Source organism: Rhizobium sp. BK377 (assembly GCF_014193935.1).
Lineage (GTDB): Bacteria > Pseudomonadota > Alphaproteobacteria > Rhizobiales > Rhizobiaceae > Rhizobium.
On record NZ_JACIAC010000008.1, the window covers coordinates 168,293 to 279,494 of the forward strand.

At 60.4% G+C, this 111,202-nt stretch carries 117 protein-coding genes, 2 tRNA genes, 1 pseudogene and 1 riboswitch (2 of these 121 cut by a window edge); of the genes and pseudogenes, 54 read left to right on the forward strand and 66 right to left on the reverse strand.

What is annotated here, in order from left to right; all coding sequences use genetic code 11:
* A protein-coding gene (locus FHT92_RS26155; RefSeq protein WP_183746914.1) for a PLP-dependent aminotransferase family protein crosses the window boundary here: on the reverse strand, positions 1-867 show its 5' portion. Its footprint begins 552 nt before the window's first position; the window shows 867 of its 1,419 coding nt (coding positions 1-867); the start codon lies at positions 865-867; its stop codon lies off the left edge, out of view.
* Positions 868-946: 79 nt separating this feature from the next.
* Between FHT92_RS26155 and FHT92_RS26160 the strand changes: the two genes are divergently transcribed.
* Complete coding sequence (locus FHT92_RS26160) at positions 947-1,201, forward strand: DUF1127 domain-containing protein (protein WP_183746919.1); 255 nt, start codon at positions 947-949, stop codon at positions 1,199-1,201.
* Positions 1,202-1,211: 10 nt separating this feature from the next.
* Here the strand turns inward: FHT92_RS26160 and FHT92_RS26165 are convergent, their stop codons facing one another.
* From FHT92_RS26165 to FHT92_RS26195, 7 genes are all read right to left on the reverse strand, one after another.
* On the reverse strand, positions 1,212-1,616 hold the full coding sequence (locus FHT92_RS26165; RefSeq protein ID WP_183830792.1) for a hypothetical protein: 405 nt from the start codon (positions 1,614-1,616) through the stop codon (positions 1,212-1,214).
* 21 nt (positions 1,617-1,637) lie between these two features.
* A complete protein-coding gene (purQ, locus tag FHT92_RS26170) occupies positions 1,638-2,309 on the reverse strand; it encodes a phosphoribosylformylglycinamidine synthase subunit PurQ (RefSeq protein ID WP_183830794.1) in 672 nt (223 codons plus the stop codon).
* The gene (locus FHT92_RS26175) at positions 2,306-2,563 is read right to left on the reverse strand and encodes a hypothetical protein (RefSeq protein ID WP_183746927.1); all 258 of its coding nucleotides are present in this window, start codon (positions 2,561-2,563) and stop codon (positions 2,306-2,308) included. The genes purQ and FHT92_RS26175 overlap by 4 nt, the downstream gene beginning before the upstream one ends.
* A 19-nt stretch (positions 2,564-2,582) precedes the next feature.
* Entirely contained in the window at positions 2,583-2,825 is a 243-nt protein-coding gene (gene purS, locus FHT92_RS26180) for a phosphoribosylformylglycinamidine synthase subunit PurS (protein WP_183830796.1), read from the reverse strand.
* Between the two features lie 16 nt (positions 2,826-2,841).
* Positions 2,842-3,606, reverse strand: a complete 765-nt coding sequence (gene purC, locus FHT92_RS26185) for a phosphoribosylaminoimidazolesuccinocarboxamide synthase (RefSeq protein WP_007826228.1) — start codon at positions 3,604-3,606, stop codon at positions 2,842-2,844.
* A 231-nt stretch (positions 3,607-3,837) separates the two neighbouring features.
* The gene (locus FHT92_RS26190; RefSeq protein WP_183830983.1) at positions 3,838-4,173 is read right to left on the reverse strand and encodes an EAL domain-containing protein; all 336 of its coding nucleotides are present in this window, start codon (positions 4,171-4,173) and stop codon (positions 3,838-3,840) included.
* A 12-nt stretch (positions 4,174-4,185) separates the two neighbouring features.
* Positions 4,186-4,740, reverse strand: a complete 555-nt coding sequence (locus FHT92_RS26195) for an alpha/beta hydrolase (protein ID WP_183830798.1) — start codon at positions 4,738-4,740, stop codon at positions 4,186-4,188.
* 161 nt (positions 4,741-4,901) lie between these two features.
* On the opposite strand from FHT92_RS26195, the gene FHT92_RS26200 reads away from it, so the two are divergent.
* A complete protein-coding gene (locus FHT92_RS26200; RefSeq protein WP_183830800.1) occupies positions 4,902-5,705 on the forward strand; it encodes a DUF2189 domain-containing protein in 804 nt (267 codons plus the stop codon).
* Between the two features lie 122 nt (positions 5,706-5,827).
* Positions 5,828-6,292, forward strand: coding sequence for a low affinity iron permease family protein (locus tag FHT92_RS26205; RefSeq protein ID WP_183747599.1), 465 nt, complete (start codon positions 5,828-5,830; stop codon positions 6,290-6,292).
* A 45-nt stretch (positions 6,293-6,337) separates the two neighbouring features.
* Here FHT92_RS26205 and purB read toward each other — a convergent pair whose 3' ends face one another.
* From purB to FHT92_RS26230, 5 genes are all read right to left on the reverse strand, one after another.
* Positions 6,338-7,645 (reverse strand): adenylosuccinate lyase, encoded by a 1,308-nt coding sequence (gene purB, locus FHT92_RS26210; protein WP_183830802.1) that lies wholly within the window; start codon positions 7,643-7,645, stop codon positions 6,338-6,340.
* A gap of 62 nt (positions 7,646-7,707) precedes the next feature.
* Entirely contained in the window at positions 7,708-8,193 is a 486-nt protein-coding gene (locus tag FHT92_RS26215; RefSeq protein WP_183830804.1) for a hypothetical protein, read from the reverse strand.
* A 2-nt stretch (positions 8,194-8,195) separates the two neighbouring features.
* Positions 8,196-8,924, reverse strand: coding sequence for a DUF2259 domain-containing protein (locus FHT92_RS26220; RefSeq protein WP_183830806.1), 729 nt, complete (start codon positions 8,922-8,924; stop codon positions 8,196-8,198).
* Entirely contained in the window at positions 8,924-9,601 is a 678-nt protein-coding gene (gene rpe / locus FHT92_RS26225; protein WP_183830808.1) for a ribulose-phosphate 3-epimerase, read from the reverse strand. Before rpe ends, FHT92_RS26220 begins: the two co-directional genes overlap by 1 nt.
* A 57-nt stretch (positions 9,602-9,658) precedes the next feature.
* Positions 9,659-10,741 carry an ABC transporter substrate-binding protein gene (locus tag FHT92_RS26230; protein WP_183830810.1) on the reverse strand — a complete coding sequence of 361 codons (1,083 nt, stop codon included), beginning with the start codon at positions 10,739-10,741 and terminating at the stop codon, positions 9,659-9,661.
* Positions 10,742-10,913: 172 nt separating this feature from the next.
* On the opposite strand from FHT92_RS26230, the gene FHT92_RS26235 reads away from it, so the two are divergent.
* Both FHT92_RS26235 and FHT92_RS26240 read left to right on the forward strand, forming a co-directional pair.
* Positions 10,914-11,408: a flavin reductase gene (locus tag FHT92_RS26235; RefSeq protein WP_183830811.1), complete on the forward strand. Its 495-nt coding sequence runs from the start codon at positions 10,914-10,916 to the stop codon at positions 11,406-11,408.
* A gap of 10 nt (positions 11,409-11,418) precedes the next feature.
* The gene (locus FHT92_RS26240) at positions 11,419-11,736 is read left to right on the forward strand and encodes a TfoX/Sxy family protein (protein ID WP_112547728.1); all 318 of its coding nucleotides are present in this window, start codon (positions 11,419-11,421) and stop codon (positions 11,734-11,736) included.
* Here the strand turns inward: FHT92_RS26240 and FHT92_RS26245 are convergent, their stop codons facing one another.
* From FHT92_RS26245 to FHT92_RS26265, 5 genes are all read right to left on the reverse strand, one after another.
* The gene (locus tag FHT92_RS26245; protein ID WP_183830813.1) at positions 11,737-12,159 is read right to left on the reverse strand and encodes an NUDIX domain-containing protein; all 423 of its coding nucleotides are present in this window, start codon (positions 12,157-12,159) and stop codon (positions 11,737-11,739) included. It lies immediately after the preceding gene.
* Between the two features lie 6 nt (positions 12,160-12,165).
* Entirely contained in the window at positions 12,166-13,656 is a 1,491-nt protein-coding gene (locus FHT92_RS26250; protein ID WP_183746959.1) for a DEAD/DEAH box helicase, read from the reverse strand.
* Between the two features lie 155 nt (positions 13,657-13,811).
* A complete protein-coding gene (locus FHT92_RS26255) occupies positions 13,812-15,134 on the reverse strand; it encodes a peptidoglycan DD-metalloendopeptidase family protein (RefSeq protein WP_183830815.1) in 1,323 nt (440 codons plus the stop codon).
* Positions 15,135-15,239: 105 nt separating this feature from the next.
* Complete coding sequence (locus FHT92_RS26260) at positions 15,240-16,058, reverse strand: ferritin-like domain-containing protein (RefSeq protein WP_183830817.1); 819 nt, start codon at positions 16,056-16,058, stop codon at positions 15,240-15,242.
* Positions 16,055-16,528, reverse strand: a complete 474-nt coding sequence (locus tag FHT92_RS26265) for a peroxiredoxin (protein WP_183746967.1) — start codon at positions 16,526-16,528, stop codon at positions 16,055-16,057. Before FHT92_RS26265 ends, FHT92_RS26260 begins: the two co-directional genes overlap by 4 nt.
* A gap of 118 nt (positions 16,529-16,646) precedes the next feature.
* Here FHT92_RS26265 and FHT92_RS26270 point away from each other — a divergent pair, with 118 nt between their 5' ends.
* Complete coding sequence (locus FHT92_RS26270; RefSeq protein ID WP_183830819.1) at positions 16,647-20,039, forward strand: DUF3971 domain-containing protein; 3,393 nt, start codon at positions 16,647-16,649, stop codon at positions 20,037-20,039.
* 16 nt (positions 20,040-20,055) lie between these two features.
* The gene (locus FHT92_RS26275; protein ID WP_183746973.1) at positions 20,056-20,538 is read left to right on the forward strand and encodes a GNAT family N-acetyltransferase; all 483 of its coding nucleotides are present in this window, start codon (positions 20,056-20,058) and stop codon (positions 20,536-20,538) included.
* 73 nt (positions 20,539-20,611) lie between these two features.
* On the opposite strand, the gene tyrS is transcribed toward FHT92_RS26275, so the two are convergent.
* A complete protein-coding gene (tyrS, locus tag FHT92_RS26280) occupies positions 20,612-21,868 on the reverse strand; it encodes a tyrosine--tRNA ligase (RefSeq protein ID WP_183830821.1) in 1,257 nt (418 codons plus the stop codon).
* A gap of 120 nt (positions 21,869-21,988) precedes the next feature.
* Between tyrS and FHT92_RS26285 the strand changes: the two genes are divergently transcribed.
* A complete protein-coding gene (locus FHT92_RS26285; protein WP_183830823.1) occupies positions 21,989-23,113 on the forward strand; it encodes an anhydro-N-acetylmuramic acid kinase in 1,125 nt (374 codons plus the stop codon).
* A complete protein-coding gene (locus tag FHT92_RS26290) occupies positions 23,110-23,637 on the forward strand; it encodes a GNAT family N-acetyltransferase (protein WP_183830825.1) in 528 nt (175 codons plus the stop codon). Before FHT92_RS26285 ends, FHT92_RS26290 begins: the two co-directional genes overlap by 4 nt.
* Here the strand turns inward: FHT92_RS26290 and FHT92_RS26295 are convergent.
* Positions 23,630-24,307: an alpha/beta hydrolase gene (locus FHT92_RS26295; protein ID WP_183746983.1), complete on the reverse strand. Its 678-nt coding sequence runs from the start codon at positions 24,305-24,307 to the stop codon at positions 23,630-23,632. The two genes, FHT92_RS26290 and FHT92_RS26295, sit on opposite strands and share 8 nt — an antisense overlap.
* A 216-nt stretch (positions 24,308-24,523) precedes the next feature.
* Between FHT92_RS26295 and FHT92_RS26300 the strand changes: the two genes are divergently transcribed.
* The 9 genes from FHT92_RS26300 to FHT92_RS26340 all read left to right on the forward strand — a co-directional run bounded on the left by FHT92_RS26300 (position 24,524) and on the right by FHT92_RS26340 (position 32,541).
* Complete coding sequence (locus FHT92_RS26300) at positions 24,524-25,690, forward strand: cysteine desulfurase family protein (RefSeq protein ID WP_183830827.1); 1,167 nt, start codon at positions 24,524-24,526, stop codon at positions 25,688-25,690.
* A 142-nt stretch (positions 25,691-25,832) separates the two neighbouring features.
* Positions 25,833-27,302, forward strand: coding sequence for a Fe-S cluster assembly protein SufB (sufB, locus tag FHT92_RS26305; RefSeq protein ID WP_183830829.1), 1,470 nt, complete (start codon positions 25,833-25,835; stop codon positions 27,300-27,302).
* 1 nt (position 27,303) lies between these two features.
* On the forward strand, positions 27,304-27,558 hold the full coding sequence (locus FHT92_RS26310; RefSeq protein WP_183830830.1) for a hypothetical protein: 255 nt from the start codon (positions 27,304-27,306) through the stop codon (positions 27,556-27,558).
* A gap of 78 nt (positions 27,559-27,636) precedes the next feature.
* Positions 27,637-28,392 (forward strand): Fe-S cluster assembly ATPase SufC, encoded by a 756-nt coding sequence (gene sufC, locus FHT92_RS26315; RefSeq protein ID WP_183830832.1) that lies wholly within the window; start codon positions 27,637-27,639, stop codon positions 28,390-28,392.
* A gap of 23 nt (positions 28,393-28,415) precedes the next feature.
* Positions 28,416-29,690, forward strand: coding sequence for a Fe-S cluster assembly protein SufD (gene sufD, locus FHT92_RS26320; protein ID WP_183830834.1), 1,275 nt, complete (start codon positions 28,416-28,418; stop codon positions 29,688-29,690).
* A 12-nt stretch (positions 29,691-29,702) separates the two neighbouring features.
* Complete coding sequence (locus FHT92_RS26325) at positions 29,703-30,944, forward strand: cysteine desulfurase (RefSeq protein ID WP_183830835.1); 1,242 nt, start codon at positions 29,703-29,705, stop codon at positions 30,942-30,944.
* Between the two features lie 10 nt (positions 30,945-30,954).
* On the forward strand, positions 30,955-31,329 hold the full coding sequence (locus tag FHT92_RS26330) for an SUF system Fe-S cluster assembly protein (protein WP_183830837.1): 375 nt from the start codon (positions 30,955-30,957) through the stop codon (positions 31,327-31,329).
* A 90-nt stretch (positions 31,330-31,419) separates the two neighbouring features.
* Positions 31,420-31,815: a Fe-S cluster assembly scaffold SufA gene (gene sufA / locus FHT92_RS26335; protein WP_183830840.1), complete on the forward strand. Its 396-nt coding sequence runs from the start codon at positions 31,420-31,422 to the stop codon at positions 31,813-31,815.
* 105 nt (positions 31,816-31,920) lie between these two features.
* Positions 31,921-32,541, forward strand: a complete 621-nt coding sequence (locus FHT92_RS26340; RefSeq protein ID WP_183830841.1) for a LysE family transporter — start codon at positions 31,921-31,923, stop codon at positions 32,539-32,541.
* A 13-nt stretch (positions 32,542-32,554) separates the two neighbouring features.
* On the opposite strand, the gene FHT92_RS26345 is transcribed toward FHT92_RS26340, so the two are convergent.
* The 5 genes from FHT92_RS26345 to gcvT form a co-directional block, all read right to left on the reverse strand.
* A complete protein-coding gene (locus tag FHT92_RS26345; RefSeq protein WP_183747014.1) occupies positions 32,555-32,860 on the reverse strand; it encodes a flagellar basal body protein in 306 nt (101 codons plus the stop codon).
* A gap of 195 nt (positions 32,861-33,055) precedes the next feature.
* Positions 33,056-33,301, reverse strand: coding sequence for a DUF982 domain-containing protein (locus FHT92_RS26350; protein WP_029869121.1), 246 nt, complete (start codon positions 33,299-33,301; stop codon positions 33,056-33,058).
* 138 nt (positions 33,302-33,439) lie between these two features.
* Positions 33,440-36,304 (reverse strand): aminomethyl-transferring glycine dehydrogenase, encoded by a 2,865-nt coding sequence (gene gcvP / locus FHT92_RS26355; RefSeq protein ID WP_183830843.1) that lies wholly within the window; start codon positions 36,302-36,304, stop codon positions 33,440-33,442.
* Positions 36,304-36,666, reverse strand: a complete 363-nt coding sequence (gene gcvH, locus FHT92_RS26360; protein ID WP_029868842.1) for a glycine cleavage system protein GcvH — start codon at positions 36,664-36,666, stop codon at positions 36,304-36,306. The genes gcvP and gcvH overlap by 1 nt, the downstream gene beginning before the upstream one ends.
* A 24-nt stretch (positions 36,667-36,690) precedes the next feature.
* Positions 36,691-37,827: a glycine cleavage system aminomethyltransferase GcvT gene (gene gcvT / locus FHT92_RS26365; RefSeq protein ID WP_183830845.1), complete on the reverse strand. Its 1,137-nt coding sequence runs from the start codon at positions 37,825-37,827 to the stop codon at positions 36,691-36,693.
* 155 nt (positions 37,828-37,982) lie between these two features.
* Positions 37,983-38,075, reverse strand: a riboswitch (glycine riboswitch).
* Positions 38,076-38,332: 257 nt separating this feature from the next.
* On the opposite strand from gcvT, the pseudogene FHT92_RS26370 reads away from it, so the two are divergent.
* A pseudogene (locus FHT92_RS26370) lies at positions 38,333-38,809 on the forward strand (copper chaperone PCu(A)C); the annotation flags it as partial.
* Positions 38,810-38,875: 66 nt separating this feature from the next.
* Here FHT92_RS26370 and FHT92_RS26375 read toward each other — a convergent pair.
* Positions 38,876-39,139 (reverse strand): hypothetical protein, encoded by a 264-nt coding sequence (locus FHT92_RS26375; protein WP_183830849.1) that lies wholly within the window; start codon positions 39,137-39,139, stop codon positions 38,876-38,878.
* Positions 39,140-39,349: 210 nt separating this feature from the next.
* On the opposite strand from FHT92_RS26375, the gene FHT92_RS26380 reads away from it, so the two are divergent.
* The 6 genes from FHT92_RS26380 to FHT92_RS26405 all read left to right on the forward strand — a co-directional run bounded on the left by FHT92_RS26380 (position 39,350) and on the right by FHT92_RS26405 (position 44,406).
* A complete protein-coding gene (locus FHT92_RS26380) occupies positions 39,350-40,348 on the forward strand; it encodes an RluA family pseudouridine synthase (protein WP_183830851.1) in 999 nt (332 codons plus the stop codon).
* Entirely contained in the window at positions 40,345-40,998 is a 654-nt protein-coding gene (locus FHT92_RS26385) for an HAD-IA family hydrolase (RefSeq protein ID WP_183830853.1), read from the forward strand. Before FHT92_RS26380 ends, FHT92_RS26385 begins: the two co-directional genes overlap by 4 nt.
* Before the next feature lie 9 nt (positions 40,999-41,007).
* The gene (locus tag FHT92_RS26390; RefSeq protein WP_183830855.1) at positions 41,008-41,793 is read left to right on the forward strand and encodes an ATP12 family chaperone protein; all 786 of its coding nucleotides are present in this window, start codon (positions 41,008-41,010) and stop codon (positions 41,791-41,793) included.
* Positions 41,794-41,861: 68 nt separating this feature from the next.
* Positions 41,862-42,314: a hypothetical protein gene (locus FHT92_RS26395; RefSeq protein WP_183747036.1), complete on the forward strand. Its 453-nt coding sequence runs from the start codon at positions 41,862-41,864 to the stop codon at positions 42,312-42,314.
* 36 nt (positions 42,315-42,350) lie between these two features.
* Positions 42,351-43,883 (forward strand): acyl-CoA carboxylase subunit beta, encoded by a 1,533-nt coding sequence (locus tag FHT92_RS26400; RefSeq protein ID WP_183830857.1) that lies wholly within the window; start codon positions 42,351-42,353, stop codon positions 43,881-43,883.
* Between the two features lie 127 nt (positions 43,884-44,010).
* On the forward strand, positions 44,011-44,406 hold the full coding sequence (locus tag FHT92_RS26405; protein WP_183830859.1) for a DoxX family protein: 396 nt from the start codon (positions 44,011-44,013) through the stop codon (positions 44,404-44,406).
* Positions 44,407-44,466: 60 nt separating this feature from the next.
* Here the strand turns inward: FHT92_RS26405 and sugE are convergent, their stop codons facing one another.
* The 14 genes from sugE to FHT92_RS26475 all read right to left on the reverse strand — a co-directional run bounded on the left by sugE (position 44,467) and on the right by FHT92_RS26475 (position 56,076).
* Positions 44,467-44,781: a quaternary ammonium compound efflux SMR transporter SugE gene (sugE, locus tag FHT92_RS26410; protein WP_183830861.1), complete on the reverse strand. Its 315-nt coding sequence runs from the start codon at positions 44,779-44,781 to the stop codon at positions 44,467-44,469.
* A gap of 163 nt (positions 44,782-44,944) precedes the next feature.
* Positions 44,945-45,388: a YaiI/YqxD family protein gene (locus FHT92_RS26415; RefSeq protein WP_183804710.1), complete on the reverse strand. Its 444-nt coding sequence runs from the start codon at positions 45,386-45,388 to the stop codon at positions 44,945-44,947.
* Positions 45,389-45,398: 10 nt separating this feature from the next.
* Positions 45,399-45,872 (reverse strand): GNAT family N-acetyltransferase, encoded by a 474-nt coding sequence (locus FHT92_RS26420; RefSeq protein WP_183830863.1) that lies wholly within the window; start codon positions 45,870-45,872, stop codon positions 45,399-45,401.
* Complete coding sequence (locus FHT92_RS26425; protein ID WP_183747050.1) at positions 45,872-46,999, reverse strand: S-(hydroxymethyl)glutathione dehydrogenase/class III alcohol dehydrogenase; 1,128 nt, start codon at positions 46,997-46,999, stop codon at positions 45,872-45,874. The genes FHT92_RS26420 and FHT92_RS26425 overlap by 1 nt, the downstream gene beginning before the upstream one ends.
* A 117-nt stretch (positions 47,000-47,116) precedes the next feature.
* Entirely contained in the window at positions 47,117-49,126 is a 2,010-nt protein-coding gene (locus FHT92_RS26430) for an acetyl/propionyl/methylcrotonyl-CoA carboxylase subunit alpha (protein WP_183747052.1), read from the reverse strand.
* Between the two features lie 100 nt (positions 49,127-49,226).
* Positions 49,227-49,931, reverse strand: coding sequence for a hypothetical protein (locus FHT92_RS26435; RefSeq protein WP_183830865.1), 705 nt, complete (start codon positions 49,929-49,931; stop codon positions 49,227-49,229).
* Between the two features lie 97 nt (positions 49,932-50,028).
* Positions 50,029-50,955 (reverse strand): DMT family transporter, encoded by a 927-nt coding sequence (locus FHT92_RS26440; RefSeq protein WP_183830868.1) that lies wholly within the window; start codon positions 50,953-50,955, stop codon positions 50,029-50,031.
* Positions 50,956-51,018: 63 nt separating this feature from the next.
* Complete coding sequence (lipB, locus tag FHT92_RS26445) at positions 51,019-51,744, reverse strand: lipoyl(octanoyl) transferase LipB (RefSeq protein ID WP_183830870.1); 726 nt, start codon at positions 51,742-51,744, stop codon at positions 51,019-51,021.
* A 128-nt stretch (positions 51,745-51,872) separates the two neighbouring features.
* Positions 51,873-53,036, reverse strand: coding sequence for a glutathionylspermidine synthase family protein (locus FHT92_RS26450; RefSeq protein ID WP_183830871.1), 1,164 nt, complete (start codon positions 53,034-53,036; stop codon positions 51,873-51,875).
* Positions 53,037-53,045: 9 nt separating this feature from the next.
* Positions 53,046-53,618, reverse strand: coding sequence for a DUF1190 domain-containing protein (locus FHT92_RS26455; protein WP_183830873.1), 573 nt, complete (start codon positions 53,616-53,618; stop codon positions 53,046-53,048).
* A gap of 430 nt (positions 53,619-54,048) precedes the next feature.
* Positions 54,049-54,133 (reverse strand) — tRNA-Leu (locus FHT92_RS26460).
* 174 nt (positions 54,134-54,307) lie between these two features.
* Entirely contained in the window at positions 54,308-54,679 is a 372-nt protein-coding gene (locus FHT92_RS26465; protein ID WP_183747070.1) for a hypothetical protein, read from the reverse strand.
* A 328-nt stretch (positions 54,680-55,007) separates the two neighbouring features.
* Positions 55,008-55,505, reverse strand: a complete 498-nt coding sequence (locus FHT92_RS26470; RefSeq protein ID WP_183830875.1) for a BON domain-containing protein — start codon at positions 55,503-55,505, stop codon at positions 55,008-55,010.
* A gap of 76 nt (positions 55,506-55,581) precedes the next feature.
* Positions 55,582-56,076 carry a peptide deformylase gene (locus FHT92_RS26475; protein ID WP_183747076.1) on the reverse strand — a complete coding sequence of 165 codons (495 nt, stop codon included), beginning with the start codon at positions 56,074-56,076 and terminating at the stop codon, positions 55,582-55,584.
* A gap of 243 nt (positions 56,077-56,319) precedes the next feature.
* On the opposite strand from FHT92_RS26475, the gene mgtE reads away from it, so the two are divergent.
* On the forward strand, positions 56,320-57,735 hold the full coding sequence (gene mgtE, locus FHT92_RS26480) for a magnesium transporter (RefSeq protein WP_183747079.1): 1,416 nt from the start codon (positions 56,320-56,322) through the stop codon (positions 57,733-57,735).
* A gap of 65 nt (positions 57,736-57,800) precedes the next feature.
* Positions 57,801-58,193: a MerR family transcriptional regulator gene (locus FHT92_RS26485; RefSeq protein WP_007826104.1), complete on the forward strand. Its 393-nt coding sequence runs from the start codon at positions 57,801-57,803 to the stop codon at positions 58,191-58,193.
* Here the strand turns inward: FHT92_RS26485 and FHT92_RS26490 are convergent, their stop codons facing one another.
* Complete coding sequence (locus tag FHT92_RS26490; RefSeq protein WP_183830877.1) at positions 58,194-59,213, reverse strand: heparan-alpha-glucosaminide N-acetyltransferase; 1,020 nt, start codon at positions 59,211-59,213, stop codon at positions 58,194-58,196.
* Positions 59,214-59,981, reverse strand: a complete 768-nt coding sequence (locus FHT92_RS26495; protein ID WP_183747603.1) for a DUF599 domain-containing protein — start codon at positions 59,979-59,981, stop codon at positions 59,214-59,216. It abuts the gene before it with no gap.
* A 213-nt stretch (positions 59,982-60,194) separates the two neighbouring features.
* Between FHT92_RS26495 and FHT92_RS26500 the strand changes: the two genes are divergently transcribed.
* Positions 60,195-61,601, forward strand: coding sequence for an L-serine ammonia-lyase (locus FHT92_RS26500; protein WP_183830879.1), 1,407 nt, complete (start codon positions 60,195-60,197; stop codon positions 61,599-61,601).
* A 179-nt stretch (positions 61,602-61,780) separates the two neighbouring features.
* Positions 61,781-62,218: a DUF1489 family protein gene (locus tag FHT92_RS26505; RefSeq protein WP_183747087.1), complete on the forward strand. Its 438-nt coding sequence runs from the start codon at positions 61,781-61,783 to the stop codon at positions 62,216-62,218.
* Between the two features lie 15 nt (positions 62,219-62,233).
* Here FHT92_RS26505 and FHT92_RS26510 read toward each other — a convergent pair whose 3' ends face one another.
* The 7 genes from FHT92_RS26510 to FHT92_RS26540 all read right to left on the reverse strand — a co-directional run bounded on the left by FHT92_RS26510 (position 62,234) and on the right by FHT92_RS26540 (position 68,797).
* On the reverse strand, positions 62,234-62,509 hold the full coding sequence (locus FHT92_RS26510; RefSeq protein ID WP_183830881.1) for a hypothetical protein: 276 nt from the start codon (positions 62,507-62,509) through the stop codon (positions 62,234-62,236).
* A 112-nt stretch (positions 62,510-62,621) separates the two neighbouring features.
* A complete protein-coding gene (locus FHT92_RS26515; RefSeq protein WP_183830883.1) occupies positions 62,622-64,205 on the reverse strand; it encodes an SPOR domain-containing protein in 1,584 nt (527 codons plus the stop codon).
* A 119-nt stretch (positions 64,206-64,324) separates the two neighbouring features.
* A complete protein-coding gene (locus FHT92_RS26520) occupies positions 64,325-65,071 on the reverse strand; it encodes a hypothetical protein (protein ID WP_183830885.1) in 747 nt (248 codons plus the stop codon).
* Positions 65,072-65,352: 281 nt separating this feature from the next.
* Positions 65,353-65,958, reverse strand: a complete 606-nt coding sequence (locus FHT92_RS26525) for a transglutaminase-like cysteine peptidase (RefSeq protein ID WP_183830887.1) — start codon at positions 65,956-65,958, stop codon at positions 65,353-65,355.
* 382 nt (positions 65,959-66,340) lie between these two features.
* Entirely contained in the window at positions 66,341-67,300 is a 960-nt protein-coding gene (pip, locus tag FHT92_RS26530) for a prolyl aminopeptidase (protein WP_183830889.1), read from the reverse strand.
* A 145-nt stretch (positions 67,301-67,445) separates the two neighbouring features.
* A complete protein-coding gene (locus tag FHT92_RS26535) occupies positions 67,446-68,057 on the reverse strand; it encodes a PilZ domain-containing protein (protein ID WP_183830891.1) in 612 nt (203 codons plus the stop codon).
* A gap of 122 nt (positions 68,058-68,179) precedes the next feature.
* Positions 68,180-68,797, reverse strand: coding sequence for a PAS domain-containing protein (locus FHT92_RS26540; RefSeq protein WP_183747102.1), 618 nt, complete (start codon positions 68,795-68,797; stop codon positions 68,180-68,182).
* A 296-nt stretch (positions 68,798-69,093) separates the two neighbouring features.
* Between FHT92_RS26540 and FHT92_RS26545 the strand changes: the two genes are divergently transcribed.
* Both FHT92_RS26545 and FHT92_RS26550 read left to right on the forward strand, forming a co-directional pair.
* On the forward strand, positions 69,094-69,879 hold the full coding sequence (locus FHT92_RS26545; protein WP_183830893.1) for a rhomboid family intramembrane serine protease: 786 nt from the start codon (positions 69,094-69,096) through the stop codon (positions 69,877-69,879).
* A gap of 97 nt (positions 69,880-69,976) precedes the next feature.
* Entirely contained in the window at positions 69,977-70,411 is a 435-nt protein-coding gene (locus tag FHT92_RS26550; RefSeq protein ID WP_183747104.1) for a CBS domain-containing protein, read from the forward strand.
* Positions 70,412-70,466: 55 nt separating this feature from the next.
* On the opposite strand, the gene FHT92_RS26555 is transcribed toward FHT92_RS26550, so the two are convergent.
* The 3 genes from FHT92_RS26555 to folE form a co-directional block, all read right to left on the reverse strand.
* Positions 70,467-71,435, reverse strand: a complete 969-nt coding sequence (locus tag FHT92_RS26555) for a patatin-like phospholipase family protein (RefSeq protein WP_183830895.1) — start codon at positions 71,433-71,435, stop codon at positions 70,467-70,469.
* A gap of 116 nt (positions 71,436-71,551) precedes the next feature.
* Complete coding sequence (gene hisI, locus FHT92_RS26560) at positions 71,552-72,004, reverse strand: phosphoribosyl-AMP cyclohydrolase (RefSeq protein ID WP_183747107.1); 453 nt, start codon at positions 72,002-72,004, stop codon at positions 71,552-71,554.
* A 26-nt stretch (positions 72,005-72,030) separates the two neighbouring features.
* A complete protein-coding gene (gene folE / locus FHT92_RS26565) occupies positions 72,031-72,645 on the reverse strand; it encodes a GTP cyclohydrolase I FolE (protein ID WP_183747109.1) in 615 nt (204 codons plus the stop codon).
* Between the two features lie 339 nt (positions 72,646-72,984).
* Between folE and FHT92_RS26570 the strand changes: the two genes are divergently transcribed.
* The 5 genes from FHT92_RS26570 (at position 72,985) to FHT92_RS26590 (ending at position 77,445) form a co-directional block, all read left to right on the forward strand.
* Entirely contained in the window at positions 72,985-73,431 is a 447-nt protein-coding gene (locus FHT92_RS26570; RefSeq protein ID WP_183830897.1) for an iron-sulfur cluster assembly scaffold protein, read from the forward strand.
* A 3-nt stretch (positions 73,432-73,434) separates the two neighbouring features.
* Positions 73,435-73,839: a membrane protein insertion efficiency factor YidD gene (yidD, locus tag FHT92_RS26575; protein WP_183830899.1), complete on the forward strand. Its 405-nt coding sequence runs from the start codon at positions 73,435-73,437 to the stop codon at positions 73,837-73,839.
* Position 73,840: 1 nt separating this feature from the next.
* Positions 73,841-74,368: a DUF1697 domain-containing protein gene (locus FHT92_RS26580; protein WP_183747117.1), complete on the forward strand. Its 528-nt coding sequence runs from the start codon at positions 73,841-73,843 to the stop codon at positions 74,366-74,368.
* 121 nt (positions 74,369-74,489) lie between these two features.
* On the forward strand, positions 74,490-76,496 hold the full coding sequence (thrS, locus tag FHT92_RS26585; protein ID WP_183830900.1) for a threonine--tRNA ligase: 2,007 nt from the start codon (positions 74,490-74,492) through the stop codon (positions 76,494-76,496).
* A 124-nt stretch (positions 76,497-76,620) separates the two neighbouring features.
* Positions 76,621-77,445, forward strand: coding sequence for a lysophospholipid acyltransferase family protein (locus FHT92_RS26590; protein ID WP_183830985.1), 825 nt, complete (start codon positions 76,621-76,623; stop codon positions 77,443-77,445).
* Positions 77,446-77,472: 27 nt separating this feature from the next.
* Here the strand turns inward: FHT92_RS26590 and FHT92_RS26595 are convergent, their stop codons facing one another.
* Positions 77,473-78,576, reverse strand: coding sequence for a hypothetical protein (locus FHT92_RS26595; protein ID WP_183830902.1), 1,104 nt, complete (start codon positions 78,574-78,576; stop codon positions 77,473-77,475).
* 113 nt (positions 78,577-78,689) lie between these two features.
* Between FHT92_RS26595 and FHT92_RS26600 the strand changes: the two genes are divergently transcribed.
* The 3 genes from FHT92_RS26600 to FHT92_RS26610 all read left to right on the forward strand — a co-directional run bounded on the left by FHT92_RS26600 (position 78,690) and on the right by FHT92_RS26610 (position 81,130).
* A complete protein-coding gene (locus FHT92_RS26600; RefSeq protein ID WP_183747128.1) occupies positions 78,690-79,274 on the forward strand; it encodes a nitroreductase in 585 nt (194 codons plus the stop codon).
* A complete protein-coding gene (locus tag FHT92_RS26605) occupies positions 79,274-79,876 on the forward strand; it encodes a flavin reductase family protein (protein WP_183747130.1) in 603 nt (200 codons plus the stop codon). Before FHT92_RS26600 ends, FHT92_RS26605 begins: the two co-directional genes overlap by 1 nt.
* Positions 79,877-79,999: 123 nt before the next feature.
* Positions 80,000-81,130 (forward strand): DUF2336 domain-containing protein, encoded by a 1,131-nt coding sequence (locus tag FHT92_RS26610; RefSeq protein ID WP_183830904.1) that lies wholly within the window; start codon positions 80,000-80,002, stop codon positions 81,128-81,130.
* On the opposite strand, the gene FHT92_RS26615 is transcribed toward FHT92_RS26610, so the two are convergent.
* Positions 81,127-81,534 (reverse strand): hypothetical protein, encoded by a 408-nt coding sequence (locus tag FHT92_RS26615; RefSeq protein ID WP_183747134.1) that lies wholly within the window; start codon positions 81,532-81,534, stop codon positions 81,127-81,129. The two genes, FHT92_RS26610 and FHT92_RS26615, sit on opposite strands and share 4 nt — an antisense overlap.
* A 128-nt stretch (positions 81,535-81,662) precedes the next feature.
* On the opposite strand from FHT92_RS26615, the gene FHT92_RS26620 reads away from it, so the two are divergent.
* Positions 81,663-82,124, forward strand: coding sequence for a GNAT family N-acetyltransferase (locus tag FHT92_RS26620; RefSeq protein WP_183830906.1), 462 nt, complete (start codon positions 81,663-81,665; stop codon positions 82,122-82,124).
* 21 nt (positions 82,125-82,145) lie between these two features.
* On the opposite strand, the gene FHT92_RS26625 is transcribed toward FHT92_RS26620, so the two are convergent.
* The 3 genes from FHT92_RS26625 to parE form a co-directional block, all read right to left on the reverse strand.
* Complete coding sequence (locus FHT92_RS26625; RefSeq protein WP_183830908.1) at positions 82,146-83,327, reverse strand: AI-2E family transporter; 1,182 nt, start codon at positions 83,325-83,327, stop codon at positions 82,146-82,148.
* 115 nt (positions 83,328-83,442) lie between these two features.
* Positions 83,443-84,579 carry an esterase-like activity of phytase family protein gene (locus FHT92_RS26630; RefSeq protein ID WP_183830910.1) on the reverse strand — a complete coding sequence of 379 codons (1,137 nt, stop codon included), beginning with the start codon at positions 84,577-84,579 and terminating at the stop codon, positions 83,443-83,445.
* 244 nt (positions 84,580-84,823) lie between these two features.
* Positions 84,824-86,896 (reverse strand): DNA topoisomerase IV subunit B, encoded by a 2,073-nt coding sequence (gene parE / locus FHT92_RS26635; RefSeq protein ID WP_183830912.1) that lies wholly within the window; start codon positions 86,894-86,896, stop codon positions 84,824-84,826.
* Positions 86,897-87,100: 204 nt separating this feature from the next.
* Between parE and FHT92_RS26640 the strand changes: the two genes are divergently transcribed.
* The 4 genes from FHT92_RS26640 (at position 87,101) to FHT92_RS26655 (ending at position 91,283) form a co-directional block, all read left to right on the forward strand.
* Positions 87,101-87,985: an alpha/beta hydrolase gene (locus FHT92_RS26640; protein WP_183830914.1), complete on the forward strand. Its 885-nt coding sequence runs from the start codon at positions 87,101-87,103 to the stop codon at positions 87,983-87,985.
* A gap of 104 nt (positions 87,986-88,089) precedes the next feature.
* On the forward strand, positions 88,090-88,860 hold the full coding sequence (gene tpiA, locus FHT92_RS26645; protein WP_183830916.1) for a triose-phosphate isomerase: 771 nt from the start codon (positions 88,090-88,092) through the stop codon (positions 88,858-88,860).
* A gap of 108 nt (positions 88,861-88,968) precedes the next feature.
* Positions 88,969-89,511 carry a preprotein translocase subunit SecG gene (secG, locus tag FHT92_RS26650; RefSeq protein WP_183830918.1) on the forward strand — a complete coding sequence of 181 codons (543 nt, stop codon included), beginning with the start codon at positions 88,969-88,971 and terminating at the stop codon, positions 89,509-89,511.
* Between the two features lie 143 nt (positions 89,512-89,654).
* The gene (locus FHT92_RS26655; protein ID WP_183747150.1) at positions 89,655-91,283 is read left to right on the forward strand and encodes a CTP synthase; all 1,629 of its coding nucleotides are present in this window, start codon (positions 89,655-89,657) and stop codon (positions 91,281-91,283) included.
* A gap of 63 nt (positions 91,284-91,346) precedes the next feature.
* Here the strand turns inward: FHT92_RS26655 and FHT92_RS26660 are convergent, their stop codons facing one another.
* Positions 91,347-92,435 carry a citrate synthase/methylcitrate synthase gene (locus tag FHT92_RS26660; protein ID WP_183830920.1) on the reverse strand — a complete coding sequence of 363 codons (1,089 nt, stop codon included), beginning with the start codon at positions 92,433-92,435 and terminating at the stop codon, positions 91,347-91,349.
* Positions 92,436-92,519: 84 nt separating this feature from the next.
* On the opposite strand from FHT92_RS26660, the gene FHT92_RS26665 reads away from it, so the two are divergent.
* The 5 genes from FHT92_RS26665 to FHT92_RS26685 all read left to right on the forward strand — a co-directional run bounded on the left by FHT92_RS26665 (position 92,520) and on the right by FHT92_RS26685 (position 98,888).
* Positions 92,520-93,659, forward strand: a complete 1,140-nt coding sequence (locus FHT92_RS26665; RefSeq protein WP_183830922.1) for a citrate synthase — start codon at positions 92,520-92,522, stop codon at positions 93,657-93,659.
* A gap of 117 nt (positions 93,660-93,776) precedes the next feature.
* Positions 93,777-94,304, forward strand: a complete 528-nt coding sequence (locus tag FHT92_RS26670; RefSeq protein ID WP_183830924.1) for a FecR domain-containing protein — start codon at positions 93,777-93,779, stop codon at positions 94,302-94,304.
* 8 nt (positions 94,305-94,312) lie between these two features.
* On the forward strand, positions 94,313-96,175 hold the full coding sequence (locus FHT92_RS26675; protein WP_183830926.1) for a CHASE2 domain-containing protein: 1,863 nt from the start codon (positions 94,313-94,315) through the stop codon (positions 96,173-96,175).
* A gap of 97 nt (positions 96,176-96,272) precedes the next feature.
* Positions 96,273-98,171 (forward strand): DEAD/DEAH box helicase, encoded by a 1,899-nt coding sequence (locus tag FHT92_RS26680; protein ID WP_183830928.1) that lies wholly within the window; start codon positions 96,273-96,275, stop codon positions 98,169-98,171.
* A 54-nt stretch (positions 98,172-98,225) separates the two neighbouring features.
* The gene (locus tag FHT92_RS26685; protein ID WP_183830929.1) at positions 98,226-98,888 is read left to right on the forward strand and encodes a methyltransferase; all 663 of its coding nucleotides are present in this window, start codon (positions 98,226-98,228) and stop codon (positions 98,886-98,888) included.
* A 116-nt stretch (positions 98,889-99,004) separates the two neighbouring features.
* Here FHT92_RS26685 and glp read toward each other — a convergent pair whose 3' ends face one another.
* From glp to FHT92_RS26710, 5 genes are read right to left on the reverse strand one after another with little or no spacing between them, the layout of a single operon-like run.
* A complete protein-coding gene (gene glp, locus FHT92_RS26690; RefSeq protein WP_183830931.1) occupies positions 99,005-100,228 on the reverse strand; it encodes a gephyrin-like molybdotransferase Glp in 1,224 nt (407 codons plus the stop codon).
* On the reverse strand, positions 100,225-100,722 hold the full coding sequence (gene moaC / locus FHT92_RS26695; protein WP_183747165.1) for a cyclic pyranopterin monophosphate synthase MoaC: 498 nt from the start codon (positions 100,720-100,722) through the stop codon (positions 100,225-100,227). Before moaC ends, glp begins: the two co-directional genes overlap by 4 nt.
* Positions 100,723-100,724: 2 nt before the next feature.
* Entirely contained in the window at positions 100,725-101,537 is an 813-nt protein-coding gene (gene trpC, locus FHT92_RS26700) for an indole-3-glycerol phosphate synthase TrpC (RefSeq protein ID WP_183830933.1), read from the reverse strand.
* A gap of 9 nt (positions 101,538-101,546) precedes the next feature.
* Positions 101,547-102,563, reverse strand: a complete 1,017-nt coding sequence (trpD, locus tag FHT92_RS26705) for an anthranilate phosphoribosyltransferase (protein ID WP_183830935.1) — start codon at positions 102,561-102,563, stop codon at positions 101,547-101,549.
* Positions 102,564-102,576: 13 nt separating this feature from the next.
* A complete protein-coding gene (locus FHT92_RS26710) occupies positions 102,577-104,469 on the reverse strand; it encodes a SurA N-terminal domain-containing protein (RefSeq protein WP_183830937.1) in 1,893 nt (630 codons plus the stop codon).
* A 214-nt stretch (positions 104,470-104,683) separates the two neighbouring features.
* On the opposite strand from FHT92_RS26710, the gene FHT92_RS26715 reads away from it, so the two are divergent.
* On the forward strand, positions 104,684-104,965 hold the full coding sequence (locus FHT92_RS26715; protein ID WP_183830939.1) for a hypothetical protein: 282 nt from the start codon (positions 104,684-104,686) through the stop codon (positions 104,963-104,965).
* A 51-nt stretch (positions 104,966-105,016) separates the two neighbouring features.
* On the opposite strand, the gene FHT92_RS26720 is transcribed toward FHT92_RS26715, so the two are convergent.
* The 3 genes from FHT92_RS26720 to FHT92_RS26730 form a co-directional block, all read right to left on the reverse strand.
* Positions 105,017-105,271 (reverse strand): GlsB/YeaQ/YmgE family stress response membrane protein, encoded by a 255-nt coding sequence (locus FHT92_RS26720; RefSeq protein ID WP_183830941.1) that lies wholly within the window; start codon positions 105,269-105,271, stop codon positions 105,017-105,019.
* A 492-nt stretch (positions 105,272-105,763) separates the two neighbouring features.
* The gene (locus tag FHT92_RS26725) at positions 105,764-106,876 is read right to left on the reverse strand and encodes an NAD(P)/FAD-dependent oxidoreductase (protein ID WP_183830943.1); all 1,113 of its coding nucleotides are present in this window, start codon (positions 106,874-106,876) and stop codon (positions 105,764-105,766) included.
* A 218-nt stretch (positions 106,877-107,094) separates the two neighbouring features.
* Positions 107,095-107,184 (reverse strand) — tRNA-Ser (locus tag FHT92_RS26730).
* Between the two features lie 441 nt (positions 107,185-107,625).
* Between FHT92_RS26730 and FHT92_RS26735 the strand changes: the two genes are divergently transcribed.
* The 4 genes from FHT92_RS26735 to FHT92_RS26750 all read left to right on the forward strand — a co-directional run.
* Positions 107,626-108,753 carry a septal ring lytic transglycosylase RlpA family protein gene (locus FHT92_RS26735; protein ID WP_183830945.1) on the forward strand — a complete coding sequence of 376 codons (1,128 nt, stop codon included), beginning with the start codon at positions 107,626-107,628 and terminating at the stop codon, positions 108,751-108,753.
* 83 nt (positions 108,754-108,836) lie between these two features.
* Positions 108,837-110,030, forward strand: a complete 1,194-nt coding sequence (locus FHT92_RS26740; RefSeq protein ID WP_183830947.1) for a D-alanyl-D-alanine carboxypeptidase family protein — start codon at positions 108,837-108,839, stop codon at positions 110,028-110,030.
* A gap of 135 nt (positions 110,031-110,165) precedes the next feature.
* Entirely contained in the window at positions 110,166-110,843 is a 678-nt protein-coding gene (gene tmk / locus FHT92_RS26745) for a dTMP kinase (RefSeq protein WP_183830949.1), read from the forward strand.
* A protein-coding gene (locus FHT92_RS26750) for a DNA polymerase III subunit delta' (protein ID WP_183830951.1) crosses the window boundary here: on the forward strand, positions 110,836-111,202 show its 5' portion. 659 nt of this gene lie beyond the right edge of the window; the window shows 367 of its 1,026 coding nt (coding positions 1-367); its start codon is at positions 110,836-110,838; the stop codon falls past the right edge of the window. Before tmk ends, FHT92_RS26750 begins: the two co-directional genes overlap by 8 nt.

Consider the following 111,202-nt stretch of genomic DNA (forward strand, 5'->3'; position numbering starts at 1 on the left):
GTCATTCGCCATGCCGCCGTAGAGATCGTCTTCGATGATCCATACACCGTGCCGTCTGGCGATGTCGGCAATTGCGACGCGACGCTCATAAGGCATGATTGCCAATGTGGGATTGTGGACAGTCGGCATCAGGAAGATCAACTTCGGATGCTGCTGCTGGCAGAGCCGCTCGAAATCTTCGGGAATGACGCCGTTCTCATCCGACTCGACCGTCAGCGTGCGCCTGCCAAGCAGCCGGACGCTGCGGCTGACCTGTGTGTAGGTGAGGTTCTCGAAGACAATTTTGTCACCGGGCGCCGACACGGCGGTGATGACGGCAATTGCCGCAGCATGCGCACCAAGCGTCGGAACGACATTTTCGACTTCCGGCGACCAGCCGTTGCGCGCCAGCCAGAGACGGCCTGCTTCAAACCAACTCAACGGAAAACTACGCGAATAAGAAGAGATTTCGGCCAGATGCTGCTCGCCAATCTCGGCCATGATGCCGGCGATGATCTTGCCTTGACCGAGATCAGGGGCGGCGGTCGTGTCGAAACGAAGCTTGTTTGCCGGGGCGTCTGCAACGCGGGTGCCACTCAGCGAGAGGGTAATGGGATCTGTCTGGTCGCTCGGAGGCGTATTGGCACGGTCAAGTACATAGGTACCGCGACCGACTTCGCCCGCGACGAGACCGCGCTCGTGTACAAGTGCGTAGGCGCGACCGATTGTTCCGATTGTCACCCCAATGTCATAGGCAAGATTTCGTTGCGGCGGCAGCTTGGTGCCCGCCGGCAAAGCACCAGAAGCAATGGCGGATTCGATGTTGTCCGCAAGCCGCATATAGACTGGGCCGGAGCCCTGCGAGAGATCTGGGAGCCAATTTGTCATGGTGACAATGAATAGATTGTCACCCTCATCCTGTCAAGGATATGAGACAATTCGTTAGCGGAAACTACAGGAGTCGAAGATGTCCGCTGTACCTCACATCAAGGGTCAGATTGTATCGATTGTCTCTATTGATGGCCCGCATGAGATTGTCATCCCGACGCAGTCTCCGGCAATAACCCGGCTCGGCCGGTTGTGGGCAGGCTTCCTTCTGTGGCAACAGAAGCGGGAGGGGCGCCAGACGTTGCGCGGACTGACCGCAGACCAGCTCAAGGATATCGGCCTGTCGCAGTCCGATGCCGCTCGCGAAATCAGCAAGTCGTTTTTCTGGGATTGAGACGGGAAACTTAGCTGCAGGCGCGATTGCCGCCCGACCAGCGGGTGACATCGGCGGCGATGCGGCCGGCAACCGGCTCGGACATCATCGGACCGAAAGCCTGCATCTTCGCCGGGCTGCCTTCGGCCTGCACCACGAGCAGCGGGCGAGCTTCGGGGCTTGCCTTGTGGACGACGAGAATGCGCGGCCGGCCGGAGAAGGAATTGAGTTCCGGTGCGAGCCTGTAGGCGGCAAAAGCCGGATCGCCCGACTTGAACCAGCAGCTATTGGCGCCGAGGGCTACGCGTTCCATCGTCGACAGCGCACTGCGGTCCGGTCCCTTTGCGGGTGTCGGGGACTGGCAGGCAGCGACGAGTGCGGCAAGGCCGGCAAAGGTTGCAGCGTTAGCAACGGCTGCGAAAAGGCGAGGGCGCATCTATCTTGCTCTTGGCAGAAATCAGGCGGCGATGACGTCGAGCGCCGAGGCGAAGAGGCCGCGGCCATCCGAACCGCCATGGGCGGCTTCGATCAGGTTTTCCGGATGCGGCATCATGCCGAGAACGTTGCCCTTGGCGTTCATGACGCCGGCAATATCGTTGACCGAGCCGTTCGGGTTGGTGCCTTCGGCATAGCGGAAGACGACCTGGCCGTTGCCTTCGATGGCAGCGAGCGTCTCGGCGTCCGCAAAATAGTTCCCATCGTGATGAGCGACCGGGCAGCGGATGATCTGGCCCTTTTCATAGGCGCGGGAGAAATCCGTCTCGGCATTGACGACTTCGAGCTTGATCTCACGGCAGACGAATTTCAGCGAGGCATTGCGCATCAGCGCGCCCGGCAGCATGCCAGCCTCCACGAGGATCTGGAAGCCGTTGCAGACGCCAAGCACTTTCACGCCCTGGTTCGCCTTCTCGATAATCGCCTGCATGACCGGCATGCGTGCGGCAATCGCGCCGCAGCGCAGGTAATCGCCATAGGAAAAGCCGCCGGGAATGACGATCAGGTCGACATCAGGGATTTCCGTTTCCGTCTGCCAGATCGTCACCGGCTGGCGACCGGAGATTTTGGTGAGAGCGGCGATCATGTCGCGATCGCGGTTGAGGCCCGGAAGTTGAACGACGGCTGATTTCATGGGTTCTGTTCAAACCTTGTTTGTGCTTCTGCCAATTCTCGAAGTTCGAGACGATTTTCAATACGATCGAGGCGCTGGTCGTGACGCGACGGGACACCGTAGATATTATGGATGTCTTGCTGCATCGAAATCATTGTGCCGCGCATTGCGTTGAGTTCGGCTTTAATCTCGTTCTGGCCATCTTTAATGCCCGAAATATCCGCATGCATGCGCTTCAGCGACTCATGCATCAGCTCTTGGGGTACTTCAGTCATTGGTCACTCGCCACAACCCTTAGTCGAGAGAAATAGTATAGTTCTCGATGACCGTATTAGCGAGCAGCTTTTCGCACATGGCCTTGAGATCGGCCTCGGCTTTGGACTTATCGTTGCCTTCGAGCTCCAGGTCGAAGACCTTGCCCTGGCGGACATGGCCGACGCCGCCGAAGCCGAGGGCGCCGAGCGCGCCTTCGATGGCCTTGCCCTGAGGATCGAGAACGCCGTTTTTCAGCGTGACGGTGACGCGAGCCTTGATCACTTGTTTTTCCCTGCTTTTACTTAACCAGAACGGGGCCGGTGCCGCGCACGGGCTCGTTTTCATTGATGATGCCGAGACGACGCGCAACTTCGGAATAGGCTTCCAGCAGCCCGCCCATATCACGGCGGAAGAGGTCCTTGTCCATCTTCTTGTGGGTCTCGATATCCCAGAGGCGGCAGCTGTCCGGCGAGATCTCGTCAGCCAGAATGATGCGCATCATGTCGCCTTCGAAGAGACGGCCGCATTCGATCTTGAAATCGACGAGCTGAATGCCGACACCGAGGAAAAGGCCGGTCATGAAGTCGTTGACGCGGATGGCGAGCGCCATGATGTCGTCGAGCTCGGCCGGATTTGCCCATCCGAAGGCTGTAATGTGCTCTTCGGAGACCATCGGGTCTTCGAGCGCGTCGGACTTGTAATAGAATTCGATAATCGAACGCGGCAGAACCACGCCTTCCTCGATGCCGAGGCGCTTGGCGAGCGAGCCGGCGGCAACGTTGCGCACGACGATCTCGAGCGGGATCATCTCCACTTCCTTAATCAGCTGCTCACGCATGTTGAGCCGGCGGATGAAGTGGGTGGGAATGCCGATCTTATTCAGATGGCTGAAGATATATTCAGAAATACGGTTGTTGAGGACGCCCTTGCCATCAATGACTTCGTGTTTCTTCTTGTTGAAAGCAGTGGCATCATCCTTGAAGAACTGGATCAGCGTGCCCGGTTCAGGTCCTTCATACAGAATCTTTGCCTTGCCCTCGTAGATACGGCGGCGACGGTTCATTGTGGTTATTCTCTAGTTGTTGGCGCCCTTGGGATGGCGCGCGTGGATCGATCTCGTGGCGTCCCCTTAAAGGAAAAGAGAGAGTTTCACAATCCGCCTGTCACTCCTTCCCCGGTTTCCGGCCTTGGGCGGGAAAACCGCAAAGAGAATCGAAATCTTGCCAAGAGAAGACTACCGCCTTTTTCTTTAGGGTGGAATGAAGGCAAAATCTCGGAAGGGTTATACAGGTCTCTATCCGCAGGCTATTTTGGAGACGGGATGGCCCGTGGAATGGCGCAGATCCGCCTTCAGCGCGCGAGCCTCGCCCTCTGGCTGCCGCCAGCTTTCGCCACGGATGAAAGCCGGGAGCTGCAGGCCGGACATCGGCCGGGCGAGCGCATAGCCCTGCAGCATGTCGCAGCCGCGCTCCTGCAGGATGCGGACGTGATCGGCGGTCTCGACACCTTCTGCGGTAACGACAATATTCAGCGACCAATCTCGATGATGGAGCGCACGAGCTTTCGCTGCTCGGCCGACTGCGGCAAGTGTGCTTAGAAAGCGATCGCTAATCCGCTGGAAACGCAGGATTTTTTGGCTTCCTCAGCCGGGGAGGCGGCTGAGGAACTGGGCAAAGACCATCGTGCCTTCAGGCCAGGGGCCGTGACCGGATTCGGCATTGATGTGACCGGACTCGCCGGCATCCACGAGAAAGGAACCCCAGCTGTTGGCAATGTCGTCGGCATGCTCATAAGTCCCGAAGGGATCGTTGCGGCTGGCGACCGTAATCGACGGAAAGGGCAGGGGATCGCGCGGGTAGGGGCCGAAAGTCATGAGATGCTTCGGGCGGATATCCGGATTGGCAACATCGGGCGGCGCCACGAAGAAGGCGCCGGCAACGCGCTTTTGAAACATCGGGATTGCATGGATTACCGAAGGCACCCCTAGGGAATGGGCGATGAGCACGACGGGGCGCGTGGAGGCGTTTACCGCTTCGGCGATGCGGGCGGTCCAGTCCTCACGCACGGGCTTGGACCATTCCGCCTGTTCAACGCGGCGTGCAGTGCTGAGCTTTGCTTCCCAACGGCTCTGCCAATGGTCGGGACCGGAATTGGTATAGCCGGGAATGATGAGGATATCTGCGTCTGAAGCTTTCATGGTGCCGCCGATGTGAGAAAGCGTAACCGTGATGTCAAGGGAAAGAGCGACTTAGCTAAAAATATTTGCTAGAGTGGCCTTATGCCGGTTGCGTTCTCGTGTCGGCCCGTTGTTGCCGACACATTCGCCTCCGGCTCATCTTGGCTGAGGAGGAGAAAGCCATGACGACATTTCATGTCATGACGGGCGCCGGCGAGAGTTTCGCACGGCCCGTAGTCAACAGGATCAGCATAGCCGACGTCTTCGACGCGCTCAGGCTCGGTTTCGAGGATTTCCGCGAGAAGCCTTCGCATTACGTCTTCCTGTGTCTCATGTATCCGATCGCCGGCATCTTCCTGACGATGCTGACCTCGGGCGCCAATCTCGCACCGATGGTCTTTCCGCTGATGTCGGGTTTCGTGCTGATCGGCCCGATCGCCGCGATCGGTCTGTATGAAATCAGCCGCCGGCGCGAGGCCGGGCTCGATACTTCCTGGAAACATGCGCTCGACGTTCGCCATTCGCCGGCTTTGCCGTCGATCATCGCCGTCGGCCTCCTGCTGTTTGGTATCTTCACTGTCTGGCTGGTCACGGCGCAGACCATCTATACGAACTTTCTCGGCGAAGTTTTCCCGCGCTCCATGTCGCTTTTTCTGCAGCAGGTATTCGCTACGCCCCAAGGCACGCAACTCATCCTTTGGGGCAATCTGACCGGCCTTGGCTTTGCCCTCGTCGTTCTGGCGATTACGGTCGTAACTTTCCCGATGCTGCTCGACAGGGATTGCGGAGCGGTGGCCGCGATGGTCGCCTCGATCCGGGCGACTTTCGTCAATCCGATACCGGTATTGCTCTGGGGCCTGATCGTTGCCGCGTCGCTCGTCATCGGTACGATCCCGCTCTTTATCGGCCTCGCACTCGTCATTCCGATCCTCGGCCATGCGACCTGGCATCTTTACCGAAAACTCATTGCCCGCGAAGCCATGTGAGGACAGCGCCCCTGGGGGTATCGCGAATTCGCGATACCCCGAATTTCTATAGGACCTGGAACTTCGCAGCCCTTCTTGGAGTTTGTTTTGCGCCGACTTCGAAGGAGGATTTCCAGGTGACCATGCGCCACGCGTTTGCCAGCTTCGCATCCAAGATATCGGAGTGGGCAGGCACGCCGGTGACCTTCATTCTGGCACTTATCGCCGTCGTCATCTGGGCTGCTCTCGGCCCTGTCTTCGACTATTCCGAAACCTGGCAACTGGTGATCAACACCGGCACGACGATCATTACCTTCCTGATGGTCTTCGTGCTTCAGAATGCGCAGACACGCGATACGCGGGCCATCCAGGCGAAGCTCAACGAAATCATTCTGACGAGCCACGCCGAGAACCGCTTCATCGGCATCGAAAACCTCGATGAGGAGGAACTCAAGCATCTCGACCGCCTGGTGGCCAAGGCGGCCAAAGGTCGGGGCGAGACCGAAGCCTGCAAGATATCGGATGAGAGTGCCGAAAAATCGCCTGCAAAACGCGAACCGAGAAAACGCAAGCCGCCTGTCGGTTCCACATCGCGCAAGCGGAAATGAAAACGGCGCCTCGCGGGCGCCGTTTCGTGACATGTTTCGTGCCGATCAGGCTTCGCCGAAGACGCGGCGGAAGATCGTGTTGACATGCTTGGTATGATAACCGAGATCGAATTTTTCGCGGAGATCCGCCTCCGACAGTGCAGCAAGCACTTCGGGGTCGGCCAGCAATTCCTCAAGGAAATCCTTGCCCTGTTCCCAGACCTTCATGGCGTTGCGCTGCACGAGGCGATAGGCATCCTCGCGGGAGGTGCCTGCCTGCGTCAGCGCCAGAAGAACGCGCTGCGAATGAACAAGGCCGCGGAACTTGTCGAGGTTCTTCATCATGTTCTCGGGGTAGACCACGAGCTTTTCGATGACGCCGGCCAGACGGTTCAGCGCGAAATCGAGCGTGATGGTCGTATCCGGGCCGATGGCCCGCTCGACACTCGAATGGCTGATGTCACGCTCATGCCAGAGCGCCACGTTTTCCATCGCGGGTACGACCGACATGCGCACGAGACGGGCAAGGCCGGTCAGGTTTTCGGTCAGGACCGGGTTGCGCTTGTGCGGCATGGCGGACGAGCCCTTCTGGCCCGGCGAGAAGAACTCTTCCGCCTCCAGCACTTCGGTGCGCTGCATGTGGCGGATTTCGATGGCGACGTTTTCGATCGACGAGCCGATGACGCCAAGCGTGGCGAAGAACATGGCATGACGGTCGCGCGGGATGACCTGTGTGGAGACCGGCTCCGGAACGAGACCGAGTGCTGCGCAGACGTGTTCTTCAACCACAGGATCGATATTGGCGAAGGTACCGACAGCGCCGGAGATGGCGCCGGTCGCGATTTCCGCTCGGGCGGCAACGAGGCGGGCGCGGTTGCGGCTCATCTCGGCATAGAAGCGCGCGAAGGTCAGGCCCATCGTCGTCGGCTCGGCATGGATGCCGTGGCTGCGGCCGATGCGGATCGTATCCTTGTGCTCGAAAGCGCGCGTCTTCAGCGCTGTCAGAACACGGTCGATGTCGGCGAGCAGGATGTCGGCGGCACGCACGAGCTGGATGTTGAACGTTGTGTCGAGCACGTCCGAGGACGTCATGCCCTGATGGACGAAGCGGGCGTCTGGGCCGACGATTTCGGCAAGGTGCGTCAGGAAGGCGATGACGTCATGTTTGGTGACGGCCTCGATCTCATCGATGCGGGCAACGTCGAAAGTCGCCTTACCGCCTTTTTCCCAGATGGTGGCGGCGGCCGATTTCGGGATCACACCAAGGTCTGCCAGCGCGTCGCAGGCATGGGCCTCGATCTCGAACCAGATGCGGAATTTGGTTTCGGGAGACCAGATGGCGACCATCTCGGGCCGGGAATAACGAGGGATCATGGGCGAGCGCCTTCATTTCGTGACAGTAGCTGCGGCCCCTGTAGCAAAGACGGCCGGCAATCTCAACGCATGCGTTTGGCAAGAGCCAGGCTAGTGGCAAAAAGACAGGCCAGTCCGAGGGGTAAAAACAGCCCCAAGCCAAGGACGAGGAACTGATAAATGGCGCTGGCGCCGGTAAAGACAAACTGGAACATCCAGATGACCGAGCCGAACGGCGAATGCCAGCGGGAATAGAAAATCCGGTAGTCCATGGCGAAGAGAAAGGCCGTCATCATGACCGTGCCCATCGTCAGCACCAGGAAGAATGCGGCAAAACGCGCCTCTACCTGATGACCGAGCGCAAGATAGCGCCCGGCAAGCAAGTTGAAGGGCCAGGAAAGCAGTCCCCCGCCGAAATAGAGGATAGCGAGATCGAGCACATGGCTCGTTTCCATGCTATTGCGCAAATAGAGGCCGGCCATGGCTGAGATCAGCATCTGAATGCCCCAGAGCGGGGCGCCGATGAAAAGTTCCGATAAGGACGGCCATGCCGCCCGCAGACGGTTCATTCTCAGGGGTGAACCGGAACGGCGATCCAGCGGCCGTTGCGGCCGTCCGGAGAGGCGCTCAGCGCTAGGATGAGGGCTATATGGACAGGCTTGCCCGATTCAGGCTGATAGACGAGGGCGCCGCCCATGCGATATTCCACGGTGCAGCCGCGATCTGCCGGCAGCGTTTTGTCCTCATGCACCAGTTGGCGGTTCGGCGCACCATCTTTCTCGATGAGCTGCAGGGTGAAGCCAATGACGCGGTTGACGTCCTTGCAGCTTTCCGGCTTGGCGACTTCGGCATCGCCGAGCAGCAGCGAATACGCGCCCCGCGCCGGGCCGTCACTTGCAATCGTTGTGTAACGGATCGTCTTCATCGGCGAGCCGAGCTCGGTCGGCGGGTTGAAGGCAGCGATCAGGCCCGGATTGGTCAGAAGGTCGTATTTGTCCATCTGCTGGCGGGCTGCCGTCAGATTCTGGCGGCGTGCCTTGGACAGATCGGCATCCTTGTCGGTCAGTTCCAGATGAAAGGGCGTGCCCTCGATATCGGCGCCGGTGTCGGTATCGATGAAATAGGTATCCGAATAGGGGACCTTGCCATCCTTCATGCCGAATTCCTGGAAGGCAAAGACCTTGCCGTCGGCGGAGAAGCCGACAGGCTGCATATTGGCGATATCGCCGGCTGAGGCCATGGCAGCCATGCCGGTCAGCAGGGCGGCGAGAAATCCGCCCATGAACATGCGCTTCGTCATCAGCGAGCCCCCTCAGCCGCGTTGCGAAGGGCGGTAATGGCCCGGCGATAGGCCTCGACCGAGCCGCCCTTGAAAATTGCCGATCCGGCGACGAGCACGTTGCCGCCGGCCTTTGCCACAGCAGGCGCGGTATCGACCGTCACACCGCCGTCCACCCCAAGCTCGATCGGGCGATCACCGATGAGTGACTTCGCCGCTGCGATCTTATCTACCATTGCCGGAATGAATTTCTGGCCGCCGAAACCGGGGTTGACGGACATAATGAGAATGAGGTCGACATCGTCAAGCACGTTCTCGACCACCGAGAGCGGCGTTGCCGGATTGAGCGTGACGCCGACCTTCTTGCCGAGATGGCGGATCGTCTGCAGCGAGCGGTGCAGATGCGGTCCGGCCTCTGCATGCACGGTGATACGGTCACAGCCGGCCTTTGCGAAGGCTTCCAGATAGGGATCGGCAGGCGAGATCATCAGATGGCAGTCGAAGGTCGCATCCGTATAGGAGCGCAGCGACTTGATGACATCGGGACCGAATGAAATGTTCGGCACGAAGTGACCGTCCATGACGTCGAGATGGATCCAGTCGGCGCCGGCCGCGGTGACGTTGCGCACTTCCTCGCCGAGCTTTGCAAAATCTGCCGCCAAGATCGATGGGGCGATGCGGATGGGCAATTTCGTCATGGTCTCGGTCTCCTCTCAATCGGAAGCGGCGAGCGCCTCACGGCAAATTTCAATAGATCAGTCCGTCCCATCGGCCGGCGGGACGAAAGCGGCACCGCGCCATTCGAGGAGACGATAGGGATTTTGCGACAGTTCATGGGCCGGCGTGAAGATGATCGGGCCGATCGGCGTATTGAACTGCGTTCCGATCAGCTTTTCGGCCACCGGCTTGCCTTCGGCCACGGCCGCCTGCACGGCCTGATCGGCAATCAGCGCGGCTGCGGCTGCCGGCAGAACATAACCTTCCGGTTCGATTCCGACTGCGCGCAAGGCCTCGACGGTCGCAGCCGCATCCTGCAGAAACGCATATTCGGGAATGGCAACGGCGCGTACGCCATCCGCCAGCACGAGCGGCTGGTTTGCGGCGCGCATCGCATCGCCGCTCAGAATGTCGAGCGGGATGTTTTCGGCCTTGGCGTCACGGGCGATGGTGGCGACATCGTTCCTGTCACCGCCGACGAAGACCCTGGTGGCGCCGGCCCGCTTCAGGCGGCGCACGAGGCCGATCTGTTGTTCCTGTCCCGGCCGGTAGGTGTCGGTGAAAACGGGCTTCAGGCCATTTTCTTCCAGCGCATTGCGCACGGCTTCCGTCAGTTCGCGACCGTGGATCGTGCCGTCCTCGATAAGGGCGATCGGAGACGCCGTCCATTGCTGCAGGATGATCTGGATAATCCTGGCGGCTTCATCGCTATCCTGCGGGCCGAGGCGGAAGAGGGGCCAGCCATTCTTCAGCGAATCCTCCATCAGGATGCGCGAGCGCACGGACACGGTGATGACGGGAATATTGGCGTCCTTCAGCTTCGGCAGGGCGCCTTCCAGCGTTTCGCTGCAGAGGAAGCCGATAGCGATCTGGACCTTGGCGGCGATCAGCGCATCGGCAACCGCCTGGCCACTATTGTCCTGACAGGTCTCATTGACGGGAACGACCGTATTGCCCGCCCGCTGGATCTCAAAATTCGCGCCGGCGGAAATCTGGGCGCCGAGCGAGGCGAAAGTGCCGTCCTGCGGCGCCACGACGCCGATCGTCACGCCGGCCGCGCGGCTTTCGGCCGTCAACGCCATGAGCGACAGAAGGGCGGCTATGACACGCAAGGTCATCATGAAAGGTGCAGGTCTCTCGTCTTGTCCATGCCCTTTTATCCGCACGGCGGCAATCGTCAAAGAAAAACAAGCGTGTTCTCCAGCTTTTAGAGCGTGCCATTGTAGAAAAGGTAACCGATGCCCGCCATATTGGTGAAATAACAAAAACAAGATACCGATTGTGGAGAAGCATGTGTTGAACAGGCAGCATATCGATCCCGGCCTCTATCGCGATGCCATGAGCCGCTATGCCGGCCATGTGCAGCTGCTGACGACAGCGCTCGGTGAAGCCCGCCGTGGCGTCACCATCACGGCTGCCTGCTCGGTATCCGACAATCCGGCTTCCGTTCTCGTCTGCCTCAACAACACCAATGAGAAGAACGAGATCTTCTGGCGCAGCGGCATCTTCGCGCTGAACTCGCTTGGCGCCCACCATCAGGTTGTTGCCGATGCCTTTTCAGGCCGCACCCAGCTGGAAAACGGGGATCGTTTCTTGAGCGCCCGCTTCGAAACGCTGGTAACGGGCGCGCCGGTACTTGCCGATGCGCTTGCCGTCTTCGACTGCCGGGTGACCGATATCAAGGAAATGCCGACCCATAACGTCATCTTCGGCGAGGTCGCTGCCGTTCGCTTCACCGAGATCCACCCGGCGCTTCTCTATTTGAACCGTGGGTATCACACGATATAGGCTCAGCAGAATGGACAATGCCGGCATCGAGGAAATGTTTCAGTCGCTTGGACCCGTCACCATCAAGCGCATGTTCGGCGGCAAGGGCATCTATCATCTCGGCCGTATCCTGGCACTCGAAGTGCGCGACGAAATCCTGCTGAAGGCCGACGAAGAGAGCGCACCGGAGTTTGCCGCGGCGGGTGCTAGCCAATGGTTCTACGAGGGCAAAAAGGGCGCTCCGGTGAAGATGCCCTACTGGAGCATTCCCGACGAAGCCTATGACGACCCCGATGTCATGGCGCGCTGGGTGCGGCTTGCCTACGAAGCAGCGCTGCGGGCCGAATGATCAGCGCAATTGCCCGGCCGGAAGAGTTGATATCGCAACCCTGGTGAAAGCCGACAGTGGCTCCGGCAGGTCGGCAAGACCGAACCAGCCGAAATCCGAGAGCTTGTCCGGTTCCGTCAGTTGCGGCTCACCCGTGACTTCACGGGCGACATAAAGAAGTGAAATCCAGTGCTGGCGGTCGGCTTCGATGATCTGTTCGGTCAAGCCGATGCGTTCGATGCGGCCGATGGTCAGTCCCGTTTCCTCTTCCGCCTCGCGACGCGCGGCTTCCTCGGCCGGCTCCATATGGTCGACCTTGCCGCCGACGATATTCCAGTAGCCGGCTTCTGGCGGACGCACGCGCTTGTAGAGAAGGATCTTGCCGTCGCGCAAAATCACCAGGCCTACACCGAGGCCTGGGAAATCAATGCCGGGCTTGCCCATGGGGGCTCAGATCTTGGCGTTGGCTGCGATCAGCATGAAAGCGGGGATATCGTCGCCGAATCCGACCGGTGTCGGGCCATCGTCGTGATCACGGTGGCGGCGACGTTCGCGATTGTCGTCGTTTGCCGGATAGGGCCGATTGCCACGCGCATTATTCTGCGGCTTCTGCTCTGCTTTGCGCTCGTTCTTCACGCTGTCGGCCTTTGCTGCTGCTTCCACGACTTCGCCACCATTATCTTCGGCGTTGATATCAGATTTATGACTCGAAGACCGGCGGTCGCGGCCACGATCCCTATCCCGCTCACGACCCTTTCCGCGGCGGGGAGACCGCTCGCTGTCGCGGCTTTCTTCAGCCGGCGGCAGGGCGGAGAGATCGCCGTTTAGCCATTCAACCTTTTCGCCGATCAGCTTTTCGATCGCGTCGGCATGTTTCTGGTCGTGGCGGGTGACGATGGTGAAGGAAGCGCCGGAACGACCGGCGCGGCCAGTACGGCCGATGCGGTGAACATAATCTTCCGAATGGATCGGCACGTCGAAATTGAAGACGTGGCTGACATCGGGAATATCGAGGCCGCGGGCGGCGACGTCGGAGGCAACGAGCAGCTTGATGTTGCCGTCCTTGAAGTTCGCGAGCATAGTCATCCGCGAGCGCTGGTCCATATCGCCATGAAGGGCGCCGACGGAGAAGCCGTGGCGGTCCAGCGAACGGAAGAGATCAGCGACGTCTTTCTTGCGATTGCAGAAAATGATCGCGTTCTTGAGGTCTTCCTGGGCGCGGATGAGATCGCGCAGGACAGCGCGCTTCTCGTAATCCTTGCCATGCGAAGCGACGAAGCGCTGCGTGATGGTCTTGGAGGCCGATGCGGGCTTGGCGACCTCGATACGTTCAGGGTTCTGCAGGAAGCGATCCGCAAGCTTCTGGATTTCCGGCGGCATGGTGGCCGAGAAGAACAGCGTCTGACGGGTGAAAGGGATCAGCTTGGCGATGCGTTCGATATCGGGAATAAAGCCCATGTCGAGCATGCGGTCGGCTTCGTCGATGACGAGGATTTCGACGCCGCTCATCAGGAGCTTGCCTCGTTCGAAATGGTCGAGAAGGCGGCCGGGGGTGCAGATCAGCACGTCTGCGCCACGCTCGAGCTTGCGGTCCTGATCTTCAAAGGAAACACCGCCGATGAGGAGGGCGACGTTGAGGCGGTGGTTCTTGCCGTATTTTTCGAAGTTCTCGGCAACCTGGGCGGCGAGTTCCCGGGTCGGCTCCAGGATCAGCGTGCGGGGCATGCGAGCGCGGGCTCGGCCCTTTTCCAGAAGTGACAGCATGGGAAGAACGAAAGATGCCGTCTTGCCGGTACCGGTCTGCGCGATGCCGCAGATGTCGCGGCGCTCAAGCGCGAAGGGAATTGCCCCGGCCTGAATGGGAGTGGGAATCGTGTAGCCCGCATCGGTAACAGCGGAGAGCACTTTGGGGCTCAAACCAAGTTCAGCAAATGTCGTCAAAGGGAAAACTGTTTCCGTTTCGTTCGGCCGGTCTCTGGCGAGTCGGCAGGATTGCATGCCGCAATGGTGGGCGACATATTCCGAAACGGCCGGCAAGTCAAGGAAGAGCGTCTCCACCCCAGGGAGCGAGGTGAAGCGTTCGTTACCGCGACCGGCTATTTTATATAAGTGGCAAGTTTAAGGCCGGCATTCATGAAATAGATCGGATCGACCGCATGTCCATCCTGGCGCACCTCATAATGCAGATGCGTGCCCGTTGACCGACCTGTGCTGCCGGCAAGCCCGATGACATTGTTGCGGTCAACCGTGTCGCCGACCCTGACCAGAATTTCCGACATATGGCCGTAGCGCGTCGAAATACCGTTGCCGTGATCGACCTCGACCATGTTGCCGTAGCCTCCGGTCCAGCCGGCTGCAATCACCTTGCCGGGCGCGGTAGGGCGAATCCTTTCACCCGGCGAGAAGCGGAAATCGATGCCGGAATGCAGGGCAAGCCGGCCGAGGAAAGGATCGCGCCGGTTGCCGAAGGGGCTGGTGACTTCCTTGCCAATGGCCGGATTGCGAAAGGGCAGGGATTCGGCGGTGCTGCGCACCGCTTCCAGACGCGTCAGCGCGCCATCGAGCTGCACGAGCGAATTGTTGAAATCGTCGTCGCTTTCGGGCTCCACGTAAGGACCGCCGACGGCACCGTCCTCTTTTTCCTTGGCGGCGATCGTCTCAGCCGGAACGGCGATGTGGAAGCGGTCGAGCACGCCCTCGATCGTATCGGCGGCGTTGCCGGCGTCGCTCGTGAGCTGATCGATGCGGTTCTTCTGATCCTGCTCGACGGTCTTCAGCGAGAGCGTGACCTTGGAAAAAATGCGGTCGGCACGGTCGCCGACGGTTTCCTCTGATGGAACATAGGCGAGGGTGGAGTTGTCGGGGGCGCCCGCGTCGACCGGCTTGTTATCGGCTGACATGAGCTTTTCGATCGCCTGTGCACCACCGGAAAGCGATGCGCGCTTGTCCTTGATGTCAGGCGCATAAGCTTGCGCCGGTACATCGGTTACAGGAGCATCCTTGCCCGTCAGTCCTGAGGTTTCGGCGCGGTCGAGCAGGTTGTCGAGCTTTCCGTGGCGTGAGGTCAGCGCCATCTGCTGTTCCATCAGCTTGTCGACCTTGTCCTCGACCACCTGCTGGTCGAGAAGCTGGCGGGAGGTGATGCGGTCGACCTGGGCGCGCAGTGCGGCGATGCGATCCTCATAGTCATGCTGCATACGGGCCTGGCGGGCCATGGTCGCGCCGATCAGGTCATCGCGCAGCACCAGGTAGGAGGTGGCCAGCAGATAGCCGATTGAGAAGACGCCGACGAAGCAGAAGGCCACCGCCGCCATCCAAGGCTTCACCGTCATGTGACGCACCTTGTCGCCACTCGCAAGAATAAGGACGTGTTCCTGCGCCCTCTTGCCGAATACCCGACTGTGATGTCCGTTCGTCACCGAGGGTCCCCCAAAGATTCGCTTTCAGCGCCTGCCCCATTGAGAGATGATTACATACTTTTATGGTTAACAGCCGGTTTACGTCAGCAAGCCAGAGCTTACCAATCAGCTCTGGCTGGTCGAGGTCAGCGCCCTGTAGAAAGAGGGCGTAAGCCCGGCTTCGGCGCGGGCCACATCATTGAACGGTGCCTTCAGCGGACCGCGGAAATTGGCCCGCACCAGCTCCTGGAATGTCCTCGCAGGATCACGCTTCTCACGCGCACAGAGGAAGCGGAACCATTTGGCGCCGACGGCGACATGGCCTTTCTCGTCATTGTAGATGACGTCGAGGACGGCGGCGCTTTCGAGGTCGCCGGTCTCGCGCATCTTGGCCTGCAGCGCAGGCGTAACATCCAGTCCGCGCGCTTCGAGAATGAGCGGCACGACGGCCAGGCGGGCCGTGAGATCGTTGCGGGTCGAATGCGCTGCCTGCCAGAGGCCGTCATGGGCGGGCAGATCGCCGTAATCGGCGCCGAGATCGTTGAGCCGTTTCCGCACCATGCGGAAGTGCTTGGCCTCTTCGTAGGCCACCTGCATCCAGCCGTCAAAGAAGGAATTCGGCACATGCGCCGAGGCAAATCGCGCCACGATGTCGAGCGCCAGGTCGACGGCATTGAGCTCGATATGGGCGATTGCGTGGAGCAGGGCGACCCGGCCAGGCACGGTATGCAGCGAACGCTTCTCGACCTGGGTCGGCGGCACCAGCAGAGGCTTTTCCGGCCTTCCGGGACGCTCGGGCAGCGGCGCGTCCAGCGGCGAGCGCAGCGAGATGCGACGTGCGAACCACCTGGTAGCGCTTTCCTGCGCGAGCTCTGTCTTGCGGTCGAGATCGGCGGAGCGGATTGCATCGATCGCGCCGCCGCGCAGCGACGTGATCGCCGTCACGCGGCAAGATTCCGGACGGCTTCGAGCACCGTTGCGGCATGGCCCGGCACCCTGACCTTCTGCCATATGGTGGCGATGGTGCCGTCCCTGCGGATCAGGAAGGTCGTGCGCTCGACGCCCATGAACGTACGGCCATACATCTTTTTCTCCTTCCACACGCCATAGGCCTGCAGCACCGTCTTCTCTTCGTCCGAGGCAAGCGCCACCGTCAGCTTGTGCTTCTTGATGAAGCGGTCATGGCATGCGGCCGAATCGGGCGACATGCCGACTATGGCGGCGCCGGCGGCTGCGAACTCATCGGCAAGTGCGGTGAAATCCAGAGATTCGGTCGTGCAGCCCGTCGTGTCATCCTTGGGATAGAAGAACAGGACCACCGGCTTGCCGTGATAATCAGAGAGCGAAATGCGCCCGCCGCCGTCGCGCGGGAGGCTGAAATCGGGAGCACGGGAGCCAATACCGGGTGCAGACATCTCAAAACTTTCTTTTGCCGGGTTTAGGGGAGATACTATATCAGGCAGGTTATATAGTGGATGAAACGGCGTCCCGCCCAGAGCCGTTCAAATCAGATTCAGGAGTTTCCCAAGGCGCATGTCAGCCATCCGCGGCGAAAAGGTCACGTTCCGCAAGAAGGACATCGTCGCCTTGCACAACCTGCCTTCAGCGCAGGTGAAGGACCCGCTTATCGTGCATTGCCCGCCGCCGCGCTCCCGCATGCGCGGCACAGCGAAGGTCACGGGCGGATTCTGCGCAGTCATCCTGTTCATCCTGGCGGCAATCGTCTTCACCATCGAAAGCGGGATCATTGACGCGCCGCTATCGCAGCAGGCGCAGTCGGCGTTGAACAGCGCACTGGGGCCGCGCTACCGTGCCGAAGTCGGTTCCACCGTCATCCGCTTCACATCCGGCCTGCGGCTGGCGCTCGAAGCGCGCGACGTCAACATGATCGACCAGCAAAGCGGCCAGCATCTTTCGACCACATCCTCCATGCGGATGGCGCTCGATCCGCTTCAGCTCTTTCGCGGCCGCGTTGCGATATCATCGGTGGAAGCCGACGATATCGCCCTCGACACGTCGCTGCTTCCATCAACCGCTCCCATCACGCTTGACGATCTGCGTGTCGATGCCATTCCGGCGGCAATGGAGACGATCTTCTCGCATCTCGACTTGTTCGAAACCTTCGTCGAACGCGGCGGTACCGGCTCCGTGCGCATCTCCGGCATCGACATCAAGCTCGCAGATACGGCAAATGGGCCGCTTTCCCTCGTCGTCGACAATCTCGCCTTCGAACATGCCGGGCCGAACTCGCTGCGGCTCAGCGGCCAGATTTCCATCAACGGCGAGGCGGCTGATCTCAATGTGATCACCGAGCAGGCGAGCGGGCGCGCCTCCCGGCTCGATGGCACATTGTCGCATGCCGACCTCACTCCCTTTGCGCTGAAGCGCAACGAACAGGGCGAGAAACGCCAGGGCCTCAATACGTTCGGCGATCTTACCATTTCCGCGGTCAGAGCTGCCGACGGCGTCAAGCCGTCGCTCAATGCGGCTCTCAAACTCGATCCGGGCCTTATCTATGTCGACGGCGATTCTCAGGAATTGACGGACGGGCAACTCAATCTGGCCTATGACTTCGACAAGCAGACGCTGGAGATCGCCAAATCGCAGCTGCATCTCGGCCCGACTGTGCTGCCGATCAGCGGGGCACTGATCGACCTCGACAAGCTCGATCCGAATGCGGGCAAGGGGTTCGGCATCGACGCGCTGATCAGCGGCGGCACGGCGGCACCCAATTCCGGCGAGCAGCCGTTGTCTTTCGATCTGCAGGCGACCGGACGCTACCTCGTCGCCGGCCGTGAATTCCAGTTTTCGAATATGGTGGCTTCCTCGCCGCTTGGCTCCCTCTACGGAGCGCTGCACGTCCGGCTGAACGATAAATCACCGGAGATCAGTTTTGCCGGCCAGTCCCAGCAGATGCAGACGACGGCGGTCAAGCAGCTCTGGCCTTTCTGGATGGCGTCCAAAGCGCGGGTCTGGGTGCTGGCAAACCTCTTCGGCGGCGTGGTGACCGATGCGTCCATTTCCGTCTTCATCCCGCCAGGCCGGCTGGACGAGGCAGCGGGAGGACGTGGCCTGCGGCTCGACGAAAACCAACTCCGCATCGCCTTCGACATCGCCGGTACGCGCCTGAATGTCGCCGGCGAGATCCCACCGGTGCGCGATACGGCAGCGCATTTCGACCTGACGGGCGGAAAGGCGACGATCTCGCTCAAGAGCGGCACCTCCTATTTCCCCTCCGGGCGTTCAGTAGCGGTGCAGCCGGGCACCTTCGTGATGCCGTCAGTCTATGACAAGCCACTAATGGCCGAAGCCGACATTTCCGTATCAGGCTCAGCGGATGCTGTGGGCGAGCTTCTGACCTACAAGCCGATCAAGGTGCTGCAGCGCGCGGGCTTTGTGCCCGACGACCTTAAGGGCACTATCGACGCGCATGTGCAGGCGCGTTTCGGACTTCTGTCCTCGCAAAACCCGCCGCCACCCGAATGGCAGGCGCAGATGAAACTCACCGACGTCGCGCTTGCCAAGCCGTTCTCGGGCCGCGTCATCACCAATCTCGACGGCATGCTCGATGCCGATCCGCAGCAGGTGAAGGTCAAGGGCAAGGCCGACATCGACGGCGTCTCCGCTGATATCGATATGCTGGAACCAGTCGACAAATCTTCCGGGATCGAGCCACAGCGTGTGATCACGGCAACGTTGAACGGCGACCAGCGCGACAAGTTGCTGCCGGGCCTGTCCGGCATCCTCGGCGGCAGCGTCAAGCTGGTGCTGACGCGTATCGACGAAGACCGGCAGGACGTTCAGCTCGACCTCGGCAAGGCATCGCTCGATCTGCCCTGGATCGGCTGGTCGAAGGGCAGCGGTATTCCCGCTAATGCCGAATTCGAGGTTTCCGGCCCGCCTGACAATACGCAGGTCAAGAATTTCCGTCTGAAGGGGGATGGCTTTGGGGCGACCGGGGCGCTCGTGATCGGCAAGAGCGGGTTGATATCGGCGGATTTCGATAGCGTGAAGCTGTCTTCCGTCGATGATTTCGGGCTGTCGCTGAAGCGCAGCAAGGGCGGCTTCGATATTTCCGTATCCGGAGCCAGCGCCGATGCGCGACCGATCATCGCCCGCCTGAAATCGGATTCGGACAGCGATGGCAATGGCAGTGACAACAGCAGCATAAGCGTACGGGCGAAGCTGCAGAACATCATAGGCTTCAATGACGAGAAGATCGGCAATTTCCAGGCGCAGATCGCCATGAGCGGCAGCCGACTGCAATCGTTGAATTTCTCCGGCATCACCGATAGCGGCGAGGCGGTCGTCAGCCAGATGCAGAGCGGCGGCGTCATCAACATCACCAGCGGCGATGCCGGCTCCGTCTCACGCTTTGCCGATCTGTATCAGCATATGCAGGGCGGGCTTCTCAATCTGGCTATCCGTCTCAATGCGGGCGGCGGCTGGGATGGCTCGCTCGACGTGCGCCGCTTCTCGATCGTCAACGAGCAACGCCTGCGCTCGATCGTTTCCACGCCTGTCGGCTCGGACCAGCGCAGCCTCAGCGAAGCCGTGAAGCGGGATATCGATACCTCCTCGCAACGCTTCCAGCGTGGCTTTGCCCGTGTCGTCTCACGCGGCGGGGCGATCTCCATCGAAAACGGCGTGCTGCGCGGCGACCAGATCGGCGCCACTTTCCAGGGCGTCGTGCGCAACGCCAGAGGCAATATGGACATGACCGGCACCTTCATGCCGGCTTACGGGCTCAACCGGCTATTCGCCGAATTGCCGCTGATCGGCGTCATTCTCGGCAATGGTTCCGACCGCGGCCTGATCGGCATCACCTTCAAGCTGACCGGCAAGTTCGACCAGCCGAACCTGCAGATCAACCCACTGTCGGTCATCGCGCCCGGCGTCTTCCGCCAGATCTTCGAATTCCAGTGAATGCCTGAGGATACCAGTGAAGAACTCGATCCTGATCCGGCCCTACAGGCCTGCCGACAGCGATGCGACGATCGAGATCTTTCTGCGCGCCATCCGCGAAGTCTCGTCGAAAGACTATTCGCCTGAGCAGATCGATGCCTGGGCGCAGGTGGAAGACGCTGCAAAATGGGCGGAGCGCAGGATCAGCCGGCCGGGCTGGATCGCGGAGATCGACGGCAAGTCGGTCGGCTTCTCCGATCTCACGCCGGACGGGTGCCTCGACATGATGTTCGTGCATCCGGCTTTTCAGGGCCTCGGCGTTGCCGGCCGCCTACTGACGCGCGTCGAAGAGGAGGCGGAAGCGCTTGGTATCGATCGGATCTACACGCATGCCAGCCTGACGGCGCAGCCATTTTTCGAGCGCAAGGGGTTCCGGATCCTCACACGGCAGACCGTCGAACGGCGCGGGCAGCGGTTCGACAATTTCGTGATGGAGAAATTCTACTCGGGCCGCTCCTGAGCTTTCGGCTCAAGCCAGACAAGAAAAAGCCGGCGCGAAGGCCGGCCTTTTTGGTTCGTGTCGCTCGCGCCGATCAGGCTGCGCGACGGATCAGGATGTGCTTCTTCTTGCCGAGCGACAGCTTGATGACGCCATCAGCAGTGATTTCTCCGCTGCCGATCATCTTTCGCTCGTCGCTGACAGCCTGGTCGTTGATGCGCACGGCACCGCCCTGGACATGACGGCGGGCTTCGCCGTTCGAGGCGGCAAGACCGGCACGGACGATCAGGGAGAGCAGACCGATGCCGGCATCGAGTTCGGAGGCAGGAACCTCGACGGAGGGCAGGTTTTCGGAGAGACCGCCTTCCTCGAAGGTCTTGCGCGCCGTCTCAGCCGCCTTTTCGGCGGCTTCACGGCCGTGCAGGATCGCGGTGACCTCGGTTGCCAGGATCTTCTTGACTTCGTTGATCTCGGAACCCGCGAGTGCCGACAGGCGGGCGATCTCATCCATCGGCAGCGTAGTGTAGAGCTTCAGGAAGCGCGCGACATCGGCGTCTTCCGTGTTGCGCCAGTACTGCCAGAAGTCATAGGCCGACAGCATGTCGGCATTCAGCCACACGGCACCGGTCGCAGACTTGCCCATCTTGGCGCCGGACGAAGTCGTCAGCAGCGGCGAGGTCAGCGCATACAGCTGCTTCGTCCCCATGCGGTGACCGAGATCGATGCCGTTGACGATATTGCCCCACTGATCTGAACCGCCCATCTGCAGGCGGCAGTCATAGCGCTTGGCAAGCTCTACGAAGTCGTAGGCCTGGAGGATCATGTAGTTGAATTCCAGGAAGGACAGCGACTGTTCGCGGTCGAGGCGCGTCTTGACGCTGTCGAAGGACAGCATGCGGTTGACCGAGAAATGCTTGCCGACATCGCGCAGGAATTCGAGATAGTTCAGCGAGCGCAGCCATTCGGCATTGTTGATCATCAGCGCCTCCTTCGGACCATCGCCGTAATTCAGGTAGTTCGAGAAAACGCGCTTGATCGAGGCGATGTTGCCTTCGATCGTATCGACAGTCATCAGCTGGCGGGCCTCTTCCTTGAACGAGGGATCACCGACCATGCCGGTGCCGCCACCCATCAGCGAGATGGCGCGATGGCCGGTCTTCTGCATCCAGTGGAGCATCATGATCTGGATGAGCGATCCGGCATGCAGGCTGGGTGCGGTCGGATCGAAGCCGATATAGGCCGTCACGGTTTCCTTGGCGAAGAGATCGTCGAGGCCGCTTTCATCGGAAATCTGATGAATGAAGCCGCGCTCTTGCAGCGTGCGGAGGAAATCAGACTTGAACTGCGACATGGGCTTCGTCTCTTGAACGTCGAACGGGATTGGGATTGACGCTTGTTGAACCGTCGCGGCGCGTTTAGCACTGTTTTTCCAAAAGTGCATCCGGGAATCGCATGAAAGGCTCGCGGCGCAATGGATATCGTCAGGACTGCGATCGGTTTGATGAGCGGCACCTCGATGGACGGCATCGATGTGGCGTTGCTCAGGACAGACGGGCGAGGTTTCATCGAGCGCGGACCGTTTCTGGGCGTTACCTATGATGGCGGTTTTCGCGAGCGGCTGAAGCGTGGGCTCGATCTGGCACGGCCGCTGACCGATCGCAATGCACGACCGGACGAATTGCGCGACATCGAGATTGAACTCACTCTACGTCATGCAGATGCCGTTACGGCATTTCTCGATAAATTCGGACTCAGAAGCGGCGATGTCGATGTGCTCGGTTTTCACGGCCAGACCGTGTTGCACCGGCCTGACGATGGGCTGACGATCCAGATCGGCGATGGAGAGCTGCTGGCGAAACGCACCGGCATTCCTGTCGTCTACGACATGCGCGCCAACGACATGGTTCATGGCGGGCAGGGTGCGCCGCTAGTGCCGGCCTATCATGCTGCGCTTGCCGGCCGCTTTCAACAGCAAGGGCAGACGGTCTGCTTCGTCAATATCGGCGGCATTTCGAACCTCACCTATATCGGCGTGGAGGGGCGCATCGCCGCCTTCGATAGCGGCCCCGGCAACGCGCTGATCGACCAGTGGGTGGAGATGCAGACCGGCAAGACCTACGATCCCGGCGGCGAGATCGCCGGGCGCGGGCAGGTGGTGGCCGAAATTGCCGCCCGCTATCTCGGCAGCCCGTTCTTCCAGGGCAATATCCGGCGCTCGCTCGACCGTGGCGATTTCAGACCGCTGGCAGATGGTGAGGCGAGCCTGGAGGATGGTGCGCGCACGCTTGCGCATGTGGCTGCCGCCTCGATCGTCAAATCGGCCTCCTATCTGCCGCAAAGCCCCTCCGTCTATATCGTCTGCGGCGGCGGTCGGCTGAATGACACGATCATGGCTGAGTTTGCCGATATGGCCGGGAAGAACGGTTCTCGTGTCATGAGTGCTGAAGAGGCCGGTTTCGACGGCGACGCGATGGAAGCGGAAGCCTGGGCCTATCTGGCAGTACGCTCGCTGGAGGGACTGCCGCTCACCTATCCCGGCACGACGGGCGTCAGCCATCCGGTTACCGGCGGCGTGCTGACGGAACCGGCAAGATGAACGGCAACGTCATCTTCGAAACGCCGCGCCTTGTTGCCGTCATGTGGAATCATTCCGATGTCGACCTGATCCATGACCTGCATTCGACGATCGAGACGACGCGTTACATGTCCGGAGCGGCGCCGTGGTCGCGGGAAAAGTGTGAGGAGAGGCTACGGACTTATCTGGCCGAGCAGGTGCGCTACGGCACGACGAAATACAAGATCGTCAGCCGCGAAGACGGCCGCTTCATCGGCCGTGCCGGAATCTCGCTGTATCACACTGGCGAATATGAGATGGGCTATGCCCTTTACGCTCGCGAATGGGGCAAGGGATATGCGACGGAAATTGCGGGAAGCGTTGCCGACTGGTTCTTTTCCAGAGATCTTGCGCCTCATTTCATCGCCTTCACGCACCCGGACAATCTCGCCTCGCAGCACGTATTGAAAAAGATCGGCATGCGGGAGCGCGGGCCGATCTTTATCGAAGGTGTCAAAGGCGTGGAATTCGCGATGACGGCCGCCATGCGGCGGACCGTTACCTGATCCGTTTGGCTGCCGGTTCCGGCACGAGTTCGCCGTTGAGGCGGCGGTCGAGGTAATCCTCGCATTCGGCCATCAGCGTGTCCACCTGGCCGTTGAAGAAGTGGTTGGCGCCAGGTACCGTGCGGTGGGTGATGAGAATGCCCTTCTGGGTCTTAAGCTTCTCGACGAGGCCGTTGACGTCCTTTTCCGGTGCCACCTTATCCGCCTCGCCGTTGATGATCAGGCCGGAGGAGGGGCATGGCGCCAGGAACGAGAAGTCATAGGTATTCGGCTGCGGCGCAATCGACATGAAACCTTCGATTTCCGGACGACGCATCAGAAGCTGCATGCCGATCCAGGCGCCGAAGGAATAGCCGGCAACCCAACAGGTTTTAGAATCAGGATGCAGGCTCTGCACCCAGTCCAGGGCGGAGGCGGCATCCGAAAGCTCACCCGCGCCGTGGTCGAAGTCGCCCTGGCTACGGCCGATGCCCCGGAAATTGAAGCGCAGTGTCGTAAAACCGCGCTTCTGGAACATGTAGAAGAGCTGGTAGACGATCTGGTTGTTCATCGTGCCACCAAACTGCGGATGCGGGTGCAGAATGACGGCGATCGGTGCGCTTTTTTCCTTGGAGGGCTGGTAGCGGCCTTCAAGACGGCCGGCTGGGCCGTTGAAAATAACTTCGGGCATCGGTACTCCGGGTTTTATTTCGCGTCCACGCTACGTTTGGCGACAACATGACTTGACGACGGTTGTCAGCTTTTCTAAAACGCAGTTTAGAACAATTCGAAACTTGCATGGCGATCCACGCAGCGTGGAACGTGTCATAAGGCAAGCCCGGCGGAAATTTCAAGAAAAATGCACCGCCGCGCTCAAGCAAGGTCGTCAAGCGCAGGACCGAAGACAATGGCGCCGCCACGCCTTTATCTCGATTGGAACGCAACATCGCCGATGCACCCTGCAGCGCGTGAAGCGATCATGCGCGCCGTGGACATCTTCGGCAATCCCAACTCCGTGCATGGCGAGGGCCGCGCTGCGCGCGCAGCCATCGAGGGTGCGCGCCGCAAGGTGGCGCTGTTGACGGGCACCGACCCTGCCAATGTTGTCTTTACGAGCGGTGCGACCGAAGCCGCCAACATGGTGCTGACGCCTGATTTCAGCATGGGCCGCACGCCGCTGAAGCTCGGCCGCCTCTATCATTCCGCCGTCGAGCATCTGGCAATCCGCGAAGGCGGCCGTTTCCCTAAGGACAGGACGACCGAGATCCCGGTTACCGATGCCGGCATCGTCGATCTGACGGCGCTCTCCGCACTTCTCGACGCTCATGACAAGTCCACGGGCCTGCCGATGGTGGCGATCATGTTCGTCAACAACGAGACGGGCATCGTCCAGCCGGTCGAAGAAGCGGGCAGGATCGTGCGTGCCCATGGCGGGCTCTTCGTGGTCGATGCGGTACAGGCGGCCGGCCGCCTGCCGATCGAAATCGGGCCGATCGGCGCGGATTTCATGATCATTTCCTCCCATAAGATCGGCGGCCCGAAGGGCGCCGGCGCGCTGATCGCCCGCGGCGAAGCGCTGATGCCGAAGGCGCTGATCCGCGGTGGCGGGCAGGAGAAGGGTCACCGCTCGGGGACGCAGAATTCTCTTGCGCTGATCGGTTTTGGGGCGGCGGCAGAAGCCGTGCTGCAGAACCTTGAAGAGCGCAACGCCGCGATTGCCGCACTCCGCGACCGGCTTGAGGCCGGCATGTGCGCTGCGGCACCCGATGTCATCATTCACGGCGCCGGCGGCCCGCGCGTTGCCAATACCATCTTCTTCACACTTCCCTGCCTGAAGGCGGAGACCGGGCAGATCGCCTTCGATCTCGAAGGCGTGGCGCTTTCGGCAGGTTCGGCCTGCTCGTCCGGCAGGGTCGGCGAAAGCCATGTGCTGACGGCGATGGGCCGCGATCCGAAGCTCGGAGCCTTGCGCATGTCGCTCGGCTTTTCGACGACGGAAGAAGACGTAGACCGGGCGATTGCCGCCTTTGTGAAAATTGCCTCCCGGCGAAAGCTGGCGGGCGAGGCGGCCTGATCGCCTCACAAACTTGCGGAAACGCAATTTTCTACTTGCCATCAGGGCTGAAAAGTCCCTTTTGGCCACTTATATCTGGGGCAAGTCAATTGCCCCACTGACAAGCTGCCGGACCTTTTCTCCGGCGAGATTGGAGAGTGACATGCCTGCTGTCCAGGAAACGGTCGATCGCGTCCGCCAGATCGACGTGGACCAGTATAAATACGGCTTCGAAACCGTCATTGAAATGGACAAGGCACCCAAGGGCCTTTCCGAAGACATCATCCGCCTGATCTCTTCCAAGAAGCAGGAGCCGGAATGGATGCTCGAATGGCGCCTGGAAGCCTACAAGCGCTGGCTGACGATGGACGAGCCCACCTGGGCGCGCGTCGATTATCCGAAGATCGATTTCAACGCGATCCACTATTACGCGGCGCCGAAGAGCACGCCTGGCCCGAAGTCGCTGGACGAAGTCGATCCTGAAATCCTCAAGGTCTATGAGAAGCTCGGCATCCCGCTGAAGGAACAGGAGATCCTCGCCGGCGTCGAGAAGCCGAAGATCGCCGTCGACGCTGTCTTCGATTCCGTCTCGGTCGTGACGACCTTCAAGGAAGAGCTGAAGAAGGCCGGCGTGATCTTCATGTCGATCTCGGAAGCGATCCGCGAGCATCCGGATCTCGTGCAGAAATATCTCGGCTCCGTCGTTCCGACGACCGACAACTATTATGCGACGCTGAACTCGGCTGTCTTCACCGACGGCTCCTTCGTCTTCGTGCCGAAGGGCGTGCGTTGCCCGATGGAGCTTTCCACCTATTTCCGCATCAACGAGAAGAATACCGGCCAGTTCGAGCGCACGCTGATCATCGCCGAGGAAGGCGCTTACGTGTCCTACCTCGAAGGCTGCACCGCACCGCAGCGCGATGAAAACCAGTTGCACGCCGCCGTGGTCGAGCTGATCGCGCTCGACGATGCCGAAATCAAGTATTCTACCGTCCAGAACTGGTATCCGGGCGACAAGGACGGCAAGGGCGGCATCTACAACTTCGTCACCAAGCGTGGCGATTGCCGCGGCGATCGTTCGAAGATCTCATGGACGCAGGTCGAAACCGGTTCCGCGATCACTTGGAAATATCCGTCCTGCATTCTGCGTGGCGATGATTCCAGAGGCGAGTTCTACTCGATCGCCGTTTCCAACGGCCATCAGCAGATCGACAGTGGTACCAAGATGATCCATCTCGGCAAGAACACGTCGAGCCGCATCGTCTCCAAGGGTATCGCCGCTGGTGTCTCACAGAATACCTATCGCGGCCAGGTTTCGGCTCACCGCAAGGCTTCGAACGCCCGAAACTTCACGCAATGCGACTCGCTCTTGATCGGCGACAAGTGCGGCGCCCATACCGTGCCCTATATCGAGGCGAAGAACTCGACGGCGCAGTTCGAGCATGAAGCGACGACCTCGAAGATCTCCGAGGACCAGCTGTTCTATTGCCTGCAGCGCGGCATTCCGACCGAGGCAGCGATCGCGCTGATCGTCAACGGCTTCGTCAAGGAAGTGCTGCAGGAACTGCCGATGGAATTCGCCGTCGAGGCGCAGAAGCTGATCAGCATCTCGCTGGAAGGCTCTGTCGGCTGATATGAGCGAGGCGGACAAGAAGCGAATTCTTGAACGCCTGACGAATATGCGCGGGGAGATCCTGTCGAAGATAGGCCCCCGCGAGCAAAGATACGAGACGGAAACGCCGCCGGAGCGACCCTATGTGTTTCTTCGGCAGCGTATGGAAAAGCTGGAAAAGCCGGCGGGGATCGTTCAGGAGATATCCAACTCTCTTGAATTCCTTTGGCTCATAGCCTCCGCGGTTTTCCGTGTCATTCGTATCTTCTGGCGGTAGCGCCGACACAACATGTCGATGTCCTTAAAATTGCGCGAGGCTCCGAAGAGCTACGCAGACAGAACGCAGGAACCAAAGATGCTTGAAATCAAGAACCTTCATGCCCGCATCGCCGAAGACGGCACCGAGATCATCCGTGGCCTGAACCTGACCGTGAAGGCCGGCGAAGTGGCCGCCATCATGGGCCCGAACGGCTCCGGCAAATCGACGCTGTCCTACATCCTTTCCGGCCGCGAAGACTATGAAGTGACCGAAGGCGATATCCTCTACAACGGCGAGAGCATCCTCGAGCTCGATGCTGCCGAGCGCGCCTCCAAGGGCATCTTCCTGGCCTTCCAGTACCCGGTCGAAATTCCGGGCGTTGCCACCATGCAATTCCTGAAGGTTGCGATGAACGAGCAGCGCAAGGCACGCGGCGAAGACGAGCTGACGACGCCGGATTTCATGCGCCGCGTCAAGGAGGCTGCCGCCAAGCTGCAGATCAATACCGACATGCTGAAGCGCCCGCTGAACGTCGGCTTCTCCGGTGGTGAGAAGAAGCGCGCCGAGATCTTGCAGATGGCGCTGCTTGAGCCGAAGCTTTGCGTGCTCGACGAAACCGACTCCGGCCTCGACATCGATGCGCTGAAGATCGTTGCCGACGGCGTCAACGCGCTGCGTTCGCCTGACCGTGCCGTCGTCGTCATCACCCACTACCAGCGCCTGCTCGATTACATCGTGCCGGATACTGTCCACGTTCTCTACAAGGGCCAGGTGATCAAGTCCGGTGACAAGACGCTGGCGCATGAGCTGGAAGCCAACGGCTACGCCGACATCATCGGCGCCGCAGCCTGACCGTGGCGGAAAGGACGACGTCCATGAACATGCAAACGACGAGCCGCCTGACTGCGGCCGAATCGGCGCTGATCGAAGCGTTCAACGAGCAGATCGGCGAACTGCCGGGCAATGGTGCGGTGACCGCGTTGCGCGACCGGCTGCTCGACGACCTGAAGAAGCAAGGCCTGCCGACGCGCCGCATCGAGGCCTGGCACTATACCGACCTCAAGAACCTGCTGCGCAACGTTCCGGCTAAGGCAGGTGACGCCGGCTCTGAAGCGCTGGAACCGCTGGTCGAGGGCTCTCCGGTTCTGTCCGTCATTCAGGGCAGGGCCGCCAACAAGGCTTCGGCTGGCGATCTTCAGGTTTCTTCCTATTCCGAAAAGCTGATCGACGGTTCTGCCGCTACCGGCCTCGACGCGCTTGGCAATGACGATGCTGTCGGGCGTATCAATGGCAGCTTCGTCAAGGACGGCTATGCCGTCGAAGTGCCTGAAGACACCGAGCTTGAAGAGCCACTGGAAGTCCAGTTTGTGCATGCCGGCGGCGACATCCATACCCGCCTGCCGGTCGCCCTTGGCGCCAATGTGAAGGGTGTCGTCATCGAGCGTCACCAGTCGGTGACAGACAATGCCGCGCTCGTGTCGCATGTCAGTGACATCACGGTCGGGCAGGGCACGGAGCTGACCTGGATCATCCTGCAGCAGCAAGGGGCCGAGGATACACATCTTGGCCAGATCCGTGTCGATCTCGGCGCCAACGCCAAGCTGAAACTCTTCGTCATCAATGCCGGCGGCAAGCTGGTCCGCCAGGAACTGAACATCAAGGTAACGGGCGAGGGCGCCGATCTGACGCTGCGCGGCATCAACCTGCTCGGCGGCGAGACGCATACGGACGTGACGATGGTCCTCGGCCACAACGTGCCGCATACCGGCTCGACGGAAGTCATCCGCAATGTCGTCTTCGACCGCGCCAAGGGTGTCTTCCAGGGCATGATCCGGGTTGCACCCGATGCCCAGAAGACCGATGCGAAGATGGCCTGCAACACGCTGCTGATGTCCGATGATGCCGAATTCTCGGTCAAGCCCGAGCTCGAAATCTTCGCCGACGACGTGCAGTGCGGCCATGGCGCGACGGTTGCCGATATCGACCACAACCATCTCTACTACCTGATGGCTCGTGGTATTCCGGAGAACAAGGCACGCGCCATGCTCGTCAACGCCTTCGTCGCCGAGATCGTCGAGGAACTGGAAGACGAAGCCCTGGTCGAGGCGCTGGAAGGCGTCATTTCGGCCTGGCTGGAAAAGCACGCCTGATCGGACAGCGCCATGGACAAGATCGTACCGGCAACCACCTATGATGTCGAAGCCATCCGCAGGGATTTCCCGATCCTTTCGGAGAAGGTGCATGGCAAGCCGCTGGTCTATCTGGACAACGGCGCTTCCGCCCAGAAGCCGCAGGCGGTGATCGATGCGATCTCGCATGCCTACAGCCACGAATATGCCAATGTGCATCGCGGCCTGCATTACCTCTCCAATGCGGCAACCGAAGCCTATGAAGCGTCGCGCGAAAAGGTGCGCCGGTTCCTGAATGCACCTTCGGTTGATGACATCGTCTTCACCAAGAATTCGACCGAGGCGATCAACACGGTCGCCTACGGCTGGGGCATGCCCAGGATCGGCGAGGGCGACGAGATTGTGCTGACGATCATGGAGCATCACTCCAATATCGTGCCCTGGCATTTCATTCGCGAGAGGCAGGGCGCCAAGCTCGTCTGGGTGCCTGTCGACGATGAGGGCGCCTTTCATATCGAGGATTTCGAAAAGAGCCTGACCGACAGAACCAAGCTCGTCGCGATCACCCATATGTCGAATGCGCTCGGCACCATCGTCCCGGTCAAGGAAGTCTGCCGCATCGCCCATGAGCGCGGCATTCCGGTGCTGATCGACGGTTCGCAGGGTGCCGTGCATCTGCCCGTCGACGTGCAGGATATCGATTGCGACTGGTATGTCATGACCGGCCATAAGCTCTATGGCCCCTCCGGCATCGGCGTGCTCTACGGCAAAAAGGACCGGCTGAAGGAGATGCGGCCGTTCCAGGGCGGCGGCGAGATGATCTTCGAAGTGAGCGAGGATGTCGTCACCTATAATGACCCGCCGCACCGTTTCGAAGCCGGCACGCCGCCGATCGTGCAGGCGATCGGGCTTGGTTATGCGCTCGACTATATGGACAAGATCGGCCGCGAGAATATCGCAGCCCATGAGGCGGACCTGACAGCGTATGCCGAAGAGCGGCTCAAGGCGATCAACTCGCTCCGCATATTCGGCAATGCGCCGGGCAAGGGCGCGATCTTTTCCTTCGAGCTCGCGGGCATTCACGCCCATGACGTCTCGATGGTGATCGACCGCCGGGGCGTTGCCGTCCGCGCCGGCACGCATTGCGCCATGCCGCTCTTGAAACGCTTCGGCGTGACCTCCACATGCCGGGCATCCTTCGGCATGTATAATACCCGCGCCGAAGTGGATGCGCTGGCCGATGCGCTCGACTATGCGCGCAAGTTCTTTGCTTGAGGAAGAAGCCATGAGCCTGGATGAACAGAAGATAGACGTGCGAGAGGGCATCGTGCATTCCAGCATTCCCGAAGAGGAACTGGCGCGTCTCAGCGATGACGTGATCGGCGCTCTCAAGACCGTCTACGACCCGGAAATTCCGGCTGACATTTTCGAGCTCGGCCTCGTCTACAAGATCGATATCGAAGACGACCGCATGGTGAAGATCATGATGACGCTGACGGCTCCGGGCTGCCCGGTTGCCGGCGAGATGCCGGGCTGGGTGGAAAATGCCGTCGGTGCCGTCGAAGGCGTTTCGGGCGTCGAAGTCGAAATGACTTTCGATCCGCCGTGGACGCCGGACCGTATGTCGGAGGAGGCGCAGGTCGCCGTTGGCTGGTATTGACCGATCGGTATTGATCCGTTTACCCGCGGTGACTACATTGACTCACCAAGCACCGGATCTTGACCCCGGTTGTCGAAGGAGATTGAGCCCATGGGCTTTGCAGTAATGAGCATGACGGAAGCCGCCGCAGAACGCGTGAAGGCGATCGTCGGCAATGGCGGGCCGAATGCCAAGGGCATTCGCGTCGGCATCAAGAAGGGTGGCTGCGCCGGGATGGAATATACCATCGACATGGTGACGGAACCCAATGCTAAGGACGACGTGATCGAGCGCGACGGCGCCAAGGTCTGGATCGAGCCTTCGGCTGTTCTGTATCTGCTCGGCACCGAACTCGGCTTCGAAACGACGACGCTGCGTTCCGGCTTCATCTTTACCAATCCGAACCAGACATCGGCCTGCGGCTGTGGTGAGTCCGTAGAGCTGAAGCCCGCCGATCTCGCAGCGCTTGCCACACGCGGCGATGCCGTGGTTCCGGCTCAGCATTAACAGTTTTCCATTGAAATTGCCTGATGGCCGCCATAATTGGCGGCCTTTTGATTTTTATGAGTCTGTCCGAGACCGACAAGCGACCGAGAAGAAACGAAGCGGACAATGCTCCTCCTGTTCCTCAAGGGCGCCCTCCTGGGTGTCATCATCACTGCGCCGCTCGGGCCGATCGGAACGCTCTGCATCAACCGCAGCCTCGAGAAGGGGTTCTGGTATGGCTTTTCCGGCGGGCTGGGGACTGCGCTCGGGGATGCGAGCTATGCACTGGTCGCTGTCGCCGGGATTGCCGCTTTCTCCGAAACCATGTCGATGGCCACCATCCCGCTGGCGCTTGGGGGTGGGCTGATGCTGCTCTGGCTCGGCTGGCGCGGGCTCAAAAACAAGGGAAAGATCAAGGCGGCAAAGATCGATGCGGCCGACTTCCTGCATACGACCATATCGACCTTCCTGTTGACCATTTCCAATCCGGCGACGATCCTCTCCTTCGGCGCACTGTTTGCCGGCCTCGGCCTGACGGAGGAGACGCGCCGGTTCAGTTCGGCGATGATCGTCTCGGGTGTCTTCATGGGATCCCTGCTCTGGTGGTTCTGCCTGAGCGGTGCCGTAAGCCTTGCAAGAGACCGGCTCTCGACCGATTTCACGGCCAAGGTCGGCCGGGCGACGAGCGTTATGCTGATTGCCTTCGGCGCCGTGGCGCTCGGCTCAGTGGCTTATTCAATCGTATAAAGCAGAAGAGCGCTTAATCGCGCCTGATGCTCATCAGCACGTCCCAGAGATCGGCGCCAGTTTCGAAGACCGCCGCATTGGCCTTATAGCTCTGTTCGGTCTCGACGAGGTCGGTCAATTCGGTCGCGAAATCCACATCCTGGTCCGTCTCGGTGACGCTTGCCTGCACGCCTGAAGCTTCCACGGACTGGAAGCTGGTGTTGAGCCGGCCGTAACCCGGTGTGCTCGCATTGGCGACGTTGTTGGCGATCGCGCCGGCGCGCTTCGTCTGCGCCAGCATTCCCGAGAGAGCCGTATTCGTGACTGCAGAAATGCTCATCGACCGTTTCCCTGTTTCCGGACATCAGCGTTGTACCGGCAAGGGTTTAGGGAAAGCTGAATGGCTTCGGTTAGCGAAAGGCGAGGGGATCTGCGACGTTTGTGCCGAAATGGCACGCGAGTCTCAGCGGCCGGCTCTCATACCCGTAATCACGAATGCATAGCTGCGCATCAGCTCCTTGCCAACAGCCGCCGTTCACGCCTTGATGTCGAGGCCAGCTTCGACTGCGGCGGCAATGAAAGCCTTTCGCGCATCCTCGCCGGTGCGCTTGCCCTTGATGACATCGGCGCAGATCAGCAGCGCCTGATCAAGTGCGGCACCATCTTCCGTCGGCCAGTCCTCGATCATCGCCCAGGAGGCCGCCTGGGTATTGGCGATGGTCTCATATTGGCCGGGCTCTTCGAGGGCAACGAGCACAGGCTTCGACCAGGGCGCCTGCATTCTTGCTTCGCTTTGATCCTGAGACATGGTGTGATCTTCCTTCGTGCATTCCATCAGAATTAGGAAAGCCCCTCCCGTGAAGGAAGGGGCTTTGATTGTCCAGCCCTTTGCTTTCGCATCGGGCGTCCAGCTTGACCTTTACTCAGCAGCTTCTGCGTAAGCCTCGACGGGCGGGCAGGTGCAGATCAGGTTGCGGTCACCGTAGACGTTGTCGACGCGGTTGACAGGAGACCAGTACTTGTCCACGCGGAAGGCGCCGGGTGGGAAGCAGGCCTGTTCGCGCGAATAGGGACGATCCCATTCGCCGACCAGGTCTTCCACCGTATGGGGGGCGTTCTTCAGCGGGTTGTTCAGCTTGTCCGAACGGCCTTCCTCGATGTCGCGGGCTTCCTGACGGATCGCCAGCATCGCTTCGCAGAAGCGGTCGAGCTCGGCCTTGGTTTCGGATTCGGTCGGCTCGATCATCAGCGTGCCGGCAACCGGCCAGCTCATGGTCGGTGCATGGAAGCCGCAGTCGATCAGGCGCTTGGCGACGTCATCGACGGTGACGCCGGCACTGTCGACCAGCGGGCGGGTGTCGATGATGCATTCATGCGCCACCCGGCCGGCAGCCGACTTGTAAAGCACATCATAGGCGCCCTTGAGGCGGGCAGCGATATAGTTGGCGTTGAGGATCGCTACCTTGGTTGCCTGCGTCAGGCCTTCACCGCCCATCATCAGGCAGTAACTCCAGGAAATCGGCAGGATGGAAGCCGAGCCGAAAGCTGCTGCAGAAACAGCACCCGAACGACCGTCCGTTTCCGGATGGCCGGGCAGGTGAGGTGCCAGATGCGACTTGACGCCGATCGGACCCATGCCGGGACCGCCGCCGCCATGCGGGATGCAGAAGGTCTTGTGCAGGTTCAGATGCGACACGTCGGAGCCGATGTCACCGGGGCGAGACAGGCCGACCATGGCGTTCATGTTGGCGCCGTCGAGATAGACCTGGCCACCGTGCTTGTGCACGAGGTCGCAGATTTCCTTGACCGTTTCCTCGAACACGCCATGCGTCGAGGGATAGGTGATCATGCAGCAGGAGAGATTCTCCGCATGTTGCTCCGCCTTGGCACGGAAATCGTCGAGGTCGATATCGCCATTCTCGCGTACCTTCACGACGACCACTTTCATGCCGACCATCTGGGCCGAGGCAGGATTGGTTCCGTGCGCCGATGTCGGGATGAGGCAGACGTCGCGGTGACCCTGGCCATTGGCAATGTGGTAATTGCGGATGGTCAGGAGGCCTGCATATTCGCCCTGCGCGCCGGAATTTGGCTGCATGGAGAAAGCATCGTAGCCGGTGACGGCGCAGAGCTTTTCCGTCAGGTCATCGATCATTTCGCGATAGCCGAGCGCCTGGTCGGCGGGCACGGAGGGATGGATGTCGGAAAATTCCGGCCAGGTGATCGGCAGCATTTCGGCCGTCGCGTTCAGCTTCATCGTGCAGGAGCCGAGCGGGATCATGGAGCGGTCAAGCGCCAGATCGCGGTCGGAGAGCCGGCGGATGTAGCGGGTCATTTCGCTTTCGGCGCGGTTCATGTGGAAGATCGGATGCGTCAGGTATTCGCTGGTGCGCAAGAGATCTTTCGGCAGGCGATAGGAGGGCTCGAAATCGGCGATCTGGAAATTGCCGCCGAAGGCGCGCCAGACGGCTTCCAGCGTTGCCGGTCGGGTGCGCTCGTCAAGCGACATGCCGATCTTCGTCTCGCCGACCTTGCGCAGGTTCACACCTTCGGCGACGGCTGCGCGCAGGATGAGACCCTGCATGTGGCCAACATCGACGGTGATCGTGTCGAAGAAGGTCTCCGGCTCAACCTTGTAGCCGAGCTTTTCCAGGCCCTTGGCCATCAGCACGGCCTTCTGGTGGACCTGCTGGGCGATCGCCTTGATGCCCTTGGGACCGTGGAAGACGGCATACATGGAGGCCATGACGGCGAGCAGAACCTGCGCGGTGCAGATGTTCGACGTCGCCTTTTCACGGCGGATATGCTGTTCGCGCGTCTGCAGCGACAGGCGATAGGCGCGATTGCCGCGGGCATCGACGGAAACGCCGACGAGACGGCCAGGCATGGAGCGCTTGATGGCATCCTTGACCGACATGTAGGCCGCGTGCGGACCACCGTAGCCAACCGGAACGCCGAAACGCTGCGAGGAACCGATGGCGATGTCGGCGCCCATTTCGCCCGGCGACTTCAGAAGCGTGAGCGACAGAATATCGGCGGCAACGACGGCGATGGCGCCCGTCTGGTGCAGGCGGGAGATCAGGCCGGTGAAATCGCGCACATGGCCATGCGTGCCCGGATACTGGAAGATCGCGCCGAAGACATCGACCGGATCGAGATCCTTGAAGGGGTCGCCGACGATGACGGACCAGCCGAGTGGCTCGGCACGGGTCTTGATCAGCTCGATCGTCTGCGGATGGCAGTCTGCATCGACGAAGAATGCTTTGGCCTTCGACTTGGAGACACGCTCTGCCATCGCCATGCCTTCGGCAGCGGCGGTGGCTTCATCGAGCAGCGAGGCGTTGGCGACGTCGAGACCGGTCAGGTCGCAGATCATCGTCTGGTAGTTCAGGAGCGCTTCAAGGCGTCCTTGAGAAATTTCCGGCTGGTAGGGCGTGTAGGCCGTGTACCAGGCCGGGTTTTCCAGGATGTTGCGCTGGATGACCGGAGGCGTGATCGTGCCGTAATAGCCCTGGCCGATCAACGAGGTCAGGACCTTGTTCTTGTTGGCGGTTTCGCGCAGCTTGTCGAGCGCTTCGCGTTCCGTCATCGGCGCGCCCCAGACGAGCGGCGCCTTCTGGCGGATGGCCGGCGGTACGGTCGCGTCGATCAGCGCATCGAGGCTCTTGTAGCCGATGACACCGAGCATATCCGACATTTCAGACGGCGAGGGGCCGATATGACGACGATTGGCGAAGTCATAGGGCTGATAGTCGGTGAACTGGAATTCGGTAGGCGTCGTCATTACGCAGTCAGCTCCTTGTAGGCTGCTTCGTCGAGCAGGCCATCGGCATCGGAGAGGTTCTTGAGCTTGAGCTTGAAGAACCAGCCAGCACCCTGCGGATCAGAATTGACGAGCGACGGGTCGGCGACAATCGCCGGATTGACCTCGACGATCTCGCCGTCGAGCGGGCAGTAGACATCCGAAGCTGCCTTGACGGATTCGACGGTTGCGGCGTTGCCATCCTTGGAGAAGGTGGCGCCGACCTCAGGCAATTCCACGAAAACGAGATCGCCGAGCTGCTCGACAGCGTAGGTGGTGATGCCGACGGTCGCGACATCGCCTTCGAGCTTCAGCCATTCATGTTCCTGGGTAAATTTCAGCATGGAAAAATCCTCTCGCAATGGGGGTCAGCGTTTGTAGGTCGGCGTAATGAAGGGAAGGGCGGAAACGGTGATCGGCAGATACTTGCCGCGCACTTCTGCATAGATCTGCGTGCCCGGTGCACTATAGGAGACCGGCACATAGCCCATCGCGACGGGGCCTTCGACGGAAGGGCCGAAGCCACCTGAAGTGACTTCGCCGATCTCAGTCTTGCCTTCGGCATCGGCATAGAGCTTGGCATGGCCACGCACCGGCGCCTTGCCCTCGGGCTTCAGGCCGACGCGTTTGCGGGAAACGCCCTTGTCGAGTTCGCCGAGGATGCGCTCCGCACCCGGGAAACCGCCGGCGCGGGCCCCACCGGTGCGGCGGGCTTTCTGCATGCCCCATTCGATGGCCGCCTCGACCGGCGAGGTCGTCGTGTCGATATCATTGCCATAGAGGCAGAGGCCGGCTTCCAGGCGCAGCGAGTCACGGGCGCCGAGGCCGATCGGCTCGACATCGGGATGCTCGAGCAATCGGTTGGTGACATCCACGGCCTTGTCGGCGGGAATGGAAATTTCAAAGCCGTCCTCGCCGGAATAGCCGGAACGCGAGACGAGACAGGAGACGTCGTGCAGACGGCAGTGGCGCACGTCCATGAACTTCATGGCGGCGACATCAGCCCAGAGTTCTGCGAGCGCTTCGACGGCGCGCGGGCCCTGGAGCGCGATCAGAGCACGGTCGAGGACGGTGATCTCGCAGGTGTCGGAGAGATGCTTCTGCAGGTGCGCGATATCGGCTTCCTTGCAGGCAGCGTTGACGACGACGAAGAGGTGGTCGTCGAGATGGGTAATCATCAGGTCGTCGAGGATGCCGCCATTCTCATCCGTGAAGAAACCGTAGCGCTGGCGGCCTTCGGCAAGGCCGAGAATATCGACGGGTACGAGGCTTTCGAGCGCAAGCGCTGCATCCTCATACTTGCCGGACTTCGCCTTGATGATGACCTGGCCCATGTGGGAGACATCGAAGAGGCCGGCGGCGGTGCGGGTCTGCAGGTGCTCCTTCATGACGCCCGAGGGATATTGCACCGGCATGTCATAGCCTGCGAAGGGCACCATACGAGCGCCGAGCGACAGGTGCAGCGCGTGAAGCGGGGTTTTCTTGAGGGCAGCAGTATCGTCCAAACGACGCCTCCGGGGTTTGCGCCGGAAATTCCGGGCGCGGGCTCAAAACTGAAGGCGCGGCTGCACCTTGTCTCCTTGAGCCCCCTCTGTCCCTGTGCCTGAGATTGTTATCCCTTCGGCGGGCGTTTCGAGAACGCCTCTCTCCAGAGTTCCGTCTGCCCCTTGTGGTCCTTTCGCCTGAGAGTTTCCGGGGCGGTTGCTCCTTCGGCACCGGCACCAGGGTACCGGCTTCTCCCAACAAGGTTGCGGCAATTATCCGGGGGTGGCAGGGCTTGGCAAGCAAAATGTCGCGACCGCACAAATTTTTGTCGCGGCGTTTACGAGCCGGTTGCAGTCCGCGGCAAATGGGCTTTTGCATTCGCAGGCGAAATTGGCTATCGGCGGCCGAGGGCTTTCCTGGTCAGATTGAAACATTCTGATCAGGAAAAGCTCTGAGACGAGGAGATATTCGATGAAGATTGTCAGGACATCAGCTTTGGCGGCACTGCTTTGCGCCTGCGGCTTTGCCGGATTCGCTGTCGGCCAGGACCATCAGCACATGCAGGGCATGGACATGGGCAACATGGGCTCCATGAGTATGGCTGCTGACGGCGACGTGGTGAAAGTCGGCGATCTCGAAGTCTCCGGCGGTTTTGCCAAGGCGATGCTGCCCGGCCAACCCGTCGGCGGCGGCTTCTTCACAGTGAAGAATAACGGCTCGACTGATGACCGCCTCGTGTCGGTCACGTCGCCCAATGCTGGCGCGGTGCAGCTTCACGAGATGGCCATGAAGGACAATGTCATGAAGATGCGCGAGCTGAAGGATGGCATTGTGGTTCCCGCGGGCCAGACCGTGGAGCTTTCGCCCGGCAACCTGCATCTGATGTTCCAAAAGGTGAAGACGCCCTTCAAGCAGGGCGACAAGATACCCGTTACCCTGAACTTCGAAAAGGCCGGCAAGGTCGATCTGATGCTGAGCGTTCTGTCGGCGCAGGGTAAATAAGCGCTGAAAAACAAAGGCCCGCGACCAAAGTCGCGGGCCTTGCTCCTCCCAGCAATATTTTAAATCTCAGACATCTTCGTAAGACTGCAGAGCCTGCTGCAAGCCCGCCTGCGGCTGACGATAGCCCTTGGTCATCAGATCGAGCGCGACTTCGGTATTCTGGATGATGTTGGTCGTTTCCTCGAGATCTTCGCCGCTCTGATTGAGCTGGCGTTCCGCAATCTTGCGAGCCTCGCGCGCGGCCGTACCCGTCGCTACGCGCTGCGGGATGCGCAGGGACTCGAAGGCAAGGGCAGCGGTGTTCGCGGATATGGAAACGAGCTGTGTCATTAGCCTGTCATACCGGCAGGATCTTCGCGTTCGGCTTAAGAAAATCATTCGCATTTTACCGGATGGTAAGAATTCCGCAGATGCGATTGGAATCAGGGCGGAATCGCTGATCTGATTTCGATTCCGATTTCCGTTTTCTGAAAAATGCTCTAAAGGCAGCGGCAAGAGAGGCGCCGGCTTGATCGCGCCCATATTTTCCGAAAGAATTCCATGGCAGGCATAGAATACATCAAGGTGGAGCCCGATGAAGCGGGCATGCGGCTCGACCGCTGGTTCAAGATCCACTATCCGGGTCTCGGCTTTGGTCCATTGCAGAAGCTCTTGCGCTCCGGCCAGGTGCGTGTCGATGGCGGCCGTGTCAAATCGGATGCTCGTGTGCAGCCTGGCCAGATGGTGCGTGTGCCGCCGCTCGATGTCGACGCCAAGGTCAAGTCCGGGCCGATCGCCGGCAAGGACCTGAAGCATTCCGGTGATTTCGAACTCCTGTCGCGCATGGTGCTGCATGAAGACGACAAGGTGATCGTGCTCAACAAGCCGGCCGGCCTTGCCGTGCAGGGCGGCTCGGGCGTGGCGCGCCATATCGACCAGATGCTGGAAGCCTGGACCAGCCCGAAGGGCGAGAAGCCCCGCCTTGTCCATCGCCTCGACCGCGATACGTCTGGTGTGCTTGTCATCGCCCGCACCCGTGGTGCTGCACAGAAGCTGACGGCTGCTTTCCGCGAGCGCGACACAAAGAAGACCTACTGGTCGCTGGTCAAGGGCGTGCCGCGCAAGCGTGAAGACAAGATCTCGACCTGGCTCGTCAAGGAACAGACCATGGATGGCGACCGCATGCGGATTGCCAAACACGGCGAGGATGGTGCCGATCATGCGGTGTCCTATTACCGCATCGTCGAGACGGCAGCGCAACGTCTCGCCTGGCTGGAGATGGAGCCCTATACGGGGCGCACGCACCAGCTTCGTGTCCACGCGCTCCATATCGGCCATCCGATCATCGGCGATCCCAAATATTTCGATGAGGATCCGAACTGGGATTTCCCCGGCGGTATCCAGAAGCGGCTGCATCTGCATGCCCGCCATATTGATATTCCGCACCCTTCCGGCGGGCGCTTGCGCGTAACGGCCCCCCTGCCGCCGCATATGGTGCAGAGCTGGAACCTGCTCGGTTTCGACGAGAACTCAGCCCCCATCCTGGATGACGAAGAATGAAGCTTGCGCTTTTTGATTGCGACGGCACGCTGGTCGATAGCGCCGGGCTGATCCACGAAACCATGCGCCGGACCTTCGAAAAGTTTGGCAAACCGGAACCTCGGTTCGATGACACAAAGGCGATCATTGGCCTGTCGCTCGATATCGCCATTGCCCGCATGCAGGGCAAGCCGCATGTCGAGCAGGAGGATATCGACATGACGGCGCATTACAAATCGCTGTTTTCGGTCGTGCGTCAGGATCTCGATTATCGTGAGCCGCTCTTTCCCGGCATTCGCGAGATGATCGATGCGCTGACCGGACGTGAGGATCTCCTGATCGGTGCGGTGACCGGCAAGTCACGGCGCGGGCTGAAGCTGGTAATGGAGACGCACGGCTTCGACAAGCATTTCGTCGTTGCGCGTACCGCGGACGATTGCCCCTCCAAGCCGCATCCGGCCATGGTGAGCGAATGCTGCGACGAAACCGGCATGAATGCTGCCGATGCCATTGTCATTGGTGACGCGATTTACGATATGCAGATGGCAAAGGCCGCCGGCGCCAAGGCGATCGGCGTTGCCTGGGGATATGCCAGCGTGGATGAGCTGATCGCCAACGGCGCCGATGCGATCGCCTACCATCCGAACGAGATATTGCGCCATTTTTCCTGAGGTGAGCCCATGCGCGACCTGCTGAACGACCTTTCCGAGGGCCTGAGCCATCCCGATCCGATCCGCCGCGCGCAGATTCAGATGAAGAAGCCACTGCCGAAGCGCTTCTATCAGGCGGTTGCCGTTGCCCCCCACGAGGATCGTTTTGCGATCGAACTAGACGGCAAGATGGTGCGCACGCCGGCACGTCAGATCCTGGCAGTCCCAAGCGCGGCGCTGGCAAAGCTCGTTGCCGCCGAATGGGACGCGCAGGCCGAGGTGATCGATCCATCGCTGATGCCGGTGACGCGCCTCGTCAACACGGCAATCGATGGTGTCGCGACGGACACGCAGGCCGTCTTCGAGGATATCCTGCGCTTCTCATCGAGCGATCTGCTCTGCTACCGCGCCGATGGTCCGGAAAAGCTGGTCGAGCGGCAGACCGAGCGCTGGGATCCGGTGCTCGACTGGGCCGCCGCCAATCTCGGTGCGCGTTTCATCCTGGTCGAAGGCGTGATGCATCACGAGCAGCCGCGCGAGGCGATCGCCGCCTTCGGCTCGGCACTGCGCCGGCACGACAGCGCGCTCGAGCTCGCAGCTCTCCATACGGTGACGACGATCACCGGTTCGGCGCTGCTCGCGCTTGCCATTGCCGAAGGCGAAATCACGCCTGACGAAGCCTGGTCGCTCGCTCATCTCGATGAGGACTGGACCATTGAACATTGGGGAAGCGACGAAGAAGCCGAGCAGCGCCGGGCCAAGCGTTTTGAGGATTTCAAAGCCGCAACGGATGTTTTTTTCGCGCTAAGGGCCTGAATCATATTGCCTTGTTGGGCTTTATGACCAAATCTGCGACTCCGGACGGGGTTATGCGGGAATTTGGAATGAATTGGCTGAGGTCGAAATTTTGCCTGATAGCGCTTGCATGCATGGCGCTGACGGCCTGCGCCAGCCTCATGCCGAAGAAGCAGGAAAAGCCCGTTTATGACGTGCGCAGCGCCGTCGTGCTCTCAAGCGCGACCATGTCTGCAGAGCTGCTGTCCGGTATCAGCGATCGCGTCAACGCCGCCATCCGGGCGACAGTCCGCACGAGCGAATTGCCGCGTGTAGTGCTGACGATCCGGATCGTTTCCGTCACGAAGGGCCTTGGCTTCCAAAAAGACCGCAACGTCGCGAAGGTCAGCATCGATGCCGCCTCCGTCGAGGATGGATCTGTCATCGCCGTGACCTCCTTCGAAGTCACGAGCTTGACCGCCGACCCTGACCTGGCCGACGACATTCTGGCAGAAGATATCGCCGCGCGTGTGCGCTCCGCCTTCGCACTCAGCGGACGTTAGGTCATTAAAAACCGCGGAAAGCGGCGAGGGGAGATCATGAAAGATATTCTGGAAGAGCTCGAACGCCGCCGCGAAATTGCCCGTCTCGGCGGCGGACAAGTGCGCATCGATGCGCAGCACCAGCGCGGCAAGCTGACAGCGCGCGAACGGATCGACCTCTTCCTCGACGAAGGGTCCTTCGAGGAGTTCGACATGTTCGTCGAGCACCGCTCCACGGATTTCGGCATGGACAAGAGCCGCATAGCCGGCGACGGCGTGGTGACCGGCTGGGGCACGGTCAACGGCCGCACCGTCTTCGTCTTCGCCAAGGATTTCACGGTCTTCGGCGGCTCACTGTCCGAGGCCCATGCCGAGAAGATCATGAAAGTGCAGGATATGGCGCTGAAGAACCGCGCGCCGATCATTGGCATCTATGATGCGGGCGGCGCGCGCATTCAGGAAGGTGTCGCGGCTCTCGGTGGTTATGCCGAGGTCTTCCAGCGCAATGTGCTGGCTTCGGGCGTCATCCCGCAAATCTCCGTCATCATGGGACCTTGCGCCGGCGGCGACGTCTATTCGCCTGCCATGACCGACTTCATCTTCATGGTACGCGATACGTCATACATGTTCGTGACCGGTCCCGATGTGGTCAAGACGGTCACCAACGAGACTGTCACGGCCGAAGAACTCGGCGGCGCAAGCGTGCATACGACGCGCTCCTCGATTGCCGATGGCGCTTATGACAATGATGTCGATACGCTCCTGCAGGTGCGCCGGCTGATCGACTTCCTGCCGCAATCGAACACGTCGCCGGTGCCGGAGATCGAATGTTACCAGTCGGTGACCGATGCCGACAACTCGCTGGATACGTTGATCCCCGCCAATGCCAACAAACCCTACGACATCAAGGAGTTGATCCAGAAGGTGGCGGACGAGGGAGATTTCTTCGAGATCCAGGCGAGCTTCGCCAAGAACATCGTCTGCGGTTTCGGGCGCATCGAGGGCTCGACTGTCGGCTTCGTCGCCAACCAGCCTATGGTGCTGGCCGGCGTGCTTGACAGCGATGCCTCACGCAAGGCGGCGCGCTTCGTGCGCTTCTGCGACTGCTTCAATATTCCGATCATCACCTTCGTCGACGTGCCGGGCTTCCTGCCAGGCCCGGCGCAGGAATATGGCGGGCTCATCAAGCACGGCGCCAAGCTGCTTTTCGCCTATGCCGAAGCGACGGTGCCGAAGCTGACGGTCATTACCCGCAAGGCCTTCGGCGGCGCCTATGATGTGATGGCGTCGAAGCATCTGCGGGGCGATCTCAACTATGCCTGGCCGACGGCGCAGATCGCTGTCATGGGCGCCAAGGGCGCCGTCGAGATCATCTTCCGCAAGGATATCGCCGATCCCGAAAGGATCGCGGCGCATACGAAGATGTATGAGGATCGCTTCCTGTCACCTTTCGTGGCGGCGGAACGCGGCTATGTCGATGAGGTGATCATGCCGCATTCGACGCGGCGCCGGCTGGCGCGGGGGCTGAAGATGCTGAAGAACAAGGATCTCAGCAATCCCTGGAAGAAGCACGACAACATTCCGCTATGACCGAATAAGGAAGCCTCTTCAGGTGTTTATCCACTGTCGAAGTTGTGAACGCCTGTCAGCAAACTGTGTCTTCAATCCCCGTTAGAGACACGGTAACGCTCGACAGCACATCCTTAGGAGAGTCTGTATGTCAACTTTCGAGCGTCTATCCGCCTACCGCCCCTATGGTCTGGCCGCTCTCAGAATCATGACCGCGCTTCTGTTCATCGAGCACGGCACGATGAAGCTTTTCGGCTTCCCGGCCGCGCAGGGCGAAGGCCCGCTTTCGACGCTGTTCCTGATTGCGGCACTGCTGGAAACCTTCGGCGGCATCCTCATTCTCATCGGCCTTGCGACGCGGCCGGTGGCTTTCCTGCTGGCGGGTGAAATGGCGATCGCCTATTTCATGGCGCATATGCCGCACAGCTTCTTCCCAGCCATCAACCAGGGCGATGCTGCGATCCTGTTCTGCTTCGTCTTCCTCTACATGTTCTTTGCTGGCGCGGGCGCACTCTCCGTCGACAACAGAAACGCGAGGACCTGAATAAAGACAGAGGCTGCGGGTTTTGTTCCCGCAGCCTCTTTTCATTTCAGATATTTCTTTTCAGGCCGTCAATTTGAGGCCGGCAATACCGGCAACGATCAGCACGATGCAGATCAGGCGGGAGGCGTTTGCCGCGTCCCCCAGAAACCAGACGCCGAGCAGCACGGTGCCAACCGTACCGATACCGGTCCAGATCGCATAAGCAGTGCCGATCGGCAAGGTTTTGACGGCAATACCGAGCAGCACGACGCTCACCACCATGGAAATGACCGTGAGGGCCGTCGGCATCGGACGAGTGAAACCATCGGTATATTTCAGACCGATTGCCCAACCGCATTCAAAAAGGCCAGCGAGAAAAAGCAGGAACCAGGCCATCATACTCTCCTTGTTAAGAGCGAGGCCGTCCCCGCGACTTTTGCGACCCGGACTGATCCGAGCGCCGCAGTCGTCTGCGTCACAGCCCATATGGACGAGGGAACGGCTCGCTTCAAGCTAGGAATTGGCATGGCTGCCATGCCACCCGATTCCCGCTTGAGGCTCAGGCGTTTTTCGCCCTGCGGCAGAGACGATCGAAGGTTTCAAGAAAACGCGAGCGATCCTTCGGGCTGAAGGCAGCATTGTAGCCCTTGCTCTCACCGGTTTCGCGCAGGTGCGCGCCGAGATCGCGCATCGCGCTTGCCATGCCGATATTGGTTTCATCAAAGACGCGACCGGTCGGGCCGGTCACGAAGGAGCCCTTGGCAACGCAACGGACCGCAAGCGGCACATCGGCAGTGACGACGACATCTGTCGGGCCAGTATTGTCGGCAATCCAGTTATCGGCAGCGTCGAAGGCGTTGGAGACGATGACATTGCGCACCATCGGATCGCGCGACGGGCGGAGACCCGAATTGGCGACGAAGGTCACTTCCATGCCGAGGCGTTCGGCCACTTTCAGGATTTCGGGTTTGACGGGGCAGGCATCCGCGTCGACATAGATCATGGCGATATCCTTACGCCGTCTGAGTGGCCGGCTGGCGGAGCATGTCGAGATGCGGAATGCCGTCTTCCAGATATTCCTCCGAGGCTTTCGCGAAACCGAAGGATTCGTAGAAACGGCGCAGATGCGCCTGCGCCGAAAGGGCAATGGGATTTTCCGGATAAAGCTGCTCGCAAACGGCGATCGATTCGGTCATCAGCGCTTCACCGAGCCGCTTGCCGCGATGGGCGGGCGAGACGACGACGCGGCCGATCTTCACCGGATCATGCGCGCTGTGTGGCTTCAGGAGCCGCGTCGAGGCTAGGAGTTCCCCGCCATCCATGAGCCGCAGATGCAGGGCGTCGATGTCCTTGCCATCGAGTTCCGGATAAGGGCAGTTCTGCTCGACGACGAAGACGTCGACGCGCATCCTCAGGAGATCATAGAGCTCCCGTGCGGAGAGCTCATCGAGACCCTTGAGGTCGACCCTATAGGCAACAGCAGCCATCAATAGAGAACCACGCTGCGGATGCTCTTGCCGGAATGCATGAGTTCGAAGCCTTCGTTGATCTTTTCGAGCGGCATGGTGTGGGTGATCATCGGATCGATCTGGATCTTGCCCTCCATGTACCAGTCGACGATCTTCGGTACGTCGGTGCGGCCGCGGGCGCCGCCGAAGGCCGTGCCCATCCAGGTGCGGCCAGTGACCAATTGGAACGGGCGAGTCGAGATTTCCTGGCCGGCGCCGGCAACGCCGATGATGACCGACTTGCCCCAGCCGCGGTGGCTGGCTTCCAGCGCTTGGCGCATGACCTTGGTATTGCCCGTGCAGTCGAACGTATAATCGGCGCCACCGATCTGGTCTGCGCCGCGCTTGGTCATATTGACGAGATAGGGAACGATGTCGGCGCCGACTTCGGACGGATTGACGAAATGCGTCATGCCGAAGCGTTCGCCCCATTCCTTCTTGTCGTTGTTGAGATCGACGCCGATGATCATATCTGCGCCGGCAAGCTTCAGGCCCTGGATGACGTTGAGGCCGATGCCGCCGAGACCGAAGACGATTGCCGTCGCGCCCATCTCGACCTTGGCCGTGTTGATGACGGCGCCGATGCCGGTCGTCACGCCGCAGCCGATGTAGCAGATCTTGTCGAAGGGGGCGTCCGGATTGACCTTGGCGACGGCAATCTCGGGCAGGACAGTGTAATTGGCGAAGGTTGAGCAGCCCATATAGTGATGGATCTTGTCCTTGCCGATCGAGAAACGTGAGGTGCCGTCAGGCATCACTCCCTGACCTTGAGTCGAGCGGATGGCCGTGCAGAGATTGGTTTTGCGCGACAGGCAGGAGGGGCATTCGCGGCACTCAGGCGTGTAGAGCGGAATGACATGATCGCCCTTCTTGACTGAGGTGACGCCCGGGCCGACATCGACGACGATGCCGGCGCCTTCGTGACCGAGGATCGCCGGAAATAGGCCCTCCGGGTCTGCGCCGGAGAGGGTGAAATCATCGGTGTGGCAGATCCCGGTCGCCTTGACCTCGATCAGCACTTCGCCGGCCTTCGGGCCTTCCAGTTGAACAGTCATGACCTCGAGCGGTTTTCCTGCCTGAACGGCAACGGCGGCGCGAACATCCATCTTCGATCTCCTCATGATTTGCGTGGCGGACTCTTGCACGCTCCGCGAGGACGGCTCAAGCGGAAAAAGGATTGAGAGCGGCGTCAGACCGTCGGTTCTGATTTTCGGGTAGATGCTTCAGGCGAATTCCATGATGACGGCATCGACCGCGAGACTCTCGCCGGGAGCGGCCTTGATCTTGCCGACGACGAGGTCACGCTCGGCACGCAGCACGTTTTCCATCTTCATGGCTTCGACGACGGCAAGCGTTTCACCGGCCTTGATCTCCTGGCCCTCAGAGACGGCAATGGAAACGACGAGGCCCGGCATGGGGCAAAGCAGCAGCTTGGACGTATCGGGCGGCAGCTTGACGGGCATCAGACGGTCAAGCTCGGCATGGCGAGGTGTGAAGACGCGGGCCTTGACCGACAGACCCTGCCAATCGATGCGCAGGCCGTTGAGAACAGGGCGGATCTGCGCCGTCACTTGGCGGCTGGCGATCCTGCCGTGCCAAACCGGATCGCCCGGTCTCCAATCGGTGACAACGGTTTCTGTGCGGCCACCGACTTCCATTTCCATTTCGAAGGGAATGGTGACGAGGCCATCGATCAGTTTGACGGGCACATAGATACTGCCGATCTTGACGACCCATTCCTCGCGCAGCGGGCCACTCGGGTGGCGCAGACGATCTGCGAAGCCTTCGCGCCTGATCGCATCAACCAGGGAAGCGGACAGCGCGATGGCGGCAAGGGCTGCCTCTTCCGAAGAGTCTGGCGCCGTCGGCACAAAACCATCGGGGTATTCTTCGGCGATGAAGCCTGTCGAAATGCGTCCCTCGCGCCAGCGCGGATGCTTCATGAGCGCTGAGAGGAAGGGAACGTTGTGTTCGATTCCGTCGACCACAAAGGCATCCAGCGCCTGGCCCATAGCGTCCACCGCCTGCAGACGGCTCGGAGCCCATGTGCAGAGCTTGGCGATCATCGGGTCGTAATACATGGAGATTTCGGCGCCTTCGAAGACGCCGGTGTCGTTGCGGATGATCACGTCGCCGTTGCGGCCTTCCGCCGGCGGGCGGTAACGCGTCAGGCGGCCGATCGAAGGCAGGAAGTTGCGGTAGGGATCTTCCGCGTAGAGGCGACTTTCGACCGCCCAGCCGTTCAGCTTGATGTCCTTCTGCGCGAAGGGCAGCTTTTCGCCGGCGGCGATGCGGATCATCTGCTCGACGAGATCGATGCCGGTCACCAATTCCGTCACCGGATGCTCGACCTGCAGGCGGGTGTTCATTTCCAGAAAATAGAAATTGCGGTCGCGGTCGACGATGAATTCCACCGTGCCGGCGCTCTGGTAATCGACGGCTTTGGCAAGCGCCACCGACTGCGCGCCCATGGCGGCTCGGGTCTTCTCATCGAGGAAGGGTGAGGGCGCTTCTTCCGCAACCTTCTGGTTCCGGCGCTGGATGGAGCATTCACGCTCGCCGAGATAGACGACATTGCCGTGCGCATCCGCCAGAACCTGGATTTCGATATGGCGCGGATCGACCACATATTTCTCGATGAACACGCGGTCGTCGCCAAAGGAGCTTTGGGCTTCGGAGCGGGCGCGGTCGAAACCGTCGCGCACTTCCGCTTCGTTCCAGGCAATACGCATGCCCTTGCCGCCGCCGCCGGCCGACGCCTTGATCATCACGGGATAACCGATCTCGGCCGCGATCTTTTCAGCGTGGGACGCATTCTCGATGACTCCGAGATGGCCGGGCACGGTCGAGACCTTTGCGGCATTGGCGAATTTCTTCGATTCGATCTTGTCGCCCATTGCCATGATGGCTTTGGGCTTCGGGCCGATGAAGATGATGCCTTGTTTCTCCAGCGCCTCGCAGAAGGAGGCGCGTTCCGACAGGAAACCGTAGCCGGGATGCACGGCTTCAGCTCCCGTTTCCTTGCAGGCAGCGATGATCTTGTCAGCGACGAGATAGCTTTCGGCTGCCGGGGCAGGGCCGATATGGATGGCCTCATCGGCCATTTCGACATGCAGGGCATCCCGATCCGCATCCGAATAGACCGCAACGGTGGCAATGCCCATGCGGCGCGCGGTTTTGATCACGCGGCAGGCAATCTCGCCGCGATTCGCGATCAGGATTTTCTTGAACATCGAGACTCCACCCAGGAAATGCGTTCCGGAGTTTTACGCATAAAAAGCCGGAACGCACAATTGGGCTGAAGGATCAGGGACGGACGAAGATATCGGCAGGTCACGCAACCGCGGCTGCGACGACCGGCTCTTCGTCGATGATGCGCAGCCAGCGGCTGCGTCCCGGCTGGCCATAATCCTTGAGCTCGACCGAAGCCATGATCTCGCCCCAGCGCTGATGATTGGCGCCAGGCTGGGTTACCGCATCAATGCGCTGCAGCACACCATATTCGACCGGCGATACGCCGATGACGCCGCCCTCGCTGACGTTTCTCAAAACACGCATCAGGTAATCCACATCCTGCCGGGTGATGCTTTTGCGGTCGGTGGCGCGGGTCAGTTTGTAGCCGCCGAGATCCTCTGATAGCGCCAAGCGGAGCTGATCGAGCGCCAGGGCACGCAGCTCATCGGGCACGTGGGCGCTGAGTTCCATGACGTGCAGGATGAGCTCGAGCTCGAGCGCGGAATTGACGACGCCGTCGGTCGTGAACATGCGCATGATCCATGCAACGTTGATCTCGTCCAGCGAGCCCTGCGGATAGGTGTAATCGACGATGAAGCCTGCCAGCTGTTCAATGAAGAACGTGTTCCATTCGGCGCATTTTTCGGGGCAGGAACTATTGAGCGCCAACATCACCACGACATGATCGGATGTCCGGATTCCCTCCGGAAAGGTGTGTTTGCGCAGCAGCACTATGTCTTCGGCCGTAAGCCGATGCTTACCGGCGATGACACACGCCGGAAAAGCGAGACGGAACTCACTCATGTTTTATCTCCAGACTTCATCATGAAGCCGGAAATGATTTTATCGATACCGGATTGAAGATCCCTCAAGAAGGAGAGTTAACCGCAGATGCGGCATTTCATGCGGATTTTAATGATCGTGCCTGCAAACGCTCGCGCCAGATGATAAAAAGCCCCGATGCGACGATAATGGCGATGCCGATCCATTTGGAAACGTTCGGAAAATCGCCGAAGAGAGCGTAGCCGAGCACAGTCGCCGAAATGATCTCGAAATACTGGAATGGCGCAAGCAGCGAGAGCGGCGCAAGCCGGAAAGCCTTAACGACCAGCATGTGCGCATAGCCCGAGATCGTGCCGAGGATCAGCAGCAGGACGAGGCCGAGCCAGGAGGCGGGCAGGGAAGGCGTGAAGTCGGCATTGCCGAGGCTGCTTCCGACAAACATTGCGCCCGCCATGAAGATTGTGCCGCCGATGCCTGACATAGTCTGCATGGTCAGCGGCGAATCCGCCTCGCCGATGGCGCGATTGAGGAAGAGATAGAGCGAGAAGAGGAAGGCGCAGAAGACTGGCAGCAGCGCCTTCAGGCCGAAGATCTCATAGCTCGGCTGAATGACGATCATGGCGCCGCCGAAACCGACGACGATTGCCATCCAGCGGCGCCAGCCGACCTTGTCGCCGAGGAACAGCGCCGAGAGCGCCGCCAGCATGAAGGGCTCGACGAAATAGATGGCGAAGACATCGGCGAGCGGCATGTATTTGACGGCGACGAAGAAGAGCAGGCTCGCCGCACCATGCAGCGCGCCGCGCAGCAGGTTCATCCATGGCCGCTTGGCCGACAGCGCCCGTGTGCCGAACATGGCAAAGAGGATCGGCAGGGTGCAGACGAGTTGGAAGAAGAAGCGGTAGAAGGTTACCTGTCCGGGCGACATGTCTTCGAAGGTCGCCATATATTTGGCGATCGCATCCATCGTCGGCAGGATGGCCATGGCACCGGCCATGATGGCCATGCCCTGGAGGGGATTCTGGGTGGAGGGAGATTCGGACATGACGGCTGTTTCTTGCGGATGATGTCATCAACCACAGGAAGCCCGGGCAATCAAGGACGGCGATCAGGGACAGAGTGCTGTATCGTTGACGGTTTCGCCGAAGATCTCTTCGAAAGCGGCGCGCAGGCGGATGTCGGCGTCGACCATCGTCACGAGCAGGCCGAGATCGACGAGGCTGGTGACGCCATAGGCAGAGATGCCGCAGGGCACGATGCCGCCGAAATGATCGAGATCAGGATCGACGTTGAGCGACAGGCCGTGGAAGGTCACCCATTTGCGCAGGCGGATACCGAGTGCTGCGATCTTGTCTTCCGCCATGGTGCCGTCAGGCAGCAAGGGTCTCTCCGGCCGGCGGACCCACACGCCGACACGATCCTCGCGCCGCTCACCGCGCACATTCATCGAAGCGAGCGTGCGGATGATGACCTCTTCCAGCGCAGCGACGAAGGCGCGAACATCTTGCCTGCGCCGCTTCAGGTCGAGCATGACATAGGCGACACGCTGGCCGGGGCCGTGATAAGTGTATTCGCCGCCGCGGCCGGTGGCGAAGACCGGAAAACGATCCGGCTGGACGAGATCCTTGGCATCGGCGCTGGTGCCGGCCGTATAAAGCGGCGGATGCTCCAGCAGCCAGACGAGTTCGTCGCCGCCTTCTGAAATCGCTGCGACTTCCCGCTCCATCGTCTCCACCGCTTCCTGATAGGGAACGAGCCCGTCTGAGATGCGCCAGCGTACGGGGCGTGAGCCGAGTTTCGGGAGCATGGAAAAATCGAGATCGGTGCGTAGCATGGCAGTCCTTGGCGCAATCCGCAAAAATGGAAAGGGCGGGCGCGGGCTTCTATATGGACTTGGGCGAAGAGCGATTCAATCGCTCTTTGCGGCTGTCAGCCATCCTGGAGACGCAGGCGCCTGCGCAATCAATCCATAATGAAATGCGGGACGAAGCGGGAGAGGTTCTGGGTAATAGGCGATTTGTCCTCGCGGATGCAGATGCCGCAGGCTTCGCCGGCGACGACCCAGGAGCCGATGACGGCATAGTCATCGCCGAATTGGGGAAGCAGGCAGGTTTCCTGCAGGATGTAGCCCTCTTCGCCATATTCGCCGTCCACCTCGATTATCGTTTCCCCCGACGTCAACGTGACGTTTGCGCCTTCGCGCGACAGGAGCGGTTTTTTGACGGCGTTTTCCAGACGAAGCGCCTGCGGGTCGTCGGCGAAATAGGCGGGCAGCAGGTTCGGATGGTTGGGCGCCATTTCCCAGAGGACGGGGAGGAGGCCCTTATTCGATAACGTCATCTTCCAAAGCGGCTCGTGGATCTTTGTGGGCGTGGAGATGAGATGAGCGCCAAAATCCTCGTACACCATGAATTCCAGCGGGTAGAGCTTGAAGAGATTCTCCATCCGGCGGCCCTCCAGATCGGTGAACCAATTCTCTGGATCGATGCCTATCTCCCCCATATCGAGCAGCACCACTTCGAAGCCCGCCTGGAAGGCAACATCGGCAAGATATTTGGTCGTGAGGTAGTCTTCCTCATTGTCGGTAATACAGCCGAAATGGAAAACGCCGCTGTCGCTGGCATTCTTGAAATACTGGAAAGCAGCAATGAGCTTTTCATGGATCGAATTGAATTGGTCGGCATCTGCATTCAGCCGGCCCGATTGCTTCATATCCTGGAGCCATTCCCACTGGAGGACGGCGCTTTCGAAGAGGGAGGTCGGCGTATCGGCATTGAATTCGAAGAGCTTTGCCGGGCTCTTGCCGTCGTAGCGCAAATCGAAGCGGCCGTAGATATCGCGATCGGACCATTTCCAGGACCGCTGGATTGCCTCATGGAATACGGCCGGGATCGCCATGCGCGTCATCAATGCGGGATCGGCGCAAATGCAGTCGACCGCCTTGTAACAGAGCTGGAGGATGTCGTTGGTCGGGTCTTCCAGATCGTCTTCGATCTGCCCGAGCGTAAACTGGTAGGCGTGCCGCTCATCCCAATAGAGCTCGCCATACATGTGGTGGATGGTGAAATCGAGCGCCTCGAGTTTCTGCGCCCAGTCCGGCCTTTCACCTATCGCGATACGCTTCATTTCGGCGCCTCAAGATGCGGAAAAGTGGCGCGCTCCAAAACCGGAGCGGGCAAGCGTGGTCGTGAGGGCGGGAGGCTTATCGTGAGCGGCGGATTGATAGGCCATCTTGAAGCCCCCGGCCTTGTTGGTAACCAGAATGCCCCGAGCATCCACGAAACCCGGAACGTGGCGGCTCTCGTACAGCGCCGATGCGGGTACAGCCGGATAGTAGACGCCGTTCACCGTCTTGTCGGGCTGACCAATCAGATACCCGCCGAAATAAGGGCTGAAATGTCCTCCCCCGGTCGTATGGACAGAAGAGGTTTGCTCACAACGACCGTCGCCGAATTCCTCCTCGCAATCCTCACGTTTATCGTAGGAAGGGGAACTTTTCAGATGTTCATCGCGAGCGATCGCAAAGCTGTTTCTGCAGTCGTCAGGACCAAACTTGTTGTCCTTAAGGCAATCATCGACTGTCTTGTAGGCCGCCGTCTCCGTATCGCCGCGATATAGCGAATCGATGTAAACGCCGACAACAAGGGTTCCGAGAATCGCGAGTGCTACGCCTCCCTTGACGTATTCATAACGATCTTCCGATGTCATGCGGTCCCTCAATCGTTTATGCTATGCAGTTGCGCAGGCAGAGCGAAGATAAACGCCAAGCCGAATGCGCGGCTTGCGTTCGAATGTGTGACAAAGACTGGATCGTCGGTGAGCATGCACTACTCGCGCATGAACCGGCATCAGCGGGACGCTAGTCCCTTAGCGACACGTCAAAAATCGATGATAGAAATGATCTTCATGAAATGAACACCCCTGAACCCCTCAAGCGTTCCATTCATGTTCTCAATTCCAGATGGAAGTCAAGCGGCAGATTGCGCATCAGAATTGCAGCCGGCGCCAGCAGCTTTGTTCTGATACTCACGAGGGGCGGCATTGGCGGGAAGGGACTTGCGTCCTGAGGCAAGGGCTTATCTGTTAAAGAACTAAACCCTTGGCTAGAAAAGAAAAAACCCGCCGAAGCGGGTTTCTTTGGTGCGGTCGAGAAGACTCGAACTTCCACGGGTTGCCCCACAGCGACCTCAACGCTGCGCGTCTACCAATTCCGCCACGACCGCATCGTGGTAGGCCGATTTGCGTCGGCGAGGCAGCATGTAGCAAAAGCCTCTGACGGACACAAGCGCGATGTGACAGTTTTTTTTAAAAGCTTGTCCGAGGTGTGGATTACGCCGCGCTGAACATTGAATTTACAAGAGAAAAGGGCCGGAAGCCGGCCCTTTTTTCAGAACATCTCAATGCGTTGCGCGGCATGCTTCCGTGCGGCTTGCACCGCTATCTGCACCTTTCTGGTGCGAGCCCTTTGGGCCGATCATGCTGTGGCAATCCGGAAGCGGCCTGATACTGGCAGTCGCGGTGTTATCGACTTTCGCGGGCTTGGCCATCGCGGCCGGTGCGAAACCGTCGCTGTCATTCGTGTAGTCGCTGGAATAGGCCGGGGGGGAAACATGAGTCGGATAGTGGACGGGCTTTGCCGGCGCGACCGGCGTCGGGTAGAGGCCGTCACCATCGTTGGAATAATCGTCCATATATTTCGGCGCCGCGAAAGCAGCACTTGCCATGCTGACGGCAAACAGGGTGGCGGCGACAGCGATTTTCATACGCATGAGTCTATCTCCTCAATCTGTTGTTGAATTCAACAACACAGAACCAACCCTCGGCAAGGTCGAGTCCGCTCCCCAATTTGGGCAATTTTGTGAGAAAGTTGACGGCGATCTTGCGACGTTTTGTCCAAATGAAATCACATATTTGTCAATGCTCTTGAGAGGTGCGTTACCTTAGCGGCACAGATAATCGCCTGAGACGTCAGCACTTTCGCCAATATGACAATTCTGCAATCTTTAATTGATTAACTATTTGTAATTTTAGAGACATAAAACCGGAAAGCAGATCGCTTTCCGGGTTTGAAATGCGGCAACTTTGTGTTTTTCAGCCTCAATCCTCGTTCGGGATATGAGCATCGACACCGGTCGTCCGCAGGTGGTTTCGGACATGATGGACACCGTCTACCGACAGGGCGCCAAGTTCGACCTTGCGGGCAATGCCGATCGTTTCGACCGAACCCTCCAGCGTCACTGTATGACCGTCGGCGTGAACTTCCACACTGTCGATATCTACGTCGGGGATGTTCTCCAGGTTCTCGGTCACGCGGACTTCGAGGTCGTCGCTTTCGTCGCGGTCGATCGTATCAGGCTCGAGCGAATCCTTCAGGCGGTTTTCATTACCGTCCTCGTCGGTGCCATCGATGCGGAAACCGCTGTTGCGGTCGCGGTCGAAATTGGCCGAGGTTTCGCCATAAGCACGGTTTTCACTGCCGTCAGCCTTGGCGCCGCTACCGTCGGCATAGGGCCAGCCATCGTCCAGATTGCGCTCTTCGAAGTCGCGGTAGTCTTCCTCGCGGGAAAGCGGGGACTTGTCGTTAATGCGAGGCATTTCTGTCTCCTTCCGGTTTCACTGCAAGGCAAACGTCGGAAGGGTGCCATTGGTTCGCCCGATAGTGGCGCGAGCCTCAGCTTTTCGTCTTTTCCCATTTCCTGATCAGCCGGTCCCGCTTCAGCCGCGACAGGCGCTGCAGCCAGAAAATGCCGTCGAGTTGGTCGACTTCATGCTGGATACAGATGGCGAGGAAGCCGATGGCCTCTTCTTCATGCTGATGGCCATCCAGATCCTGGTAGCGAAAACGAACCGCCCTCGGCCGGATGACCTCATCCGTTGCACCCGGCATCGAGACACTGCCTTCCAGATGAACCATCGTCTCATCCGAAAACCACGTGATCTCTGGATTGGCGTAGATGCGCACGCCGTCCGCCTTGTCGAGCTCCAGTACCGTCAAGCGCTGGAAGACGCCGACATGGGCAGCGGTGATGCCGACGCCGGGTGCCGCGCGCATCGTCTGTAGCAGATCGTCGGCAAGCTCAGACAGGGCAGAATCGAACGAGCTCACCGGCGCGCAGACCGTCTTCAGGCCGGGATGCGGATAGCGGAGAATCGGGCGGATCGGCACAGCTAAGCTTCCTTTCGACAGATGGCAGCGGAAACTATAGCCGACCGCAGGCATTGTCATCAGAAAGCAAGGGTTTGCGCTTTACGGCAGAAGGGCTTTCGGTTAGCTGGTCAATGAGGATTCCGGCGGCCGCAAGGGCAGGGCGGAATTCACTTATCCGCTTGTTGACAATGCATTTTCAGCCGACATTCTCGAACGCGGCTCGATAGTCTTTGAAATCAAATAAGGATGCGAGGGCGGCCTATGACGACGACCGACACGGAAGACCGCAATCGCAAACGTCAAGCAGACGAAGACGTCGATATCTATAACGAAGACGGCAACGTGCGCAGCGATTTCCTGGCGCGCCTGGGTGCTGCCATCGCCGATCGCGACACGCTGTTTCTGCGCCAGAACGTCGCGCGCCTGCACGAATCGGAAATAGGCGACCTCCTGGAATCGATCCAGCCGGATCAGCGCCTGGCGCTGGTGCGCCTGCTCGGCGACGATTTCGATATGACGGCGCTGACCGAGGTGGACGAGACGATCCGCCGCGAGATCGTCGATCAGATGCCGAACGAGCAGATCGCGGCTGCCATCGGCGAACTGGATTCGGACGACGCCGTCTACATTCTCGAAGATCTCGATCAGGAAGACCGCGAAGAAATTCTCGCGCAGCTGCCGTTTACGGAGCGGGTTCGCCTTCGCCGCGCCCTCGATTATCCCGAAAGCTCTGCCGGCCGTCGCATGCAGACGGAATTCGTGGCCGTGCCGCCATTCTGGACGGTGGGGCAGACGATCGACTATATGCGCGACGAAGAGGATCTGCCCTATTCCTTCTCACAGATCTTCGTCATCGATCCGACCTTCAAGCTGCTCGGCGCCGTCGATCTCGACCAGATCCTACGCACCAAGCGACAGATGAAGATCGAAAACATCATGCGGGAAACGAACCATCCGATACCCGCCGAGATGGACCAGGAAGAGGCGGCCCAGCTCTTCGAACAGTATGACCTTCTTTCGGCTGCCGTCGTCGACGAGAACGAACGCCTCGTCGGCGTGCTCACCATCGACGACGTCGTCGACGTGATCCATGAAGAAGCGGACGAAGACATCAAGCGTCTCGGCGGTGTCGGCGACGAAGAACTCTCCGACAATGTGATCTCGACCGTGCGCTCGCGCTTCCTGTGGCTCTTGATCAATCTCGGCACGGCGATGCTGTCTGCCAGCGTCATCGGTCTCTTCGATGGTTCAATCGAGAAGATGATCGCGCTTGCCGTGCTGATGCCGATCGTCGCCTCCATGGGCGGCAATGCCGGTACGCAAACGATGACCGTCACCGTGCGCGCGCTCGCGACCCGCGATCTCGATATCTATAATGCCGGTCGCATCATCCGCAGAGAGGCGGGTGTCGGCATTTTGAACGGCATGCTCTTTGCCTTGCTGCTGGGCGTGATCGCGGGCACCTGGTTCCACAACTACCAGCTTGGCGCCGTCATCGGCGCGGCAATGATCATCAATCTGATCGCGGCGGCGCTTGCCGGCATCCTGCTGCCGCTGTTGCTCGACAAGATGGGCGCAGACCCGGCGATCGCCTCATCCGTCTTCGTCACCACCGTGACCGACTGCACCGGCTTCTTCGCCTTCCTCGGCATCGCGACATGGTGGTTCGGCATCTGAACAGATGCGGAAATTGACTATTACGTAAAAGTCAATATTATGCCGGGTCAATGACCGGGGATGAGATGCTAGTGAATAAGTATTATACCATAACGGAGCTGACGCGCGAATTCGGAGTGTCGACGCGCACGCTTCGCTTCTATGAAGACGAGGGTTTGATCCATCCGGAGCGCCGCGGTCGCACCCGGCTTTTTCGGCCCGCCGACCGGCGTCTCATTCAGGAAATCCTGCGCGGCCGGCGCATCGGCTTCACCATTGCCGAAATCCGCGAAATCATTCAGGTCTACAAGGAGCCGCCGGGCGAGCTCGGCCAGCTTAAGCTTCTGATGAAGCGCGTCGACGAGAAGCGCGAAGACCTGCGCCAGAAGCGCAAGGATATCGATGAGACGATCACCGAGCTCGACAATATCGAGGAGGCCTGCCTTGGCCGCCTCGCCGAAATCGGCGTCACCACCTGATTATTGCTGAGGCACGGGCTGTGACTGCGGCGCTGGCTCTATTTCGGCGCTGCACTGGCTGGCAAGCGCCATGATCCGCTCATCATCCGCCTTGACCTCGCCAGCTTGGAACGGTGTGAAGAGTTGCTGCGCCTGCAGCTTATCGAGCGTGCACTGGCAGAAGCTGCGGCAGAGCGCTTCGCCCTGCTCGACCGTGCAGGAGGTATTGCACTGGCGCAGATAGGTCGCCGCCGGATCAGGCTTTGGCGGTGCAACGATAAAGGTCAGGCCATAGGCAATGGCGATCAGCACCGGTTGGTGGATGAGGTAGAAGGCAAGGCTGTGGCGGCCGAGGCGCGCAAACCATGTCCGACCCGTGCCTAACGCGGCCAGCCGCAGGGGCAGGTTCGTGCGGAAGGCGAGGCGCGCCAAGCCCATGCCGAGGAGGAAGGGGATAGCCCAGGGAAAGAGCGGCACAAAATCGTTCGACCGGTCAGGTGTCGCCGCAAAGCCGAGCCAGGCCAGATATTTCGGGTCGAACAGGTGCGAATCCAGCACGCCCGGCATCACGAAGGCATCGGCGATCCAGGCGACGAACAGCGTAAGCGTGGCAAGCAGCGTCACCGGCAAGGGCAGGCGCAGGAAGACCACGCCGATGAGGCTCAGAATTGCGATGGAATGCAGGATGCCGAAATAGATCCATTCGCCAGGCACGAAGTAGGCGGTCGCAGCCGATATGACCACGGCCGCACCGGCGATCATGCCAAAACGCTTCCAGAAGGCACGCCAGCGCATGTCCGGCCGGCTGGCAAGCACCAGGCTGACGCCGACGATGAAGAGGAAGGTGGTGGCGATCGCCCGGGCATAGATCTTCAACCAGCCGGTCTCGGCCGTTCCGGCCTGCAGATAGCCCATGAACTCCAGATCCCAGCTGAAATGATAGGTTGCCATCGCAATGAGCGCGGCACCCCGCGCCGTATCCACGAGGCCGACGCGCGGCGTTTTTGCACCAGCCGCCGCTTCCGTTGCCGACACTATCATTCACAATCCCCCGGACAGTTCGTCGCCGTCGCTCGCCGACGGCTTGTCGCGCTGAACAGCAGAAAGGTGGAGATTTGGTGGCGGATTGGCGTCCATGATGGCGAGGCGCGCTTCCGAAAAGAATTGCCGGCGGGTCAGGACCACAATGACCATCGCCGTCGTCCCCATAAAAACATAAGGGTTGATGAACCAGCCGAGATAACCGATGGACAGGAAAATCGCCCGAAGACCCTCGTTGAAATGGCCGCCTGCGATGACATTCATGCGAATGACACGCTCTGCTGCGCGCTCGGCGGCGATCACGTCCTTTTCCGTATCATGCACCATCGGAATGCCACCGAAGAGAATGGTGCAATAGTTGAAGAGCCGGTACGACCAGCCGAATTTGAAGAAGGCGTAGCCGAAGAGGGCAGCGAGGCCGCCGACCTTCATCTCAAAGACCGCATGGCCGCTGTGGAAGACGAAAGGCAGATCGGCGAAGACCGCATCCACCTTTTCCGTCGCACCGAGCAAGGCAAAACAGCTTCCTACCGCGAAGATGGATGTGGAGGCGAAAAAGGCCGTGCCGTTCTGCAGCCCGGCCATGATCTGGGTGTCGATCATCTTCAAATCGCGGCGCAGAGAATTATATATCCATTCGCGCCTTCGCTCCGCCATGGCATGGGTCAGGCTCGTGCGCCCGAAGAAAGTCTGGCCGTGCAGCAGCCAAGAATAGCCCATCCAGATAAAGATAAAGAAGGCAAGCGCGATATAATCCGCCGTCGTCATCATCAGTGATTCATTTCCCGCATCAAACGCGGCCACTCTACATATGCATGTGATTGCTGCAATGACCGGCAAGATGAGAACGACTGGCAAATTGGCCCACTTCGAACTAGTGTCCGGCCGGATGTCGCACCGGTTCAAGGCGATGTCGGTCCGCCACGCGGATGCGAAATCGGGCTCGCATAGTCTGCATCGTGAAATTTAAAAGGCGCTTCCATGTTTCTTTCGGTATTCGATGTGTTCAAGATCGGTGTCGGGCCGTCGAGTTCGCACACGATGGGGCCGATGACGGCTGCCAACCGGTTCCTTGAGCTCATTCTGTCCAACGAATGGCCGCGTCCTTCCACAGGCGCGCAGGTGGCAGCCATCAAGGTCAGCCTGCACGGTTCCCTCGCCCATACGGGAATAGGCCATGGAACGGGCAGGGCCGTCATCCTCGGACTGATGGGAGAGGCGCCCGATAAGGTCGATCCGGATCGCATGGATGCGATCATCGACGAGGTAGAAAAGAGCGGCCGAATCACGCCCGAGGGGCATCCAGCCTACCAGTTCCGGCCGAAAACGGACCTGATCTTCGACAAGAAGCAGCCGCTGCCGGGTCACGCCAACGGCATGAGCTTTTCCGCCTATGACAAGGACGGTCGGCTTCTCGTCAAGCGCATCTATTATTCCGTCGGCGGCGGCTTCGTCGTCACCGATACCGAGTTGGAGCAGATGCGGGCGCGCAAAAAGGCATCCCAGGGCAGTTACAAGGTGCCCTATCCCTTCGCCAGCGCCAAGCAGATGCTGGAAATGGCCGAACGGTCCGGTCTGACCATCGCGCAGATGAAGCGCGCCAATGAGGAAAGCCAACGCAGCCGCGAAGAACTGAATGCCGGCCTCGACAGCATCTGGGAAGCGATGCGCGCCTGCATCGAGCGTGGACTGAAGGTCGAAGGTGTCATGCCCGGCGGCCTCAACGTCAGACGCCGCGCCAAGCATATTCACGACAAGCTGCAGGAGGAGTGGCGCAGCAACCGGATCAATCCGTTGCTCGCCAACGACTGGTTGAGCGTCTACGCGATGGCGGTCAACGAGGAGAATGCCGCGGGCGGGCGCGTGGTGACGGCGCCGACCAATGGCGCGGCGGGCGTCATCCCCGCGACGATCCGGTACTATGAGCATTTCCATGAGGACTGGGACCAGAACGGAATCCACGACTATCTGCTGACGGCAGCGGCGATCGGCGGCATCATCAAACACAATGCGTCGATCTCGGGCGCAGAAGTCGGCTGTCAGGGCGAGGTCGGTTCAGCCGCCGCCATGGCAGCCGCAGGCCTCGCAGCCGTCATGGGCGGCACGCCGGCCCAGATCGAAAATGCCGCGGAAATCGCGCTCGAACACCATCTCGGCATGACCTGCGATCCGATCGCCGGCCTGGTGCAGGTTCCCTGTATCGAGCGCAATGCGTTGGGTGCGGTGAAGGCAGTCACGGCCGCATCCCTCGCAGTGAAGGGCGACGGTCAGCATTTCGTGCCGCTCGATGCCTGTATTGAGACAATGCGCCAGACGGGCTACGACATGAGCGAGAAGTATAAGGAAACCTCGACTGGGGGCCTTGCCGTCAACGTCGTCGAATGCTGAGTTTGTGGACGCCGTTGCTTCGGCTCTTTGTTTTACGCATCCCGTATCGCAAAACCGCGATACACTTTTGCTCGACATGCTTTGTTTAACGCATGTCGTTGACGCAAAACCGCGGTACACTTTTGCGCGACATGCTTTAGCCGCTTGACGCTGCCGATCAAAAGGATTTCAACGGCAGCATGGCACTAAATCTCATCAAGCTCTGCGTCGGCTGCGACTCGATCGAAGACCTGCGCGAATGGGTCGCCGAGCGCTCGCTGCGCGCCATTGCTGCCGGAATGGAGCCACACTCGGTCCATACGACCCGCATGGTACCGAAGCGCGTGGAAGAGCTGCTCGACGGCGGTTCACTCTATTGGGTGATCAAGGGGCAGGTGCAGGCCCGGCAAAAGATCCTAGACATCAAGACATTTACAGATGGAGAAGGGATCGGCCGCTGCCATCTGGTACTCGGTCCGGAGGTGGTCGAAACCTCGGTCCAGCCAAAGCGCGCCTTCCAGGGCTGGCGCTATTATCCGGATGAGGACGTGCCGCGCGATCTCCACAGTCTTGGCGCAGGCATTGCGGAAATGCCCGCGGATCTTCGCCGCGAGCTTTCTGAACTCGGATTGCTATAGGGCTTTTCGTGCACCTTATCGCAGTCGCAGAATGACCGGCGAATTGCCCTCGGGCGACGTGATGTGCAAATGGATATGCGCTTCCGGCTGCGAGTAGCGCCACGCGCGCGCACCGTGGCACAGCAGCAGGTTGATGAGATCACGGGTCTTCGGCGATCTTGCCTTAGGGCGCTGCAGGCCAATTTCGGCAAGACGCAGCGCTGCTTCGTGCAGCGGATGCAAACCAGAGCGGCCCTTGTTGACCGCTCGGCGGCCGGCAGGCGCATTTGGAATATTCTCGTTGATCGACATCATCTTCCTCGTACGCAATACAAATCGAACTAGGATCGACTGCCGGCGGCGCGAACACCACAGCCGGCAGACAGGGGTGCTGCCAAATCAGTCATAGGCAGCGCCAGATATTTCATTGGGCGGCTGCCCAGCACTTGACACCGGCCTTCTTCAGGGCCTTGCAGGCGTTGACCGCGTCACGTTGCTCATCGAAGCCGCCGAAGCGGGCGCGGTAGATCTGGTCGCCTCCATTGCCGTAGGCGACGGCAAAAGGCTTGGCGGAGCTCAGCGCTTTGCCGCCTTTGGCCTTGGCGTTTGCCAGAAGGTCCATCGCCGTTTCACGGTTCGAGGAGACGCCGATCTGTACGACCCAGCCAGATGGCTGCGGCATTTCCCTCGCGGCAACTTCCTTTGCAGGAGCTGCCTTGGTGGAGGCCGTCGTCAGCTCGTCGACGGAGGTGTCGCCCTGTTCCGGCGGCATATAGGCGGGTGCCGGCGTCGGCACGGCGAAGGAAGCCTGTTCCTGCTGCTGCTTGATCGCGACCGTCTTAACCCTGGTCGGAGACGGCATCGGCTGCGTCAGCAAGGGATTGTCCGTTTTGGGTGCGGCGGTTTCCGCATAGGCAACTTCCGTGCTTGCCGTCCGATAACGGCTGTCCGGAAGCGGACCCTTAGGCGGCAGGCCGACATCGGCAGCGGCTGCCGTGACCGGCGACTGGTTGGCGGCGATCGTTTTCTTTTCCGTCAACTGGGCGACCTTGGCAGGAGAAACCGGCGCAGGCGTTTCGATCATCTCAGGCATTGGCTTCGACTGGGCGACGAGCATCCCGCCACTGGCGGAGGCCTTCGGCAGATAGGTGGCGAGCAGCGTGCGCATCTGCGAATCGCGGGCAGGGGTGGAGGCACCGCCGAGAACCACGCCGACGATCGACTTGCCATCGACCTGCAGGGAGCTGACCAGATTGAAGCCGGCAGCGCGGGTGTAGCCGGTCTTGATGCCATCGACGCCGCGGACGGAACCCACCAGGCGATTATGGCTGCGGATCACGCGGTTGCCGAACTTGAAGGCACGCGCGGAGAAATAACCGTAATATTGCGGGAAATGCTGACGAAGGGCGATGCCGAGGCGAGCCTGATCGCGAGCCGTCGTCATCTGCGCGGTGTTCGGCAGGCCATTGGCATTGCGATAGGTGGTGCGCGTCATACCGAGCGCATGCGCTTTGGCCGTCATCATCTGCGCGAAGCGATCTTCCGAACCGCCGAGCATTTCGCCGAGCGCCGTTGCCGCATCATTGGCAGACAGCGTCACAAGGCCGAGGATACCCTGTTCGACAGTGATCGTGCCGCCGGCGCGTACACCAAGCTTGGTCGGCGCTTGGGCTGCAGCGTGAGCGGAGAAGGGGACAGGCGTATCGAGGCGAATGCGGCCCTGCTCGAGCGCCTCGAAAGTCATGTAAAGCGTCATCATCTTCGTGAGCGACGCCGGATACTGCAGACGGTCGGCATTCTCGCTGTAGAGAACATTTCCCGTCCGTGCATCGACGACGATACCGGCATATTTCGGATTTGCAGCTTCCGCTTCGGCATTGACCGAGTCGACCGCGACGACCGCGATAGCCATCGAAAGGATCGTCAGCACCTTTGCGAGGAAACCGGCAGACCGTGGCGATGATACGGAGGAAATTGACCTTGACACTATTCCACTCTTCGCTTGCATTTTGGACGTTCGGCGGGTCACGCGCCCCCTACTGCGTAACCGGCTGTCTTGGAAAACTACCGGTTCAGCGTTACCAATCCGTTTATGATGAATCGTTTCTTCAGACATTTGCGGGGATTTTAGCGGAGTGTTGCAGACCGGCTCACGAGCCGGGTTTCCACAAAGGTCCTGATCGCGGCATCAATATGGTCCCAGTCGGCCAAATGACGGCTTGAGAACCGGTAAAGCACACTTAAATCCTTGCCGACCTTGATATCGCGCTGGCAATCGCCGCTGGTTGCCATTTCTGCAGACGAGGGCAGGACGCAGCGCACGACATAATCGGCCCTTCCTTCGCGCGGCGCGGTCAGCAGAACTTCGCCGTTGTAACCGGCGTCCGCACGAAGGCGGAGCAGCGTCAGGCCATGCGCAAAGGGTTCGGAGGCACCATCCATCAGATGCGAATAGATCGGCTCCAGCCGACCCGACATGTCCCGCGACATCGTGCCTTGGGTGATCTGCAGGAAAATCAGGCCTGACGACTGGGCAATGTCGTCGAAGCGCTGGCGCGTTTGCTTGCTGTAGCCATGCAGTTCCGGCCAGGTGAGATAGAGATCGACCCGTTCGGCGGCACCGTCATGACGTTCGCTGGGGAAGCGAATCGTATTGGCGGGCAGGGCAATGGTGTCGCGGCCGATGGTGAGCGTGATTCCGGCATTGCTTTCCGTATTGCCAGCAAGCGAAATGTGACGGCCGAACCAGCGGCCGGCAATGCTGATCGCCACCGTCAGCAGCGCCAAGACCGCAATCGTCGCCGTGACGCGGACCAGGAAGCGGGTCGAAACAAGAGGCTGCTCGCCAGGATGGCCCGCGGCGGAATGGCTCATCGTCGTCCTCGGATGTCGGGCCGCCGTAAGAGAACACGAGTCGTCGGTGCCGGTGATGAATCTCAAGGAGATGATGGGACAGCGAGGGTTAACGAGCCGTTAACTCAACCAAGCATCGGCCCGATTGCGGTTTCATAGAGTAGAGCGCGTGCGTCAGGATGGAGGCAGGCGCGCCAAAAGGGAGTGCCACAAAAGAAGCGAGCCGTTCCCGGGACAGCGGGAACGGCTCTGGGCGCCGGTCGGGACGGGGATGCGGGGACTGACCGGGGCCGGTATGCCTGTTACTTCACACTGCCCACAGCGACGGCGCGGCCGTCCTGCAGCTTCGTCCAGCGAGCCGGATCGTCAGCGGACTGGCGCTTCAGGTATGTATATTCGGTATCCGACCACAGCAGCACCTTGTTGCGCATGTTGTCGAGAATGAAGTCGCCATGGTCGGTGCGCACCGTCAGCACGGCGTGGCCTTCGCCATTCGGCTGCAGCACGACCGTTATCAGCGTATCGGACGGTGAGAGGCCGGCATCGATCAGCATCTTGCGCTTCAAGAGAGCGAAATCCTCGCAGTCACCGACTGTGCGCGGATAGGCCCAACGCTCCTCGACACCGTAGATCTCCTTGTCCGTCATCGGTTGGATGGTGGAGTTGACGGTGTAGTTGATTTTGAGAATTTCCTTCCAGCGATCCTCGGTCAGGATCGCCGGGCCGGCATCGCCGCCGGCATAGGCACATTCACTCGGATTGGCCTGGCAGAATTCATAGTGCCCGATCGGCGGGCTCGCGTTGCCTGCAAGCGTCATGCTGGCGGAGGCTGCCTGTCCTGCGCCCGCCATTGCCACTGTCATGCCAACAGCCAGAAGGCCGCCTTTCAGTAGATTTCGAATTGACATTATCGTCTCCCCGTTATGAGGACGACAATGACACGGACATTTTTATCTCACGCAAAATTACGCAATCAAATTAAAGGCTTAGTTGATTCAAATACGCAGAGAACTTGAATCAAATCCATCTCGAATACGACTAAAATTAAAACCGCTTTCGTCGCAAATTTGATTAAAATTGGAGCTTTGTGAAAAAGGCTTTTGGACGGGAAATGGCCGAAAAGCGGACAGGCTGTTAACGGTTTTCGATAAGCCGGATAAATTTCTGCAGCCGCCTCTGGTGGGAATGGCAGTTGGCGCAAGTAGGACTGCGGCTCATAAAAGGGCGGAATCGCTGCTCCAAAAGCCGATTATGGCTCAGGTCCGAATTTGCGGCCGAAAAAATAATTCGTCAGAGGTCACGAAATTTGTTCGTCGCTGAGACGATCGCGGCGGCAATATCGACGTTTCCGGTGGAATGCGCCGCCTTCGGCAGCACCACAAGTTCGACACCGGGCCATGCGCGGGCAAGTTCCCAGGCGGTGACAAGCGGCGCTTCCATATCGAAACGCCCGTGGATGAGGATTCCCGGAATGCCCGCGAGGCGAGGGGCATTTTTCAGGAGGATGCCGTCTTCCAGCCACGCGCCCTTACGAAAATAGTGGGTGATGATACGCGCGCGCATCAGAAGGTACCGCGGATCGGACCAGCGACGCGGCAGGCCGGCGGGATCTGCAAGCAGAATCGTGGCCGCTTCCCATTCATGCCAGTCCCGCGCTGCCTGCAGCCGCACCTGCTCTTCTGGATCGTTGAGCAGATGATGATAGGCGCTAATACGGTCCATATTGCGAATCTCCGGCGGCAGCGCCTCGCCGAACCGGTGCCATTCCTCGGGGAAGAGCGGCGCCATGCCGCGATAGAGCCAGTCGATTTCAGAGCGGCGCGTCGTCGTAACGCCAGCAATGACGATGCCGTTGACATAGGCGGGGTGGGTTTGCGCATAGGCGAGCGCCAGCGTCGAGCCCCAGGAATTTCCGAAGATCGTCCACTTTTCCACGCCGAAGATGCTGCGCAGCCTCTCTATATCCTCGATCAGATGGGCAGTCGTGTTACGGGAGAGGTCAGTCGTGGCGTCGGCGGCATTGGGCAGGCTGCGTCCGCAGTTGCGCTGATCGAAGAGGATGATGCGGTAGACCGAGGGATCGAAATAGCGCCGTGCTGTCGTCGAGCAGCCTGAACCCGGTCCGCCATGCACGACGAGCGCGGGCTTGCCTACCGGATTGCCGCAAGCCTCCCAATAGATAAGGTTGCCGTCGCCTGTATCGAGCAGGCCGTGTTCATAAGGTTCGATTTCCGGAAACAGGACTGACATGACCGTGACCTTTGTTGAGGCGAGCTGTATCCTTCAAATCTGCGACGGATAGATGACGGACATGGAATTCCACGACATTCGTGCCGCATAGGCTGACAGGCCCGAACCGGACCCAAAACCGCTGCACACTTTTGCTGGAATTGCTTCAGAGAAATTCGCGGAGTGTCTCGCGCGACTGGACCGACAGGAACTCGATCGCAACACCTTCCGAGAAATGGCGGACGACGCGACCGCGCATGTTGCCGAGACGAACGGGCGTACCAAGCGGCGGGCGCACTTCGCAATCGACGGCGGCGCCCGAGAGCGAAAGATCCATGATACGGCAGATGTAGCGCGTATCGTCGTCTAGCGTGAGTTCGGTCTTGGTCTCGCGCGGGGTCAGACGATCATGACGGCGATCTTCCGGCAGGCCGAGCTCGTGTTTGTTGGCAAGCCAGGTGAGCTGGGCCGCGAGCTTCTCGCGCTTGCGCTCGGTGGCGTTGATCGACATGGTGAAACCGCGCATATCGACCATCTGCACGTGGCCTTCGACGCGGCCGAGATGATCGATGTAGGCGACGACGCGTTCATTGGCGCGCGGGCGGCCAGCGCAGGTGACATACATGTCGCCGGGCGACATATCGATCACCATGCACTCGAATTCTTCGTAATTCGCAAGCATCAGCCGGCCCTGCATGTTGATGGGCACGCGCTGGAACACTCCCTGTTCAGGGCGCGGCGCAGGTCGGTGCGTCTGAGCGGGCTGGAACGAGTGCATCAAAGGGCTTCTTCATGAAATCGCTGGGTCTAATCCTTACCCGCAATCCATTAACAGAAGGTTGTGGGAACGACCCGCCCGTAACCCTAAAGTATTATGGGCGGCGACCCAAAATGCGACGGTCAGCGGGCTGCTGCCCCATGCAGGAAATGCGACATGGCACGCAGCATGGACCGGCCGAACGTGGCCTGTTTTTCAGCGGCGACCTCGGCAGGACGACGCGGCTCGGCCTGGGCCGCACGACCGAACTTGTCATGCAGCAGCCGGCTGCGGTCGAGAGCGAGAAACTCCAGCGGCACGATCTCCAGCCAGCTTGCAGCAGCGGCAGGCGCGATGGCGCCAAGCAGCCGGTCGCAGCCGGCTTCCGGCGAACGGAGCGGCATCATGATAATCTCGAAGATCGCATCATGGCCGGCGATGCTGTAGCCAGTCGCGTTGAAAAGCGTCGGGATCGCATGAGCCATCACGCCCTGTGCCGTCTTTTCGATATCTTCGTGCTGGCCATTGGCCCAGAGGGTGGAAAAGCGCTCGCCGCGCAGATCGCGGCCGAAGAGATCGCAGATCTTGGTGCCGGCGAGACGGAAGCGGATATGCCGGTCTTCGCCGGTCTCCAGTATGAAGAGGCTCGCCAGGAGGTGAGGGATCGCGCCGGGTTCGATTTGCGATTTCAGCGGCGCATCCCGCCCGCCGCGCAGAGCATTCCAGTAGTCGAATATGTCGATCGTGATCTGAAGGCGCATGGCAGTGTCTCATTTCGGTTCATTAGGGTGCGGTTTTCGCCCCTTCACCTTCTACCTTGCGGATTTCATGCCAAATCCGGCGAGTTAAGGTTAAGAAAGGGTTTCGCTTGAGCGCTGGGGCCGATCATGAGACCGTCTGTCCATCACTTCGAACAGTGAAGTTCTGCACAAAGACTGCCAGGGGAGGGGTCATCCTTCGGGGAGCCCTGGCAAGCCGTCCGGCCAGTTCCGGACGGCTTCTTTTTTTTTGATGTCGGCTCCTGTATGGCTGTGGCCTGCAACGAGGCGATGAGAGCATGAACGAACAGACGTCCGGGCCTGAACAGGCATTCCAGCCTTCCCAGCCCGAACCGCCGGCCCGGCCGCCGCGCCAGCCGGTCTTCAATCTTCCGTCAACGCTGCTTGCCACGCTGCTGCTGTTGGTCTTGATCTACACCGGGCAGTCGCTACTGTCTCCCGACTGGCTTTCCTGGTTTCTGTTCAACTTCGGCTTCATTCCGCTGCGCTATGCCGTTTCGCTTGCGGAGCAGGGGCCGCAGCTCTACTGGACGCCGGTCACCTATTCATTGCTGCATGGAAGCATTGAGCATATCGTCTTCAACAGCCTGTGGCTGATGGCCTTTGGCGCGCCGGTCGTACGCCGGATCGGAACGTTCCGCTTTATCATTTTTTGGATTCTTTCCGCCGTCGCCTCGGCGGCGCTCCATGCGGCCCTGAACTGGGGCAGCGAAGGGCTGCTCATCGGTGCATCGGGTGTAGTCTCGGGTCTGATGGGTGCAGCCTGCCGCTTTGCCTTCCCTTCCGGGCGGCAGATGGTCCGCCCCGCGCATCTCAATCCGCGACTGTCGGTGCTGCAGGCGATGCAGAACCGCACGGTGATCATCTTCACGCTGCTCTGGCTGGTCGGCAACGCTCTGATCGCCGTCGGCATCCCGCTCCTCGGCGACGGCAGCCAGGAGATTGCCTGGGATGCGCATATCGGCGGTTTCGTCTTCGGCTTCTTCCTTTTTGCGCTCTTCGACCTGAAGCCGCCTGAGGAGTATTTTGAAGAACCTTTGCCCGACGACGAGTTGCAATCATGATCCAACAAGTGCACCATTGACCTCCGCGATGGGAGGAGAGACCGCCGCGGAGCCTGTGTTTCCGAGAAGTGTTTCACTTTCGCCATAGGAGGTCCATATGGCCAATTCCGTCAAAGCAATACTCGATCTGAAAGGTCGTGACGTCGTCACCGCAGGGCCGAACACCACGGTTTCGGAGGCGGCTGCGATTCTCAGTAAGAAGAAGATCGGCGCGATCGTCGTCGTCGGCATGGAAAACAAGATTTCCGGCATGTTCACCGAGCGCGATCTCGTACATGTCATCGCCAAGGCCGGCAAGGATGGGCTCGATCAGACGCTTTCTTCCGTCATGACCTCGAAGGTCCTGCGCTGCAACGAGCAGACCTCGGTCAACGAGCTCATGGAGCTGATGACCAGCAAACGCTTCCGCCACGTTCCCGTAGAAACCAACGGCAAGCTTGCCGGCATTATTTCGATCGGCGACGTCGTGAAGTCGCGCATTGCCGAAGTCGAGCGCGAGGCCGAAGAGATTAAGGCCTATATTGCGAGCTGAATGACCGTTGTTCTACCAATTCCGGACGCTGCTGCGAACTGGAATTGCTTAGGCGTCAGGGATGCCTGGCGTAGAGTTCCTGCATACGCTGCAGCTCGGGCAGCCTCGCCCGGGCTTCCTCATAGCCACGTTCGATGGCTTCCCCCGCACGATGAAACTCCGACAGGCCGATATCCGACAGGCGCGGCTGCAGCGAAATGTCTGGCGGGTCGCCGGCAAGGCGGGCTCGGGCGATACGATCCTGAATGATGTTGAAGGCCTGTACCATGACACCGGTCATGCCCATCCTGGCGGCATAGGGCGCCTCCCTCTGCTGCTGCACTTCGGCCGGCGAGAGGCTAGCATTGTGGCGGACCACGGCGGAGCGGCCATAGAGGTCATAGTTGAGGTTGACGGCGACGACAAGCGGCTGCTCATAGCTTCGGCAGACGGAAACCGGCACGGGATTGACGAGCGCGCCGTCGACCAGTGTGCGGTTATTGCTGCGCACCGGCTCGAAGATGCCGGGCAGGGCGTAGGAGGCACGTATTGCCGTGATCAGCGAACCGTTGGCGATCCAGACTTCGTGCCCGGTGTTGACCTCGGCCGCGACGGCGACGAAAGGCCGGTCGAGATCCTCGATCGTCAGTCCTTCCAGATGTTCCTGCATGCGTTTAGTGAGCCGCATGCCACCGAAGAGGCCGGAGCCGCCGATCGTCAGATCGAGAAGGCTCGCGATGCGGCGCATGGTGAGGGAACGGGCGAAATTTTCCAGCTCGTCGAGCTTGCCGGCGAGATAGCAGCCGCCGACGAGCGCTCCGATCGATGTGCCTGCGATCATGCCGATCTCGATGCTTGCTTCGTCGAGAGCACGCAGCACGCCGATATGCGCCCAGCCGCGGGCGGCGCCGCCGCCGAGCGCCAGGGCAAGCTTTGCTTTCTTTTCGGGAACGGTGAGTACAGGAGAAATGGGCGTGTCGTCACGCACTGCCGAGCCAGAACCACCCCCGTCGGAGCTTTGACGATTCATACTCCAGCCCAACATGGGATTCCCTCCTCCCGGCAGAACATTTGGGTTCTCATTAACCGCCCCGAACCCTTTCCAAATTGTATATAGAGGGGTCCGGCGTCGCAATAAGGGGCAGGCGGACGAGATTTAGCCTATTTCCCGTAAACGTCCTTGGGATCGAAATGCAGGTCGTCATCGACGATGGTCAGCATGGGCTTGCCATCTTCAAGGGTGATGGTGCGGTAGAAACAGGAGCGACGACCGGTATGACAAGTCGCGTCATGGCCGGCGACCTCGACCTTCAGCCAGATGGCGTCCTGGTCGCAATCGGTGCGGATTTCCTTAACGGTCTGCAGGTTGCCCGAAGTTTCGCCCTTCTTCCAGATCTTGCCGCGCGAGCGGCTGAAATAGTGGGCGATGCCGGTCTGGATCGTCAACGCCAGAGCTTGGGCGTTCATGTGGGCGACCATCAGCAATTCGCCGTCGCCGGCATCGGTGACGATGGCTGTGATCAGGCCGCGATCATCGAAATGCGGCGTGAAATCGCCGGCATCCTCCAGTTCGGATTTATCGTCCGACGGCTGATTGAAAATCAGTTCACTCATCGCGGCCTTCCTGCGGGGAGCCGATATTAACGACCCCGTACCATCGTCATGAATCGCACCTGATCGGCCGGTTCGGTCTTGAACGTCCCTGTAAAGGTTGTCGTCAATGTGGTCGAGCCCTGCTTCTGAACGCCGCGCATGGCCATGCACATATGCTCGGCCTCGATCATGACTGCGACACCGCGCGGGCGCAGCGTTTCGTCGATGGCCTTGGCGATCTGCGAGGTCATCGTTTCCTGCGTCTGCAGGCGGCGCCCGTAAATCTCGACGACGCGGGCGATCTTGGAGAGGCCGAGAACGCGCCCATCAGGCATATAGGCGACATGCGCCTTGCCGATAATCGGCACCATGTGGTGTTCGCAATGCGAGAAGAACGGAATATCCTTCACCAGCACCATGTCGTCGTAACCGGCAACCTCCTCGAAGGTCCGGCCGAGCACGTCTTCGGGGCTCATCTCATAACCGGCGAAGAGCTCGCGATAGGACTTAGCGACACGGGCAGGCGTATCCAGCAGGCCCTCGCGCGACGGATCGTCGCCGGCCCAGCGCAGCAGGACGCGAACGGCGTCCTCTGCCTCCTGTTGGGAGGGGCGATCGGATTCACGAACGGTCTGCGGAAAATTCTTGACGATGGCGTCCATATTCAATGGTCTCCTGGTCCGCAACGCGGACCTTTTCGGACTAGCCACTGGTACCCCAAGCGGGAATTCTTGCACCTTTGGCAGGCTCCGGGGCTTTCCAGGCTCGCTTTCTCGAACCCTTCCGGCACGGTTTCCCAATCAAACTCAATCGGCAAACTTATTGGTTTCCCAATCAAAGTATCCGGGGCCATTGCATTTCAACGACCCTCGAACGACATACATATAGGAAGACGACCCTGGTATGTAAGTATGCTGTCGTTTGACTGTGTGTTTTTTGTTTACACGACGATCACATAGGAATTAGCGTCTCTTTTAGGCGTTCTTGGAGCCAAATCCGTCATGGACGACATCTATAACAGCAAAATCCTCGAATTTGCCGGCAATATCCCTTTGACCGGCACGCTTAACGACGCGGATGCGAGCGCCCAGGCACATTCCAGGCTCTGCGGCTCGAAAGTGCGCATCTGGCTGAAAATGGATGGCGATACGATCAGCGCTTTTTCGCATGACGTGAAGGCCTGTGCGCTCGGCCAGGCGTCCTCCTCGATCATGGCCCGCCATGTCGTCGGCGCGACATCAGACGAAGTGCGCAAGGCGCGCGAGGATATGCTCGCCATGCTGAAGGCGGATGGGGAAGGGCCGGATGGACGGTTCGCCGAGATGCGCTATCTCCTTCCCGTGCGTGATTACAAGGCGCGCCACGCCTCCACCATGCTGACCTTCGACGCCGTCGTCGACGCCATCAGCCAGGTCGAGGCAAAACGCGCTGAAGCCGTCGAGGCGTGAGCTATGTGCGAATTCTGTCTGCTGCGTGAGGAAGAGCAAGACGAGGGCGGTGCCGCCACACCGAAGCCCCGCACCCAGCGGCAGCAGAAATTTTCCCGCAACTACACCGGTCCGTTCAGCAAGACGCCTGACCGCCTTTTCGGTATGGGGCTCATCCGGCTCTATCAGCTGACGCTTTCCGGCTTTATCGGCAATTCCTGCCGGCATATCCCGACCTGTTCCGAATACGGCTATGAGGCCATCGCTCGCCACGGGCTCTGGGCTGGCGGCTGGATGACGCTTTTTCGCGTTGGCCGGTGCGGTCCGGGCGGCACGAGCGGGCTCGACCGCGTACCCGACAAGCTAGAATCCCGTTTCCGCTGGTTTACGCCCTGGCGCTATTTTGCAATCGGACGGAAGGAGGCATGAGGTGTGTACCTTTGTCGCACTCCTGCATAGCATCGTTCTGACCTCCGAGCGGCGCGTGATCATGGAGGATTTGCGGAAGCTTGCCGAAGAGCTCGGCTTTCGCAAACCGCGCACGCTGGTCTCGACCGGCAATCTCGTCTTCGAGGCAGACGAGATGCGGCCGCACGAAGTCGAAGAGAAGCTGGAAGAGGCCTTTGAGGAAAAGTTCGGCAAGCATGTCGATATCATCGTGCGCAGCGACTGCACCTGGATGGCGCTCTGCAGCGCCAATCCCTTCAAGGACGGCGTTGGCGACCAGGTAATCGTGCGCGTCAACCGGCTGCCGATCGACCCGGACAAGGTAGAAGCACTGAAGCCGCTCCTTGCCGAAGGGCAGCGGATGAAGCTTGTCGGCTGCGATCTTTGGATCGACTTCCACGGCAAGCCGAGCCAATCCAAGTTGCTTTCGGCGCTTACGACTAAGCGCATGGGCGTGGGTACGCTGCGCAACTGGAACACCGTGCGCGGCCTTTTTGAAATGGTTCTTTAGATAGGCTTTTCCTTTACTTAGATCCCAAATATCAGTATCAGGCGGCAGCGCATCCTGATGGGATGACGCTTCCGTTTCAACCACCCGCATTCGTTGGCGGGACTGGACAAGGAGAATTTCGATGTCCCAATCCGTTTCCCTGACATTTCCTGATGGTTCGATGCGCAGCTTCGCAGCTGGCGCGACCGGCAGGGATGTCGCCGAATCCATTTCCAAGTCGCTTGCCAAGAGCGCCGTCGCCATTGCGATTGACGGCACCGTGCGCGACCTTTCCGACGCCGTCACCGACGGCAAGATCGAGATCATCACGCGCAAGGATCCGCGCGCGCTGGAGCTCATCAGGCATGACGCAGCACACGTGATGGCCGAAGCCGTGCAGGAACTCTGGCCCGGCACGCAGGTGACGATCGGCCCTGTTATTGAGAACGGCTTCTATTACGACTTTGCCAAGAACGAGCCTTTCACGCCCGACGATCTGCCGAAGATCGAAAAGAAGATGAAGGAGATCATTGCCCGGAACGCGCCCTTCACCAAACAGATCTGGTCGCGCGAGAAGGCCAAGGAAGTCTTCGCCGCCAAGGGCGAGCAGTACAAGGTCGAGCTCGTCGATGCGATTCCCGAAGGGCAGGATCTGAAGATCTACAATCAGGGCGAATGGTTCGACCTTTGCCGCGGCCCACACATGGCCTCGACCGGCCAGATCGGCAGCGCCTTCAAGCTGATGAAGGTTGCCGGCGCCTATTGGCGTGGCGACAGCAACAACGCCATGCTGTCGCGCATCTACGGTACGGCATGGGCCGAGCAGGCCGATCTCGACAATTACCTGCACATGCTGGCGGAAGCTGAAAAGCGCGATCACCGCAAGCTCGGCCGCGAAATGGACCTGTTCCACTTCCAGGAAGAGGGTCCGGGCGTCGTTTTCTGGCATGGCAAGGGCTGGCGTATCTTCCAATCGCTCGTCTCCTACATGCGACGGCGACTTGAGATCGACTATCAGGAAGTCAACGCGCCGCAGGTGCTTGACACGGCGCTCTGGGAAACCTCAGGTCACTGGGGCTGGTACCAGGAAAACATGTTCGCCGTGAAATCGGCGCATGCGATGACGCATCCCGAAGACAAGGAAGCGGATAACCGCGTCTTTGCGCTGAAGCCGATGAACTGCCCCGGCCATGTGCAGATCTTCAAACACGGGCTGAAGTCCTATCGCGAATTGCCGATCCGTCTCGCCGAATTTGGCCTGGTGCATCGCTACGAGCCTTCGGGCGCGCTGCATGGTCTGATGCGCGTGCGCGGCTTCACGCAGGACGACGCGCACATCTTCTGCACCGACGAGCAGATGGCGGCCGAATGCCTGAAGATCAATGACCTGATCCTGTCAGTCTATGAAGACTTCGGTTTCAAGGAAATCGTCGTCAAGCTCTCCACCCGTCCGGACAAGCGCGTCGGCACCGATGCGCTGTGGGACCGGGCGGAAGCCGTCATGACCGACGTGTTAAAGACGATCGAGGCGCAGTCCGAGGGACGGATCAAGACCGGTATCCTGCCGGGCGAGGGCGCCTTCTACGGGCCGAAGTTCGAATATACGCTGAAGGACGCGATCGGGCGCGAGTGGCAGTGCGGCACGACGCAGGTCGACTTCAACCTGCCGGAACGCTTCGGCGCCTTCTATATCGACAGCAATTCGGAAAAGACGCAGCCGGTGATGATCCATCGCGCCATTTGCGGCTCGATGGAACGCTTCCTCGGAATCCTGATCGAGAACTTCGCCGGCCATTTGCCGCTGTGGGTCTCGCCGCTGCAGGTCGTCGTTGCGACGATTACTTCCGAAGCCGATGGCTACGGTCGGGAAGTGGCGGATGCGCTGCGCGAAGCCGGGCTGCATGTCGAGACCGACTTCCGTAACGAGAAGATCAATTACAAGATCCGCGAACATTCCGTTACGAAAGTTCCCGTCATCATCGTCTGCGGCAAGAAGGAAGCGGAAGAGCGCACGGTCAATATCCGCCGCCTCGGCAGCCGGGAGCAAACCTCTATGTCGCTGGAATCGGCGATCGAAAGCCTTGTCCTGGAGGCAACACCGCCCGATATCCGTCGCAAGCTCGATGCAAAGAAGGCCAAGGCAGCCTGAAGGCTGCCTTTTGGACAATGACAGCGCCCGGCAGCGATCTGCCCGGCGCTGTCAGAAATCTGACATGCAACATTTTATAGCCGCCACAAATAGGGACGGGGTTTTCATCCCGACAGGCATTCGTGTGCGCTTCAGAGAGCTTTCCTACGCGAACGAACGGGATCCACGCCTCAAGCGCTGGCTCATCCGATCCATAGAAGGCCTTTCCGGCCGCGACCGCTATGTGCGGCTCTACGATATCTGGCGCAGCGATATCGTCGGCAAGAGCGACCGCGTCTTCGGCAAGATGCTCGACCTCATCAATGTCGAGGTCGATGTGAAGGGCAACTGGCCGCTTGCGCCCTTGCCGGAAGAACCGATCGTGATCGTCGCCAATCACCCTTTCGGCATCGGCGACGGCATTGCGGTGCTGGCGCTTGCCGAACAGCTCGGCCGTCCATTCCGAGTGCTGATCCATAACGATCTCCTGAAGGTGCCGGAGATGGCGCCTTACTCGCTGCCGATCTCTTTCGAGGAAACCAAGGAAGCGATGGCGATGAATATGAAGAGCCGCCACGAGGCCGTTCGCCTGCTGAAGGAAGGGACGACGATCGTGGTTTTCCTGGCCAGTGGTGTGGCCACTGCCAAGAAGGGTTTCGGCCGCGCCGAAGATCTGCCATGGAAGATGTTCCCGGCCAAGCTCATCCAGGCGGCGCGCGCCAGCGCGCTGCCGATCTATTTCGAAGGCCAGAACGGCCGGCTCTTCCATCTCGCCAGCCGGGTTTCGATGACGCTGCGCCTGTCGCTGCTGATCCGCGAGTTCCGCCGTCTCTCGGGCAGCACGATCATCGCGCATGTGGGAAGGGTATTGTCCTGGGAAGAATTAAGCAGCGGCAGCGACCGAAAGGATCTGCTCGCTCGCCTCTTTGACGCCGTCTTCTCGATGGCGTCAAAGAGGCGGGCGAGCTGAAAACTTCCCGAACGTCCGGATCCGGCTTCAGTCGAGGCTGGCGCCGTCGCCGTTTTGAAGATCTTCGTAGGACGGCAAGGGCGGCTGCGGCGGGATCTCGTCGCCCGGCTGAGGCACGCCCTTCGGCCCGGCCGCGGCCTGTCCCGGCGGTAGGGCCGTGGCGGCTGGAGCAATCGGCTGCTGGGCCTGCTGGTCCTTCATCAGCACTTCGACATCGGTATTGACGCCGGCAACGACAGTGAAATCACGCTGATAGATCTTGTCCTTGTTGCGGGCGACCGCTGTGTATTCGCCTTCCGCCAGCACCATGGTCGGAAAGGCGCTGACACTTTCGCCAACACTGTCGCCGGCCGCCGTCAGGATCGACCAGGCGGTATCGGCGATCGCTTCGCCGCCGGCTTCCGAAACCAGCTTGAAATTGATCTGAGCGGCCCTGTGCTGGATCGTCGCTTCGGTGAGCTTGCCGGCTTCGACCTGGATATCGGCGCGGATCGTGGCGTTGACGTTGCCGTATTCGGAAACGACGTGATAGGTGCCGGCATTGAGGCGCACGACCGTATTCGGCGGTACATCGGCCATCACAAGGCCGCGCTCACCGTCGTCGCGGACTTCGGCGGAATAGATCGAGAAGCTCAGCTGGTTGGGTCGAATACGGACATCGGAGCCGGAGACGGCATTGAGCAATAGGCCGCCGGCATCGAGGATCATGACTTGCTTGTCGACTTCGCTTGCATCCGGCACCGTCAGCTTCTTGGTAACGCCGGCGCGGCCGAAGGAGACGTTGACGAAATAATCGCCGGCAGCGAGCTGGAAGGCTGCCGTGCCTCCGCGGGAACTGGCGATGAGCGGCAACTTGCCATCGGCTCCGGCAACCGGACTGAAGACGTACCAGGAAAGCCCGTCTTCGACAGGCGCGCCATCGGCCGTCAACTTCGCCTCCAGCGAAACGTCACGCAGGCGCAGGCCTTGTGCCGCTCCCGGCGCGACGAATGCGTTGAGCTTCGGCATTTTCGGCGTCGATTCGAGCTGCTTGAATTCCTTGAAGGCGTCCTGAGCTGCAGCGCCGAATGGCGTCAGCAACATCAGAGCAATAGCAAGGCCAATTCGTGCAAAAGGCAAAATGCCAAACATCCTGTTCGTGAACCGATTGACTTCTGAAATCGCAAAGTCCACTTCAAGACCAATGGCATGGCAAATTCAAGACCTGTGGCCAACCTCCGCATATAAATGAGAGCTTCCCCTGCATGAAATCCGACATCAAGCTGATCGATTATCTCGCCGTGCGCCGTTCCATCCCTGCATTCCAGATGTGTGAACCGGGACCGGCAAAGGAAGAGATAGAGGAAATTCTACGCCTTGCATCGCGCGTTCCCGATCACGGCAAGCTCGCCCCCTGGCGCTTCATCGTCTATCGCGGCGAAGAGCGTGTAAGGCTCGGCGAAGAGCTGCTGAAACTGGCGCTCGAAGCCAAGCCCGATCTTTCCGAGGAAATGATCCAGGTGGAGCGCACGCGCTTTACGCGCGCACCCGTCGTCGTCGGCATCGTCAGCAAGGCCGGCCCGCATATCAAGATCCCCGAATGGGAGCAGATCATGTCGGCCGGCGCGCTCTGCCTCAACGTCATCCTGGCCGCCAATGCGCATGGCTACGTTGCAAACTGGCTGACGGAATGGTTTGCCTATGACGAGCGTGCCTACCCGCCGCTCGGCGTCCACCCGGGTGAAAAGGTCGCCGGCTTCATCCATATCGGCTCCAGCACATTCCCGCCCGTCGAGCGTCCGCGTCCCGAACTAACCGAGACGGTCACCTGGGTCGGCGGCGAAGTGTGATGTTCTATACGACGGATACCAATCAGCACGGGCTGGCGCACGATCCTTTCAAGGCGATCGTTGCGCCGCGTCCGATCGGCTGGATCGGCAGCAAGGGCAGGGACGGGTCAATCAATCTCGCCCCCTATTCCTTTTTCAATGCGGTCGCCGACAAGCCGAAGCTGGTGATGTTTTCGTCGAGCGGGCATAAGCATAGCCAGCAAAACGCCAGGGAGACCGGCGTATTCACCTGCAATTTCGTCAGCCGCAATCTGGCGGAGCAGATGAACCTGACCTCTGCTGCCTTACCTTACGGCACCAACGAGTTCGAATTCGCAGGGCTGACTCCAAAACAGGCGGAACTCATCGATGCGCCCTATGTGGCTGAGGCTTTCGCCGTATTGGAATGCAAGGTGACCGAGATCATCGAGCCGAAGACACTGTCCGGCCAAGCATCTGAGAATGTCTTCGTCTTTGGGGAAGTTGTCGGCATTCATATCGATGAAACCATCATCAGGGATGGCCGGTTCGTTGTGGCGTTGGCGCGGCCGATCGCGCGCATGGGGTATATGGATTATTGCGAGGGCAGCGAGGTGTTCGAAATGTTCAGGCCGAAAGTCTGAACACGACGCAAGGCTTGAGCAAAAGCTAACAAACATGGTGAACCAATAATAAACTTTTTCCGGCTACCGTCCCTGTATTGAATAAGACGCGACCGAATCGCGTTCAGTACCCGGGGCGTGGTCGTGATCATTGAGGCATTTCTTCGTTGGGCCGAAACGGCCAAGGCCGCTGACAGGGCGGCCGCTGCGAGTGCTCTCGGACGCGTCTATCTCAAATCGGAAATGTCAGATGACCGGCGCGCCGCTGCGGAAAAGGCGATGACCTATCTGCTCGACGATCCGTCGCCACGTGTGCGGCTTGCGCTCGCCGAGGCGATAGCCTGGGCACCGCATGCGCCGCGCAACATCATTCTCTCGCTCGCCGAGGACCAGCCGGAAATCGCCTGCCACGCGGTGACATGCTCGCCGATTTTGACGGATGCCGACCTGGTCGATCTCGCAGCACGCGGCAGCAGCGCAACACGGATGCTCATTGCGGCACGCGCCTATGTCACGCGTCCTGTTTCGGCGGCGCTTGCCGAAGTCGGTGACGAGGACGAGGTTCTCTGCCTCCTGGAAAACGATAGCGCCGCGATTTCCGCCCAGTCCCTGAAGCGGATTGCCGAGCGGCTCGGCGATATCGTCGACATCAGAAACCTGCTTCTCGACCGCATCGATCTGCCGGCCGATGCCCGGCAGCTTCTGACACAGCATGTCAGCAATGCGCTGGTCGGTCTGCCGCTGGCGCAGGCGGCAATCGGCCTCCAGAGGCTGCAGCGCATCAGCCGCGAGGCGACGGAAGCAGCGATCGTTTCCATTGCCGGCGATATCTCACCGATCGAAGTCCCCGATCTTGTCGAGCATCTTCGCCTGAACGACCGGCTGACGCCGTCCTTCCTCATGCATGCGCTCTGCTGCGGCAAGGTGGAGTTCTTCGCCTGTGCCATCGTCAATCTATCTGGCTGCAACGATCGCCGCGTGCGGGCAATCCTTGCCACGGGCCGCATGCATGCCGTGCGCGCGCTCTATGAATCGGCCGGCCTGCCGCGTGATATCAGCATCATCTTCGTGGAAGCGACGTTTCTGTGGCGCGAAGCTTCGCGCAAGACGGCAACCTCGCTTCTCGGCAGCGTCTGCGGGCGCCTGCTTCAGAAATTCCACAACCGGGTCGGGCAACACGACGCTGTCGGCGAGTTGCTCGATATGGTCGAAAAGCTGCATGTTGCCGAGCAGCGCCGGTCGGCCCGTGTTTATGCCTCGCTTGCGGCTGGCTAGTCGTTAAACCGGGCGGCGGCCCAGGAATAGCTTGCAGAAACGAAGTGCAGCGGTTTTGCCAGGGTGTTTTTCACGTCCCGGCCGGAAGGCAGATTGGCGCGCACACGCCCGGCAATAGTATCCACGAAACCGCCAAGGCCATCCCGTTGTTCGGCTACCTCCGGCGCTGCCGGGGCAGCGGGCGCGGGCTTGGCCGGTTCGGCAGCGGCAAGCGACTTAGGCGCCTCGCAGACGGCAATGACGGTCGGATAGCTTGCATTGGCATAGGCCTTCAGCCGCTGCTCGGCCTCGGCATCGCAGGCGACGACGGTTTCCCATTGTTTGTCGACCGTGGCAACGTAATTGCATTGGCTGACGGAATCGTCGCAACCGAGGATCGTCATGGCGATGAGGACGGCTTGCATATTTTGCCTCCATGGCTATTGAGCGTGTCACCACCTTCGAAAGCACAATTCCAACGGAATGAGGGCAGCGACCTGAAGTCCTCGTCATCCAGGGAAAAATCGCTCGTTTCGTTGGAAGAGGAGAGAAAATGTCAGTGATCATCGCTCTGGAATCGCCGCGTCAGGATGGCGTGATCCGGCTTCTCAACCTCTCGGATGCCTATGCACAATCGCTCTATCCACCCGAGAGCAACCACCTCGTCGATATTTCGACGCTGGAAAAGCCGTCCGTCAGCTTCCTCGTGGCGCGCAACGGCAGCGAGATCGTCGGCTGCTGCGCGCTGGTGGAAGCAGGCGACGGAACGGCAGAAATCAAGCGCATGTTCGTTGATCCCGAGGCGCGAGGCCTGAGAGTCGCAAGCCGGCTGATGGACCGGCTGGAGGAAATCGGCCGGGCAAAAGGTCTTGAGGCCATTCGTCTGGAGACCGGCATCTACCAACCCGAAGCGATCAGCCTCTACAGGAAATACGGATATATCGAGATCGAACCTTTCGGCTCCTATCTGCTTGACCCGCTGAGCCTCTTCATGGAAAAGCGCCTTACTGCTTAACCTGCTTCTGCGACCTGGAGATCATTCGGCCGCTCGGTGAACCGGTGGCGCCTGTTCATCGAGGATGACATGCGGGCCTGCATCGGCGGTGCGGACTTCATGTATCCATTCGCGCCAGATCGCGACCAGCAGCGCCATCAGCACAGGGCCGATAAAGAGGCCGAGGAAGCCCATCGTCTTCACGCCGCCGACGAGGCCGAAGAAGGTCGGCAGGAACGGCAGCTTGATCGGTCCACCGACGAGCTTGGGGCGCAGCGTCTTGTCGACGATGAAGAGTTCGACCGTGCCCCAGACGAAGAGGGCGATGCCGGCGACATGTGCGCCGCTCGCCAGCAAATAGACGGATACGAGCGTGAAGGAGAGCGGTGCACCGCCGGGGATCAGCGCCATGACGCCGGTCAGCACGCCGAGGGTGACGGGCGAGGGCACGCCGGCGATCCAGTAGGCAACGCCCAGCACGATGCCTTCACCGATGGCAATCAGCGTCATGCCCATGACCGTCGAGCTGATGGTGGCAGGCACAACGCGGGAAATACGCTCCCAGCGGTTCGGCAGAATGCGTTCGCCGAGCATGTCGATCTGCTTGGAGAAGGAGAAGCCGTCGCGATAGACAAAGAAGAGTGCGATCAGCATGAAGAGCAGCGTAAGGAGCAGGTGAAAGGCACCGCCGCCAGCCGCCAGAACCGCGCGGTAGATGTTGCCGATATGGGCGCCGCTGACTGCCTGGATCAGCTCACCCATGGCACCGGGGCTGCCGATATATTTCGTCCAAAGTTCATCGAGATAGGAGCCAGCGAGCGGGAGCGCGACGATCCATTGCGGCGTCTCCGCCCCGAAGCGGTTGGCGTGGATCGCCCATGCGACCCAGGTGCGCACTTCACCGGTCGTATAGGCAACGGCAAGGCTGATCGGAATGACGAGAAAGGTGACTATGAGGACAATCGCGATTGTCGCGGCGATCGTCGTATTGCCGCCGACGCGGGCAACCAGCTTGCGGTAAAGCGGCCAGCTCGCAAAGCCGATGACGAGGGCTGCGAGTACAGGCACCACGAAGCCGTAAAAGAAATAGACGCCGGCTGCGGCAACGAGCACGAGCAGCCAGCGGGCAGCCGAAATGGAAGGTATCAGCGGCGTACGGATCGTCGCCGAAGGCCCCAGCCATCGCGGCTCCGTATTGGTTTTCTGACGATTAAACACACCCACGCGCGCCTCTTTTTATTGTTGTCCTAGTTTATGGGCTATGAACCGGGCGGTTTCAAGGTCCGCCCGATAAAGCGTGTGCAAAGCGTACTTCTTTGAGCTTTCGATCGCCTCGATATTATTGAGGGCGGCGGTTGATCTTGAAGGCGTAGAACTGACTCTTCTGGCCAGTCGAGAAATTATTGTCCGAACCGAGGATCAGGACATCAGTGCCATCCTTCGCCTTGCCGATTGCCATGGCCTCGATATTGTCCGGCGTCAGGCCGATGGCACGCAGATCCAGCACCTGGCTTTTACGGGCAGGGACGACGCGCTGGTCGTTCTTGGCAAGCGAGGCGATGGAGGAGACATCGGTCGCGCCATCGAGATCCATCATGAAAAGCTTGACGTTGTTGCCGAAGCCCTGGGCATAGCTGCGCTCGACGGCAAGCAGGCGGTGATCATCAAGGGCAATCATTTCCGACATGCCGTTGTCGTTGCCACCTTCGGCCTTCGTGGCGGCCTGAGGGATCGGCGAGACCGGATAGACATACTGAGCCTTGGGCTCTCCGGTTGCGCCGTCATAGCGGACGATGCGCGACAGGCTGCCTGTGGTCAGGCTGGGGTTCGGGCCGTCCTGATAGAGGGCCGCCTCAACGCCGACGAATACATCACCGGATGGAGACACCGCGATATCCTCGAAAGCGAGATTGTCGCGGATGCCGGTCGACTTGTCGGCGGTCGGCGCAAAACCGTCAGGCAGCTTGAACTCGCGCACGAAGGTGCCATCAGGAGAGGTGACGCGCACGAAGGGGGCGATCAGCGCCTTTGCATCACCCTCGCTACCCCAGTAAATGCCGTCCTTGCCGAAGCGGATGGATTCAGGATCGACGGTGCGCGAGGCGAAAGGCTGGCCGTTCTTGTCCTGGAAGGTGACATGCTTGACGACGGTGACGCCCTTCAAGCCGGCGGCGCTGACATCGATATCGAGAGCGTAGAAGCGGGCCGGGGCCTTTTCGGAGCGATCGTCGCTGATGGCAATGTAATGGCCAGTGGCGGCATCGAAATCGAGGCCGGAAATGCCGCCGAATTCAACGCCGTTTTCCATCTGACCGGTCGGGATGACGAATTCACCGAGATAGGAAAGGGAGATCGCAGCGGCGCAATCGCCGAAGGGGCAGGCGGTCTCGACGGTCGCGCCAATATCGGTTGCGAAAACGGAAGCGGTGCTGGACAGGAGAACGAAAGCGGCAGTCGCGAGAAAACGCCTGGTCATGGCAAATATCCGGCAAAGGGTTGAAACAAGAGGGCCGGCGCTGCAGTGACCTCTCGGGAGGGCAGAGCGCCGGCCGTTCTATTGCGCCGGTATTTTGACGGAAGCGTAACGGTTCTTCGTCAGTTCTATGAATTCGCTGTGACTCGACGCGTCTCGCGCTCTTTCAGATTCGCTCCCCGCTTTGAGTCTTTGTTTTTCGCATGTCGTTGTCGCAAAACCGCTGCACACTTTTGCGCGACATGCGTCAAATATCGAGGTCTTCAGCGAAAGCCGCACGTTCCTGGATGAAACGGAAGCGTGCCTCGGCCTTGGTCCCCATCAGGTCGTCGACGGCATTGCGCGTGCCTTCGAAATCTACCTCATCGATCAGCACGCGCAGAAGGGTGCGCTTGGAGGGATCCATGGTGGTTTCCTTGAGCTGAGCGGGCAGCATTTCACCGAGACCTTTGAAGCGGCTGATCTCGATCTTGGCCTTGCCTTTGAATTCCGTCTCCATCAGTTCGGCGCGATGCTCATCATCACGGGCATAGGCAGACTTTGCGCCCTGCGTGATCTTGTAGAGCGGTGGCACCGCAAGGAAGAGATGCCCCCCGCGCACGAGCTCCGGCATCTCCTGATAGAAGAAGGTGATGAGCAGCGAAGCGATATGCGCGCCGTCGACGTCGGCATCAGTCATGACAATGATGCGTTCGTAGCGCAGATCCTCTTCGCGGTATTTCGAGCGCGTGCCGCAGCCAAGCGCCTGGATGAGATCGGAGATCTGCTGGTTGGCCGAGAGCTTCTCGCGGCCGGCGCTGGCGACGTTGAGGATCTTGCCGCGCAGCGGCAGGATAGCCTGGTTGGCGCGGTTGCGCGCCTGCTTGGCGGAGCCACCTGCCGAGTCACCCTCGACGAGGAAAAGTTCGGCGCCTTCGGCAGTGTTCTGCGAGCAATCGGCAAGCTTGCCTGGCAGGCGCAGTTTGCGTACCGCGGTCTTGCGGTTGACTTCCTTCTCCTTGCGGCGGCGCAGGCGTTCTTCTGCTCGCTCGATCACCCAGTCGAGAAGCTTCTCGGCTTCACCCGGATTGTCGGCGAGAAAGTGGTCGAACGGGTCGCGAAGCGCATTTTCGACGAGACGCTGGGCTTCGACCGTTGCCAGTCGATCCTTGGTCTGGCCAACGAATTCCGGCTCGCGGATAAAGACCGAGAGCATGCCGACGGCAGAAATCATCACGTCGTCGGTGGTGATCTGCGCGGCGCGCTTGTTCTGCGTCAGTTCGGCGTAGCTCTTCAGGCCCTTTGTCAGCGCGATGCGCAGACCCGCCTCATGCGTGCCGCCTTCGGGTGTCGGGATGGTATTGCAATAGGAATGAACCTGCGGATCGCCGCCATACCAGGTGATCGCCCATTCCAGCGCACCGTGGCCGGCAACCTTTTCACTCTTGCCGGCGAAGATTTCGCGGGTGACGGTGAATTCCTTGCCCATCGTCGCCTGCAGGTAATCCTTCAGGCCGCCGGGGAAGTGGAAGACGGCCTTGTCAGGCACGTCGGAGCCCTCGGGCAGCACGCCCGGATCGCAGCTCCAGCGGATCTCGACACCGCCGAATAGATAGGCTTTTGACCGGGCCATGCGGAAGACACGGCCCGCATCGAACTTCGCGTGGTCGCCGAAGATCTGCGGGTCGGGGTGGAAGCGAACCTTGGTGCCGCGGCGATTGTGCACATCGCCCAGTTCCTCGATCCCGCCCTGCGGCACGCCGCGCGAGAAGCGCTGGCGGTAGAGCTTGCGGTTACGAGCGACTTCGACTTCGAGAACATCCGACAGTGCATTGACGACGGACACGCCGACGCCGTGCAGACCGCCGGAGGTCTCGTAGGCCTTGCCGTCGAACTTACCGCCGGCATGCAGCTTGGTCATGATGACTTCGAGCGTCGACTTGCCGGGAACCTGCGGGTGGTTCTCGACCGGAATACCGCGGCCGTTGTCGGTGACCGTGAGATAGCCCTGGATATCGAGATGCACGTCGATGAAATCGGCATGGCCGGCCACTGCTTCGTCCATCGAGTTGTCGATGACTTCGGCAAAAAGATGGTGCAGCGCCTTCTCGTCGGTGCCGCCGATATACATGCCTGGGCGCATGCGAACGGGCTCCAGACCTTCCAGAACGCGGATCGAGGATGCGCCGTAATCATCGCCGTTCGACGTCGTCGGGGCAGGGCGTGCGGTAGCGGGTGCCGCAGCCGCGGCGGGCCGTTCGGCGGGTGCTGCAGGCTTTGCAGCCTCCTCCTGCTTCTGCGTCAGGGGCATTCCGGAAAAGAGGTCGTTGCTGTCTTCCATGGAACCGTTCAGATCTTATTCTCGTGAAGGGCCGCCGCTGGCCCACAATAGTCACAGTCCGCGTCGCGTTTGCGAATCAGGGGGATTCTGACAGAAAGCGCCCCGATACGCGACGCGCCCCGGATTTGCGGAGCTTTTCAAGATGTGATTTGCGTTGCCGGGCGCCGAATGGCAAGTCGCGGCAGCTCTATGGGAACCATCTGCATGCCGATGTCCACAAGTCATTGCACCATAATCACTGCAATTGCGGCCTTTTTCCTGTCGGCGGCTGTCACGACCGCCGCGGCCGAGACGTTGCCGCCCTATAAGGACGATCTGTTTTCGGCGCAGACAGTGCTGCAGACGGGCGATGACGGCGCATCGGAAGTAATCGATTACGACGAGATGCGGGATATCAACGGGCGCGACCAGATCCCGCAAAAGCGGGTGCAGCAGAAATATGTCTCGCTCGGCGTCAAGAAGCTGCAGACAGATGAAACGCTGTCGCTCGACGGCATCAGGCTCGATGTCACCAGGGTGGGACCAGCCCAGAACGCCGCCTTCACGGTCATCTTCATCCACGGCCGCGACGGAGACCGGCGGCTCGGCGCAAATGACTATTCCTTCGGCGGCAACTTCAACCGGCTGAAGAACCTTACGGCCGGCAACGGTGGCGTCTATTATTCCCCGACGGTCAAGACCTTCGACGCCAATGGCGTTGCCGCCATTGCCGGGCTGATCCGATATGCGAGCGCGCAGTCTCCAGGCCGTCCAGTTATCCTCAGCTGCGCCTCGATGGGCAGCCAGATCTGCTGGGGCATCGCGCGCGACGCCGGAAGCGTCAAGCGGCTGAAGGGCATGCTGATCATGAGCGGCGTCTCGGACCCGGATTTCGTGAAAAGCCCGTTCTACAAAGCCAAGCTGCCGCTGTGGTTTGCCCATGGCAGCCGTGACCCTGTCTATGCGGCAACCGAGCAGCAGGCACTGTTCGAAAAGCTCGACAAGGCGAAGTACCCGACGCATTTCACGCTCTTTCAGAACGGCAATCATGGAACGCCGATCCGCATGATCGACTGGCGCAGAGTGCTGAACTGGGTTTTGGCGTCCTGAACGGCAGATTCCGGGTCATATAGGGCCTCAAGCCATCCCCGGCGCTTTCTTTTGAGCCACGCTTTTGCTAAGGCCGCCGGATATGCGGATTTTGGGAGAGCAGCATGACACCTGACGTACGCCCGCTCGTGGCGGGGAACTGGAAGATGAACGGCACGCGCGATTCATTGGACCAGATCAAGGCGATTGCCCAAGGCGTCATGGTTCCGTTGTCTGAGAAGGTCGAAACGCTGATCTGCCCGCCGGCGACACTGCTTTACGTCTCGACCGCGCTTGCGACCGACAGCCCGCTTGCGATCGGCGGACAGGATTGCCATCAGGCGCAATCCGGTGCGCATACCGGCGATATTTCGGCTGACATGATTGCCGATTGCTTCGGCACCTATGTGATCGTCGGCCATTCGGAACGGCGCATCGACCATGCCGAGACCGACCATATGATCCGCGCCAAGGCGCAAGCCGCCTATCAGGCGGACCTGACGGCGATCGTCTGCGTCGGCGAGACCGGCGAAGAGCGCGACGCCTATCAGACCCTCGACATTCTCAAGCGCCAGCTTTCCGGCTCGCTGCCGGAGGAAGCAACCGCTGACAATACCGTTATTGCCTATGAGCCCGTCTGGGCGATCGGTACAGGGCTGACACCGACGGCAAAGGACGTGGAAATCGCCCACGCCTTCATCCGCTCCGAACTCGTCCACCGCTTCGGTGACGAGGGCAAGGGCATGCGCATTCTCTACGGCGGCTCGGTCAAGCCCGGCAATGCCCGCGAACTGCTCGCCGTCGACAATGTCGATGGCGCGCTGATCGGCGGTGCGAGCTTGAAAGCCACCGACTTCCTCGCCATCTACGGCACATACGAAGCGCTGCTCGCCTGAAGCGATTGCATATTCCTGGCCGAAGGGCTTGGAATAGCTGATGACCTCATGTAAAGAGCCGCCAGATTTTTACTTTATGTCCGTCCTCAGACGGGCAGGACTGGACCCATGCAGACCGTATTGATTGTCATCCATCTCATGATCGTGCTCGCGCTCGTCGGCGTCGTGCTCATCCAGCGCTCCGAAGGCGGCGGCCTCGGTATCGGCGGCGGATCGGGCTTCATGTCGGCTCGCGGCACGGCCAATGCGCTGACGCGCACCACGGCGATCCTGGCGACGCTGTTCTTCATCACCTCGCTCGGCCTCGGCATCCTGACCCGATACGAAAGCCGACCGACCGATATTCTCAATCGCATTCCGGCAACGAGCGGGCAGGGCAACGGCATTCTCGATTCGCTCGGCGGCGGCAACACAGGGGCTCCGGCCAAGCCCGCCGATAACAGCGGCGTTCCGAATGGCGGCGCTGCGGCTCCGGCACCGGCTGCCCCGGCAACGCAAGCTCCTGCGGCGCAGACGCCAGCAACTCAGGCACCGGCTGCAAGCGCCCCTGCGGCGACCGCTCCGGCTGCTCAGACGACGGCTCCGGCTCAGCCTGAGGCCCCGGCCGCTACCGCGCCGGCACAGCCTTCCGGCGTCCCCACGGTTCAATAAGCCGGTCCAGAAAATAAACCGCCGGCAGGCCCTCGGGTCTGCCGGTTTTCTTTTGTTCAGATTCCTGCGCCACGCACCAAAAGTTCCGGAAAAGAATTTTTGGGCTGGTGGAATCGTTTTTGAAAAGGTATCCGGTGACTCCCATGGCGCGATACGTATTCATCACTGGCGGCGTGGTTTCTTCCCTCGGAAAAGGAATTGCGGCCGCGGCTCTCGGAGCGTTGTTGCAGGCCCGTGGTTATCGGGTGCGGCTTCGCAAACTTGACCCCTATCTGAACGTGGATCCGGGCACTATGAGCCCGACCCAGCACGGCGAAGTCTTCGTCACCGACGACGGCGCGGAAACCGACCTCGATCTCGGCCACTACGAGCGTTTTACGGGGCGCTCGGCGACCAAGACCGACAACATCACCACCGGGCGCATCTACAAGAACATCATCGACAAGGAACGCCGCGGCGACTATCTCGGCGCGACCGTTCAGGTCATTCCGCACGTCACCAACGAGATCAAGGATTTCGTTATCGAGGGCAATGACGATTACGATTTCGTCATCTGCGAGATCGGCGGCACGGTCGGCGACATCGAGGCGATGCCCTTCATGGAGGCGATCCGCCAGCTCGGCAACGACCTACCGCGCGGCACAGCTATCTACGTGCACCTGACGCTGATGCCGTACATTCCGGCAGCAGGCGAGCTGAAGACCAAGCCGACGCAGCATTCCGTCAAGGAACTGCAGGCGCTCGGCATTCATCCCGACATTCTCTTGGTCCGTGCCGACCGGGAAATCCCGGAAGCAGAGCGCCGCAAGCTGTCGCTGTTCTGCAACGTGCGTCCCTCCGCCGTCATCCAGGCGCTCGACGTTGCCAATATCTATGACGTGCCAATGGCCTATCACAAGGAAGGCCTCGACGATGAAGTGCTGGCCGCGTTCGGCATCGAGCCGGCTCCGAAGCCGCGCCTCAATCAGTGGGAAGAGGTCTGCAATCGCATCCGTACACCGGAAGGCGAGGTAACGATCGCGATCGTCGGCAAATATACAGGCCTCAAGGATGCCTATAAGTCGCTGATCGAGGCGCTGCATCACGGCGGTATCGCCAACCGCGTCAAGGTCAAGCTCGAATGGATCGAGTCGGAAGTCTTCGAAAAGGAAGATCCGGCGCCTTACCTCGAAAAGGTCCATGGCATTCTCGTGCCCGGCGGCTTCGGCGAGCGCGGTTCAGAAGGCAAGATCCACGCGGCGCGTTTTGCCCGCGAGCGCAAGGTACCGTATTTCGGCATCTGCTTCGGCATGCAGATGGCCGTCATCGAGGCTGCCCGCAACTTGGCTGATGTGCCCAACGCCTCCTCGACCGAGTTCGGCCCGACCCCGGAACCGGTCGTTGGCCTGATGACCGAATGGGTAAAGGGCAATGAGCTGCAAAAGCGAACGGCCGCGGGAGACCTCGGCGGCACGATGCGTCTCGGCGCCTATAAGGCGGCGCTGAAGAAGGGCACGAAGATTTCGGATATCTACGGCTCTACCGACATTTCCGAGCGTCATCGCCACCGCTACGAAGTCAACATCGACTACAAGGACCGGCTGGAAGATTGCGGCCTCGTCTTCTCGGGCATGTCACCTGATGGTGTTCTGCCGGAGACGATCGAGTATCCCGACCATCCGTGGTTCATCGGCGTTCAGTACCATCCGGAACTAAAGTCTCGCCCGCTCGACCCGCATCCGCTCTTTGCGAGCTTCATCGAAGCGGCCACGGAACAGAGCCGGTTGGTCTAATTATTCGCTGTTACACAATTCCAGCCGCTCCCTTTGAAACGAGGGAGCGGCTTTTTCATTCCGTCATGCCGCTTCCGGCAGTGGTCCCACATAGACCGAGCGTGGACGGATGAGGCGGCCCTCCAAGGCCTGCTCGCGGGCATGCGCAATCCAGCCGACGGTGCGGCCGATGGCAAAGACGCCTGTGAAGGCTTCGCGCGGGAAGCCGAGGCTTTCCAAGAGCAGAGCGGTATAGAATTCCACATTCACATCCAGCGGCCGGTCCGGCTTGCGTTCCCTTAGAACCGCAAGCGCCGCCTGTTCCACCGCCTCGGCAAGCGCAATTCTGGCGGCATTGACCTGGCTGGCGGCAACGAGCGGCTTCAGCGCGTTTTTCAGCGCGTCAGCGCGTGGGTCGCGCACGCGATAGACGCGGTGGCCGAAGCCCATCAGCCGCTCACCGCGATCGAGTGCGGAACGCAGCCAGGGGCCGGCATTGGCCTCGCTTCCTATCCCATCCAGCATATCGAGCACCGGTCCCGGCGCGCCGCCATGCAGCGGTCCCTTGAGCGCACTGATTGCCGCCAGAACAGAGGAGGTGAGGCCGGCACGGGTGGAGGCAATGACACGCGATGCGAAGGTCGAAGCGTTCAGGCCGTGATCTGAGATCGTCACGAGATAAGTGTCGAGGGCTGCGGTCTGCTCGGCACTCGGCATCGCGCCTGAGAGCATGCGCAGGATATCGGTCGACTGTGAGAGGCCTGCATTGGGCTTTACCGGCTTTTCGCCTCGCTGCAGGCGCAGAACCGCCGGCAGGAAGACGGCGGGTGCGGCAAGCAGACGGAGCACGGTATCTATGCCCTCGCCGTCAGGTAGGCGGGCAACAAGAACACGCATGGCATCGACCGGTGGCAGCTTGAGCAGGAGAGTATCGGCAGTTTTGACTTCGGCGAAAACTTCCATTCGCGCCTGGCCGAGCCGGCGGCGCAATTCGCTTGCGTCGAGATGCGGTTCGATCAACCCGTCCAGCAGCAGGGCGGCGACATCTTCATAGGTACTGCGCCCGGCCAGGTGATCCAGGGATACGCCACGGATGATCAGCCGGCCGGCTTCACCGTCGACATCCGAGAGCTGGGTTTCAGCGGCAACGACATCTTCCAAACCATTTTTCATGGGTCTTTCTCCTTTACCGGAGGAAAGATCGGACCTAGTTTAGTTGACGTCAATCTTGATGTAATTGATCAATATGAGGTTGCGATGACCTGGCTGACAGCAGAAGAAGCGTTGGCGGAACTCGGCACCAAGCCGCAGACGCTTTATGCCAATGTCAGCCGAGGCCGTATCCGCGCCAAGGCCGACCCGGCCGACCCGCGCCGCAGCCTCTATCAGCAAAGCGACGTCAAACGGCTTGCCGAGCGGCATGCCGGCCGACGCAAGAGCGAGACGGTCGCCGCCGAGGCGATCAGCTGGGGCGATCCCGTGCTGACATCCGCGATCTCAACCATTGCCGCAGGACGGTTGCTGTATCGGGGGCAGGATGCGGCGGAGCTTTCAGTGCATGCGACGCTGGAGGGGACTGCGCTGCTGCTTTGGAATGCGGAGAGTTTTACCTGCGTACCATCACGCGCCACAGACCTGGCGGCGCCTTCCATTCACGCTGCGCTTCTGGCGCTAGCGGGACGGGTGAGCGCCGATCTGCCGTCGCTCGGACGTGCACGCCCCGCCTTGCAGATGGAAGCATGCAGCGTGCTTTCCACCGTAGCCGATGCGCTGGCGCCAGGCCCTACGGACCTTTCCCTGCATCACCGTCTCGCCGCATGCTGGCACAGGCCGGAGGCTGCCGATTGCCTGCGTCGGGCGCTCGTCATGCTCGCCGATCATGAGCTGAATGCCTCGACCTTCGCTGTCCGCGTCACGGTTTCGACGGGAGCGGCACTTTCTGCCGCCGCTCTCTCTGGTCTTTCGACGCTGACAGGCCCGCTGCACGGCTCGGCGTGGCGGAGTATCGACGCGCTTGTCGAAGCCGCTTCAAGCATCGGGGCAGAACGGGCGATCCGCCACCAGCTGCTGCGGGGAAGCAGGCCTGTAGCCTTCGGACATCCGCTTTATCCCGACGGCGATGTGCGGGCGCGCGTTCTGCTCTCGTCTTTCGACGTGCCTCCGGTCTTTCGTGATGTGCAGCTGGCCGGCGAAGAAATGGTGGGCGAGCCGGTCAATGTCGATTTCGCGCTTGCCGCCATGACGGCCGCCTTCGACCTGCCGGAGGAGGCACCGATCATCGTCTTCGCACTGGCGCGCACGGCCGGCTGGCTGGCGCATGCGATGGAGCAGATTGAAAGCGGCCATCTGATCCGCCCCCGCGCCCGCTACATCGGGCCCTCACCGGGCGAATCCTGAATGTTTCCGAATGGCTTGCGCAGCTTCCGATTTTTGCATAGGGAAACCAGCGAATTCAGCTAGTATGGGCCGGCCGGCACCTTCGAGGATGTACCGGCGGGTCATGAGAGGCGGATCATGAAAGCCATCCCAGCAATCTCCTTCAGCCTCTTTTCCGCTGCCCTGACCATCGGGCTCCTGCCTCAGGGAGCAGCCTATGCCCAGTCTGCCAGCTGCGCGATTTCGCGTGCCGCAAATGGCAACCAGATCTTCCGCTGCCCTGGCGGCGTCAATATCACCGCCGAACGCGGAGCATCTTTCGCACTCATCGATCGCAATCGTGACGGCAGCCCGGATTCGCTGTCATTGCGCAGCAAGGCTGCCCTTGTCGACGTGGACAGCAGTCAGCATCGCGGTGGTTTCCAGGTGGTGACGCCGCAGGCGATCGCCGCCGTCCGCGGCACCCAATGGGCCGTCGATGTCAAAGGCGGCACGACCTCCGTGCTGGTCACCCGCGGCCGCGTCGGCGTACGCCGTCCGGCAGGGGCAGCCGTCGTGCTTGGACCAGGCGAGGGTGTTGACGTGATGCGCGGAACGGCTGCGCTCACCGTTCGCACCTGGCCGGCGCCTCGCGTCGCGGCTCTTCTTTCACGCCTCGGGCAATAAGCGGTCTCATGAACCACCGGCTTCCGACAGTGATCGCACTGCTGCTCGCCGGTCTGTGGGGCGCGGCCCTCGGCTATTTCCATCTGCAGCAGCAGTCGAACTCGGGCCTCATCGAGCGTGTGGAAGCCACGCTTGTCGATCTGCGCAGCATGATCGTCGGTATCCGGTCTCCACCAGATATCGTTTCCATTATCGCGATCGATGACCGCACCGCCGCAGCACATGGCTATCCGCTCAAGCGGGACACGCTTGCACAGCTCGTCACATCCATCGGAACGTTGAAACCAAAGGCCCTGGCTCTCGATATACTGCTCGTTGATCCCGGCACGGAGGAGGGGGATGCGGCGCTTGCAACGGCGATCAGATCCGCACCCACTATCATTGCCGGTGCCGCGACCTTCCCTCAAAGTCTCCAGTCAGTGATAGAAAATGCCGAGGATCCGCTTGCAACGGTCCCCGAGGCACAGCAGCTTCTGCTGCCGCAGCCGCGCTTCGCGGAGGCTGCGCCGCTCGGCATCGTCAATGTGGCGACGGACCAGAGCGGCGTACCGCGTTTCATCCCGCTGTTTTCTCGCGCAGCCGACCGTCTCGACGCAGCCTTTCCGCTGCGCGCAGCCTCGATTGCGCTCGGGGCCGAACCCTTGATCGAAAACGACGGCATCCGGCTCGGCGCTCACCGCATTCCAACGGATACGGGTCAGCGCCTGCCGCTGACCTTCTATGGTCCCGCAGGCAGCATCAGCACCTTCAGCGCCGCCGATGCGCTCGACGGCAAGCTGCCGGCCGACGCCATAACCGGCAAGGTGGTGGTGATCGGCGCGACGGTCACCGGCGGCGGTGATGTCTTTCCCACGCCGTTCGATCCCATCCTGCCGGGTGTCGAAGTCATGTCGACGGCGATCACCCATCTGGTCGCGGGCGATGGCATGGTGCGCGACAGCAGGACACGGCAGGCGGATGCCGGCATTGCGACGGCCTTGCCTGTTCTCCTGGTCGCGCTGGTCGCATGGCGCCGCAGCGCTCTCGGCTTCGTCATCATCTGTCTTACGGTCATTGCCTGGGCGATGCTCAACCTTGCCGCTTTTGCGAACGGCTATTGGCTAAGCGCTGCATTGCCGATTGCGGCGGCACTCCCGCCCGCGATTATTTTCGGCGCGGCAGAACTCTGGCGCGACCGCCGCCGTGCGCGGCACTTTGCCGATCAATCCGAGCGCCTGCAGCGCATCGAAGCGCCCGGCCTCGGGGAGTGGCTGGCGCGCGATCCGGCGTTCCTGGCCGAGCCCGTGCGGCAGAATGCTTCCGTCGTCTTCATCGATCTCTCGGGCTTCACCGGCCTTAGCGAAGCGGTCGGACCTGCCATGGTGCGCGAGATCCTCAGCGGCTTCTTTGAATTGATCGATGAGGAAGTACGGCTGCTCGGCGGGGCGATCACAAGCTTCATGGGCGACGGCGCCATGATCCTTTTCGGGCTGCCGACACCGGCGGCGGACGATGCGGCGCGGGCAGCAGCCTGCGCCGTCAGGCTTGCCGACCGCACGCGCCTCTTCCTCGCAGGCCATCCGGAGCTTCGGCGCAGGAAGATAGGCTTCAAGCTCGGCGCTCATTGCGGCCCGATCGTCGCTTCGCGTCTTGGCACCGGCGACCGGCAGCAGATCACCGCGACGGGCGATACTGTCAATGTCGCTCAGCGGCTGATGGAAGTGGCGGCAAGCCGCGGCGCGGAGCTTGCATTCAGCGCCAGCCTGCTCGACGCGGCCGGTCCCGATGCCATTCTGTTGCAGACGGGGCGGTTGGCCGGACCGTTCGAGACGAAGCTTCGCGGCCGCTCCAGCGGCATCGCCATCTACACATGGCGCGGCGAGACACTTTGACATTCGCACCCGGAGCGGGTAGGAACGGCCCAACTCTTCGGCCGGACGATCCGGCGACGGCGCGTTACGCGCCTGACAGCTCCGAAAGATCGAACACATGACTGACTATAACGGCGTCTCTCCGGCGATCGCCAAGGCGTTGCAGAAGCGCGGCTATACCGAGCTCACCCCTGTCCAGAAGGCGATGCTCGATCCGGCGCTCGCGGAATCGGACGCTCTCGTTTCCGCCCAGACCGGCTCGGGCAAGACCGTTGCATTCGGGCTGGCCCTTGCACCGACGCTGCTTGAAGGCGCCGAGCGCTTCGCGCCGGCGGGCGCACCCCTTGCTCTCGTGATTGCGCCGACGCGGGAACTGGCGCTGCAGGTGAAGCGTGAGCTGGAATGGCTTTACGAAGTGGCTGGCGCCGTAATCGTCAGTTGCGTCGGCGGGATGGATATTCGCAGCGAGCGGCGTGCCCTGGAGCGCGGCGCGCATATCGTCGTCGGCACGCCGGGACGCCTTTGCGATCACATCCGCCGCCATGCCCTTGATATGAGCGAACTCAAGGCTGCCGTGCTGGATGAGGCGGACGAGATGCTCGATCTCGGCTTCCGCGAAGACCTGGAATTCATCTTGGAAGCGGCGCCCGATGAGCGCCGTACCCTGATGTTCTCGGCAACGGTTCCGGCTGCGATCGCCAAGCTCGCCAAGAGCTATCAGCGCGACGCCGTGCGCATCAGCACCCAGGCGGAAGAAAAGCAGCATATCGACATTGAATATCGTGCGCTCGTCGTTTCTCCAAGCGACCGTGAAAACGCTATCATCAACGTGCTGCGCTATTACGAGGCGCGCAATGCGATCGTCTTCTGTTCGACGCGTGCGGCCGTCAATCACCTGACAGCGCGGTTCCACAATCGCAATTTCAATGTCGTGGCGCTCTCGGGCGAACTGACGCAGAACGAGCGCAGCCATGCGCTGCAGGCCATGCGCGATGGTCGTGCGCGCGTCTGCATCGCGACCGATGTCGCGGCCCGCGGTATCGACCTGCCAGGCCTCGATCTCGTCGTGCATGCCGATCTGCCGACCAATCCGGAAACGCTGCTGCACCGCAGCGGTCGTACGGGTCGCGCAGGACGCAAGGGGGTGAGCGCGCTCATCGTGCCGCTCAACGTGCGCCGCAAGGCTGAGCGACTTCTCGAAAATGCCGGTATTGCGGCCACTTGGGCACGGCCGCCCTCCGTGGAAGAAGTGACGGAGCGTGATGACGAGCGGCTGCTCGCCGACCCGATCTTCGCCGACAAGCCGCAGGAAGAAGAGCAGGATCTGGTGCAGAAGCTCATCGCGAGCCACGGCGCCGAGACTCTTGCCGCCGCTTTCGTGCGTCTCTATCGCGCCAACCAGTCGGCTCCGGAAGACCTGATCGAAGTCTCGGTCCAGGATGACCGTGCACGCAAACGCCGCGACGGCGAGCCGCGCGAATTCGCGCCGGCGCAAAAGGGACCGCGCGATGATTTCGGCCCGAGCATCTGGTTCTCTGTCTCCGTCGGCCGCAAGCAGAATGCCGAACCGCGCTGGCTGATCCCGATGCTCTGCCGCGCCGGCAACGTAACCAAACGGGAAATCGGTGCCATCAAAATGCAGCCAGACGAGACCTTCATAGAAATCGCAGCCGATAGTGCGGACAGCTTTTTTGGTGCGCTCGGCCCGAACAAGACGATGGAGCGCGGAATCCGCGTCAACAGACTGAACGGCACGCCCGATTTCAGTAAGCCGGCTTATGCAAAGAAATCCTTCGAAGAGCGTAGCGATGATCGTTTCCGCGGCGATAAGCAGAACGGTAAATTCCAAAAAGACAGGCCAGCCGGCGCCGAGCGCCGGGACGACAAGCCCTGGACGAAGAAGCCGGGCAAGCCCAAATTTGAAGGCGCCAAGAACAAGTTCGAAGGTGGCAACAAGTTCGAAGGCGCCAAATTCGATAGCGGCAGGGCCAAGTTCGGCAAGAAAAAGGACCGCTGAGGCAGTTGGCGGCCAGCCGGTGATGCCTTTCGCAACGAAGGCAGGCAATCCCAGGTGAGAACGGCTTCAGCAGATGATCGTCTCGACCTAACGGCCTTCATCCGGGCGAGCCTGCCGCTTTCCGGCGTGCCTTTCATCCCTGATATACAGCTGCATATAGCGACGCCAAGAAGTGGTCTCTATCGTCTTGCAATGGCTGACGATTCCGATCTGATGCCACCTTATTGGGCCTATCCCTGGGCGGGTGGTGCGGTGCTTGCCCGCTATCTTTTCGACCACCCCGCAATGGTTGCCGGCAAACGTGTCGTCGATCTCGGCACCGGCTCCGGCCTCGTCGCCATCGCGGCGATGAAATGCGGTGCGGCGCACGTGCTGGCCGTCGATATCGATGCGAAGGCGATTGCCGCGGCACGGCTAAATGCCGCAGCGAATGATGTCGTGATCGGGACGCAACTGGGCGACATCATCGACGACGCGCCGCCTTCTGCCGACATCATCCTTGCCGGCGATATCTTCTATGACCCGGCGTTGGCGTTGCGTGTTCTGCCTTTCCTTCAACGCTGCCGCACGGCCGGTCTCGATGTGCTCATCGGCGATCCGGGCAGGGCGCCTCTTCCAACGAGCTCCCTGTTGCAGGTTGCAGACTATGCTGTGCCGGATTTCGGCGGAGCCAAGGACAACCCGACCGCCAATAGCGCGGTTTTCCGGTTGAGGTGAGCCGAGGCGAGGGCTTGTCATCAGACGCTATGCCGACTTCCAGCCCCGACGAAACGGCCAAACGGCTTTGCGATCATGAACATGATGGTGCTGGATCGCGGCAACGTCAGGAAATATCAGGCGAGGAGATCCGGCCGCAGAAGCATGACTGGGCAGGTGGTTCCTGCCGGCAGTTCCGGCGCATGCGGCGGGCGGATGATCAGGCAGTCCGAATAGGCGAAGGTTTTCATCATCGACGAATCCTGCTTGTCGAAGGGTTCGACCAGCCAGCCACCGGCCGCCGATTTCGAAAGTTTTGCCCGGACATAATCCTGCCGGTGATCATTGGCGCGCAGTGTCACGGCGGTTTCCACGATTGTCTCGCGCTGAACCGGCGGCAGCGAGGCAAGCCTGCGGATCAGCGGTTCGAGGAAAAGCAGCGAGCAGACGAGGCTTGAGACCGGATTGCCGGGCAGGCCGAGGACGTGCGTCTTGCCGAAGCTGCCGACCATCAGCGGCTTGCCCGGGCGCATAGCGATGCGCCAGAAATCGAGCTGCATGCCGGCCTCGATCAACGTGGCCTGCACCAGATCATGATCGCCGACCGAAGCGCCGCCGAGCGTGACGATGACATCGACTTTGGCATTGCGTGCCTTGTCGATCGTCGCGGCAATCTCAGCCTTATCGTCGGGCACGATGCCGAGATCGAGCACGTCCGCGCCGGCCTTGCGGGCAAGGGCCGCAATACCAAACGCATTGGACGCAATAATCTGCGATGGGCCGGGCGTGCTCCCGGGCGGCAACAATTCGTCGCCGGTTGCGAGGATCGCCATCAGCGGGCGGCGCAGCACCTCGACATCAGGGCGGTTCATACCGGCAGCGACCGTCAGCCGGGAGAAATCCAGCACAGTGCCAGCAGGCAATACTACTTCGCCTTCAGCGAAATCCTGGCCGCGCGGGCGCACATGCTGGTTTTGCCGTACAGGGAATTTGGTTCTGATGCCACCCTCGATCTTCTCCGCATCCTCCTGCAGCAACACGCTATCGGCGCCTGGAGGGACGGGGGCACCAGTGAAGATGCGGACAGCCTCGCCCTGACCGACGCTTCCCTCGAAACCATGGCCGGCGGAGGACGTGCCGATGACCTTCAGCACGGCGCCCGGCTCCGGCGCATCCTCACGGCGCAGTGCGTAGCCATCCATCGCCGAGGAATTGAAAGGCGGCTGGGTCAGGCCTGCCGTCAGATCGACGGCCAGAACGCGACCTTCAGCTTCGGCGAGCGGCAGCGTTTCGGACCCCATGACGGGCGTGGCGCTGGACAGTAGGCGACTTAGGGCCTCGGCGACCGGCAAAAGGTTCATCTTGCCTCCGGATGGCGGAAATCTCCGGATTTGCCGCCGGATTTTTCAAGCAGCCTGACACCGCCGATTTCCATGGCCTTGTCGGCGGCCTTGGCCATGTCGTAGATCGTCAGGCAGGCGACGGAGACGGCAGTCAGCGCTTCCATCTCCACACCGGTCTTGCCGGTGAGCTTGGCAGTGGCCGTGACCCGCAGGCCGGGCAGGGCGGCATCTTCCTCGATCTCGACCGTGACCTTTGTCAGCATCAGGGGATGGCAGAGTGGAATGAGGTCGGCCGTGCGCTTGGCGGCCATGATGCCGGCAAGGCGAGCAGTACCGATGACATCACCCTTCTTGGCATTGCCTTGACGAATGAGCGAAAGCGTCTCAGGCGCCATTTTCACATGGCCCTCGGCAGTGGCGATGCGCACGGTCTCGGCCTTGTCGGAAACATCGACCATGTGCGCCTCGCCGGAGGCAGCGATATGGGTGAGGCCTGGCTTTTCGCCGCTCATGCTCATTCGGCCGCGATTGCGGCTTCGCCTGTCAGCAGCGCGCGTGTGGCGGCCGCGACGTCATCCTTACGCATCAGGCTTTCGCCGACGAGGAAGGTATTGATCCTCACGGTCTGCAGACGCTTGCAATCCTCATGGGTGAAGATGCCGCTTTCGCCGACCAGAAGACGATCGTCAGGGACCATGGCAGCCAGCTTTTCGCTGACGGTGAGGCTGACTTCGAAGGTGCGCAGGTTGCGGTTGTTGATGCCGACGAGCGGCGATGAAAGCTTGAGCGCACGTTCCATTTCCGGCGCATCGTGGACCTCAACAAGCACATCCATGCCAAGCGAGAAGGCCTCGTCCTGCAGGCGCTCGGCATCGTCATCGCTCAGCGAGGCCATGATGAGCAGGATGCAGTCGGCACCCCAGGCGCGGGCTTCATGGACCTGATAGGTCTCGAACATGAAATCCTTGCGCAGCGCGGGCAGGGCACAGGCGGCGCGCGCTGCCGTCAGAAACTCCGGTGCGCCCTGGAAGCTTGGCGTATCGGTCAGCACGGAAAGGCAGGCAGCACCACCGGCTTCGTAAGCCCTGGCAAGAACAGGCGGATCGAAATCCGGACGAATGAGGCCCTTGGAGGGGCTTGCCTTCTTGATCTCGGCGATCAGGCCGAATTCTCCGGCATCGCGCTTAGCGACGAGCGCCTTGTGGAAGCCGCGCGGCGCGGACTGACCGGCCTGCATGGCCTTGAGATCGGCAAGCGATGTCCTTGCCTTGGCGGCAGCGATTTCCTCGCGCTTATAGGCTTCGATTTTCTTCAGGATATCGGTCATGAGACGATCCTAGTCGATATCGTTGGATACGGCGATCAGTTTATCGAGCGCAGATGCCGTTGCGCCGCTGTCGAGCGATTCCGTTGCAAACTTCATGCCGTCACGGATCGTCTCTGCCTTGCCCGCGATGACGAGCGAGGCGGCGGCATTGGCGAGCGCAATATCGCGATAGGCGTTCTTGGCGCCGGCAAGCACCTCGCGAAGTGCGGCGGCATTCACAGTGCCGTCACCACCCTTGATGTCGGCAAGCACGCAGGGCGCCACGCCGAAATCGGCCGGCGACAGTTCGAAGGTGCGGATCTGACCGTTTTCGAGGGCGGCGACGCTGGTCTTGCCCGTCGTGGTGATTTCATCGAGGCCATCGCCATGAACGACCCAGACGCTTTCCGAGCCGAGATCACGCATGACTTCGGCGAGCGGCACGACCCATTGCGGCGCGAAGACACCGAGAAGCTGGCGCTTGACGTCGGCCGGATTGGAGAGCGGGCCAAGCAGGTTGAAGATCGTGCGCGTGCCGAGTTCGACGCGCGAGGCACCGACATGGCGCATGGCTGAATGATGCTGTTGCGCGAACATGAAGCCGACCCCGGCCTCGGCAATGCAGCGCGAAATCATTTCCGGGGTGACCTCGAGATTGACGCCGAGCGCGGCAAGGCTGTCGGCGGCACCGGATTTTGAGCTCAGTGCGCGGTTGCCGTGCTTGGCGACCGGAACCCCTGCGCCGGCGACGATCAGCGCTGCCAGCGTCGAGATATTGTAGGTGCCGCTGGCATCGCCGCCGGTGCCGACGATATCGATCGCATCGGCGGGCGCTACGACCCGCAGCATCTTGGAGCGCATCGTGGTAACGGCACCGACGATCTCGTCAACCGTTTCGCCGCGAACGCGGAGCGCCATCAGGAAGCCGCCGATCTGCGAAGGCGTTGCCTGGCCGGACATCAGGATGTCGAAGGCTTGGCGCGCCTCGTCGCGGGTCAGGGGCTCGCGGCTTGCTGCCTTGGCCAAAAGCGGCTTCAGATCGGTCATGCGTCGCTTCCCCCTAGCGGACGGTCGCCTGTTCGGCGAGTTTCTGGTTCACCTGTGTACCGTACTGGCTCTGCAACAGGTTGACCATCTGATCGAGAATGTCGTCACCGGCCTGATTTGCGATGGTAGCGATCTGCTGATCGCGGTTGTTCAAGGCATCGGTCGTCGGTTCGTCGTTGACCTCGGTCACCTTCAGCAGGATCTGCGTGCTCGGGTCAGCGCCGACGGCTGCTGCGATGGTATCGACAGGGCCGGAGAAGGCGGCGTTGACGGCGGCGCGGCCGAGAACGGGGTCGTCGGTCGAGCGGGTGACGCCGCTCTTGCTTTCGACGGCGATACCAAGCGGGGTGGCGATATCGGCAAGCGAGGTGCCCTTCTGCGCCTGAGCCTTCAGCTCGTCGGCCTTCTTGGCAAGCTCGGCCTTCTGCTGCTCGGCTGTCCAATCCTGAACCGCCTTGTCACGCACTTCGGCAAGCGGACGCTCACGCTCCGGCATGATGTCGCGGACATCGAACCAGACATAGCCGTCATTGCCGACGGAAATGGCGACAGCATCGGCGCCGACATCGGTCTTGAAAGCTTCCGGCAGAAGCTGCTGCTGGACCGGGATATCCTTGACCGGGTTGCCGTCCTTGTCGGCGCCCGTCATATCGACGGCGTCGATGACGACAGCCTTCAGCTTGAGCTGGTTGGCGATCTCTTCGAGGGATGTGCCGCCGGCGCGCATATCCTCGATACGGTCGTGAACATTGATAACTTCCTGCGACGCATTGGCGACCGCAAGCTGCTTGCGGAGCTCCTCCTTGACTTCGTCGAAGCTCTTCGTGGTCTCCGGCTTGATATTGGTCACGCGCAGGATCACAGGACCGAAAGTACCGTCGACGACAGGCGTGGTGCCGCCATCCGCCTTCACCGCGAACGCAGCGTCAGCAACAGCCTGATCGGGAACCTTGTCCTTGGTGAATTCGCCGAGCAGCACGTCGCGCGCAGTCTTGCCCTGATCGGTAACGAGCTGATCGAAACTCGTACCGGTCTTCAGCGCGGTCTCGGCCGCATTGGCGAGATCCTTGCTGGCGAAGGTCAGCTGTTCCAGCGTGCGGCTTTCCGGCGTCGTGTAAGTCGCCTTGGCCTTGTCGAAGGCCTCCTTGATCTGGTCGTCGGTAACGGTTGTCGGATCGGCGATATCGTCGGGCTGAAGCTTCAGATAGGCGATCTTGCGGTATTCCGGTGCGCGGTAGCGCTGCTTGGCGTCTTCGAACCACTTGGAGAGCACATCCTCGGCCGGCGCCTTGATCGGCTCGATATTGGCGTTGGTGAGCAGCAGGTAATCGACGTTGCGGCTCTCGTTGCCGTAGAGTTTCAGCGCGTTGACGAGAGTCGCAGGCGCCTGGAAGCCGTTGGCAACGGCTTCGATGATCTGGCTGCGGACAGCCTGCTTGCTGCGATCCTTGATATAGTCGTCTTCGCGGATGCCGGCATTGCGCAAACGAGACGTGAAGAGCGACCGGTCGAACTGGCCGTTGACTGCCCTGAAAGCCGGATCGTCGCCAATTAGCTGGGCAAGGCGGTCTTCGGATAGGCCTAGGCCCATCTCATCGGCAAGCTGATCGAGCGAGGCGCCGGCAACGAGCTGGGCGAGGACCTGCTGTTCAACGCCGAAGGCGCGCGCCTGCTCGGGCGTCAGGCGCATGCCGAACTGCTGACCGAGTTGGGCCACCTGGCGCTGATAGGCGAGGCGGAATTCATTGACGTCCACATGCTGGTCGCCGACGGTGACAACCGTCGTGCTGTTGCCGCCGCTTATCAGCTCCCGCGATACACCCCAGATACCGAAGGAGGCGACGAGCAGGAGCAGGAGCAGCTTGGCAACCCAGGTCTGAGCAGCTCTTCTCAGAAGATGGAACATGGAAACGCAAACCTCGCATTATCATTGGCCCAGAGGGCAGACATTCGTCGTTCCATAAAACAAAGCTGCGAGGAAATGAAGGCTTGTCGCATGAAAAGCTTGCGGGACTTGCACACGCGCTCGCTGCCCGCCTCGAGCGACAAAAGATGCTTGATTGCGGAACCTTTACAGTCCTCACTTCGTTGAAGCGGCATTCCATCAACAGGAGCAGACCATGGCCGAATTGAAACCCGCTTCCGCCGAATCCACCGCTGCGCGCGTCAAGGCCGAAGTTGCCGCCGAAGATCTGTCCGCGCAGGTAGCTGCGCTGCGCGAGGATCTGGCCCGCCTTTCGGAGAGTGTGATCGCGCTGGGGCAGGGCGCAAAGACCGCAGTGACCGACGAAGCCTCCATCATGACCGAGCGTGTCCGCGACAAGGTGCGTGAAGAGCCGCTGACAGCAATCGCCATTACGGCAGGTGTCGCCTATCTCTTCGGTCTCCTCAGCCGCCGATAGACGAAAGAAGCCGGACGCATGACGTCCGGCCTTTAATCTCTTCGTGTCAGGTCAGCGGCGGATGAGACGCCCGATCGCAATCAGGATGCATGCGCCAACAAAGCCCGTGATCAGGTACCCGAGCCAGCCGGTCAACGGCTGGATATGGAGGATACCGAGAATCCAGTTGGCGACAATCGCGCCGATGATGCCGAGCAATATGTTCATGAACACGCCCATATTGCTGTGCATGAACTTCTCCGCCAGCCATCCGGCGAAACCGCCGATAATGATAGCTGCAATCCAACCTACACCTCCGTTTTCCATGACAATCTCCCTCCTGGATAAAACGTGGGATAGAACGCGCGCAATTGAAAAAAGTTCCAGTATGGCAGCGGCTTAGCGCTGTCAGGGATGAAGTACTGTAACCGGCGCGATAAACGCATGAGCCGCAATCTGAAACATCAGGCCGGAAAAGGCCAATGCGGCAAAGCCAACCGGCATCAGCAAACTCTTCTCGAACATCAAATCCTCTCCTTATTGGGAACAAGCATAGTTCATCGCCTCAACTGCGCAAGCTGCTTGTTAACGAGTAGTTAAGCATGAAATTTAAGTAAAATTTTTTCGACGCAACATGCATTACATCTCATATCAATTCATCTGGAACTGCAGCTTTCTCATTTGCATTAGCAAAGAAGAGGCTTTTGTTGATACGACCTCTACGGCTCTTGCCGCATAGCTAACGCGGCAGAAAGAAACGCACAGCGGACTGAGACGAAGTGGTAGCAGCTGTAAAGCAGGCGGACGACAGAAGGCTCTCTATTCGGCAAGTCGCGCGACCCTCTGCCCGATGGCGAGCGAAGCGGTCAGGCCGGGACTCTCAATTCCGTAAAGCGCCACATAGGCTGGGTGGCCGGTTTGCTCCGGCCCTTGAATTACGAAGTCACCACCGCCGCCCGCAGCCGGGCCGGCGATCTTCGGACGGATGCCTGAATAGGCGGGCTGTAGCGCGCCATCCACCAGATCGGGCCAATAGCGGCGGATTGCGGAATAGAACTTATCCGCCCGGCCTGGATCGACGTCGTAGTCAATCGTCTCGATCCACTCGACATCGGGACCGAAGCGCGCCTGGCCAGCAAGGTCGAGTGTCAGATGCACTCCGAGACCACCGGCTTCCGGGACCGGGTAGATCAGCTGTGTTGCGGGTGCACGGCCGGTCAGGCCGAAATAACATCCCTTGGCGTAGTGACGCGAGGGGATAGTGCCGGCGTCCAGGCCGGACAGGCTTTCTGACAAGGCCCAGGCATTCAGGCCAGCGGCATTGACCACAAGGCGTGTTTCGATCGCTACCGGATCGCGACCGCCGACTGCGAGGCGAACCTTGTCGGCAGTGAATTCACCGTCGATGACGGGGGAATTACAGATGATGGTTCCGCCGTTGGCCTCTATATCCGTGATGTAGGCCTGCATGAGGCTATGGCTGTCGATAATGCCGGTTGACGGCGAGACAAGCGCTGCAAAGCCCCTGATTTGTGGTTGCCTGAGAGCAAGCTCCGCAGCATCGATCAGATAGCAGTCTTCGACGCCATTTGCGGCGGCTTGCCTCGACAGCTTTTCAAGATATCCAACCTCCTCCTCACTCGCAGCGACAACGAGTTTGCCGCAGGTCCTGTGGGGAATATTTCGTTCCCGGCAATAGTCGTAAAGCCGGTGTTTTCCGGCAACGCAGAGCTCAGCCTTCAAGCTGCCGGTGGCATAGTAGAGCCCGGCATGGATGACCTCGCTGTTGCGGGCCGATGTGATGCTGCCGGTTATCGGCTCCGCCTCGAGCAAAACCACATCGCGGCCGGATATTGCAAGTTCGCGCGCGACCGCAAGCCCCACGACCCCTCCGCCCACGACCACGCAGTCGAGGTCTAGTACCTCCGCCATGCAAATCCCTCCCATCCTCCAACCGCGCCATCGGACTCGCTGTTTGGGAGCCTGGAAAACGCAATCCAGCTTTCAGATATCGTTCGGGCGAACTTATCCCAAAATCAAGGGGATGATTAAATACGATTTGATGCGCGTAGCTGGGTTATCTCCGCCGGAACAAGCGACGAGGACCTCGGCACGTAGAAGGAAAAATACTTAATAAATTCAATATGTTATGGCGGAAGAGGTGGGATTCGAACCCACGGTACGGTCTCCCGCACGCCGGTTTTCAAGACCGGTTCCTTAAACCACTCGGACACTCTTCCATCCAGTTGATCCGGCTCGTCTTTGCTGACAGACTCTCGTTTTTGACGAGGACTCCTTCTGCCGACGACCAAATCGCGGTTCGGCAGGCTTTATAGCGGTTCGGACTTCAGCGTCAATGTGCTCTGACAGTTCTGACAGATAAACTGCCATAATGTGTCCTGCTGCGGGTCAGGACCATCGTGCTAGCCGGAAGGTACTGTCACTATCCGAAACGGTTCAACATGCGGAAAATACATGCGCGATTTCATTCCCGCACAGATTAAAATCAACTCAATATTAACCATAATCATTAGAATTCTCGCTATCGTGCCGAAATCGTTCGCAAATTCGCCACGATATCCACAAGATTAAAGTCTCATTAGGAAGGCACGGAATAAGGCACTTCAACTCATTCATGAATGAGTTCCTTAACCATAGCGGTCTTTGGTGGCGTGGGGCATATGAAATTGAATTACGGGGCGGCGTCTTTCGCAACGGCGGCACGGTGGCTGGCATTGTCAGCCGTGTGCGCAACGGTGGCGGCTTGCGGCACAACGCAGGCGGTTCCCAAGAAGAAATCCCACGGCAAGGAATATTTCTCCGAAAGCGAATATGGCGTCAAAGCCAGCCCGCGTGTTGCCAACGGCAACAATATCCCCAAGGGCGGTGGCCGCTACATGGTGGGCGATCCCTATGTCGTAAAGGGCAAGATGTATTACCCGAGGGAGGACTACTCCTATAACAAGGTCGGCATCGCGTCCTGGTATGGCTCGGCCTTCCACGGCCGCCTGACAGCGAATGGCGAAGTCTACGACCAGATGCATCTTTCCGCCGCGCATCCGACTTTCCCGCTGCCGAGCTATGCGCGCGTGACCAATGTCGAGACCGGTTCATCCATCATCGTGCGCGTCAACGACCGCGGCCCTTATCACGAAGGCCGCATCATCGACCTTTCCAACAAGACGGCTTCCATGCTCGACCTGCAGCACAGCGGCACCGGCAAGGTTCGCGTTCAGTATGTCGGCAAGGCGCCGCTCGACGGTCATGACATGCCCTATCTGATGGCTTCCTATGTTCCGAAGGGCAGCCGTCTTCCGGGCATCTATCCGGGCGGGGGACAGATCGCGACCGGCGTGATGGTTGCCTCCAACAGCAAGAAGATCACCGGCGACCAGTTGCAGAGCCTCGGCGGCTATTCCGACCCTTCTCCTGACAGCGTACCGGTGCCATTCTCGTCCGCTGCCTATGCCGGCAACTCGCCGAGCGCCAAATATAATGCGACACCGGCTCCGGCCCCCATGCCGATGCGAGCGCCGGCAGGCGGCCATTTTCTGCAGCCGCCCCCGGCTTTCTCCAATGGGGTGCAGGCGATGGAACAGGCCGTGATCCTGCCGGAAATCGGACCCATTCCTTTTGAACGCCCGAACGGCTGGAAGGGCGCGTCGCTTGCGATGAACTATCAGGAGGCGGTCACCGTGAAGGTTCCGCTCGCTTTCGATGCCGTGATGGTGCGCAATGACGGGCTGACGCAGGAATCCATTCTCGCCTCCTTCAAGCGCCAGAACGGTGGCAGCGCAAAGGCGCGATAAAGCCCCACGACAAAGTGTAATTGCATCGGCTTCCGGCTCGCTTTACCCTCCTGAATCAACCCGCACGATCAATGGGAATTGCGATGTTGAAGCCGTTGCTTCGCCTTCTTGCATGCCTGCTTTTGCCTGCTTCTGCTGCCATTGCGGCAGAGGGCACAGAGGCCGGTTTCGTCACCAAGGCTGCGCAGGCCTATATGATCGAGGCTTCGACTGGTACGGTGCTTCTCGCCAAGAACGAGAACCAGGTTTTCGCACCCGCCGCGCTTGCGAAGCTGATGACGATGGATCTCGTTTTCGATGCCGTCAACAAGGGGCAGATTTCGCTCGATACCGAATACCCCGTCTCCGAATATGCCTGGCGCACGGGCGGCGCGCCTTCACGTGCGGCCACGATGTTTGCTGCGCTGAAATCGAAGGTTCGTGTCGAGGACCTGATCAAGGGTGTGGCGATCCAAGGCGCCAATGATGGCTGCATCATCCTTGCCGAGGGCATGGCCGGCAGCGAAGACCAGTTTGCGGCATCGATGACGCGTCGCGCACGCGATCTCGGCATGGACAAAGCCGTCTTCGGCAATTCAACCGGAATCCCCGATGGCAAAAGCAAGGTGACGGCCAGGGAACTGGTGACGCTCGCCACCGATCTGCAGACATCCTATCCCAATCTCTATTCCTATTTCGCCCAGCCTGATTTCGAGTGGAACAGGATCTTCCAGCGTAATCGCAATCCGCTGCTCGGCATGGATCTCGGCGCGGACGGCCTGGCGACGGGCTTTACGGAAGGGGAGGGCTATTCGATCGTCGCCTCGGTGCAGCGCAACGGACGGCGCCTCTTCGTGGCGCTTGCCGGCATCGCCTCGGACAAGGAACGGACGGAGGAGGCCAAGCGAGTGCTGGAATGGGGGCTCACAGCCTTCGAGAGCCGTCAGGTCTTTGCCGACAAGGAAGTCATCGGTGCTGCAAGCGTTTATGGCGGCATGGCGCGCACCGTTGATCTCGTCGCCAAGGCACCGGTCAGCGTCTATGTTCCCATCAACAATCCTGACCGGCTTGCGGCCCGCATCGTCTATCATTGGCCTCTGATAGCCCCCTTGAAGGCCGACACGGAAGTCGGAACACTGCGCATTGTTTCCGGCAACAGGATGTTGCGTGAGGTCCCGCTCTATACGGCGCAATCCGTGGAAGTGGGATCGCTCACCAGCCGGGCAGTCGATGCGTTGCTCGAACTTGGCGAGTCGCTGTTCTTCTCCTGGCTGTGGGACAAGCCCGAGCAGAGCTGATACCTTTTCTCGAGGCCAATACAGCCGTAATTTGCCGGGGAAGGCGAATATGTCGCCGTGGCAAAAGGTTTCACTCCGCAACATCTTCGGATAGATAGAGTAAGAGCGTGGCGCTCAGAATGCAGGAAAGTATCATTGTCGTCCGGTAAGGGTTTGTTCGTTACGTTTGAAGGCGGAGAGGGTGCTGGGAAATCCACGCAGATCCGCCGCCTCGCCGAGGCCCTCGAGGCCGAAGGCCATGACGTGCTGTTGACCCGGGAGCCGGGAGGCTCGCCGGGCGCCGAAGCGGTGCGCCATGTGCTGCTGTCCGGTGCGGCAGAAGCGTTCGGCACTCGCATGGAGGCGATCCTCTTTGCCGCCGCCCGCAACGACCACGTCGAAGAGGTCATCCGGCCCGCTCTTTCGAACGGCAAGATCGTGCTCTGCGACCGCTTCATGGATTCCTCGCGCGTTTATCAGGGCGTCACCGGCAATCTGGAACCGGATTTCATCGAGACACTGCAGCGAATCGCCATCAACGGTGTGATGCCTGACTGTACGCTGATCCTCGATATTCCAGCCAAGCTGGGGTTGGAGCGCGTCGTCAAGCGAAACCCCGGCGGCCCCGACCGTTTTGAGAAGGAGACGCTTGAGACGCACGAGAAGCGTCGCGAAGCCTATCTCGATATCGCCGCGCGTGAGCCTGAGCGCTGCCATGTCGTCAACGCCACGCAGCCGGAAGAGGCGATTGCCGCGGAAATACTTACCATCGTCAAGCAGTTGCTGAAGCCATCGGCCGGAGCGCGGATGCCGGAAGCGGCGCATCATGAGTGAGGACAGGCCAGGACTGCTCGACGGCGCCATCTGGCCGGCCGAGAACACGAAACTCTTCGGGCATGAAGATGCCGAGGATTTCCTTGCCCAATTCTATCGCTCCGGCAAGGGCCATCATGCGATCCTGATCGAGGGGCCCGAGGGCATCGGCAAGGCGACACTGGCCTTCCGCTTCGCCAACCATATTCTATCGCATCCCGATCCGGCCACCGCGCCGGAACGCATTGCCGATCCGGATCTCGGATCTGCTGTCAGCCGGCAGATCGCCTCAGGCGCCTCGCACAATCTCCTGCATCTCGCTCGTCCGGTCGACGAGAGGACTGGAAAGGTCAAATCGGCGATCACCGTCGATGAGGTAC

Excerpts from the sequence above, each read along its gene's own strand:
- FHT92_RS26160 (WP_183746919.1), top strand. The coding sequence starts at position 947 with ATGTCCGCTGTACCTCACATCAAGGGTCAGATTGTATCGATTGTCTCT.
- FHT92_RS26165 (WP_183830792.1), bottom strand. The coding sequence starts at position 1,616 with ATGCGCCCTCGCCTTTTCGCAGCCGTTGCTAACGCTGCAACCTTTGCC.
- purQ (WP_183830794.1), bottom strand. The coding sequence starts at position 2,309 with ATGAAATCAGCCGTCGTTCAACTTCCGGGCCTCAACCGCGATCGCGAC.
- FHT92_RS26175 (WP_183746927.1), bottom strand. The coding sequence starts at position 2,563 with ATGACTGAAGTACCCCAAGAGCTGATGCATGAGTCGCTGAAGCGCATG.
- purC (WP_007826228.1), bottom strand. The coding sequence starts at position 3,606 with ATGAACCGTCGCCGCCGTATCTACGAGGGCAAGGCAAAGATTCTGTAT.
- FHT92_RS26195 (WP_183830798.1), bottom strand. The coding sequence starts at position 4,740 with ATGAAAGCTTCAGACGCAGATATCCTCATCATTCCCGGCTATACCAAT.
- FHT92_RS26200 (WP_183830800.1), top strand. The coding sequence starts at position 4,902 with ATGACGACATTTCATGTCATGACGGGCGCCGGCGAGAGTTTCGCACGG.
- FHT92_RS26205 (WP_183747599.1), top strand. The coding sequence starts at position 5,828 with ATGCGCCACGCGTTTGCCAGCTTCGCATCCAAGATATCGGAGTGGGCA.
- purB (WP_183830802.1), bottom strand. The coding sequence starts at position 7,645 with ATGATCCCTCGTTATTCCCGGCCCGAGATGGTCGCCATCTGGTCTCCC.
- FHT92_RS26215 (WP_183830804.1), bottom strand. The coding sequence starts at position 8,193 with ATGAACCGTCTGCGGGCGGCATGGCCGTCCTTATCGGAACTTTTCATC.
- FHT92_RS26220 (WP_183830806.1), bottom strand. The coding sequence starts at position 8,924 with ATGACGAAGCGCATGTTCATGGGCGGATTTCTCGCCGCCCTGCTGACC.
- rpe (WP_183830808.1), bottom strand. The coding sequence starts at position 9,601 with ATGACGAAATTGCCCATCCGCATCGCCCCATCGATCTTGGCGGCAGAT.
- FHT92_RS26230 (WP_183830810.1), bottom strand. The coding sequence starts at position 10,741 with ATGATGACCTTGCGTGTCATAGCCGCCCTTCTGTCGCTCATGGCGTTG.
- FHT92_RS26240 (WP_112547728.1), top strand. The coding sequence starts at position 11,419 with ATGGACAATGCCGGCATCGAGGAAATGTTTCAGTCGCTTGGACCCGTC.
- FHT92_RS26245 (WP_183830813.1), bottom strand. The coding sequence starts at position 12,159 with ATGGGCAAGCCCGGCATTGATTTCCCAGGCCTCGGTGTAGGCCTGGTG.
- FHT92_RS26265 (WP_183746967.1), bottom strand. The coding sequence starts at position 16,528 with ATGTCTGCACCCGGTATTGGCTCCCGTGCTCCCGATTTCAGCCTCCCG.
- FHT92_RS26270 (WP_183830819.1), top strand. The coding sequence starts at position 16,647 with ATGTCAGCCATCCGCGGCGAAAAGGTCACGTTCCGCAAGAAGGACATC.
- tyrS (WP_183830821.1), bottom strand. The coding sequence starts at position 21,868 with ATGTCGCAGTTCAAGTCTGATTTCCTCCGCACGCTGCAAGAGCGCGGC.
- FHT92_RS26285 (WP_183830823.1), top strand. The coding sequence starts at position 21,989 with ATGGATATCGTCAGGACTGCGATCGGTTTGATGAGCGGCACCTCGATG.
- FHT92_RS26290 (WP_183830825.1), top strand. The coding sequence starts at position 23,110 with ATGAACGGCAACGTCATCTTCGAAACGCCGCGCCTTGTTGCCGTCATG.
- FHT92_RS26295 (WP_183746983.1), bottom strand. The coding sequence starts at position 24,307 with ATGCCCGAAGTTATTTTCAACGGCCCAGCCGGCCGTCTTGAAGGCCGC.
- FHT92_RS26300 (WP_183830827.1), top strand. The coding sequence starts at position 24,524 with ATGGCGCCGCCACGCCTTTATCTCGATTGGAACGCAACATCGCCGATG.
- sufB (WP_183830829.1), top strand. The coding sequence starts at position 25,833 with ATGCCTGCTGTCCAGGAAACGGTCGATCGCGTCCGCCAGATCGACGTG.
- FHT92_RS26310 (WP_183830830.1), top strand. The coding sequence starts at position 27,304 with ATGAGCGAGGCGGACAAGAAGCGAATTCTTGAACGCCTGACGAATATG.
- sufC (WP_183830832.1), top strand. The coding sequence starts at position 27,637 with ATGCTTGAAATCAAGAACCTTCATGCCCGCATCGCCGAAGACGGCACC.
- sufD (WP_183830834.1), top strand. The coding sequence starts at position 28,416 with ATGAACATGCAAACGACGAGCCGCCTGACTGCGGCCGAATCGGCGCTG.
- FHT92_RS26325 (WP_183830835.1), top strand. The coding sequence starts at position 29,703 with ATGGACAAGATCGTACCGGCAACCACCTATGATGTCGAAGCCATCCGC.
- FHT92_RS26330 (WP_183830837.1), top strand. The coding sequence starts at position 30,955 with ATGAGCCTGGATGAACAGAAGATAGACGTGCGAGAGGGCATCGTGCAT.
- sufA (WP_183830840.1), top strand. The coding sequence starts at position 31,420 with ATGGGCTTTGCAGTAATGAGCATGACGGAAGCCGCCGCAGAACGCGTG.
- FHT92_RS26340 (WP_183830841.1), top strand. The coding sequence starts at position 31,921 with ATGCTCCTCCTGTTCCTCAAGGGCGCCCTCCTGGGTGTCATCATCACT.
- FHT92_RS26345 (WP_183747014.1), bottom strand. The coding sequence starts at position 32,860 with ATGAGCATTTCTGCAGTCACGAATACGGCTCTCTCGGGAATGCTGGCG.
- FHT92_RS26350 (WP_029869121.1), bottom strand. The coding sequence starts at position 33,301 with ATGCAGGCGCCCTGGTCGAAGCCTGTGCTCGTTGCCCTCGAAGAGCCC.
- gcvP (WP_183830843.1), bottom strand. The coding sequence starts at position 36,304 with ATGACGACGCCTACCGAATTCCAGTTCACCGACTATCAGCCCTATGAC.
- gcvH (WP_029868842.1), bottom strand. The coding sequence starts at position 36,666 with ATGCTGAAATTTACCCAGGAACATGAATGGCTGAAGCTCGAAGGCGAT.
- FHT92_RS26375 (WP_183830849.1), bottom strand. The coding sequence starts at position 39,139 with ATGACACAGCTCGTTTCCATATCCGCGAACACCGCTGCCCTTGCCTTC.
- FHT92_RS26380 (WP_183830851.1), top strand. The coding sequence starts at position 39,350 with ATGGCAGGCATAGAATACATCAAGGTGGAGCCCGATGAAGCGGGCATG.
- FHT92_RS26385 (WP_183830853.1), top strand. The coding sequence starts at position 40,345 with ATGAAGCTTGCGCTTTTTGATTGCGACGGCACGCTGGTCGATAGCGCC.
- FHT92_RS26390 (WP_183830855.1), top strand. The coding sequence starts at position 41,008 with ATGCGCGACCTGCTGAACGACCTTTCCGAGGGCCTGAGCCATCCCGAT.
- FHT92_RS26395 (WP_183747036.1), top strand. The coding sequence starts at position 41,862 with ATGAATTGGCTGAGGTCGAAATTTTGCCTGATAGCGCTTGCATGCATG.
- FHT92_RS26400 (WP_183830857.1), top strand. The coding sequence starts at position 42,351 with ATGAAAGATATTCTGGAAGAGCTCGAACGCCGCCGCGAAATTGCCCGT.
- FHT92_RS26405 (WP_183830859.1), top strand. The coding sequence starts at position 44,011 with ATGTCAACTTTCGAGCGTCTATCCGCCTACCGCCCCTATGGTCTGGCC.
- sugE (WP_183830861.1), bottom strand. The coding sequence starts at position 44,781 with ATGGCCTGGTTCCTGCTTTTTCTCGCTGGCCTTTTTGAATGCGGTTGG.
- FHT92_RS26415 (WP_183804710.1), bottom strand. The coding sequence starts at position 45,388 with ATGATCTATGTCGACGCGGATGCCTGCCCCGTCAAACCCGAAATCCTG.
- FHT92_RS26420 (WP_183830863.1), bottom strand. The coding sequence starts at position 45,872 with ATGGCTGCTGTTGCCTATAGGGTCGACCTCAAGGGTCTCGATGAGCTC.
- FHT92_RS26425 (WP_183747050.1), bottom strand. The coding sequence starts at position 46,999 with ATGGATGTTCGCGCCGCCGTTGCCGTTCAGGCAGGAAAACCGCTCGAG.
- FHT92_RS26430 (WP_183747052.1), bottom strand. The coding sequence starts at position 49,126 with ATGTTCAAGAAAATCCTGATCGCGAATCGCGGCGAGATTGCCTGCCGC.
- FHT92_RS26435 (WP_183830865.1), bottom strand. The coding sequence starts at position 49,931 with ATGAGTGAGTTCCGTCTCGCTTTTCCGGCGTGTGTCATCGCCGGTAAG.
- FHT92_RS26440 (WP_183830868.1), bottom strand. The coding sequence starts at position 50,955 with ATGTCCGAATCTCCCTCCACCCAGAATCCCCTCCAGGGCATGGCCATC.
- lipB (WP_183830870.1), bottom strand. The coding sequence starts at position 51,744 with ATGCTACGCACCGATCTCGATTTTTCCATGCTCCCGAAACTCGGCTCA.
- FHT92_RS26450 (WP_183830871.1), bottom strand. The coding sequence starts at position 53,036 with ATGAAGCGTATCGCGATAGGTGAAAGGCCGGACTGGGCGCAGAAACTC.
- FHT92_RS26455 (WP_183830873.1), bottom strand. The coding sequence starts at position 53,618 with ATGACATCGGAAGATCGTTATGAATACGTCAAGGGAGGCGTAGCACTC.
- FHT92_RS26465 (WP_183747070.1), bottom strand. The coding sequence starts at position 54,679 with ATGCGTATGAAAATCGCTGTCGCCGCCACCCTGTTTGCCGTCAGCATG.
- FHT92_RS26470 (WP_183830875.1), bottom strand. The coding sequence starts at position 55,505 with ATGCCTCGCATTAACGACAAGTCCCCGCTTTCCCGCGAGGAAGACTAC.
- mgtE (WP_183747079.1), top strand. The coding sequence starts at position 56,320 with ATGACGACGACCGACACGGAAGACCGCAATCGCAAACGTCAAGCAGAC.
- FHT92_RS26485 (WP_007826104.1), top strand. The coding sequence starts at position 57,801 with ATGCTAGTGAATAAGTATTATACCATAACGGAGCTGACGCGCGAATTC.
- FHT92_RS26490 (WP_183830877.1), bottom strand. The coding sequence starts at position 59,213 with ATGATAGTGTCGGCAACGGAAGCGGCGGCTGGTGCAAAAACGCCGCGC.
- FHT92_RS26495 (WP_183747603.1), bottom strand. The coding sequence starts at position 59,981 with ATGACGACGGCGGATTATATCGCGCTTGCCTTCTTTATCTTTATCTGG.
- FHT92_RS26500 (WP_183830879.1), top strand. The coding sequence starts at position 60,195 with ATGTTTCTTTCGGTATTCGATGTGTTCAAGATCGGTGTCGGGCCGTCG.
- FHT92_RS26505 (WP_183747087.1), top strand. The coding sequence starts at position 61,781 with ATGGCACTAAATCTCATCAAGCTCTGCGTCGGCTGCGACTCGATCGAA.
- FHT92_RS26510 (WP_183830881.1), bottom strand. The coding sequence starts at position 62,509 with ATGTCGATCAACGAGAATATTCCAAATGCGCCTGCCGGCCGCCGAGCG.
- FHT92_RS26515 (WP_183830883.1), bottom strand. The coding sequence starts at position 64,205 with ATGCAAGCGAAGAGTGGAATAGTGTCAAGGTCAATTTCCTCCGTATCA.
- FHT92_RS26520 (WP_183830885.1), bottom strand. The coding sequence starts at position 65,071 with ATGAGCCATTCCGCCGCGGGCCATCCTGGCGAGCAGCCTCTTGTTTCG.
- FHT92_RS26525 (WP_183830887.1), bottom strand. The coding sequence starts at position 65,958 with ATGTCAATTCGAAATCTACTGAAAGGCGGCCTTCTGGCTGTTGGCATG.
- pip (WP_183830889.1), bottom strand. The coding sequence starts at position 67,300 with ATGTCAGTCCTGTTTCCGGAAATCGAACCTTATGAACACGGCCTGCTC.
- FHT92_RS26535 (WP_183830891.1), bottom strand. The coding sequence starts at position 68,057 with ATGCACTCGTTCCAGCCCGCTCAGACGCACCGACCTGCGCCGCGCCCT.
- FHT92_RS26540 (WP_183747102.1), bottom strand. The coding sequence starts at position 68,797 with ATGCGCCTTCAGATCACGATCGACATATTCGACTACTGGAATGCTCTG.
- FHT92_RS26545 (WP_183830893.1), top strand. The coding sequence starts at position 69,094 with ATGAACGAACAGACGTCCGGGCCTGAACAGGCATTCCAGCCTTCCCAG.
- FHT92_RS26550 (WP_183747104.1), top strand. The coding sequence starts at position 69,977 with ATGGCCAATTCCGTCAAAGCAATACTCGATCTGAAAGGTCGTGACGTC.
- FHT92_RS26555 (WP_183830895.1), bottom strand. The coding sequence starts at position 71,435 with ATGTTGGGCTGGAGTATGAATCGTCAAAGCTCCGACGGGGGTGGTTCT.
- hisI (WP_183747107.1), bottom strand. The coding sequence starts at position 72,004 with ATGAGTGAACTGATTTTCAATCAGCCGTCGGACGATAAATCCGAACTG.
- folE (WP_183747109.1), bottom strand. The coding sequence starts at position 72,645 with ATGGACGCCATCGTCAAGAATTTTCCGCAGACCGTTCGTGAATCCGAT.
- FHT92_RS26570 (WP_183830897.1), top strand. The coding sequence starts at position 72,985 with ATGGACGACATCTATAACAGCAAAATCCTCGAATTTGCCGGCAATATC.
- yidD (WP_183830899.1), top strand. The coding sequence starts at position 73,435 with ATGTGCGAATTCTGTCTGCTGCGTGAGGAAGAGCAAGACGAGGGCGGT.
- thrS (WP_183830900.1), top strand. The coding sequence starts at position 74,490 with ATGTCCCAATCCGTTTCCCTGACATTTCCTGATGGTTCGATGCGCAGC.
- FHT92_RS26595 (WP_183830902.1), bottom strand. The coding sequence starts at position 78,576 with ATGTTTGGCATTTTGCCTTTTGCACGAATTGGCCTTGCTATTGCTCTG.
- FHT92_RS26600 (WP_183747128.1), top strand. The coding sequence starts at position 78,690 with ATGAAATCCGACATCAAGCTGATCGATTATCTCGCCGTGCGCCGTTCC.
- FHT92_RS26605 (WP_183747130.1), top strand. The coding sequence starts at position 79,274 with ATGTTCTATACGACGGATACCAATCAGCACGGGCTGGCGCACGATCCT.
- FHT92_RS26615 (WP_183747134.1), bottom strand. The coding sequence starts at position 81,534 with ATGCAAGCCGTCCTCATCGCCATGACGATCCTCGGTTGCGACGATTCC.
- FHT92_RS26620 (WP_183830906.1), top strand. The coding sequence starts at position 81,663 with ATGTCAGTGATCATCGCTCTGGAATCGCCGCGTCAGGATGGCGTGATC.
- FHT92_RS26630 (WP_183830910.1), bottom strand. The coding sequence starts at position 84,579 with ATGACCAGGCGTTTTCTCGCGACTGCCGCTTTCGTTCTCCTGTCCAGC.
- parE (WP_183830912.1), bottom strand. The coding sequence starts at position 86,896 with ATGGAAGACAGCAACGACCTCTTTTCCGGAATGCCCCTGACGCAGAAG.
- FHT92_RS26640 (WP_183830914.1), top strand. The coding sequence starts at position 87,101 with ATGCCGATGTCCACAAGTCATTGCACCATAATCACTGCAATTGCGGCC.
- tpiA (WP_183830916.1), top strand. The coding sequence starts at position 88,090 with ATGACACCTGACGTACGCCCGCTCGTGGCGGGGAACTGGAAGATGAAC.
- secG (WP_183830918.1), top strand. The coding sequence starts at position 88,969 with ATGCAGACCGTATTGATTGTCATCCATCTCATGATCGTGCTCGCGCTC.
- FHT92_RS26655 (WP_183747150.1), top strand. The coding sequence starts at position 89,655 with ATGGCGCGATACGTATTCATCACTGGCGGCGTGGTTTCTTCCCTCGGA.
- FHT92_RS26660 (WP_183830920.1), bottom strand. The coding sequence starts at position 92,435 with ATGAAAAATGGTTTGGAAGATGTCGTTGCCGCTGAAACCCAGCTCTCG.
- FHT92_RS26665 (WP_183830922.1), top strand. The coding sequence starts at position 92,520 with ATGACCTGGCTGACAGCAGAAGAAGCGTTGGCGGAACTCGGCACCAAG.
- FHT92_RS26670 (WP_183830924.1), top strand. The coding sequence starts at position 93,777 with ATGAAAGCCATCCCAGCAATCTCCTTCAGCCTCTTTTCCGCTGCCCTG.
- FHT92_RS26675 (WP_183830926.1), top strand. The coding sequence starts at position 94,313 with ATGAACCACCGGCTTCCGACAGTGATCGCACTGCTGCTCGCCGGTCTG.
- FHT92_RS26680 (WP_183830928.1), top strand. The coding sequence starts at position 96,273 with ATGACTGACTATAACGGCGTCTCTCCGGCGATCGCCAAGGCGTTGCAG.
- glp (WP_183830931.1), bottom strand. The coding sequence starts at position 100,228 with ATGAACCTTTTGCCGGTCGCCGAGGCCCTAAGTCGCCTACTGTCCAGC.
- moaC (WP_183747165.1), bottom strand. The coding sequence starts at position 100,722 with ATGAGCGGCGAAAAGCCAGGCCTCACCCATATCGCTGCCTCCGGCGAG.
- trpC (WP_183830933.1), bottom strand. The coding sequence starts at position 101,537 with ATGACCGATATCCTGAAGAAAATCGAAGCCTATAAGCGCGAGGAAATC.
- trpD (WP_183830935.1), bottom strand. The coding sequence starts at position 102,563 with ATGACCGATCTGAAGCCGCTTTTGGCCAAGGCAGCAAGCCGCGAGCCC.
- FHT92_RS26710 (WP_183830937.1), bottom strand. The coding sequence starts at position 104,469 with ATGTTCCATCTTCTGAGAAGAGCTGCTCAGACCTGGGTTGCCAAGCTG.
- FHT92_RS26715 (WP_183830939.1), top strand. The coding sequence starts at position 104,684 with ATGGCCGAATTGAAACCCGCTTCCGCCGAATCCACCGCTGCGCGCGTC.
- FHT92_RS26720 (WP_183830941.1), bottom strand. The coding sequence starts at position 105,271 with ATGGAAAACGGAGGTGTAGGTTGGATTGCAGCTATCATTATCGGCGGT.
- FHT92_RS26725 (WP_183830943.1), bottom strand. The coding sequence starts at position 106,876 with ATGGCGGAGGTACTAGACCTCGACTGCGTGGTCGTGGGCGGAGGGGTC.
- FHT92_RS26735 (WP_183830945.1), top strand. The coding sequence starts at position 107,626 with ATGAAATTGAATTACGGGGCGGCGTCTTTCGCAACGGCGGCACGGTGG.
- FHT92_RS26740 (WP_183830947.1), top strand. The coding sequence starts at position 108,837 with ATGTTGAAGCCGTTGCTTCGCCTTCTTGCATGCCTGCTTTTGCCTGCT.